The sequence below is a fragment of the Bradyrhizobium sp. Ai1a-2 genome, from assembly GCF_000426245.1.
Classification (GTDB): Bacteria; Pseudomonadota; Alphaproteobacteria; order Rhizobiales; family Xanthobacteraceae; genus Bradyrhizobium.
In genome coordinates this window covers 1-115343 of sequence record NZ_AUEZ01000018.1, presented here as the reverse complement: position 1 = coordinate 115343, position 115343 = coordinate 1, and the positions used below count along the sequence as shown (strand labels likewise).

Here is a 115343-nt window from a genome sequence, read left to right as displayed (position 1 = left end):
ACGGTAATTGCCGACCACTTTGGCGCTGCGAACCAGCGGCGGCTCGGCGCCGCGGTCGCGAATGCCGCTCTGAAACGCCTTGAACGCGGCCAGTTGCGGCAACGGGCTGGACCCATCGTCGGATGCGGTCTCCACGATGTGGACAAAGGTGTCGTCCTCCAGCCGCAGCGTAAGATAGCGCACGCCATCGAGCTTTGCCGCCTTCAGTTCCGCAAATACCGCCGCAACCAGATCGGCATTCGTGTCGGCCATGTCCGGCTTCGTCTTGTACCTGATCAGTCTGGTCGTCATCGTCCTCTCCCTGGTTCGCGCCGCGATGCGGAGGCCATCGCGCACCCCCAAGGACGTTTGACGACGGTCAAAGGATACGGTCGCCGGAAGATTTTTTCCGGCCGCGCAGAACGCGATCCTTGACGCGGCCGCCGATCACGGCCGCGGCACCACGGAAGGCCTGAGCCATACGTTTTCGCTATCGTGCGATTAGAAAGAAGCGCCTTGGAACAACCAGGCAAATGAATACATAATCTGGACGGAGATACCGAGAACACCGAGAACCTTGGGGCCATATTCCATGACGACGCCGCCGAAAGATCCGCATCACGTAGTCATCGTGGGCGCGGGATTTGGCGGCCTGGAGGCGACCTTTGGGCTCGCCGGCGCGCCGGTGAAGATCACCTTGATCGACCGCCGCAACCATCATCTGTTCCAGCCGCTGCTCTACCAGGTCGCGACCGCTTCGCTTGCGACCTCAGAAATCGCCTGGCCGATCCGCCACCTGCTGCGCGACCGCCGTGAGGTGACGACACTGTTTGCCAACGTCAACAGCATCGACGCCGAAGGCAAGCGTGTTGTGCTCGATGACGGCGACAGCGTCCCCTATGACACGCTGATCCTGGCGACCGGCGCACGCCACGACTATTTCGGCCACGACGAATGGGAACCGTTCGCACCGGGCCTGAAAACGCTGGAGGACGCCACCACGCTGCGGCGGCGCATCCTCGTCGCCTTCGAGCGCGCCGAGCGCGAGACCGATCCGGAGCGCCGCGCGGCGCTCTTGACCTTCGTCATCGTCGGCGCCGGCCCGACCGGCGTCGAAATGGCCGGCACCATCGCCGACCTCGCACGCGACACGCTGGCGCCTGACTTCCGCAACATCGACACCCACAAGACCTGCGTCGTGCTGATCGAGGCGGGCTCGCGGGTGCTCGCGGGCTTTCCCGACGATCTCTCGACCTACGCGCAGCGCTCGCTGGAAAAGCTCGGCGTCGAGGTGATGCTGGGCGCGCCGGTCACCGAATGCGACGCCGACGGCGTGGTCTATGGCGGCAAGCGGCTGGAGGCGCGGACCATCATCTGGGCCGCCGGCGTGCGTGCCTCGCGGGCCGCCGAATGGCTGAACGCGCCGGCCGACCGCGCCTACCGGCTGCAGGTCAATCCCGACCTCACGGTCCCCGGCCATCCCGACATCTTTGCGATCGGCGATACCATCACCATCGCCGGTCCCGACGGCAAGCCGGTACCCGGCATCGCGCCGGCGGCGAAGCAGGAAGGGCGCTACGTCGCCTCACTGATCAAGGCGCGGCTCGAAGGCCGCACGCTGCCGCCATTCCGCTACAAGCACCAGGGCAGCCTCGCCCAGATCGGCAAGCGGCTGGCGGTGATCGATTTCGGCTGGCTCAAACTGCGCGGTGCCATCGCCTGGTGGATCTGGGGCATCGCCCACATCTACTTCCTGATCGGCATCCGCCACCGCCTCAGTGTCGCGCTGAGCTGGCTCTGGATTCACGCCCGCGACCAGCGCGCGGCCCGGCTGATCACCCAGGGCAGCAGCAAGGTGGCGCGATAGCGGGGGTCTGTAGCCCGGGTGGAGCGCAGCGCAACCCGGGACATCTGTCTCAGCGGTTACCGGCGGTCCCCGGGTTACGCTTGCGCTCGACCCGGGCTACGGACCCTGATGGAATCCAAACCAAAGTTTCTTGCCTGCAGCGATGATCGGAGAAATGAGCACTCAAACCTCCCCCAGGAAGCCGCGCCGGCCGAGAGCCGCGCAAGCCGCGGCCGTCAATTCCGGTCCGACACTCGATCTCGATCGCTACGTGCCGGCCTTCGTCACCTTCATTGCCAACAAGCTGTCGAACAGCGCCACCGCGTTCTACCAGCGCCATTTCGGCGTCAACGTCACGGAGTGGCGGATCATGTCGCAGCTCGCGATCGAGCCGGGCATCCCCGCTTCGCGCATCTGCCACGTCATCGGCTTCGACAAGGGACCGGTGAGCCGGACCTTGGCGCTGTTGCAGAAGCGCGGGCTGGTCGCGATCCGCGCCAATCCGCATGACGGCCGCAGCCATTCGATCACGCTGACGGCGAGAGGCCGCGCGATCCATGACAGGGTCATCGTCGCCGCGCTCGACCGCGAACGTCGGCTGTTATCCTGCCTGCGCAAGGATGAGCGGGAAATGCTGATCGATCTGTTGCGGCGGCTGCACAACAATCTCGGCGCCGTCACCCGCTCATGACCGCGTGCCCGGCCTCAGCCGGCGCAGGCAATCCATCCACGCGAGGTATCGTCATCCAGCATCGCCACCGCGCCCGCGCGGCGCGTCAGCACCGCGCGCTGGTTGATGTAACCCTTGTCGGTGATCTCGCCGCCATCGACGGAGGCCGGCTCCGCAAGCAACAGCGCGCGCGTGGCATGGCCGGAGGAGTTGCCGCTCTGCGCCTTCAGCCTTGCGAGACCCTGCGCGATCGCGCCGCGGATCGTTTCGTGGCCAATCACATCGGCAACGTCGGCGCTGTCGGGCAGCCCGGCCTGTGCGCGGCAGGCGGCAATGTTCGGAAACACCAGGAAGCGGACTTCGTCGCCGCCATGGCCGGTGACGACGATATCCTGCGCGAGCGGCGCCAGTGCGGCAATGCCAGCGACGCGCAGTGTGCCGACGCTGACCCAGGTGCCGGAGTTGAGCTTGAAATCCTCGGCGACGCGGCCGTCGAAGAACAGCCCGCGCTCGGGCTGTTCCGGATCGGCAAACTTCACGGCATCGCCGATCCGGTAGAAGCCCTCCTCATCGAATGCCTGCGCGGTCAGCTCCGGCGCCTTCCAATAGCCCGGCGTGACATTGGGGCCGCGCACGCGCACTTCGGGCTTGTCGCCGGAGGTGACCAATTTCAGCTCGGTGCCCGGGATCGGCACGCCGATATTGCCGGAACGCTCGGCCAGAAAATGGCAATCGGTCGCAAGCGGCGACGTCTCGGTCGAGCCCCAGGCCGATACCATCGGAAGCCGGCGGCCGACCGTCTTCACTGACAATTCTTCCAGCGCGTCCCACAGATTCTGCGGCAGCGCCGCGCCGGCATAGAAGGCGAACTTCACCTCGCCGAAGAATTTCCGTCGCAACGCCTCATCGTCACGGAGCGCCGCGATGAGCATGTCGAAGCCGCGCGGCACGTTGAAATAGACCGTCGGCACCACGCTGCGCAGATTGGCGAGCGATGTCGCGAACAGCCCCGGCGCCGGCTTGCCGCCGTCGATATAAAGTGTGCCGCCGTTACGCAGCACCAGGTTGAAATTGTGGTTGGCGCCGAAGGTGTGGCTCCAGGGCAGCCAGTCCAGGATCACGAGATTGTCGCTGTCAGCATCAAGGAAGGTCCAGGTCTGCGCCTTGGCCTGCTGGCTCGAAGTCAGCATGCGCTGGGTGTTGATGACGGCCTTCGGCGCGCCCGTCGACCCCGAGGTGAACAGGAATTTTGCGATGGTGTCCGGCGTCACCACCGCGAACGCGCTGTCCACGTCCGCAGTCTCGAGCGTGGCGGCGATGGCGCGGAACGAAATCGCATCGCTGTCGCCGGCATTGCCGCTGATGATGGTGGCCGCATGCAGCGGCCGGATTGCCGCCAGCGCCGCCGCGAACGGCTTGGTGCCGGAAACATAGATCGCGCCCGGCGCGAGCAGCCGGACCATGCTCTTCAGCTTGTCGAAGTCGTTCGACATCAGCGAATAGGCCGGCGAGATCGCGGCAGACGGCACGCCGACATGCTGGGCGGCAAGCGCGAGCAGCGCGTGATCGATTGAGTTGTCGGAGAGGATCATCACCGGGCGTTCGGCGCTGAGGCCCTGGGCCAGGATCCAGGAGGCGAGCGAACGCACCTTCGCCAAGGCATCGGCATAGCTGACGGTGGTCCAGGGCGTTTCGACATTGGCGCGCTCGGCGAGGAAGACCCGGTCCGGCGTCTGCCGCGCCCAATGCTCCAGCCAGTCGCCGACACAGCGCGCGCTCTCGCGCAAGGGCACGGTCGATCTCACGATGATGCTGCCATCGCCCCGCCGATCGGCAACGATCGCGGGCACGGCAAACAACATTTCGGGATCATCGCGGCGAGCGACGGCAACGGTCATGGGGCTCCCTCACATGCCCTCTTTGGCGGGGCTGGCTCTGCTCTACGCGACTATCCCACCGTCAGGCAATGTCGCCGCGCGCCGCGGATCGAGGATCGCGACGCCTGCGATAGACGCCCAAAAATTAGGCAGAAGCCTCGCGGACGGTAGGCGCCGCGCGCCCTCGCCAATCCCGAACGATTATCTTAAATAACTGAGATTACGTCGCTATTTCCCCAAATGCGCCAGAGCGATAAATGTACACAATGGCACATCGCTTGCTTCGATCAGGCTTGGGTTTTGTCAGGCCGAGCACTGCCCACCACGACGGAGATCGGCCACCAACGGACCGGGGCACCACGTGACTGAAACCGTCGCTGAGATCGTCGCTGCGCACCGCGCCGGCACCATGACGCCTGCGCAAACGGTCGCGCGCAGTTTTCAGCGCATCCGCGACCACGGCGATCGCGCCGTCTTCATCACCCTGCGCGACGAGAAGGACGCGCTGGCGGAAGCCGAGGCGCTGGCCGGCAAGGACGCCGCGCAGCTGCCGCTTTATGGCGTGCCGGTCGCGGTGAAGGACAATATCGACGCGCTGGGGATGCCGACCACGGCGGCCTGCCCGGCCTTCTCCTACATGCCGGCGCATGACGCGACCGCCGTCGCGCGGTTGCGCGCGGCCGGCGCCATCATCATCGGCAAGACCAATCTCGACCAGTTCGCGACCGGGCTCGTCGGCGTGCGCTCGCCTTACGGCGTCCCCAGGAATCCGATCCGCGACGACCTCATTCCGGGCGGATCGAGCTCGGGCTCGGCGGTCGCGGTTTCCGCAGGCCTGGTGCCGCTCGCGCTCGGCACGGATACCGCGGGAAGCGGCCGTGTGCCGGCGATGCTCAACAACATCGTCGGGCTGAAGCCGAGCCTCGGACTGATCTCGACTGCCGGCGTGGTGCCGGCCTGCCGCACGCTCGATTGCATCTCGGTGTTCTCGCTGACCGTCGACGACGCCATGACCGCGCTGAAGGTGATGGCCGGCCCCGATGGCGCCGACCCGTTCTCGCGGGACCGGCCGCTTGCCGGGATGACGGAGTTTCCCGCCAAGCTTCGGCTGGGCATCCCGCGCAAAGGGCAGTTGATCCTCTTCGGCGACCGCCAGTGCGAGCAACTCTATGCGGAAGCGGTCGAACGCTGGGCCGCGCTCGGCGCGACGCTGGTCGAATTCGACCTCGAGCCGTTCTATGAGACCGCGCGTCTGCTCTATGAGGGCCCGTGGGTTGCCGAGCGCTATCTGGTGATCCGCAACCTGCTCGCCTCGTCGCCGGAGTCGATCCATCCGGTGACGCGCGAGATCACCGCGGCCGGTGCGCGGCTGACCGCCGCCGAGACCTTCGCGGCGCTCTATCGGCTGCAGGCGCTGCGCCGGGTCGCCGAGCGCGCCTTCGCCTCGATGGATGCGATCGTGCTGCCGACGGCGCCGACGGTCTATTCCACCGCGCAGGTGCTGGCCAATCCGATCGAGCTCAACAGCCGGCTCGGCACCTATACCAATTTCGTCAACCTGCTCGACCTCTGCGGCCTCGCGCTGCCCTGGGCGATGCGGCCGGACGCCGCGCCGTTCGGCATCACGCTGCTGGCGCCGGCCGGCCGCGACGCGCTGCTTGCCAGCATCGGCCGCGTGTTCCATGCCGACACCAAACTGCCGATCGGCGCGAAATCGCTGCCGCAGCCGCCGCTCGTTCCACTGCCGCCGTCAAACGGCGAGGACATTCCTATCGCCGTCGTCGGCGCGCATCTGTCCGGTATGGCGCTGAACGGCGAATTGCAGACGCTCGGCGGACGCCTGCTCGAGGAGGCCACGACCGCGCCGGACTACAGGCTCTATGCACTCGGCACCACGCCGCCCAAACCGGGCATGCTGCGTGTCGAGGCGGGCAGCGGCGCATCGATCAAGCTCGAGCTCTGGGCACTCTCGCCGCCATCCTTCGGCAAGTTCGTCGCCGCGATCCCCGCGCCACTTTCGATCGGCACTGTTCGCTTGGCAGACGGACGCGAGGTGAAAGGTTTCCTCGTGGAGCCCGCAGCCATCAACGGCGCGCGTGACATCTCTGCCTTCGGCGGCTGGCGCACGTTCGTGGCGGAGACTACTACGGTCTAACGCCGTAGGGTGGGTAGAGCGCAGCGAAACCCACCACCTTCGAGACATTGCCTGCGGTTTGATGGGTTTCGCTTCGCTCTACCCATCCTACGCTCTCTACTACGAAACCATTGGAATTAAACCGACACCGCGTAGATCTCGTATTCGCCGCGCACCAATGTGATGTGGGCGCGCATGGCGGTGGCAGCGCCGGTCTTGTCGCCGCGCAGGATCGCGACCACGACGCGGTCGTGCTCGGCATGCGACTTTGCCAATCGGCCGAGATTGCGGAACTGGGCGCGGCGGAACGGCTGCACGCGGACTCGCGTCGCCAGCGTCATCTCGGCGATATAGTCGTTGTGCGAGCCGGCATAGATCGTGTTGTGGAAGCGCTCGTTGACCTCGTGAAAGCGCTCGGGATTGCCGGTGTAGCTGAGCACGCGCAATTCCTCATGCACGGCTTCGAGTGCATGCCGGTCTGCAGCCGTCATCCGCTCGGCGGCGAGCCCCGCGCACAGCGCTTCCAGTTCCGCCATGGCCTCGAACATGCCGGTGAGCCGTTCGATCGAGGGCTGCGCCACCACCGCGCCGCGATGGGCGCGCGCTTCGACCAGGCCACTCGCCGCAAGCTGGCGCAGCGCCTCGCGCACCGGCGTGCGCGAGACGTTGAAGCGGCGCGCTATTTCGGTTTCGTCCAGGGGTGAGCCCGGCCCGAGCGCGCCGCGCACGATCTCGTCGGCAAGTTGCAGGCGCAACTCCTCGGCGCGTGTGATCTTGGATTGTTGCGGAGACGGACGGTCGACGCGCCGCACCAGCATTTCCGGTCCGGCGGCAGCAGGGCCACGCGGAAGATCGTCCAGACTCATGTCTTCGGATCCTTCGGTTCGTCGATGATGCTGACATGGGCAGCGACGATTCTCCAGCCTTCGGGGAAGCGTATCCACGTCTGCATCTGCCGCCCCACCTTGCCAGGTGCGGTATCGCGATAGAACAGCGTCGAGGCGACAGCGGTGTCGCGACCGTAGGTCGATATCACCGTCTTGTCGGTTCTGCGATTGAGTCCCGCCGGCGAGCGCGCCGCGCGGAACGCCATGATCGCGTCATAGCCATAGAGATTCTCGCCAATGCCATAGCGCAGCGTCCGCTTGTCGTTGCGGAACAATTCGTCGAGCACGGCGACATCGTTCGACACCAGCGCCTTCTCGTAGCGCTCGAATTGTGCGGTCACTTCCGCAAGCACGTCGGGCAGATCGATTTCCATTCGCTAGATTCCTCGCGGCGGCGGCGCGGCGGCCGCGCCCATTTGCTCCAAAGCGTAGGCGACCCGCAGCGCAATGTCCTCGCGCCAGGGCGCGGCGATGATCTGCACGCCGATCGGCATCGGCTCGAGCGGAACCGGGACGGCCACCACCGGCAGGCCGATGAACGAAATCGGCTGGGTGTGGATGCCGATATTGGCGCGCACCGGCAGTTCGACTCCGTCGAGCGTGAAATTCACCTGGCCAAGCTTCGGCGCCACGCAAGGCGTCGCCGGGGCCACGATCACGTCGACCGTCTTGAACAGCTCCAGCACCTTCTCGCGGTACCAGCGTCGGAATTTTTGCGCCTTGTCGACATAGGGCGCTGGGATCATCGCGCCGGCGATCAAGCGATCGCGCACAGCGGGATCGAAATCATTCGGCCGCTTGCGCAGGCGATCGAGATGCAGCGAGGCACCTTCCGTGGTCGTGATGACGTAAGCGGCCGAACGGGCGCGCGCGGCTTCCGGAAGTTCCACCGTGCGCGTTGCGTTGAGCGCCTTGGCGATGCGGCCGACGGCCTCAACCGCCTCGGGAAACACGTTCTGCTGGAAATAGCCGCCGGCGATGGCGATGCGGAGATCGCCGACGCCTTGCGCAAGGAGCGGCGCAACCGGCTCGACCGGCCGCGCGGTGCAGGCGACATCGTCGGCATCAGGTCCCTGCATCGCATCATAGGACAATGCGAGGTCGCGCACGCTTCGCGCCAGCGGCCCGAGATGATCGAAGCTTGCGACGAACGGAAAGGAACGCGCGCGCGACAGCCGGCCATAGGTCGGCTTCAGGCCGAAGACGCCGCAGAAGGACGACGGCACACGGATCGAGCCGTTGGTGTCGGAGCCGAGCGCGATCGGCACCAGGCAGCCCCCCACTGCGCTGCCGGAACCGCCCGAGGAGCCGCCGGTCATCCGCGTCGGATCGTGCGGATTGCGCGACGGGCCGTCATGCACATTCTCGCCGGTGAAATCATAAGCGTATTCGCCCATGTTGAGCGCGCCGACCAGCACGGCGCCGGCGGCCTCCATCCGTTCGATCAGCGTGGCATCGCGTGTGGCCGGCGGCAGATCGCGATTGATCTTCGATCCGGCGCGGGTGGAAAGGCCCTTAACGTCGAACAGGTTCTTCACCGCAAAGGGCACGCCCGCGAGCGGGCCGACGGTCTGGCCTGCCGCGATCGCAGCATCGACATCCCTGGCCTTGGCGCGGGCGCGATCGGCGGTGACGTCGGTGAAGGCATTGAGCACGGAATCGTGCTTTGCGATGCGAGCGAGCGCGGCCTCGGTTGCCTCCAAGGCTGAGAGCTTTCGCGTGGCAACGGCCTGCGCGATGTCGGCGGCGGACAGGGATTGGTCGGACATTGCGCTATCAGGCGGAGTAGACACTGGCCGGCTCGCTCTCATCAGGCAGTGCGAATTCGTCCACCATCCGCGCCAATTTCAGCGAGACTTCGAGATTGGCACGAACCGCCGCCCGCCAGGCGTCCTCGACCGGCAGCCCCATCGCCGTCGCGACGGCGTCGATATAGTCATCAAGCTTGTCCGCAGCCATTACGCTCCCACCCGGCGATCTCAACGCACCCATGATCCGATGACTTGAATCGGATCACCAACTCATCTGTTTTATCGAGCGTTTGGAAAGCCTGCCTGCCCGTTTTCTTTCCGGCGACTGCTCAATGAACAGGCAACGGCGGGTGCGGGATCGCCGTCAGCAGCTCCTTTGTATAGGCATCCTGCGGATCGCCCAAGACCTTTTCGGACGTGCCCTGTTCGACGATCTTGCCGCTGCGCATCACGATGACGCGGTCGCACAACAGGCGCACGACGTTGAGATCGTGCGACACGAACAGGTAGCTCATTCCCATCGACTGCTTGAGATCCTGCAACAGGTTCAGCACCACCGCCTGGACGGAAACGTCGAGCGCCGCGGTCGGCTCATCGAGGATCACGAGCTTTGGATGCAGCGCGATCGCCCGCGCGATTCCGACGCGCGCTTTCTGCCCGCCGGACAATTGATGCGGGAAGCGGTCGAGCAAATTGACGGGAAGGCCGACCAGCGTGGCGAGTTCCTCGCAGCGGGCGCGCAGCGCGTCGCGGCTTCTGATGTCGCCGAGTTGCAGAAGCGGGTCGGCGATCGCGCGCGCGGCAGTGAAACGCGGGTTGAGGCTGTCGGTCGGATCCTGGAACACCATCTGGATCCGGCTGCGCAGCGGCAATCGCGCAAAGGATTGCGGCTTGATCTCGCTGATCTCCTCACCATCGAAGGCGATGCGGCCGGAGGTCTGGTCCAGGAGCCGCATCACCATCATCGACGTCGTCGATTTGCCGCAGCCGGACTCGCCGACCAGGCCGACGCTCTCGCCATGGCCGACATGGAAGCTGATGCTGTCGACGGCGCGGAATACCTCCTGCTCCACCGGCGGCTTGCGGCCGAACAATTTTGACAGCACCGCGCTTGCGCCCTGGCGGGGGTATTCCTTGACGAGCTTCTCGACGAGGAGGAGGGGCTCCTCCCTCTCCCCGCCCTTCGCGGAGTCGAGACGAGCGGAGCTCGCTCTGAGAGGGTCGGGGTGAGGGGCTGCCTCTACGGGCGGAATGCTAGGAGAGAGCCCCTCACCCGCCCCGCTCTGGCGCGCAAGAGCGCTGCCGAGCGTGTCGGCCTCTCCCCGCGAGCGGGGAGAGGCGAGGACCTCCTCTTCGGGCAGCAGATCGCGCAGCGACACGCCGATCCTTGGCGTCGCGCGCATCAGCTTCTTGGTATAGGGATGCTCGGGCCTGGCGAAGATATCGGCGGACCTCGCAGTCTCGACCACGCGGCCCTTCTCCATCACCACGACGCGGTCGCAATAGGCGGCGGCCAGGCCAAGGTCATGCGTGATCAGGATGGTCGACATCGAACGCCGCTTTGTCAATTCGACGATCAAATCCATCACAGCCTTCTGCGTGGTGACGTCGAGACCGGTGGTGGGCTCGTCCGCGATCAGGAGCTGCGGATTGCAGGCTAGCGCGAGTGCGATCACCACGCGCTGGCACATGCCGCCCGAGAGCTCGAACGGATAGGCGTGATAGCGTTCGCGCGGGCGGGCGATCTTGACCTGCTCCAGCGCTTCGATCGCCTTCTCGCCGCGATCAGCCACCGTCGACTGCTGCACGTGCTGACGCAGCACGTCCTCGATCTGGTCGCCCACTTTCCGGATTGGATTGAGCGCCGCGCGCGGGTTCTGGAAGATCATCGAGACTTCGCGGCCGCGCAGGTCGCGCATCTGCGTCTCGGTCGCGGCCTTGACGTCGATGCCGGAAAACATCACCGAACCCTCGGCGATTTTTCCCGCGCGGTCGAGAATGCGCATCACCGCGTACGAAGTCACCGATTTTCCGGAGCCGGATTCGCCGACGATGCCGACGGTCTCGCCTTTCGCCACGGAGATATTGACGTGCTGCACTGCCTTGACGATGCCGCGCCTCGTGGTGAATTCGACGGTGAGGTCGCTGACGTCGAGCAGCGGCTGCGCGGTCATGCGTGGCTCTTTTGTTTGAGCATGATCTTGTCGGAAAACCGGTTCCCACTTTTCCGGATCATGCTCTACGTCCTCCGCTGCGGATCGACGATGTCGCGCAGGCCGTCGCCGAGCAGGTTGAAGCAGAACACAGCGATCATCAGAGCAAGGCCGGGGAACAGCGCGATCCACCATTCGCCCGACACCATGAATCCCGCGCCCTCGGCGACCATGATGCCCCATTCGGCGGTCGGCGGACGGACGCCGAGCCCGATGAAGGAAAGGCCCGCGGCATTCAGGATCGCATAGCCCATGGTGAGCGACATCTGCACGATCATGATCGGCATGATGTTGGGCAGGATGTGCACCAGCAAAATGCGATATTCGCCATTGCCGGAGAGCCGCGCCGCCTGCACAAAGCCGGCGTTGCGGCGGACATTGGCCTCGGCACGGGCGACACGGGCATAGAGCGGAAAGTTCACGATCGCGGTGGCGATGATGATGTTCTGCACGGTGTTGCCGAGTGCGGCGACGATGCCCATCGCCAGCACGAACAGCGGGAACGCCATGATGGTGTCAGCGATGCGGCCGACGATGCGGTCGGTCCAGCCGCCGAAATAGCCGGCCGCGATGCCGGCGAGCCCGCCCATCAGGAACACCAGCACGACGGAAGCAACCGCGATGAAGGTGTCGAGCCGCGTCGCCACGATGACGCGGCTGAAGATGTCGCGGCCGAGCTGATCGGTGCCGAACCAGTGCGCCGCCGACGGCGGCTTCAGCGCCGCGGACGTATCGCTGGCGAGCGGGTCGTAAGGAACCACATACGGGCCGAACAGCGCGGCGAACAGGATCAGGATGAGCAGCGCGAAGGCGAAGGCGGTGACTTTGTTCTCGCCGAGCACATAGCGCGTGTGCTCGAAGACGGCTGATAGTCCCGAGGTCCGCGCCGGACTGACGGGTTCAACGACAGGCGCAACGGTGCTCATGCTTCACCCCTCACCCTTCCAGCCGTACGCGTGGATCGATGACGCCATAGAGAATGTCGATGACGAGATTGAGCAGCACATACATGACCGCCATGGTCAGCACGAAACCCTGCACCGGCGCGAAATCCGACGAGATCAGCGCTTCCACCGCGTAGGAGCCGATGCCCGGCCAGGCGAACACCTTCTCGACCAGCACGTTGGCGCCGAGCAGGAACGAGAACACCATGCTGAGCGTGGTGATGACCGGCAGCATCGCGTTGCGAAAGGCGTAGGTGACGATCACGGTGCCCGGCGACAGGCCGCTGGCGCGCGCGGTGCGGACGAAGTCGGACGCGAGCACCGCGAGCATCGAGGCGCGGGTCATGCGCGCGATCGGCGCCAGCGAGAAGATCGCGAGCGTCGTGGCGGGAAGGATGAGCTGGCTGAGCGCCGAGCGGAACGCCTCGAAATCGCGCGCGATCAGAGTGTCGATCAGATAGAAGCCGGTCACCGTCGGCGGCGCGCTGTAGAACACATCTAGCCGCCCAAGTGGCGCCGGCGACCAGCCGAGCCGGAAATAGAAGACGTAGACCAATACGAGACCGGTGAAGAACACCGGAAGCGAGACGCCTGCCGTCGTCGTCACGCGACAGAGATGGTCGATCCATGAGCCGGGCCGCGTTGCCGCGAGCACGCCGAGCGGAATCGCGATCGCGACTGACACCAACAGGCCGAGCAGCGTCAATTCCGCGGAGGCCGGCAGGCGGTTGCGGAGTTCGGTCGCGACCGGCTGGCCGGTCGTGAGCGAGTTGCCGAAATCGCCATGGGCAAGATCGTTGGTGTAGCGGAAGAACTGCTCGATCAGCGGCCGGTCGAAACCAAGCTTTTTGCGGATCTGCTCGATCGCCTCCTTGGTCGCCGCGGGACCGGCGAAGTAGGCGGCCGGATCGCCCGGTAGCGCGCGCGTCAGCAGGAAGGTGACGATGACGACCCCGATCAGGCTCGGGATCGCGAACATCAGCCGCTTGCCAATCATCGTGAGCATGGCGCGCCCTCCGCCCTGGCGAATGGCGAGTAGCGAATGGCGAATAGATCATCTCGGCAAACAACAGCCATGCGCTACTCCCTGTTCGCTATTCGCCACTCACTATTCGCCCACTCACCCCTTTGCCATTGCGCGGTAGTCGAGACGGCGGTGGAACCAGTATTGATAGCCGGAGATGTTCTTTTGCATCGCCACGTTGACGAAGGGCTGGTACAGCGGAATGCGCGGGATATCGGTGAAGGCGAGGTCGACGAAGCTTTTGACGTCGGCGTCATAGGCGGCCGTGTCGCCGAGGGCGGCGGCCTTGCGCGCGCCGTCGATGAACTTGTCCATCTCCGGCGACTTGTAGCTCATCGTGTTGAAGATCGAATTGTTGCCGTGATAGCACCAATAGAAGAAGTATTCGGGGTAATCGAGCCAGCCTGAGAATACGTTGGTGAATAGCGGCATCTCTTTCTTGGTCAGCTCGGTGCGCCAGTTGGCGCCGGGCACCTTGTTGATGGTGGTCTTGATGCCGATCTGCGTCAGGCTTTCCTGCACCAGCACGCAGAGCGGCTCGTTGACCCCGGCGAAGTTGAGATCGAAGGAGATCGTGGTCTCAAAACCGTTCGGATAGCCAGCCTCCGCCATCAACGCCTTCGCCTTCTCGATATCGGTGTAGTATTTGTGCGGCTGCGGCCACGCGACCTCTGTCGGCTTGTCCTTCGCCGCGCCGAACATCGGGTTGGCGAGACCGAACAGCACCGCGTCGATGATCTTCTGATAGGGGATCGCGTAGGCCACCGCCTGCCGTACCTTGAGATTATCGAACGGCGGCTTGGTCACGTTCATGCCGATATACTGGATGCCGTTGGAGAACGGCAGCGACACCACGTCGAGCTTGCCGTTCGCTTTCATCTCCTGGAAATCCTTGAACGGCAGCTCATAGGAGATGTCGGCATCGCCACGCTCGAGCAGCGCGCGGCGGTTGCCGGCCTGCGGCACCATGCGCCAGATCACGCGCTTGATCTTCGGCACGGGGCCACCGACCCAGGCGTCGTTGCGCTCCATGATCACCTCGGTGCCGGCGGTCCATTTCGTCACCTTGTAGGCGCCGGAGCCCGCGGTCTGCTGCTTGGTGTATTCGAGCCCCCAGGGATCTTTTTCGGACGCGTTCTTCTTGACCAGTTCCGAATTGACGACACAGGGCACGATCACGGCGAGATCCGGAATCGTGAGCCGGTCCCTGGTGGCGAAATCGACCCGCACCGTGGCGTCGTCGACAATGACGAACTGCTCGGGCTTGGTCAGCGAGCCCGCGCTCATCTGGAAGGTCGGGAAGCCGCCGACGCTGACGGCGCGGTCGAGCGACCATTTGACGTCCTTGGCCATCACCGGCGTGCCGTCGTGGAATTTGGCGTTCTTCTTCAGCTTGAAGGTGACGGACATGTCGCCGACATTCATGTCGTCAGCGAGTTCGCCCTTGAACTTGTCGCGGTCGTAGTAGGGAACGCCACCCGGGCCGCTCTTCATCTCGTGGGTGATCAGGCGGTCATAGCAATTCCACGACACTTCGTAGCCGGGCACATTGGTGCCCACGCCATGGATGTCGAGATTGTTCGGGCCGCCCTCCGAGACGATTAGAAGCGTCTCCGAGCGCGCATCGGCCTTGGCCGGCGACCAGATCGCTGGCGCGGGCACCATCGCGCTTGCGGCCAATCCGGACACGGATTTCAGGAAATCGCGACGTTTCATGGGTGATGCTCCAACGCCCCTGGGAAATGGCCTGGAACAGGTTCGCAAGGTTTGTGCCAAGCCTTAATGGAACGTTAGCGAGCGCCCAAGGCGTTGATCATGCGTCGAAATATCGAAGAGGCGTGTTGGAGCGTCTCGATTCCGAGGTGTGCCATTGCATACAAATCGGAAGATTTGCTTATCGATTAGGCGATAATTTTTGAACGCCCGTTTGTTGGGCGAGCGATCTACGTCGCCCAAATCAGCTCCTGCAATTGCACGAGATCGTCGGCTTTCGCTTGCCATCCCTCGATGCAGATGTGCCGGTTCAGGTCGCTCGCGCGGTGCAACAGCATCAACGCCATCAGCCGCCGCTTCAGCGCGAAATCGATGTCGCTGCGGGAATAGCCGAATCCTTCGAGCAGGCTGAGCACGCGGCGCGGCCGGCCTGCGGCCATGAATGCGCCCGGGCCGAGCAGATCGTAGTCGCGCCATCCGGTCAGCACGTCGCCGAAATCGATCAGCCCGCAAAGCTGCCAGCGACCGTCCCGCTGCGTCAGCATGAAGTTTTGCGGAATGTATTCGCCAGTGAGGATGACCGGCGGCTCGCGCATCGGGATCAGCTCGGCGGCGTCGCGCAAGAGATCGTCGAGCCCGTCGAGGAATTGTTGCGCCAGCCCCAGCCGTTCATGTCTGGCACGACAGCCTTCCATCTGGCTCTGCATGAACACGTCCCAGCGCGGCTCGATTTCAAGCAGCGGACCTGGTGGCACGCGCTGAACATCCGCGATGGTCTCGCCGATCTCGGCGAGCACGCGCTCCTTGTCTGCTTCGGGTAGCGAGGCCCATACGTCCGCGCCCAGGACGCCCGGCACACGCGTGGTGATGAGATAGGGCCAACCCTCGCGCTCGCCCTCGGCGACAATCTCCGGGATCGGAATTTTGACCTGTCCGCGGAGCTGCGCGAGCGAGGCGCGTTCCGATGTGTACTGCGCCCGCAACATCGGCGGAAAGATCTTCAGGATGAGCTGATCATCGAGACCGACGACGAGATTGGTGCCGGTCGTGAACACCTGAAGCGGCGCGGACGCAATTCCGTGGCTGCGAGCGATATCCATCGCGACCGGCAGCCAGCGCGATGGGTCGGCGCGCCAGACGCGGAAGATTTCGTGCGTTGTGAAGGTGGGCAGAGATTGGGTCATAGCGTCGCGAGCGTCGGCATGGATTGCTTCGTCGCAGCGCTCCTCGCAATGACGCTTGGCGACGGCACCTACCGATCCGGATTGGCGCGCTCGAACTGGCGCAGTAGCCGATTACCGCGCTCGACGGCCAGATCGAGTGCGGCCTGCGGCGATTGCTTGCCGGAAAAGGCCTGCTCGAGCTCCTCCTCGATGACACCGCGGATCAGCACGAAGGAGCCGAGCCGGATACCTTTCGAGTTCTCGGTCGGCGGCTTCAGCGTCAATTGCTCGATGCCGATCGCAGCCCCGGGATTGCTGTCGTAGAAACCCTGCGCGCGGGTGAGCTCATAAGCCGCGCGGGTGATCGGCAGATAGCCGGTCGCCTGGTGCCATGCGGCCTGCACCTCCGGCTTCGACAGATAGGCGAAGAACTTCGCAACGCCTGCATATTCCGCCCGCGGGCGATCGCGCAGCACCCACAGCGTGGCGCCGCCGATGATGCTGTTCTGCTGCGCGCCGGCAACGTCCGGCCAATAGGGTATCATGCCGTAACCAACCTCGAATTTCGAGTTGGCCTTGATATCGGCGCTGGTGCCGGACGAGCCGATGAAGATGCCGCATTCGCCCTTCTGGAAGCGCGGCTCGGCCGCCTGCCCGCGGCCGCTATAGTCGAACACCTTGGTGGCTTGCCATTCCACGAGTTGGGCGATGTGCTTCACCATCAGCGGATTGTTGAAGATGAGCTCCGCGTCGAGCCCGCCGAAGCCGTTGGTCTTGGTCGCGATCGGCAGATTGTGAAAGGCGGAAAAATTCTCGACGTTGATCCAGGACGGCCAGGACGTGGTGAATCCGCACGCCGCGCCCGCCGCGCGCAGCCGCTTTGCCGCCGCGCCGAGCTCGGGCCATGTCTTGGGCGCGACCTCAGGATCGAGGCCAGCGGCGCGAAACAGATCCTTGTTGTAGTAAAGGATCGGCGTCGACGAGTTGAAGGGAAACGACAGCAGATTGCCGCCGGCGTCGGCATAGTAGCTGGTCACGGTCGGCAAGTAGGTCGACGACAAGAACGGCTCGGACTGGTCGCGCATCAGCTCGAATACCGGATAGATCGCGCCGCGAGCCGCCATCATGGTGGCGGTGGCAATCTCGTTGACCTGGACGATCGCGGGCTGGCTGCGCGAACGGAAGGCGAAGATCGCCGCCGTGACCGTTTCGGTGTAGTTGCCCTTGTAGTTCGGCACAATCCGGTAGTCGGACTGCGACGCGTTGAAATCGGCGGCGAGCTTCTCGACCTGCTTGCCAAGCTCTCCCGACATCGCATGCCACCACATGATCTCGGTCGCGGCATGCGCGGGCGATCCGAGGAGAGTGGCTGCAAGCGCCGCCGGGTATAGGAATCTCATAAACAATGTCACGGTGCGCCAATCCAGGCTTTCGCGCTTAAGAAGCAACACGACTTTTGCCCTGATTAAGGCTGTGCCGTAAAGGTTGCAATCCGGCAAAAGGTCGGAACAGCCGATTAACCGTAGATGGTCGGATAGCTATCTTTCCGGCATCTGCTAAAAAGTATTGAACCTTTTGCTCCCGCCACAGACCATATCACAAGGGGATTTGTCGCCTGTGTACCGCCGCGCCGGCCTTTCGCGGACCATGAAGCTTGTTGTCGCGCTGCTACTGACGGCGGTGGCAACGGGTGCGGCTGCGCGCGAGTTTCGGGCTTCCGATACCCAGAGCGAGGACTATCCGACCGTCCAGGCGCTGCGTTACATGGGCAGCCTGGTGGAAGAGCGAAGCGGTGGCCGTCACCATGTGCGCGTGTTTCACTCGCGGCAGCTTGGCGAGGAAAGAGAAACGCTGGAGCAGACGCGGGCAGGTGCGATCGACATCAACCGCACCAACGTGGCGCTGATCGGGACCATGGTGCCCGCGGCCAATGTGCTGGCGATGCCCTTCCTGTTCCGCTCGGTCGAACATTTGCAGAAGGTCCTGGATGGCCCCATCGGCAACGAGATCCTTAGCTCATTCGAGGCTTACGGCTTCATCGGCCTGGCGTTCTATGATTCAGGCGCGCGCTCGATCTACAACAGTGTCCGTCCGATCCATTCGCTCGACGACCTCAAGGGCCTGCGGATTCGGGTCCAGCAGTCGCAGCAGATGTCGGACATGATCCGCGCGCTCGGCGCCGAACCGGTCGAGTTGCCCTATGGCCAGGTGAAGACCGGCCTTGCCACCGGGTTGATCGACGGCGCCGAGAACAACTGGCCGTCTTTCGTCACCACCGATCACTACAGGTTCGCAGGTTTCTATACGCTGACAGAACATACGATGAGCCCGGAAGTGCTGGTGATGTCGCAAAAGGCGTGGACCAGCCTGTCAGTCGAAGACCAGGCCCTTTTCCGCGAGGCCGCGAAACGCTCCAGCCACTTCATGCGCGAGAAGTGGAAGGACCTCGAGGAGCGCACGCGTCAGCGCGCTGAAGCCTCGGGTGTCAAGATTGTTAGCGATTTCGACCGCAGGCCGTTCGAGGCGGCGATAACAGGACTCTACGCCAACGCGCAGCGCGATCCCGCGATCGCGTCATTGATCGAGCGCATCCGAAAGGTGAAGTGAGGCAAGCTTGGCAACGCTCGGACAGGATGGAGCAGTGGGACGGCGGGCGACCTTCGCCGCGCGCGGCCGCGTGCACATCGTCCAGATGCTGCGGGCGGTGCCGATCCGCTGGCGCATCCTGTCGATCGCGCTGTTGAACTCGGCGGTCGTGGTGGTGCTGGCGGCATTGATCTGGAACGGCGCCACCGTGCTCCGCACGGCCTGGGAAGATGTCCGGCAGGTCCGCGAGTCGGACAAGATCCTGGCCAAGCTCGAGACCGAGACCAGCCGGCTGCAGAACCTGATCCATCGCTACATCAACCAGCCGAGCCCGGAGCTTTTCGCCGAGATCCTGCTGCTGCGCGAGGCCGTGCTCGGCACGCTGACCACGCGCGCCGCCACCGACCCGATGCTCTCAGGGTCGGTGGAGCAGCTCGAGCGCGTCACCAGCCGCTTCCTGGATGGCTTCGGCGAATTGCGCGCCGTTCAGGCAAAGATCACCAAGACCTATGAGGAGCAGGTGCTCGGGCCGGCGAAGGACATGGCCGGGCTCTATTCCATCATCGAAGGCGCCACCGGCCATCGCGACGCGCTGATCTGGCCCTCGCTCGGCAAATCCCGCGAGGCCTTCACCGCGATGCTGGTGGCGGCGAACGCCTATTATCTGTCGCTCTCGAGCGCTTCGGCCGAAGAGGCCCGCCGTAACACCGAGACGATCGAGAAGACGATCCCGGTCATGATCGATCTCGCCGACAACGACCTGCAGCGCCTGGCGCTAGCGCGGCTGAACAAGCGCACCGAAGCGCTGCGCGAGGGACTTGGAAAACTGACCGAGCAACTCGCGAGCCGCACCGAGCTGCTGCGCAACACCATCGACGCGAGCCAGGCCGACGCCATCGGCGTCATCGACGATCTCTCGGTCAACATGCGCCAGCGCGAGCAGAAGGCGCAGGAGACCTTCGACCGGACGCTGTCAGACATTTCGCGCCGTGTGCTCTCGATCGCGGTGATCTTTCTCGGCATCATCGTTTCCGCGGGCGTGCTGATTGCGCTCTCGATCCGCCTGCCGCTGCAGCAGATCATGGCCTCGATGCACGCCATCACGTCGGGCAACTACGATCGCCGCGTGCAGGGCACTGATGCCAAGGACGAGGTCGGCGCCATGGCACGCGCGGTGGAAGTGTTCCGCGAGAATGCGATCGCCAAGCGCCAGGCCGAAGACGAATTGCGTGCCGCCAAGGAACGGGCCGAGAGCGCGCTGCTCGAGCTCAATACGGCGCAGCAGAACCTGATCGATGCCGAGCGGCTCGCGGCGCTCGGCGGCCTCGTTGCCGGCGTCGCCCATGAGGTCAATAACCCGATCGGCATCAGCCTGACGGTGGCTTCGAGTTTTGCGCGGCGCACCGAGATATTCGAGCACGAGCTGAAGTCGGAACAATTGCGTCGCTCCAAGCTCGACGAATTCGTGAAGAACTCGCGCGATGCCGCGCAGCAGCTCGTCGCCAACCTGCAGCGCGCGGGCGAACTGATCCAGTCGTTCAAGCAGGTGGCGGTCGACCGCTCGCATGCCGAGCGCCGGCAGTTTTCGCTCAGCGAAGCGACCGACCAGATCGTCGCCAGCCTGCGGCCGGTGCTCAAGAAGGCCGCGATCGCCCTCACCGTCGACGTGCCCGAAGGCCTGATGATCGACGGCTATCCCGGCGCCTACGGACAAATTTTAACCAATCTTTTCCTTAACGCCGTCAACCATGCGTTCGTCGACGGGCGGTCGGGGACGATCACGATTTCAGCGCGGGCCCGCGGCAGCGACGACGTCGAGATCATCTTCGCCGACAACGGCGCCGGCATGACGCCGGACGTGCAGCGCCAGGCGTTCGATCCGTTCTTCACCACCCGACGCAACGAAGGCGGCACCGGGCTGGGCTTGCATATTGTCTATAATCTTGTCACCCAGCAGCTCGGCGGCCGCATGGTGCTGGAGTCAAGGCCGGGACAAGGCACCACTTTTCGCATTATCATGCCGAGAATCGCCAAGGGTCAGCCAACGGGTCAGCCGTCGGGTCAGCCCACCATCGCGGACCAAGCCACCGACGGAACTGCTCAATGGCCGAACAGGACGATGTCCTCCACCTGATCGACGACACCGGGGTCACACCGGAGGATTCGTCCGCGCGAAAATGGAAGGTCGCAGTCATCGACGACGATGCTGCAGTGCATGAAGGCACCCGCTTCGCGCTGTCCGACTACAGCCTGAACGGCGCCACGCTGGAGATCCTGTCGGCCTATTCTGCGGCGGAAGGTCGCAAGCTGATGCGGGAGCATCCGGACATCGCCGCCGTCCTGCTCGACGTCATCATGGAGACCGACGTCGCAGGACTCGACCTCGTCGAATATATCCGCAACGAGATCAAGAACGAGACCGTCCGGATCATCCTGCGCACGGGACAGCCGGGCCAGGCGCCGGAACGACGGGTGATCGTTCAGTACGACATCAACGACTACAAGGCCAAGACCGAGCTCACCGCCGACAAGCTGTTCACCTCGTTGACGGCAGCGCTGCGCAGCTACCAGCAGCTCGAGCGCATGGTGCAGACCCGGCGCGGGCTCGAGATCATCATCGACGCCGCCTCCACGCTCTACGACTTCAAATCGATGCAGCGGCTCGCCGAGGGCGTGCTGACCCAGCTTGCCTCGCTGCTCAATGTCGAGTGCGCCGGCATCCTCGTGCTGCGCGATGACGGCGCCGGCAGCGAATTGTCGGTGCTGGCAGGCTCGGGCTGCTACAGCCGTTTCATCGGCTCCACCAGTTCGAAATCGCTTGACCCTGATCTGCGCGAGATGGTGGAAGCCGCCTTCCAGCGTCGCAAGAACGAATTCGCCGACCACCGCAGCGTCCTCTATTTGCGCACCGGCAGCGGCCGTGAAGTCGTGGTGCTCCTGCAGGCGGAGCGCCAGCTCTCCGACACCGACCGTGCCCTGGTCGAGATTTTCTCCAGCCGACTCTCGATCGCATTCGACAACGTGATCCTGTACCAGCAGCTTCACGAGGCCAACACCCAGCTCGAGGACCGCGTCGCCCAGCGCACTCGCGCGCTGATGCAAGCCAACCGCCGGCTTTCGGCGCAATGGCTGAGACTGCAACGCGCCAACGGCTTCAAGAACGAGATCCTGGGCACGGTCGCCCATGACCTCAAGAACCCGCTCGGCGTGATCCTCGGCCGCACCGAGATGCTGACCGAATTGATCGGCGCCGGCTCGCCAAGGGAAGCGATCGCGACGCAGGTCGAGCACATCAGGGACGCCACCAAGCGCCTGACGTCGATGGTCGATCATCTGATCTCGGACGCGATGGCCGACGCGTTCGACATCACCATCCGCCGTGAACCGGTCGACATCGCGGCCCTCGCCAACGAGGTCGCCGAAGCGAACCTGCCGCTGGCGGTCAACAAGCAGCAGAGCATCTCGGTCTCCGCACCGCCGAATTTCGTGACCATGTGCGATGCCGACCGCATTCGCGAGGCGATCGACAATCTCGTCAGCAATGCCATCAAATACTCACCAATCGGCGGCAAGATCAGGGTGGTGGTCACCCATGAGGGTGACAACACGGTGATCCGGATCGCCGACGAGGGCGCCGGCCTCTCGCCGGAGGATTTGGGTCGCCTGTTCGGCAGGTTCCAGCGGCTGTCGGCCAAGCCGACCGCGGGCGAGAGCTCGACCGGGTTGGGACTTTCGATCGTCAAACGCATTATCGACATGCATGGCGGCCATGTAACTGCGCAGAGTGCCGGCCCCGGACAGGGCTCGATCTTTACGGTTACACTGCCGGCCACGGCAGAGACATCATGACCCAGAGCCCGCACATCATCATTGTTGATGACGAGGCACCGGCCCGCGAGATGGTCGGTGATTATCTGAAGATGCACGGGTTTGGCGTGACGCTGTGCGACGGCGGAAAGAGCCTGCGCAGCGTGATCGAGAACAGCCACCCCGACCTCGTGGTGCTCGACCTCAACATGCCCGAGGAAGACGGGCTGTCGATCATCCGCGATCTCAAGAGCCGGATGAACGTGCCGGTCATCATGCTGACGGCGACCGCGAGCCCGATCGACCGCGTGGTCGGGCTTGAGCTCGGGGCCGACGACTACGTGGCAAAGCCCTGCGAACTGCGCGAGCTGATGGCGCGGATACGCTCGGTCCTGCGGCGGAGCGCGCCGGCCAAGGCGGCAGCGCCCGAGGCGACGGCCGCCAAGAGCGAGAAGGAACAATTGGTCCGCTTCGGCACCAAATGGCTTGATCTGCAGGCGCAGGCGCTACGTGACGACGAGGGCAACGAGCATCCGCTGACGGCGTCCGAATTCGGGCTGCTGAAGGTGTTCGCGGCCAATCCGAAACGGGTGCTGTCGCGCGAGCGGCTGCTCGAACTGGCCAATGCGCGCGACGCCGAGGCTTTCGACCGTGCCGTCGACCTCCGGATCATGCGCATCCGCCGCAAGATCGAGATCGATCCAACCAAGCCCGCGGTCATCCGCACCATCCGCGGGGGCGGCTATCTGTTCTCACCGAGCGGCGAAAAAGCCTGATTTCCGCGCCTGCGCTGATGACGGGGCACGAGAACTCACCGGGACGCTATCCGGTTCCGCCCTGCCCTGAAACTTCTCGCTAATTTTCCACGTATTGAAATTACTGGCATTTTTGGCCTGAATGTTTCGTCGCCCGCGTATTGACGAAACAATTCTCCTACCGATGAAACCATTTTCCTCTTTTCGCGCAGACATCCCGAAACCGTGGCTAATTAACAATTCTCCCAACGAAAGCCGCCAAGGCGAACTGGGAGCCTGTCATGTCGAACGTCGTCGCCATCAACGCCGCAGCCAACGCGAATATCGTCGCTGCACGCCAGACATCCGACGAAACGCTGCTCGGCAAGATCGCCATAGGCGACCGCACTGCGATGCACGTGCTCTATTCCCGTCACAACGTCCGGGTTTACCGTTTTGTGCTGCGCATGGTCCGCGACACCACGGTGGCGGAAGATCTCGTGAGCCAGGTGTTCCTGGACGTCTGGCGCACCGCCGACCAATTCGAAGGCCGCTCGCAGGTTTCCACCTGGCTGTTGTCGATCGCCCGCTTCAAGGCGCTGACCGCGCTGCGCCAGCGCAAGCACGAAGACATCGAGCAGGAAGAAGTGCTCGACATCGTCGACGGTGCCGATACGCCGGAAGCCGCGCTTGATCGCGCCACCACCAGCGAGATTCTGCGCGCCTGTGTTGCGAAACTGTCGCCGGCCCACCGCGAGATCATCAACCTCGTCTACTATCACGAGAAGTCGGTGGAAGAGGCCGGTGAGATCATCGGCATCCCGCAGAGCACGGTGAAGACCCGCATGTTCTACGCCCGCAAGCAGTTGGCCGAGTTGCTGAGGTGTGCCGGCGTGGACAGCCTCGCGGCGTGAAGGAGCGATCCGGAAAGTCGCAAGGCGCGTGAGCTATTGTAGGGATTGTCTTCGAAGCCAGAGAGCGGTGACGAAACAATTGAAACAATCGACGACATCACCCGGAAAAACTCAGTCTCTATACCATTAACCATCGAACGCAACGCCAACGCCGAACAGGAGAAAGACATGCTGAAGCCATCCTTCCGCTTCTTCATCATCCCGCTCGGCGCGGTTGCCACTCTCGCTACGCTGTCGAGCCAGAACGTGGCCCCACGTGCGCACCGCGATGCCGGTGCGACGCCGGTACGCGAGCAGGTGATCGACTGCAGCACCAGGAGCGCCGCGGAGGTCTGCGAGATCAGGTAGCGAGTTCTTACGTCTTCAAGCTTCTAACCTCCCAAGGACTACCTCCAACGACCCGGCCGGGATGCCCCCCAGCCGGGTCGCTTTCCTTTTTGAGGGGTGGTCATATTGACATGTTTTCACTGCGATCGGACGCGTGATAAACATCGTTGCAGTTCACGATGGATAGTGCGTCATGTTCGAAGGCTGGGATGCGGTTGCGCTCGCCCGGGCGCAGTTTGCCTTTACGATGTCGTTTCACATCATATTTCCGGCTTTCTCCATCGGACTCGCCAGCTATCTCGCGGTGCTGGAAGCGCTCTGGCTCTGGACCGGGCGCGAGGTCTTCATCAACCTGTTTCACTACTGGCTGAAGATCTTCGCGGTCGCATTCGGCATGGGTGTGGTGTCGGGCATCGTGATGTCCTACCAGTTCGGCACCAACTGGTCGGCCTTCTCCGACAAGACCGGGCCCGTCATCGGACCGCTGATGGCTTACGAGGTCCTGACCGCGTTTTTCCTCGAAGCAGGCTTCCTCGGCGTGATGCTGTTCGGGCTGAACCGCGTCGGCCCCAGGCTGCACTTTCTCGCAACCTTGATGGTCGCGGTCGGCACGCTGATCTCGGCATTCTGGATCCTCTCCTCCAATTCCTGGATGCAGACGCCGACCGGCTACGCCGTGAATGCGAGCGGCCAGTTCGTGGCGGCCGACTGGCTCAAGGTGGTCTTCAACCCGTCCTTTCCATATCGCCTCGTGCACATGGTGCTCGCGGCCTATCTGACCACCGCGCTGGTGGTCGGCGCGGTCGGCGCCTATCATCTGCTGCGTGACCAGCATCTCGCCGGCCCGCGCGTGATGTTTTCGATGGCGATGTGGATGGCGACCTTCGTGGCCCCCATCCAGATCCTGGCCGGTGACCAGCATGGGCTCAACACGCTGGAGCATCAGCCTGTGAAGATCATGGCGATGGAAGGCCACTACCAGAGCCACAAGGACGGCGCGCCGCTGATCCTGTTCGGATGGCCCAACCAGACGGCCGGCCGGGTCGACTACGCCGTCGAGATTCCCAAGCTCGGATCGGTGATCCTGAAGCATTCGCCGACCGCGCCGATGGCCGGGCTCAACACCGTGCCGCGCGAAAACTGGCCGCCGGTACCGATCACCTTCTGGTCGTTCCGCATCATGGTCGGGCTCGGCTTCCTGATGATGGGGCTCGGCCTGTTGAGCGCATGGATGCGCTGGCGCGGCCAGCTCTATTCCTCACGCTTCCTGCACACCTTCGCAATGCTGATGGGACCGGCGGGCTTTATCGCGGTGCTGGCGGGCTGGATCACCACCGAGACCGGGCGGCAGCCATTCACGGTCTATGGCCTGCTGCGGACGGCCGACTCCGCTTCCCCGCTCGCTGCGCCCGCGGTCGGCTCCTCGCTGCTCGCTTTCGTCATCGTCTACTTCGCGGTGTTCACGGCGGGCGTGATCTATCTGCTGCGGCTGATGGCGGCGCCGCCGCATCCGGGCGAAGCGGGGCCGCCGCGCGACGTTCCTGCCCGCGCTGCCGGCATCACGCCGGCTGCCGCCGCGGCAGCGGAGGGTGCGCGATGAGTGTCGCGGTCGACCTCGCCACGGTCTGGGCCTTCATCATCGCCTTCGCGGTGTTCGTCTACATCGTCATGGACGGCTTCGACCTCGGCCTTGGCATCCTGTTTCCGCTCTTTACAAAAAAGGCGGATCGCGATGTCATCATGAACAGCGTGGCGCCGGTGTGGGACGGCAACGAGACCTGGCTGGTGCTCGGTGGCGGCGGGCTGATGGCGGCGTTTCCGCTTGCCTATGCCGTGCTGATGCCTGCGCTCTATACGCCTGTCATCGCGATGCTGGTCGGCTTGATCTTCCGCGGCGTCGCCTTCGAATTCCGCTGGCGCACGCAAAGGCAGCGCAACCGCTGGGATATCGCCTTTTTCGGCGGGTCGCTGGTGGCGGCGCTGGCGCAGGGCGTCGCGCTCGGCGCCATCCTGCAGGGCGTGCATGTCGAGGGCCGCCAATATGGCGGCGGCTGGTGGGACTGGCTGACGCCGTTCAGCGTGTTGACCGGCATATCGGTGATGGTGGGTTACACGCTGTTGGGCGCGACCTGGCTGGTGATGAAGACCGAGGGCGCGCTGCGCGACAAGGCCTATCAATTGAGTTGGCTATTGCTGTTCGCGATGCTCGGCGCGATCGGTGCGGTCAGCATCGCAACCCCATTCCTCAGCGTGCAATATACCCAGCGCTGGTTCACCTGGCCGAACATCATCCTCACTGCGCCGGTCCCGATCGCGGTGGCGGGCGTCACCGTGCTGCTGCTGCGCAGCCTTGCGAACAAGTATGACTACCAGCCGTTCTTCCTGACACTGGCGCTGTTCTTCCTGTCCTATGCCGGCCTCGGCATCAGCATGTATCCCTATATCGTGCCGCAGAGCATCACGATCTGGGAGGCGGCCTCGCCTGCCAACAGCCAGATCTTCATGCTGGTTGGCGTCGCGATCCTGATTCCGCTGATCCTCGCCTACACCGGCTGGTCATATTGGGTGTTTCGCGGCAAGGTGCGGCCCGGGAGCGGCTATCACTGATGCCGCGCGAGGAGAAACCACCTCCGCTCGCCAAGCGCCTGATGTGGTTCGCCGTGCTCTGGCTCGGCGGCGTCGGCACCGTGGCGTTGATTTCGTTCGGCCTGCGGCTCTGGATCGCACCGCGATAGGACAGCTCCGCTACCGGGCTATTACGGGAATCGCAGGTATTCCAGCGAGCTATCTCCTCTGCCGCAAACTTGCCATCAAGCTGCCACTGAGATTTGATGGTTCCTGATTTGGGTGGAGCACCAATGCATTTGGCCGCGCGCCAACGAGGAGAGCTTTGTATGACGAAATTTCGTCACCTGATCTGGATGGTCATTGCCGCGGGCGGCCTGATGCTGTCGGCCTCGCAGACGCAGGCCCAGACCGCCGATGTCGGCGACCAACCGGGCCTTGTCCCCGACGATAGCGTCGAGCTCGATCCGGAATGGCGCAAGCAGGTGGTTTACTACCGCACCAACGAGGCGCCGGGCACCATCATCATTTCCACGACGGAACGCCATCTCTATTTGGTCCAAGGCAACGGCCGTGCCATCCGTTACGGCATCGGCGTCGGCCGCGAAGGCTTCCAGTGGCAGGGACTCCTCAACATTACCCGCAAGGCGGAATGGCCGGACTGGACGCCGCCGCCGGAAATGATCGCGCGCCAACCCTATCTGCCGCGCTTCATGGCCGGCGGTCCGGGCAACCCGCTCGGCGCGCGCGCGATGTATCTCGGCACCACCGTCTACCGCATCCACGGCACCAATCAGCCCAACACCATCGGCACCGCGATCTCCTCCGGCTGCTTCCGGCTGGTCAATGCCGACGTCGCCGACCTCTATGACCGCGTCCCGGTCGGAACCAAGGTGATCGTGCGGCAGAAGCCCCAACTGTAACCGCCCGCCTTCCTCTCCCTTCCTGAGACTATTGCCTCCATCATCTGGTGAGAAATAATGATGCGCACATTTCGAGGCGGCCTTCTGATCGGGCTTGCGGTCGCGGCCCTGGTTGCAGCCGCCGCCATTACCTATGAGCGATACGACACCAAGACGCTGAAGCGCACTATCCGCCGCGGCGAGGTGCTGTGTGGCGTCAACAAGGGCCTGCCGGGCTTCTCGATTCCCGACGAGAAAGGCAACTGGACCGGCTTCGACGTCGATTTCTGTCGCGCGGTGGCCGCCGCGATCTTCGACGATCCGTCCAAGGCAAAATTCATCCCGCTCGATGCCAGCGAGCGCTTCAAGGAGTTGCAGAGCCGGAAGGTCGACATCCTCTCGCGCAACTCGACCTGGAGCATGTCGCGCGAGACCAATTACGACCTCTATTTCCCGGCCGTGGCCTATTATGACGGCGAAGGCTTCATGCTGCCGCGCTCACGCAACATCGATTCCGCACTGGATTTGAACGGCAGTAAGGTCTGCGTGCAGGCGGAGACGACGACGCAGCTCAACCTCGCCGACTATTTCCGTATCAACAACATGAAATATACGGAGATGAAATTCGGAAAGCTGGAGGATGTCGTCAAAGCCTATGACAGCGGGCAGTGCGACACCCTCACTGCCGATGCTTCCCAGCTCTATGCGCTCAGGCTCAACCTCTCCAAGCCCAATGACCACATCATCCTGGCCGACATCATCTCCAAGGAGCCGCTTGCGCCCGTGGTGCGGCAGCGCGACGACGACTGGATGATGATCGTGAAATGGACGCTCTATGCGATGATCAACGCCGAGGAGCTCGGCATCACGTCGAAGAACATCGACGAGGCAATGAAATCGAAGAAGCCCGAGGTGATGCGGCTGGTCGGCACCGAAGGCTCCTATGGCGAGGACCTTGGCCTGAGCAAGGACTGGGCCGCCCGCATCATCCGCCATGTCGGCAATTACGGCGAGATCTACGAGCGCAATGTCGGCAGCGAGTCGCAGCTGAAGATCCCGCGCGGCCTCAACCAGCTCTGGAGCGCCGGCGGCATCCAGTACGCCCCGCCGATCCGGTAAGTTCGTCATTGCGAGGAGCCAACGGGTCCCGCCGCTGGCGGGCCCGATGACAGGCTCCGCGACGAAGCAATCCATGCCTCAGCAAGTGGAGGCTTGGATTGCTTCGCTTCGCTCGCAATGACGGATAGAGCTTAGTACCCCTTGGCCCTTGCCAACTGCTCGGCGTGGAAATTGCTGTCGCCGAACAGCTCCTGGCAGACGCGGGCGCGCTTCATGAAGAAGCCGATGTCGAACTGGTCGGTCATGCCCATGCCGCCATGCATCTGCACGCCTTCCTGCACGGCCAGCGTCGCCGTCGTGCCGGCGCGCGCCTTCGCCACCGCGACCGCGCTGCCAGCACTTGCGGCACCGGCATCGAGCGCCTGCAGCGCCTTCAGCACCGCGGCGCGGGTGATCTCGATATCGATGTAAAGCTGGGCGGCGCGGTGCTGCAACGCCTGGAATTCGCCGATCGCCTTGCCGAATTGCTTCCGCTCCTTCAGGTAAGCGACCGTGCGACCGAACACCTCTTCGCTGAGGCCAACCATTTCCGACGCGACCGCGCCGCGGCCGACATTGAGCACGCCTTCGAGCAGCGGATAGCCCTGATCGACCTCCCCCAGCACGCTGTCGGCGTCGACCTCGACATTGTCGAACACGATGCGCGCGGCGTTGTGGGCATCGACCATGATGGTGCGCTCGGTCGCAATCCCCTTTGCCTTTGGATCGACCAGGAAGAGGGTCACCCCGTTCTTCTCGCCTGCGCTGCCGGCGGTGCGCGCCGCGACGATCAGGAGACCCGCGGTATGGCCGTCGACGACAAGCGCCTTGTCGCCATTCAGCCTGAAGCCGTTGCCTGATCGCACCGCCTGCATGTTGGTCTGCAGCGGACGATGCTTGGCGCCTTCATCGACCGCGAGCGCGGCGAGCAGCGAGCCGTCGGCGATGCCAGGCAGATGCTGCGATTTCTGCGCCTCGCTGCCGCCGCGCGATAACGCCGAGGCCGCGAGCACGGACGTGGCGAGGAATGGCGACGGCATCAGCGTGCGCCCGATCTCCTCCATCACGATCCCGGCCTCGACCGCGCCGAGCCCGCTGCCGCCGAATTGCTCGGGCACCAGGAGGCCGGAGAAGCCCATCTCCGCAAAGGTCTTCCAGAGCTCGCGCGAGAAACCGGTTTCGTCCTTGCTATCGCGCAACTGGCGCAGATGCGAAACCGGCGCCTTGTCGCTGATGAGGCCGCGCGCACTGTCACGCAGCATGGATTGTTCTTCGGTGAGGATGAGGGCCATCGTGTATCAAGCGCCGGGCAGGTCGAGAATGCGCTTGGCGACGATGCCGAGCATCACCTCCGACGTACCGCCCTCGATCGAATTGGCCTTGGTGCGCAACCAGGCACGCGGACGGGCGCCGCCGTGGGAGCGCTCGCTTTCCCACTCCAGCGCGTCGATGCCGCCGGCCGACATCAGGATCTCGTAACGGCGCTTGTTGAGCTCGGTGCCGTAATATTTCATCGCCGACGAGAATGCCGGATGCGCCTGCCCCGCTTTCGCCAGATCAACGGCGCGCTCGGCGGCCGCAACGAGCGCCGCTTCATCGACCTCGAAGGTCGCGATCTGGCTGCGCAGCACTGCGTCCTCCAGCCGCCCCTGCTCGTCGGCTCCGATGGAGTCGGCCGCGATCTGGCCGAGCGGACGGCCGACGCCGCGCTCGCCCATCCCCGAGATCATCGCGCGCTCATGCTGCAGCAGGTATTTTGCAACGTCCCAGCCGCGGTTGATGGTGCCGACCACATGCGACTTCGGCACGCGCACATTGTCGAAGAACGTCTCGCAGAACGGCGAATAGCCTGAGATCAGAAGGATCGGCTTGGTCGACACGCCCTTCGAGGTCATGTCGAACAGGATGAAGCTGATGCCGTCGTGCTTCTTCGCGGCCGGATCGGTGCGCACCAGACAGAAGATCCAGTCCGCATAGTTGGCATAGGACGTCCAGATCTTCTGGCCGTTGATGATGAAATCATCGCCGTCGCTCTCGGCCCGCGTCTGCAGCGAAGCGAGGTCGGAACCGGCGTTCGGCTCCGAATAGCCCTGGCACCAGCGGATCAGGCCAGCCGTGATCTTCGGCAGATGCTCCCTCTTCTGCTCCTCCGTGCCGTATTGCAAAAGCGCCGGCCCGAGCATCGAGATGCCGAACGAGGTCAGCGGCTGCCGCGCGCCGATCGCGGCCATCTCCTGGCGCAGGATCTTGGCCTCCTCGCCGTCGAGCCCGCCGCCGCCATATTCCTTCGGCCAATGCGGCACCGTCCAGCCCTTGTCGCGCATCCGCTCGAACCACACCCGCTGCGGCTCGGAGGAGAATTTCGCGTTGCGACCGCCCCAGAACGTGTCGTCGTTCGAGGTCAGGGGCTTGCGCATCTCCGGCGGGCAGTTCTGCTCCAGCCAGGCGCGGGTTTCGGTGCGGAATTTTTCAAGATCGGCCTTTTCAAGATCAGGCATGAGGCGCTTCCATCTGTCGAATTGTTGAAACGACCATAGCCCCCGGTCCGTGAAATTCAATATCTCCATGCGCCCGGCGCCGGTGGCCGCGAAGCACAATCGGGTGTATTCGCTTCCTGGCGTAACGATTGAAAAACAAGAGGAAACGGACATGAGGCTGAAGCTGCTTTCGCCTGGCGAAATGAACGAGGCGCAAAAACAGACCTATGACGAGGCGATCGTCGGCAAGCGCGGCTCCGCGCCGGCGCCGATGATGGCCTGGCTCAACAGCCCGGAAATGGCCAGGCATGCCACGCGGCTCGGTGAGATGCTGCGCTTCAACACGAGCTTCCCGCCAAAACTTTCGGAGATCGCGATCCTCGTCACCGCGCGCCACTTCACCGCGCATTACGAATGGTGGGCGCACAAGCGCCTCGCGCTGAAGGGAGGTCTCGACCCTGAAATCATCGACGACATCCGCGACCGCCGCACGCCCGAATTCGACGACCCCAAGGCCAGCATGATCTACGACGTGGCGAAATCGCTGCACGAAGGTCATGGGCTGTCGCAGGCGCTGTACGATGCGGCCGTCGAGGTGCTCAGCGTCCGCGGCGTGGTCGAGATCATCGGGCTCTGCGGCTACTACACGATGGTGTCGATGACGCTGAACACGTTCGAATTCGGCTTGCCCGATGGCGAGGTGTCGGAGCTGGCGTGAGCCAGGGCCGCCGCCGGAAACTCAGGGTTTCGGGATAGGCCGGTACCGCTGCGGTCGGATCATCGCTACATCCAGGCCATCAAACGGAGCAGCATCATGGCGCAAAATCCTCCCATCATCGCCGGCACGCGGATCGGGCATGTGCACCTGAAGGTCGCGGATCTCGACCGCGCGCTCGGCTTCTATTGCGGCGTGCTCGGCTTCGAGCTGCAGCAGCGCCTGGGCTCCGGCGCCGCGTTCATCTCGGCCGGCGGCTACCATCACCACATCGGACTGAACACCTGGGAGAGCAAAGGCGGCCATCCGCCGCCAACAGGCACCACCGGCCTGTACCACACTGCGATCCTCTACCCCACCCGCCCCGCGCTGGCGGACGCGCTCCACCGCGTGCTCAGCGCTGGTATCGCACTCGACGGCGCCAGCGACCATGGTGTCAGCGAGGCGCTGTACCTGCGCGACCCCGACGAGAACGGCGTAGAGCTCTATTGGGACCGGCCCCAGGAGCAATGGCCGCGCACACCGGACGGTGCGCTCGCGATGTTCACCAAGCGGCTCGATCTCGAGGATCTGCTGCGCGCCCGCGCATCATGATCAGCACGGCGGCGATCAACTCCAGCGCGATGCAGCCGTAGAACGGCAGGGTGTAACTCCCCGACACATCGCGCAGCAGGCCGACCACGCCCGGACCAAATGCATAAGTGATCTGGTTGATGGCTGTGACCAGGCTCACCAGAACCCCGAACGAGCGCGGATCGAATTCGCGCTGCACGATCAAGGCCGGCAGCGTGATCAGGTTGCCGACCGAGAAGCCGAAGGCGGCGCAGGCCGCAACCAGCACCCAATCGTTGCGCAGGTTGATGATGACGAGCAGCGCTATGGCCTGGCTGACGAATGACAGCGCCGACGCCAATCGCTGATTGAGCCGGTCGATCACGAAGGAGAACGTCACGCGACCAACCACCGCCATTGCAGTTAGGAGCGCCATCGCCACCGCCGCACGCTCGCGGCCGATCACCTGATCCAGGAAAGAGATCAGGTGCACGATGAAGCCGACCTGGGCGAATAGCACCAGGGCAAAGGCGATCGTGACCGAGAGGAAGCCGAGATCGCGAAGCGCGCCGGCGCGGATCTGCGTCGGTGACGGTCCTCCTGCCGTCGCCAGCGTCACCGCGGTCAGGTGCACCGGCGGCCGGCCGACGAAAATCAGGATCACCGGCACCATCAGCACGACCATCGCGATGGCGGCTACCGTCATCGCGCCGGAGAAACCGAAATATCCGATGCCGGCGACCAGCAGGGGCACGCCGGCGATGCCGCCAAAGCTGGCACCGTTCAACGCAAGACTGATCGCCATGCCGCGCTTCTTGTCGAACCACAGGCCGAGCGTGTTGGTGATCATGCCGAGGCTGGTGCCGGCCCAGCCGAAGGCGAGCACGGCGTCGGCAAGATAGAGCTGCCAGGGCTCGCGCACCTGACCGACGGCCACCGCCGCCGCAGCCATCGCGCAGGTGCCTGCGATCATGCAGCTGCGCGCACCGAACGCCTTGATCGCCTCGGCGACGAAGACGACGAGCCCCGCGCCTGCGAGATAGAACAACGTGGTGCCGGAGGAGATCAGCGATGCCGGCCAGCCGTGCAGGCGCTGCAACTCGGCGACATAGACGCTCTGGCCGTAAAAACCGAGCCCCCAGCCGAAAGTGGCGAGCACGAAGCAAACGACCACGATGCGCCAACCGTCGTAGCGGAGCGAGGTCTCGTCGGTGCTGGCGTGAGTTGATGCGTCCACGGTTCTTGCTTGTTGCCTGTTACGCGGTCGTATCGCTTAGCAGATTGGCTTGGTCATCAATTCGACCACGACCGAACTGTCAGCAGTTGTCAGCAAGTTCTCAAATCGTCGGTTCCGGAAACTCATCGACCGTGCGCAGCTTTGCGCGCCGCTTCGCGAATGATGCGATCCACAGCACGACAAGCCCCAACACCACCGGCGGGAACACGACGAGATTCACCGCCGACCAGCCATAATTGGCGAGCAACTGCCCGGAGGAGAACGAGCCGATCGCCATCGTCCCGAACACCAGGAAATCGTTGAACGCCTGCACCTTGTTGCGCTCCTGCGGCCGGTGCGTCTCCAGGACCAGCGCGGACGCGCCGACGAAACCGAAATTCCAGCCTACGCCGAGCACGATCAGCGTCGCCCAGAAGTGCGGCGTGGTCAGGCCGGAGAGCCCGATCGTCGCCGCGAGCGCCTCCAGGAGCAGGCCGAGCGCGACGATGCGCGGCGCACCGAAACGGGCGATCAGCGAGCCCGTGAAGAAGCTCGGGCCATACATCGCGATGATGTGCCACTGGATCGCGAAATTGGAATCGCTGACCGAGAGACCGCACATCTTCATCGCGAGCGGCGCCGACGTCATCACCAGGTTCATCATCGGATAGGCGATGATGCCGCACAGTGCTGCCGCGATGAACCGCGGCTGCCGCGCGATCTCGAGCAGCGGTCGGCCGCCATGCAGGTCGACCGCGGCGGGCTTTGGCGCATCGACGCCCGCCAGCACCGCCATCGCGACCAGGGCGACGAACGCCTGCACCACGAAGCTGAAGGCGAAGAGAAAAGGCGGCCAGATGTCCATGGTCCATTGCACGAGCTGCGGACCGAGCACGCCGGCGAATACGCCGCCTGCCATCACCCAGGATACGGCCCTGGGCCGGAACTCGCGGCTCGCGCCATCGGCGGCGGCGAAGCGATAGGATTGCGCCACCGCGCCATAGAGCCCGCCAAGAAAGGTCGCAAGGCAGAACAGCCAGAACGCGCCGCGCAGGATCGCGAACGCGCCGAGCACGCCGGTCAGCGCGCCGCAGCCGGTGCCGATGATGAAGGCCGTGCGGCGGCCATAGGCGCGCGAGATCGCGCCGGTCGGCAGCGTGCCGGCGGCAAGCCCCAGCACATACATCGACAGCGGCACGGTTGCGAGCGCAACACTGGGCGCCAGCGTCGCGCCGACGATCGAGCCGGTCGCGAAGATGACGGCCGAATTGGCGCCGGTCAGCGCCTGCGCCGCAGCCAGCCGCAGCACATTGGCGCGCGCCCGCGCGTCGTCGGCGATCTCATCGCTGGATATGGCAGTCATCGACGTTCCCATCCCAAGGCGCCCGGGAGGGAACCTCGCTATTGCAGGCGCACTATGGAGAGAGGACACGGCTCGATCAACCAGCGCAAATGGACACTCGCCATGCGGGTGGTACACAGTGGGAGGCACTGTGTGTCTTGCATCATGGTCACGCTCCACTCCGGCGTCGTCGGCGCGAAGGCGGGGGCCCATAACCACAGGGAGGTGTTGTGCCGCAGTCGAATGGTGGGTTACGCTTCGCTAACCCACCCTACAATGTCGGCTACGATTTCGGGGCCTCAGGCGCCGGCGGTGCGATGTAGACTTTCCAGCTGACGGCGGGGCCGGGATGGCCGTGGACGAAGCGACGCGTGGTCATGATCAGGCGTTCGGCGTGCGGCGCGTTCTTGTCGATCCAGCTCTCGAACGCCGGCAGGCGTCCGTCATTGGGATCGAACACGCCGATGAAACCGAGGCGCTTGGCTTCCGCTTCGTTGGTGAGGCCCGCACCCCAAGCCTCGCCCGGCGTGAACGGCGCCGGATGATCGGGGCTGTAGAACACCAGCGGCATGATTACCTCCGTGGTGCCCGCCACCACCGCCCAGCGCGAGACGGCCTTGCGGTGCCAGGCCTCGGTGAGCTCGCGCGCGAGTTCGGCGCGCGCGCCGTAGGTCGCGACGCTGTTCGGATTGGCCGCGAGCTCGCGCTCGGCGATGGTCGGCGACGCAAACAGCATGGCGATCGTGATCACCAACCAGATCGCGCAGATCCGGAACAGCGCCATCCTGGGGATCCGCAGCCAGGGGATCGCGACCAGCGCCACGGGCGTCAGGAAGAACAGCGAGATGCCCCAGTCGGTCTTGATGTAGATCTCGAAGAACAGCGCGCCGAGCGGTGGTCCGATCGCGACGATGATCTGGATCATCCAGACGTTGAGCGCCTGCGAGAGATTGACGCCGGGATTTGGCCCCAGCGACCAGTTGCGCGTGAACAAGGTCGACGGCCGCCGCACCAGCGCGCCCCAGCCGAGCGCGAGCGCCGCCAGCAAGATGCAGGCGGCGAGCAATCCGATGTTGTGGGCGACGTAGCCCTTCACGAGGAACAGACTGACCGCGCGATTGTCGATGCTGTAGACATCCCCAGCATAGGTCAGTGGCGCGAAATGCGACTCGCTGAGCCAGACGATATGCGGGATCATCGCCACGATCAGCGTTGCGATCGCAACCCACGGCGCCGGCGAGGCCAGGAAGCGCATCCGCTCGGGATGGATCAACGCCGCAAGTCCGATGGCGCCGATCATGGTCAGCACCCAGTATTTGGTCATCAGCGCCAGCGCGCCGGCTAGGCCAAGCCAGACGCCCGAAATCGCGGTGCGCTTCTCGAACGCGTAGAGATAGGCGAGCACGACCGGCGGCAGGGTCGCAAGCTGCAGCAGGTCGGCGTTGTACTTGTAGCCCTTGAAGTTGAAGATCGGATAGAGCGCGAGCATCACCACGACGAAGAAGGCGCGGCGGCGGTCGACGACACGGAACGCGATCAGCCAGCAGACGACGAGGCTCACGGCGATGACCGCCATCGCCAGCGCATAGGTCGCCCAATCCGTCACCGGGAAGATGCGGAACCAGAGGCCTGCGACCCAGCCGGACAGCGGCGGATGCTTGCCATAGCCGAGCTGGAATTTCTGGCCCCAGGCAAAGGCCTCCGCGACGTCCATATGGATGTCCTGCGCGGACTTCAGATTGACCAGGATCAGCGTCCACAACACAGCATGGGCGAGCGCAAAGCCGGTGACGAACCATAATCCGGTGACCGGATCGGTTGCGCGCGCCACCAGCCACGCCGCCAGGCGCGAGATCGACAATTTCCGTTTTGCGCGCGCCGCCGCGGGCAGGATTGATGCAGTCGCCATGGCCCCTGCGTAACCTGTTTTTCGGGTGAATGAAATCAGCTTGGCGTGAGGGGACGCACTGCGGAGGAGGCAGGGTGGGGTATCTTCACAATTCACAATTTTCGAGTGGAGAGAGCCCCCACCCGCTGCGCTTCGTGCAGCGACCTCCCCCGCAAGCGGGAGAGGCGAAAACCACCTCAAAATTCCGCAATGTGGTTGCCGCTTCGGGGTGCGAATGCTATCTCGCGCCCCATGACGACCGCCCCTATTCCGAACATCCGCAACTTCTCCATTGTCGCCCATATCGACCATGGCAAATCGACGCTGGCCGACCGCCTGATCCAGATGACCGGCGGCCTGTCGGACCGCGAGATGGCGGGCAAGGAACAGGTGCTCGATTCCATGGACATCGAGCGTGAGCGCGGCATCACCATCAAGGCGCAGACGGTGCGGCTGAAATACCGCGCCAAGGACGGCAAGGACTACATCTTCAATTTGATGGACACGCCCGGCCATGTCGACTTCGCCTACGAAGTCTCGCGGTCGCTGGCGGCCTGCGAGGGTTCCCTGCTCGTGGTCGACGCCAGCCAGGGCGTCGAGGCGCAGACGCTCGCCAATGTCTACCAGGCGCTCGACAACAACCACGAGATCGTGCCGGTCCTGAACAAGGTCGACCTGCCCGCAGCCGAGCCCGAGAAGGTCAAGCAGCAGATCGAGGACGTGATCGGCATCGACGCCTCCGACGCCGTGATGATCTCGGCCAAGACCGGCCTCGGCGTGCCTGACGTGCTGGAAGCCATCGTCAACCGCCTGCCGCCGCCGAAGGGCGACAGGGAGGCCACCCTGAAGGCGCTGCTAGTCGACAGCTGGTACGACGTCTATCTCGGCGTGGTCGTCTTGATCCGCGTCGTCGACGGCGTGATGAAGAAGGGTAGCCGCATCCGCATGATGGGCACGGGCGCGGCCTATGACATCGAACGCGTCGGCTTCTTCACGCCGAAGATGCAGCAGGTGGACGAGCTCGGCCCCGGCGAGATCGGTTTCATCACCGCCGCGATCAAGGAAGTCGCCGACACGCGCGTCGGCGACACCATCACCGACGACCGCAATCCGGTGAAGGAGATGCTGCCGGGGTTCAAGCCGGCGATTCCGGTGGTGTTCTGCGGCCTGTTCCCCGTCGACGCCGACGATTTCGAAACCCTGCGCGCGGCGATGGGCAAGCTCCGCCTCAACGACGCCAGCTTCTCGTTCGAGATGGAGACCTCGGCTGCGCTCGGCTTCGGCTTCCGTTGCGGCTTCCTCGGGCTGTTGCACCTGGAGATCATCCAGGAGCGGCTGTCGCGCGAGTTCGATCTCAATTTGATCGCGACCGCGCCGAGCGTCATCTACAAGATGAAGCTCACCGATGGCAGCGAGATTGAGATCCACAATCCCGTCGACATGCCCGACGTGGTCAAGATCGCCGAGATCGACGAGCCCTGGATCGAGGCCACCATCCTCACCCCGGATGAATATCTCGGCAGCGTGCTGAAACTCTGCCAGGATCGGCGCGGCTCGCAGAAGGAGCTGACTTACGTCGGCTCCCGCGCGATGGTGAAATACGATTTGCCGCTCAACGAGGTGGTGTTCGATTTCTACGACCGGTTGAAATCGGTCTCCAAGGGCTATGCCTCGTTCGACTATCATCTGACCGACTACAAGCCGGCCGATCTCGTGAAGATGCAGATCCTGGTCAATGGCGAGCCGGTGGATGCGCTGTCGATGCTGGTGCACCGTACCCGCGCCGAGGGCCGCGGCCGCGCCATGGTCGAGAAGATGAAGGAACTGATCCCGCCGCACATGTTCCAGATCCCGATTCAGGCGGCGATCGGCGGCAAGGTGATCGCCCGCGAAACCGTCCGCGCGCTGCGCAAGGACGTCACCGCCAAGTGCTACGGCGGCGACATCACGCGTAAACGCAAGCTTCTGGAGAAGCAGAAGGAAGGCAAGAAGAAGATGCGGCAGTTCGGCAAGGTCGACATCCCGCAGGAAGCTTTCATTGCCGCACTGAAGGTGGATAGCTGAGGCTGTCCGTCATTCCGGGGCTCGCGAAGCGAGAGCCCGGAATCCATTTCTCCACACACTATGCGGCCCGATGGATTCCGGGCTCGCACTTCGTGCGCCCCGGAATAACGGGCGCACCACCTTGCCCTCTCCCCACGGATAGGCCACCATCGCGTTCCCGCTCAACAAAAAGAACAGCGAGGAAACGGATGAGCAAGCCGGAAGGGTTCGATCTTGCCGAGAAGGCGCGCGCGCTGGCGCCGTTGATCACAAAAGATGCCGACGAGATCGAGCGGACGCGGCGGCTGACGCCGGCCGTGACAGCGGCGCTCATCGACAACGGGCTTTACCGGGCGCTGCTGCCGAGAAGCTTCGGCGGCACCGAGGCGACGCTGGAAGCGTTCATGCAGATGCAGGAGGAGATCGCCAAGGCCGATGCCTCCACCGCCTGGTGCCTCGGACAATGCACCGTCTGCGCGATGACCGCAGCCTATCTCGAGCCCGATGCGGCGAACGAGATCTTCAACGTCGCGCCGGGAATCCTGGCCTGGGGCGCGATCGCCCATGAGGTGAAGGCGGTGCCGGGCGGCTATATCGCCAATGCACGCTGGGATTTTGCCTCGGGCTCGCGGCAGGCGAGCTGGCTCGGCGCGCATGTGCGCGTGGTCGAGCAGGACGGCACAACGCGGAAGAAGGCGGACGGCTCGCCTGAAATCCGCACCATCCTGTTTCCGACGAGCAGCGCCACCATGTACGACGTCTGGGACGTGATCGGGCTGAAGGGCACCGGCACCGATTCCTATTCGGTGGAGAATCTCTTCATCCCAGAGAAATTCGCCGCGCTGCGCGACACTCCTTCGGCCTTGCGTGAACAAGGCCCGCTGTACAAGCTTTCCACCAACATGGTGTTCAGCATGGGCTTTGCTGCGACCGCGCTCGGCGTCGCGCGCGCCACGCTGGAGGCAGCGATCAATCTTTCGCGCGGCAAGACGCCGCAAGGGTTGAAAGCGATGCGCGAGAACAATGCCGTGCAGGGATTGATCGGCCGCACCGAGGCGAGCCTGCGTGCCGCGCACGCCTATCTCTACGCGACCGCGGCCGAGGTCTGGCGCGATCTCGAACGCGGCAATCCGCTCACCGAAGGCCATCGCGTGGCGATCCGCATCGCCTCGACGTGGACCATCCACCAATCGGCATCCGTGGTCGACACCGCCTATCACATGGCCGGCGCAACGGCCGTGTTCGCCGCCAACAAGTTCGAACGCCGCTTCCGCGACATGCACACGATCGCGCAGCAGATCCAGGCGCGCGACACCCAGTACGAGGACGCCGGCCGCGCGATCCTCTCGGGCAATCTCGGGGGATCGCCGACGGCGCGGTGAGTGATGCGCTTGCGGATAGGTGGATTGCTTCGCTTCGCTCGCAATGACGGCGTAGTAGATGCGGCGTAGGGTGGGCAAAGCGTAAGCGTGCCCACCATCAGCACTCTACTCGCGATGGTGGGCACGCTGCGCTTTGCCCACCCTACGATCCTGGCCGCGTTCACGCCACGAGCGCCGCTTCGTCACCGGTTGTGTCGCCGCGCTGCGCCTGCAGCAGGCTGACGATGTCGGCATTGGGCCTGGCGCGGCTGAACAGGAAGCCCTGGCCCTCGTGGCAGCCTTCGGCGCGCAGGCAGCTCAGCTCGGCTTCGGTTTCGACGCCCTCGGCGGTGATGGTGACGCCGAGGCCCTTGCCGAGGCTGATGATCGAACGCACGATCGCCTGCGCGTCGCGGTTGGAGCCGAGGTCGCGCACGAACGACTGGTCGATCTTGATCTTGTCGAACGGGAAGCTGCGCAAGTAGCTGAGGCTCGAATAGCCGGTGCCGAAATCGTCCATCGAGATGCGCACGCCGAGCGCGCGCAGCGCGTGCAGCGTGGCCAGCACCTGGCTGCTCTTTTCCAGCAGCAGCGTTTCGGTGATCTCGAGTTCGAGCCGCCGCGCCGGCAGCCCGGACTGGCGCAGCGCCTCGGTGACAAGCGACAACAAGTTGCCGGTGCGGAACTGCAGCGGCGACAGGTTGACGGCGACGCGGACGTCATCCGGCCAGTGCGCCGCGTCGTTGCAGGCGCGCCGCAGCATCAGGCCGCCGAGCGGATTGATCAGGCCGGTCTCTTCCGCGACCGGGATGAACTCGCCCGGCGAGATCATGCCGCGCTCGGGATGCGGCCAGCGCACCAGCGCCTCGAAGCCGGTGATGCGGCCGCTCGAGAGATCGACCAGCGGCTGGTAGAACGGCCGCAGCCCGTCGTCCTGGATCGCGTCGCGCAGATCCATCTCGATCTTGCGGCGGGTCTGGGCGCGCGCGTCCATCTCGGCCTCGAAGAAGGAGAAGGTGCCGCGGAATTCGGCCTTGGCGCGCGACAGCGCCATGTCGGCGCTCTTCAACAGCTTCTCGGATTCGTCGCCGTCGCCGGGTGACATCGCGATACCGATGCTGGCGCCGATCACGATGGAATGGCCGTCGAGCAGATAGGGCTCGCCGATCGCCTCCAGCAGCCGCTTCGCCAATAGCACTGCATCCTCCGGACGCGACACGCCGTTCTGGACGATCGCGAACTCATCGGAGTTGAGACGGGCCAGCGCATCTTCCTCGCGCAAGGTCGAGCGCAGGCGCTTTGCGACGCCGCGCAGCAGTTTGTCGCCGACGCCGTGGCCGAGCGTGTCGTTGACGGCCTTGAAATTGTCGAGGCCGAGCACCAGCACCGCGACCTTCTCGGCGCTGCGGCGGGTGTGCAGCAGCATGTCGTCCATCTGCTGGCGCAACAGATTGCGGTTGGGCAGTCCCGTGAGCCCGTCATGCTGGGCCATGAAGGCAAGCCGCGCCTCGGCGCGCTTGCGCTCGGTCATGTCCATCAACGCCAGCAGCACCGCCGGCTGCTCGCCATGCCGCAATTCACGCGAATAGATCGCAAGGTCGATCAGCGTGCCATCGGCCCGCACATGTTTCCAGGTCCGCGCCGCCTGCTCGTCGCCATCGCGGCCGCCGATCCATGGCAGTTCGGTATCGAACGCCTGCAGGCTGCGGATGGTCAGTTTCTCGAATTCGGCGCGGCTGTAACCATAATGCTGGGCCGCGGCATCGTTGACGGAGAGGATGCGCTCGCCATCGAGCGAGCAGACGATCATGGGCACCGGATTGCCGTCGAACAGCAGGCGGAACGACGCCTCGCGCTGCTTCAGCTCGGTGATGTCGACGCGCAGGCCGACAACGCCGCCATCCGACGTCAGCCGTTCCTCGATCAGGACCACGCGGCCGTCGGCGAGCTTCTGCTCATGCCGCTCGCCGGGCTCGTAGAGCTTCTTCAGCCGCTCGGCGATCCAGGCCTCCTCGCGGCCGACCGCCTCGGGGTAGTCGCCGCGCGCGACACCGACCCGGAGCGTATCCTGCAGCCGCGCGCCGTGCTCGAACTGGTCGGAGCTGCGACGGTAGATCTCCGCATATTTCTTGTTCCAGAGGATGTAGCGGCCTTCGGCGTCGAGGAACACGATGCCCTGCGGCAGGATATCGATCGCCTCGCGCAGGCGTTCGTTGGAGCGGCGCGCATCCGCAATCGCGGTCTCCGCCTCGGCGCGCTTGCGCACGATCTCGCCGATCTCGGACGAAACGCGCCGCGTGCCGCCCGGGAGCTTCGGACCGGGTTTGACGGGGCGACCGGGCATTCTCGCCGCCACCTTGCGCTTCAGTTTCTTGGCCGTTCTTGGCCGCATCTTCGGCATCGACTTTTCGCCCCGCACGCACTCCTGCCGGCGGCGTTTCTCCGATAAGTGTCTGAAAAAATAGTATCTTCCGCCGGTTCCCAGGATGGAACCAAATCGCAGATGCCTGTTTAACGGGCGAATTTGCGCACCCTTCGATACCGTCGGACGGCTCGGGTGGCGCGAAAAGCAAATCCAAGAGGCAAATCAACCATGCGCACGGGGCCAATTTTCCCGCACCGCGGGTAGCGATGCGACGATTGCACCAATGGCGCGTATTCCGCACGAAATTGCGTCATTGCGCGACAGGGTTAGTGCCCGGTTAAGCCCGAAGCTTGCATCGATAGAGTTTTGAGGCGGCGCGGCGGCTGCCGCCAAAAACGCTTCGGGCGCCTGCCGGTTCGGGCTATCCTCCATGCCCGGGGACGCCAAGTTGCGGCCGGCGGACGAGGCGCAAGGCATCGCCTCGGGGAGGGGACCCGATGCGCCAGAGCACGCACAATCTATCTCTCACCATCAGCAGCCTGTTGGCGGCGACGCTGGCGCTGCTGCTGACGTCTGGTCCCGGCATTGCCGGAGACTATCCGGACCGCACCGTCAGGATCATCGTACCATTCCATGCCGGCGGCACGGCGGACGCCGTCCCGCGGCTGGTTGCGGACTGGCTGTCGCGCAAATGGGGCCAGCCGGTCGTGATCGAGAACAAGGCCGGTTCAGCCGGAAACGTCGGGGCCGAGGAGGTCTACAATGCCGCCCCCGACGGCTACACCCTGCTCTCCACGCCGCCACCGCCGCTGGTCATCAACCAGAACCTTTATCGGAAGCTCGGCTTTGATCCGACAAAGTTCGAGCCGATCATCGTGATGGCGCAGGTGCCGAACGCGATCTTCGTCCGCCCCAACGGCATCAAGGCATCCAGCGTAGCGGAGCTGATCGACCATCTGCGCGCAAACCCCGACGGGGTCACAGCGGCCACGCTCGGCAGCGGGACCACGTCGCATCTGAGCTCCGAGCTGTTCGAGACGATGGCCAAGGTGAAGCTGCGCCAGATCCCCTATCGCAGCACGGTGCCGGCGCTGCAGGGCCTGCTCGCCGGCGACGTCGACATGATGTTCGACAATCTCGGCGTGACATTGCCGCTGGTGACGGCCGGCAAGCTCAAGCTGCTGGCCGTGGCCTCGCCCAAACGGCTGCCATCCATGCCCAACGTACCGACGATCGCCGAAACGCTGCCGGGATTCGAAGCGGTCGCCTGGTACGCGATCGTGGCGCCGCCCGGGACGCCGAAGATAATCGTCGAAAAAATCAATGCCGACGTCAACGAAGTGCTCGCCCGGCCGGATATCCAGGGCAATCTGCGAAAGCTCTCGGCGGAAATCTATGGCGGCTCGGTGGAGCGGACGGCCAAATATTTGCGCACCGAGGTTGACCGTTGGGGCACGGTGATCAAGTCGACCAAGATCGAGATGCAGTGAGGTTGGCAGCAACTGCGACGAATTCCTCAGGAAGCGAATTGTGTTCACCTCCGCGACGCGCGCATGCGTGCCGCGCGGGGTTCCCGGCTGTGGGAGATCAAACAATCGCGATGCCGCCGCGGCTCGCCGAACATCGAATCCATGTTACGCTGAATGCCGTTCGAGTGAATCCCATGACGTCCCGCCCGATACTGACCCTGCTGATTCTTGCAGCTCTATCGCTCGGTGCCGACGCGGCGTCGGCGCAGGACAGAGGCTCGGTCAATCCGAGGCCGCTGCCGCCGCTCGCCAATCCCAACGATCCCAAGCTCGGCGCCAAGGAATTGTTCGCGCGCAAGGTGCTGCCGACGGCGACGCCAACGCGGGTGATCGGCTCCTATTCCAAAGGCTGTCTCGCAGGCGCGGCGCAGATGCCGATCAATGGCGACACCTGGCAGGTGATGCGGCTGTCGCGCAACCGCAACTGGGGCTATCCCGGCATGCTCGCGCTGCTCAAACGCCTGTCGGTCAGGGCGCGCAAGGATGCCGGCTGGCCGGGCATTTTGGTCGGCGACATCGCGCAGCCGCGCGGCGGGCCCGCCTTGAGCGGCCACGCCAGCCACCAGATCGGACTCGATGCCGACGTCTGGCTGACGCCGATGCCCGACCGCAGGCTCTCGCGCGAGGAGCGCGAGGACATGTCGGCGGTGATGATGGTGCGGCCTGACCGGCTCGATGTCGATCCCAACGTGTTCACCCCTGGCCATGTGCTGGTGCTGCGCGACGCCGCGCAGGAGCCGGGCGTGCAGCGGATCTTCGTCAACGCCGCGATCAAGAAGGCACTGTGTCGCGAAGCCAGGGGCGACCGCAGCTGGCTCGCCAAGATCAGGCCGTGGTGGGGCCACGACTATCACTTCCACATCCGCATGCGCTGCCCGGCCGGCGCCAGCGAATGCAAGGGACAACCTTCGCAGTCGGAAGATGAAGGCTGCAAGCCGTCCGACTTCGCCTTCTGGTTCTCCGATGCGGTGCTGCATCCGAGACCGCCGCTGATACCGCCAAAGCCGAAGCCGCCAATGACGCTGGCGCAGATGCCGCCCGCCTGCAAAGCGGTGCTGAATGCGCCGGACGTCAAGCGGTAACATCTTCGCTAGAGCGCTATTCCCGCAGTGTCATGATACGCTATGGTGTGGCGGCCCTGCGCCGCGAGCGCAAGGTCCACGCCGGGAAGCGACGGTCCCGCTCGTTTCAGCCAAAAGCCACATAGGCGCAGCATGACTGCGCGCAACCATTGCGAGGAGCGTTCATGCGTCTCAGTGCACGTAACCAGATCAAGGGCACCGTCCTCGAGGTGAAGACGGGCGCCACCACGTCCCATGTCCGCGTCGACATCGGCGGCACCGTCATGACGTCCTCGATCACGAACGAAGCGGTCGATGATCTCGGCATCAAGGTTGGCGGCAAGGTCATCGTGGTGGTCAAGGCCTCCGATGTCATGATTGCGGTGGACTAGTCATGCGGCGGACATCTGTTCTGGTTGCGTTGCTACTGCTCGGCAGTGGACCTGCCCTTGCCGCGGAAGAACCGAGCGGCTGCGACAAGTTCAAATGGCCGATCAATCGCGAGCGCGCCGCACTGACCGCGCCCGATCGCGCCAAATTGACATCGGGCAACGAGTTCGCGGCAATACCTGCGGGCGGCTTTACGCTGGCACTGGTGGCGCCGGCCGATGCAAAGCTGCCGACGCCGCCGGAGCGGGCACCGAAGGACGGCACCTTTGCCGGCTTCACCAGCTTCAAGAACGCGCCCAAGGCCGGCGTCTACACGATCAGCCTGTCATCCGGCGCTTGGTTGGACGTGGCGCAGGATGGCCATTTCCTCAAGCCCAAGGCGTTCAGCGGCGCCACCGACTGCGATGGTATCCGCAAGACGGTGAAATTCGAGCTTTCCGCCAGCCCATTCGTGCTGCAGATCAGCGGTGCCAGAGAGAATTCGATCTCGGTCGCGATATTGCCGAGCGAATGACGGGCAAACAGACAAACGGTCGCCTTTACCCGCGCGACCAGCCTGTTATGTTCTCGTCGCGATATCCCCGACGGCCGTAAGCCTCGGGGTCACCCGGAACGGCGCTTCCGTCTGTCGCAATCCTTACCGATTCAACCAACGCCCGAAGTGCGCGCGATGCGTGCGCCTGCGGACGTGATGGAGCGCTTGCCATGAACCGCCTTGCCGGAATTGTCGCCGCCTTTGTCCTTGTGCTGGCTTCAGCCGCCCTACCCGCGAACGCGCAGGAGAAGACGCTGACCGTGTTCGCGGCCGCCTCGATGAAGAACGCGCTCGACGACATCGACGCCGCCTACACCGCCAAGACCGGCGTCAAGGTCAATGCGAGCTATGCCGCCAGCTCGGCATTGGCGAAACAGATCGAGCAGGGCGCGCCGGCCGACGTGTTCGTCTCCGCCGACACCGACTGGATGGACTACGCGATCAAGCAGAAGAACATCAACGAGGCGACGCGGGTCAATCTGCTCGGCAACAGCATCGTGCTGATCGCGCCGAAGGACTCCAAGATTGATAACGTCAATATCGGCCCCGGCTTCGACCTCGCCAAACTTGCCGGCGACGGCAGGATCGCGACCGGCGACGTCAAGGCCGTGCCGGTCGGCAAATACGCCAAGGCGGCGCTGGAGAAGCTCGGCGCCTGGCAGGCGGCCGAGCCGAAATTCGCGATGGCCGAAAGCGTGCGCGCGGCGCTGACGCTGGTCGCCCGCGGCGAGGCCGTGCTCGGCATCGTCTATTCGACCGACGCCAAGGTCGAGCCCGGCGTGAAGATCGTCGGCACCTTCCCTGCCGACAGCCATCCCGCGATCATCTATCCGGTTGCGGCGACGACGACGGCAAAGCCCGAGGCCGCCGAGTACCTCAACTTCCTGAAATCGTCGGCGGCAAAGACGATCCTCGAGAAGTACGGCTTCAAGTTCCTGATCACGCCGACGACCTGAGTATGATCCGGAAAAGTGGAAGCATGATCTGAGCCAACGTGTTCGAGATTTCGCCGACCGAGTGGACGGCGATCCTGCTGTCGCTGCGGGTCGCCATCGTCGCAACGCTGGTCGCGACCCCCTTGGGGATCGCGCTGGCGTGGCTGTTGGCGCGCCGTGACTTCTGGGGCAAATCGATGCTCGACGCACTCGTGCATCTGCCGCTGGTGCTGCCACCCGTTGTCACCGGCTATCTCCTGCTGCTCGCGCTCGGCCGCCGCGGCTTTCTCGGCGCCTGGCTTGCCGATCATCTCGGCATTGTGTTCGCATTCCGCTGGACCGGTGCGGCGCTCGCCTGCGGCGTGATGTCGTTTCCACTATTGGTGCGGCCGATCCGGCTGTCGATCGAGGCCGTCGACCGGCGACTGGAGCAGGCGGCAGGAACGCTGGGCGCGGCGCCGTGGCAGGTGTTCCTGACCGTGACCTTGCCGCTGGCGCTGCCGGGCGTGCTCGCCGGCATGGTGCTCGGCTTCGCCAAGGCGATCGGCGAGTTCGGCGCGACCATCACCTTCGTCTCCAACATCCCGGGCGAGACCCAGACCATCTCGTCGGCGATCTATTCGCTGATCCAGACGCCCGACGGCGACCTTGCGGCGGGGCGGCTCGTCATCATCTCCATTGTGATCGCGATGAGCGCGCTTGTCGCATCGGAATGGTTCGCGCGCCGCGCGACAAGGCGGCTGCACGGAAACTGACCATGCTGCGCGTCGACGTCACCAAGCACCTTGGCGAATTCACGCTCTCGGCCGCCTTCACCAGCGAAGGCCGCGTCACCGGCCTGTTCGGCGCGTCGGGCGCCGGCAAGACCTCGCTCATCAACATGATCGCGGGACTGCTGAAGCCGGACCGCGGCATCATCTCGCTCGATGGCGAGACGCTCGACGACACCGAAGCGCGCGTGCATGTGCCGCCCTACCGGCGCCGCATCGGCTATGTGTTCCAGGATGCGCGGCTGTTTCCGCATCTCAACGTGCAACAGAATCTCGATTACGGGCGGCGCATGAACCACCTGCCGGATGATCCGGCGCAACGCAGCCGCGTCACCGACCTGCTCGACATCGGCCATCTCATGGACCGTCGTCCTGGAAAGCTTTCCGGCGGCGAGCGTCAGCGCGTCGCGCTTGGACGCGCGCTGTTGTCGAAGCCGCGCCTGTTGCTGCTCGACGAACCGCTGGGCTCGCTCGACGAAGGGCGGAAGGTGGAGATCCTGCCTTATCTGATCCGGCTGCGCGACGAGGGCATACCCATGGTCTATGTCAGCCACGACGCCGCCGAACTGCGCCAGCTCGCGACGCAGATCGTGATGCTGCGTCGCGGAGAAGTGACCGCGTTCGGCGGCGTGAAGGTGCTGACGGCAAGCCCGAAGTGATTTCGGTCATCTTCCCTTCTCCCGTTGTGGGAGAAGGTGGCGCGAAGCGCCGGATGAGGGGTCGTCGCCGCGGGCACGGTGCGCGTGGAGAGAGACCCCTCACCCAAGCGAGTTCGTGCTCACGCCGGAGTAGCCCTCTCCCACAAGGGGCGAGGGCGCATCAAGCGGCACCTCGCAGGTTTATCGGTCGACGTTGAGTACCGCACCGGTGCGGGCGTCGACATCGACTTCGATGTATTGGCCTTGGATGTCCCGCCCCTCGATTTGCCATTCATAACCGGCAAATTCGGTGTGAGATACCGTTACAAGACCGAGATCGGTCGCGATCGCCAGTGCTCTCTGCATCGATATGAGATCGCCAGAATCATAAGCGCTGGCCTGTGTCGCAATCCCAAGGGTCATAACCACGATCATCGGGAGGATGAATTTTCGCATGGGGCCACTCCTGGTGAAGGTTCGTTACGGCAGGCACCAACAGCCCTCGAGGCGTATTGGTTCCCAGTTCCCAGCGAAAGTGGCTGATCAGCAGCGGTTGCGACCACTCGTTGGCCGCCGATTGGCGACAATGGGACGGTTTCCCCGCGCTCCTGTGCAGGACCATGGCCGGAAGATGTCGGCCACTTCGATCACGGATCCGTTGGCCTTAAAGCATCATCCGGAAAAGTGGAAACCGGCTTTCCGAAAAGGTCACGCGCAAACAAGGAGATGAGATCATGGTCCGATTCCGTCTGATGGGGTCATGATCCCGTGACAAAAGCTTGTCGATTTGCCAAATCCGCCCGATCGCGCCAGATTGTTGCCGGAAGAAAGGCGCGTCATGCGTATTGCTGGTTGGGTTTTGCTGGTCGCAGGATTCGTCCTGTGCCTGTCGGTGGCCTGGGCCGCTCTCGGCTTTCTGTTGATGGGCATCGGCCTGGTGTCGCTGCAGGTCGGCGAGCGGAAGCGGCGCAAGGCGGAGGGCGTCGCAGGCCTCGATGCGCGTCCAAGGCCGGCTGTCGCACTTGCGGAGACACCTGCGGCCCACGCGGAAAATGCCGCGTTCACTCCGGAACCTCCACCCTTGACGGCACCGCAAGCGGCCATGGGCGCCGATGCCTCTGCTTACGACAAGGAAACATGGCGCCGCCTGATCGAGAGCGATCCCGATCTGGCGCGACTGGCGGAGGTGCTGTCCGACTACGGCCAGCACCATGTCGATGAATTCGCCAGCAGCTATCTTGCCAAGCCCGACAAGAGCCGCCTCGCTGCGATCGTCAACGAGATCGTCGCGAAAGCGGCACGAAAGGAATCCGCGCCAGCGGCGCAACCGCCCGAAGTGCGTCAGCCATCGATCGATGCTAATCATGAGCCGGGATCGCCGCTCGCGCGGATCGAGCCGGATCGCAGACCACCCAGGATCCACGCGCCGAAGGTCGCTGTGGTGCCGCCCGCAACACCCGATGTCCGCACCGGGGCAGCCGCCGCGGCTCAACGCGTCCAGAGCGCACCTGAGGCCCGCCCTGAGCCGAATCCGGATAATGGAAACGACAGCACCACATCGGCCGAGGACGACCTCAGCGAATTGATCAGGAGCTTCGCGAACGATGCGAGCTTGCTCCGAAGATGAGCCTACGCTGCTGATGCGAGGCCCTAGAGCCTTTTCGGTTCTGATGGAATCAGAACCGAAGCTCTAGATTTTTGTTTTGACGCGTTTTCTTCACGCGAACCGGTTTCCACTTCGCTCGAAAACGCCCTAAACTCCCGCGACCGATGCCCAGACCCCGGCGAGCTTGCGCTTGAACCGCTGCAGCCGGGTCGGCGGTGCGGCCGGCTCCTCGTCCTCCGGCAGGCGCAGACCGACGACATTGACCCTGCCGCCACCGAGGCTGCGCGCGACCAGCACGATGCTATCCAGCGCGAGCTCCGCGCCTTCCTTCGGGGCGCGGTCGAGATGGATGTCGAAATAGTCCGACAATGTCAGCTGCTTCTGGTCCTCATCGACAGTCACGCCGTAAATCTCCGCGAGCTCACCGAGCGTATGCTCGCCGGAGACGACGAAGTCGCCGAGCAGATGCGGATCGGGTGCCGTGCTTGGCGGCATGTCGACGAAGAAGCGGTCGAGCGCTTCGGCCCGCTCCGGCGGCGCCAGCAGATAGAGGTAGTCGCCTGGCGCGATCGGGTCGGCCTCGGCGGGCGACAGGATGTTCTCATCGCGGATCACCAGCGTCGGCTTCGACCACGACGGCAGCAGTCCGCGGCGGAAGAACAGACTTTTCGCGCCGACGGGATAGCCGACCAATTGCTGCTCGAGCTGGCCGGGTAGATCCAGTTCGACGCGCCGCGGGCCACGGTCGGCGCGCGGCAGCGCCACGTGCAGCCGACGCGCCGCCGGCCCCAGGGTCCAGCCCTGCAGCAAAAGCGAAATGACGACGACGACAAAGGCGACGTCGAAATAGAGATAGGCCTTCGACAGGCCCACCAGCATCGGGATCGAGGCGAGGAAGATCGCCACCGCACCGCGCAGCCCGGTCCAGGCGATGAACACCTTCTCACGCCAGTTGAAGCGGAATGGCGCCAGGCAGGCGAAGACCGCGAGCGGTCGCGCCAGCAGCATCAGCGCCAGCGCCACCACGATCGAGGGGCCGACGCTGTCGAGCAGGCGATGCGGCGATACCAGCAGCCCGAGCAGGACGAACATCACGATCTGCGCGAGCCAGGTGGCGGCGTCGAGGAACGTCACCACCGAGTTGTGCGCGCGTGTCGGGCGGTTGCCAATGATGATGCCGGCGAGATAGACGGCGAGGAAGCCGGAGGCATGCGCGATCTGCGCTGCGCCGAAGATCACCAGCGCCGCTGTGGTCACGAACGGCGCGTGCAGGCCCTGCGGCAGAGCGACGCGGTTCATGGCGATCACGACCAGCCGGCCGCCGATCACGCCCACGATTGCCCCCAGCAGGGCCTCCCGGACGAATTCCAGGATGATGTGCGATGCCGAGCTTTCCCCGAGCGAGATGAACTCCACCAGCATCAGCGTCAGGAAGATCGCGAAGGGATCGTTGGTGCCGCTTTCCGCCTCGAGCGTGGCGCCGACGCGCGGGCGCAGGCGCAGGCCCTGGGTGTGGACCAACAGGAATACCGCCGCCGCGTCGGTCGAGGCCACGACGGCCCCGACCAGCAGCGCCTCGGTCCAGTAGAGGTCGAGCATGTATTTGGCGACCGGGGCCGTAATCAGCGCGGTCAGCAGCACGCCGGCGGTGGCAAGCACCATCGAGGGCGCCATCACGGCACGGATGCTCTGGAAACGGGTGCGTAGTCCGCCGTCGAACAGGATCAGCGCCAGCGCCACCGAGCCCACCAGATAGGTGGTGCGGACGTCGTCGAACTGCAGATGGCCAGGACCGGCGTCGCCCGCGAGCACGCCGATCGCGAGGAACACCAGCAGCAGCGGGGCGCCAAAGCGCAACGCCAACAGGCTCGACAGGATGCCGGCCATCACGAGAACTGCGCCAAGCAGGATGGCTATGCTGACCTGATCGAGAGAAGCCATACGCCTTGAAGGAAGAGAAGTGTTACAACGCATCCTTACCGTCGCCACAGTTCGACGCCAACCCATTTTCTGAACATGGACTTCTGGTTTTGCACCCAACCTCGCTTCGCTCTCTCGTTGTGGCGATGGCCCGCGCGCTGCGTTTGTGGGATCGTGCCGACCGTTCGAATCAAATTCGCTCGAATCTGCGCTTCATGAGATTTTGCCGATGGAAATGGACCTGAAGGACGTCATCGAGGCCCTGCAGATGGCAGCTCGGTCGGTCGGCGCCGAGGTCACCTCGCCCTGGTTCTATCTGCAGTTCGGCATCATCCTGGCCGCCGCCGGTATCGCCTATGCGGCCGACACCGCGATCCGCGCACGGATCGACATGGATACGCTGGCGTCGCACCTGCCGCTGCCGCTCAGGCATTTCCTGCGCGTGCTGGTCGGCAGCGCCTCGACCGCGGTATTCGCACTCCTGATGATCGCAACGCGCATCACGATGGCGCATTCGACCTGGCCGAGCCGCAGCTACCTGATCGCGGTCTCGGCCAAGCTGGCGCTAGCCTGGCTGGTGATCTGCCTGGTGACATCGGTGATCCGCAACGCCCTCATCGTCCGCGTGGTGTCAGCGGCGGCCTGGATCGTCGCCGCACTCAGCATCATCGGCCAGCTCGATGCGACGGCGGAAACGCTGGATTCGGTTGCGATCGTGATCGGCGGCCTGCGGCTGACACCGCTGCTCCTGATCAAGGCCGGCGCGCTGGTGATCCTGGCGCTGTGGCTGAGCAACATCGCGAGCAATTTCGTCGAGAGCCGCATCAATCGCGCCACCGACCTGACGCCGTCGATCCAGGTGCTCCTGATCAAGATCATCCGCATCGGGCTGATGGTGGTCGCGATCGCGATTGCGCTGAGCGCGGTCGGCATCAACCTCTCGGCGCTCGCGGTGTTCTCAGGCGCAGTCGGTGTCGGTATCGGTATCGGCCTGCAGAAGATCGTCGCCAACTTCATCTCGGGCATCATCCTGCTCGCCGACAAGTCGGTGAAGCCCGGCGACCTCGTCACCATCGGCGACAGTTCGGGGCGCATCAGCGCGATGAAAACCCGCTACATCTCGGTTGCCGCCGGCGACGGCCGCGAATTCCTGATCCCGAACGAGGACCTGGTGACGCAGAAGGTCGTCAACTGGACCTATACCGACAAGAACACGCTGGTCAAAATCCCCTTCGGCACCAATTACGACGCCGATCCGCGGCTGGTGTGCAAGCTCGCCATCGAGATCGCCGGCGCGGCGCCACGGGCCTTGAAAGGCAGGCCGCCGAACTGCATCCTGACCGAGTTCGCCGAGGCCGGAATGAAATTCTCGCTGACGTTCTGGATTGGCGACCCCGATGGCCTCGACAATGTCAAAAGCGACGTGATGCTGGCGCTCTGGGACGCCTTCAAGCGCGAGGGCATCCGCGTGCCCTATCCGGTGCGGGAACTTCGGGTCCGCGGCGCGCTCCCGGTCGAGACCGTGATTGAGACTTCAAGCTAAATCCATGTCAGGAAAGGCCATTTCGGCCCCAACCTTGGCTTGCACTAGCCGCTCCGATCATTAAATTAGGTGAATTGCCGCCACTCGAACCGCATCCCGCAAATGATCCGCCCATGAGCTATATCGAAGCAACCGACACCTCCCTACGCAAGACCGGCCAGATCAAGCTGCACGGACAAAGCAGCTTCGTCGGCATGCGCAAAGCGGGTGCGCTGGTGTCAAAATGCCTCGACGAGCTCACCGACATCGTCAAGCCGGGAATCCCGACCTCGAAGATCGACCAGTTCGTGCGCGAGTTCGCCTTCAGCCATGACGCCTATCCGGCGACGCTGATGTATCGCGGCTATCGCTATTCGACCTGCACGTCGCTGAATCACGTGGTCTGCCACGGCATGCCCGGCGACCGTCCGCTGAAGGAAGGCGACATCGTCAATATCGACGTCACCTTCATCGTCGATGGCTGGTATGGCGATTCCAGCCGCATGTATGCGGTCGGCCCGATCGCGCGCAAGGCCGAGCGGCTGATCGAGGTGACCTATGAGGCGATGATGCGCGGCATCGCTGCGGTGAAGCCCGGCGCCACCACCGGCGACATCGGCCATGCGATCCAGAGCTATGTCGAGCCGCAGGGCATGAGCGTGGTGCGCGATTTCTGCGGCCACGGCCTCGGGCGCATGTTCCATGACGAGCCGAACATCATCCATGTGGGCCGGCCCGGCGAAGGCGTGGCGCTGAAGCCCGGCATGTTCTTCACCATCGAGCCGATGATCAATCTTGGCAAGCCGCATGTGAAGATCCTGTCCGACGGCTGGACCGCAGTGACGCGCGACCGGTCGCTATCGGCGCAGTTCGAGCATTCGGTCGGCGTGACCGCCGATGGCGTCGAAATCTTCACGCTGTCGCAGCGGAGCGGCGAGAAGCCGTGGACGGTATAACCACCGCACCGACGCATCGGGCAAGAAGGCTCATCGCGGCCCGCTGACATAACCGCGCCTGACCGCGTCCGATCAGTCATCACCGCCCATGCGGCGCGTGAGCTCGGCCGGTTCGTAATTCTCCCCGATCGACATCGCGCAGATGCGCGAGAGATGGATGTAAGGCAGCCCGGTCTCCTTGGCCCAGGCGTTGAACTGCGCCTGCACCTTGGCGAGATCGCCTTTCGACTTCACCTCTTCCGCGATATCGAGGCCTGCATCGCGCAGGCAGGCGACGACATCCCTTGACGTGACAAAACCGTCCCAGCCGAGGAAACGCAGCAGCATCTGGCCGGTATTGCCGCCGAGCCGGCTGCCGCGCTTCACCAGCAGGTTCAAGAGCCCGATCTCGTCGGAAGGCGGCCATTCGGCCAGGAATTTGCCGAAGCTGCCGTGCTCGCCCGCGATCTCCTGCACGAAGCGGGCATTGTCGCGCACCGACATGATCTTGGCGCCATTGCGCACGATGCGCGTATCGCTCGTCAGCCGCTCCCAGAATTCGTCCGGCTCGAATGCGAGCTTCCTGGGCTGGAAGCCGAGGAAGGCCTGTTCGAAGCCCGGCCATTTTGCGTCGATCACGCTCCAGGCAAAGCCGGCGCAGAACACCCGCTTCGTCATCTCGGCAAGAACGCGGTCATCCGTCAGCTTGGCCAGGGATTTCGCGTTCGGCGGCGGCGGCAACAGCTTCTCCAGCGCTTTCGCGCCGCCCTTGCGCTTCTCGGCCCGCGCCCGAATGGCCTTGAACGACGTCACGCGGCGAGACCTCTTTGCATTGGCAGGGACGGCCGATCATAGCGTGATGCAAGCCGCCATGCCAATGCGAAGCAACTAGAGCATGATCCGGAAAAGTGGGGACCGGTTTTCCCTCGCGACAAACGCGAAGCGTTTGCGCGGAGATCATGCTCAAACAAACAGCTACAGCGGGATGACGACTCGAAGAAAAGTCATCGCGCTCTAGCGGATCTCAGCCACCCGCGACGCGCTTGAGGCGCTCGACTGCTTCCTTCACCAAGGTCTGCATCAGCGCCTTGGCCGGGAGTTCGCGCGCCAATGCCGCGCCCTGCCCTGCCCAGATCGAAGTGAAGTCGCGGCTTCCCTTCCGTTCCGCCACGGCGCGCAGCGGCGCCAGCTCGCCCATCGGCAACGGAAAATCCGGTGCAGCGTCGGACAAGGGACCGAGCTCGGCGACGAGGCGAGTGACCATCGCGCGCGCCGGTCGCCCGGAAAGCACGTTGGTCACCACGGTGCCAACCTCGTGCGCCTGGCGCAGCGCATCGCGGTGCAGCGGCGGCGTCGCTGCCTCCGGGCAGAGCAGGAAGGCGGTGCCAATCTGAGTGGCGGAGGCGCCAAGGGTAAGGGCGGCGGCAATGCCGCGCCCATCGGCGATGCCGCCGGCGGCGATGACGGGCACGCCGACCGCGTCAGCGATCTGCGGCACCAGCTCGAAGGTGCCAAGCTGCGCGGCGAGCGCGCGGTTCTGGTCGCGATCGAGGAACATACCGCGGTGGCCGCCGGCCTCATAGCCCTGGGCAATGACCGCATCGGCGCCATGGTCTTCCAGCCAGCGCGCTTCCGCAACCGTCGTCGCCGACGAGATCACCCTGCAGCCAACCGCCTTGATCCGGGCCACCAGCGGCGGTGCCGGCAAGCCGAAATGGAAGCTCACCACCTCCGGCCTCGCGTCCTCGATGAATTCGCACATCGCACTGCCAAACGGCGCAAGATCGGTGCGCGGCCGCGGTGTCGCTTCGTCAATTCCGAGCTCGCGATAATAAGGTGACAGCCGGTCGTGCCACGCCCGCTCGCGGCCGGAATCAACCTTCGCCGGCTCGTGGCAGAAGAAGTTGAGGCTGACCGGCTTGATGGTCAGCCGCCGCAGCTGCGCGATCGTGTCGGTGGCGATCTGCGGGTCCATGGTAGCGCAGCCGATCGAGCCGAGGCCGCCGGCATTGGAGACGATAGATGCGAGCTCAACCGTTGCGAAACCCGCCATCGGCGCCAGCACGATCGGGTGTTCGATTCCAAACAATTCAAGCAGACGTCGGTCGGACCACATCGCGCATCTCCTACCCGCGGCCGGCGGACCAGCCGCCATCGACATGCAGGATCTCGCCGGTGACGAAGGCTGCCTTCTCAAGATACATCACGGCATCGACGACTTCCTGCATCTCGCCCATTCGGCTCATCGGCTGCAATCCGGCGAGAAAGCCGTGCATCGCGGGCGCATGCATCGGCGTGATGATCGCACCAGGCGAAACCGCGTTCACGCGGACATTGCGCGTGGCATATTCGATCGCGAGCGAGCGCGTGATCGCGTTGAGTCCGCCCTTGGTCAGCGCCGCCAGACCCGCTGCCAGCGATGCTACCGGCTGTTCGGCGATCGCTGCCGTGATGTTGACGATGTGGCCCGACCCAGCCTGCAGCATTCGAGCAGCGACCTTCTGCGTCAGATGAAAGAAGCCGGCGAGATTGACCGCGACCATCCTTGCGAAATCGGCGGCGGAATATTCGGTGAAAGGCTTGGGAATGAACACGCCGGCGTTATTGACGAGCGTATCGATCCGCCCGAAGCGCTCGATCGCCAGGCTGAAGATACGTTCGGCTGTCTCGGGCTGGGCAATGTCGCCCTCGATCATGAGGACCGACGGATCATCGCTCTTGCCGATCGAACGGGCGGTGGCCACGACGCGGTAGCCGTTTTCGCGATAGGCTTTCAGCAACTCCGCGCCAATGCCGCGCGACGCGCCGGTGATGATGACGACCTTTCGCTCCGATGTCATATTCGCTCCTCGCAATTGTCTGGGATGTATCGGAGCCGACAATTGCACCATCCGACCGCGCGCGGCTTTGCCTCACTTGCTCAGCAATTGTCATTTCTTGCCGTTCAGCAGCCGCGAATTTGTTACAGCCGTAACAAATCAGATGACGAAGCCGCGGCGGTACTGCGCCGGCGTCTGGCCTGTCGCCTGTCGGAACGAGCGGGTGAAATTGGCCTGGCACGAAAACCTGAGCCTTAGCGCGATATCGGCCAGGGGCTGCTCCCGCTCTCCGAGCAGTTCCTTGGCGCGTTCGAGCCGCTTTGCGCTGACGTAGCGATGCGGCGATCGGCCGATTGCGGCCTTGAAAGCGCGGGCAAAATGAAACTGGCTGAGACATGCGACCGACGCCAGGCGGCAAACCGACAGTTCGCCTTCGAGATTGGCTTCGATGTACTCGAGCACACGCGCCAGCCGGCGCCGGTCGAGGCCTTCGCGACGGGACAATGCGCGGAAGTCGGGCGATGGCTTGCCAAGATGGTTTTGAACCAATCTTGCAACCAGGCTCGAAACCAGTGTCTCCGCGAGCAGCCCGCCGGCCGACGTCTCGCGCGTCAGCTCGGAGGTGAGTGCATAGGCGATCTCAGCCACGAGCGGATCGAGAAAACCGCCCTCAAGACGCAGCGCGGCCATTGCGGATTGCGCAAGACCCTCGCCCAGGTTCTCCGGCGAGAACAGGCTCGGAGAAAGATACAGGTGCAGGACCGCCGGAGCCGGCTCGGACAAATCGATCAGGCATTCCTGCACGTCGGGCGGAGAAAGCCAGATGGTTCCGCGCTCGGAGACGGTGCGATCGGTGATGCCGTCTCGCTGTCGCGTGACGACACACCCATTGCCGTGGACGTCGATACAAGCCTCGATATCAGGCTGTGGGCTTTTCCACGCCATTGTACCGCTGTGGCTGCGAAGCTCTGCCGTCAGTCCCGACCACCCACGATCTGTGGACGAAGCCAGGAGCCCGAAGGTGCCGTAGCTCTCGTCCCCGGGTGCTCGACGCGAGGCAGGCTGTTCTCGTTGAGGTGCCAGTTCTTGTTTCTGACGCGTGGAATTCATGCGGGCGCGCCCTGGTATCCTGCCTGTCGACCACAATCCCCCAGCCGATCCTATGTGGCCGGTTGAAAGCAAAATCGCAACGATTCCCGGCTATACATCACGCGGACGCGATCGAGATTTATCGATCTTCCGGCACACGATGGAAGCTTCCGATGCGAACTCTGGCACTTCCTGGTTGCAAAAACCGCGCAGCGCGGCATGTTGAGGTTGATGCCCGCCAAGACTGACAACAGCAAAGACCAGCCCGCCGAGACGCCGCATTACCACGGCCATCGGGAGCGCCTGCGCGAGCGCTTCCATACCGCCGGGCCGGACGCGCTGAGCGATTATGAACTGTTGGAGATGGCGCTGTTTGCCTCGATCCCACGGCGCGACACCAAGCCGCTCGCCAAGGAATTGCTGAGGCGGTTCGGCTCGTTTGCCGAGGTGATCCATGCCCCCGTCGCCCGCCTGCGCGAGGTCGACGGCATCGGCGAAGCCTCGGTCAACCAGCTCAAGCTGATCGCCGCCGCCGCGAGCCGCGTCGCCAAGGGCGAGGTGAAGCGGCGCAAGGCGCTGTCGTCATGGAACGACGTGCTCGACTATTGCCGCTCGAGCATGGCCTTCGCCGACAAGGAGCAGTTTCGCCTCTTGTTCCTCGACAAGCGCAACCAGCTCATTGCCGATGAGGTGCAGCAGATCGGCACCGTCGACCACACGCCGGTCTATCCGCGCGAGGTGATCAAGCGCGCGCTCGAATTATCCGCCACCGCGCTGATCCTGGTGCACAACCACCCTTCCGGCGACCCCACGCCCTCGCAGGCCGACATTCAAATGACCAAGGCGATCATCGACATCGCCAAGCCGCTCGGCATCGCCGTGCACGACCACATCATCGTCGGCAAGAACGGGCACGCGAGCTTGAAGGGGATGCGGCTGATATAGAGCGTTTTCGAGCGAAGTGGACGCCGGTTCGCGTGAAGAAAACGCGTCAAAAAAATCTAGCGTAAAGGAGCGGCGACGTGGAATGGACATCTGACCAGGATCGGATCGACTGGGACGTGCTGTCGGAGCTCTATCGGATCGCCCCGCTGGGCGACAAGAAGCCGGAGGACCTGAAGCGCGCGTTCGGAAACAGCATGTACAAATGCTTCGCGTTCGAGGAAGGCATCCTGGCCGGCGCGGGACGTGCCGTCGCTGATGGTGTCGATTGCTCCTACATTTGCGATATCGCGGTTCATCCGCGTTTTCAGGGACGAGGGCTCGGCAAGGAGATCGCGACGCGGCTGCGGGATCTGTCGCGCGGCCACAGGAAGATCATCCTGTACGCCAATCCCGGCACCGAACCGTTCTACGAGAAGCTCGGCTTCCGGCACATGCTCACGGCGATGGCCATCTTCGGCAACGAGGACGCCGCGATCAAGAAGGGCCTGATCGAGGGCACGTCTCATCGCACCGATCGCGTTTGAGGCGGTTCACGGCGCGACCCAGCGTCGCACCGCATCCATCGTATCGGCAGGCGTGGTGTTGAAGCAGATGGAGGCCTCAGGCGCCAGCCGGTGGACCAGGTTGAGAATCTTCTCGAACAGCAGAAGTTGCGCGGCCGGCTCACGCAAGCCCGCGCCAATCACGACGCAGTCGAACCGTTTCGACTGCAGCGCTGAAGCCACGACTTGCTCGGCAGTATCGCCGAGATCGACCAGGCAGGCTTCCGCCTCATAGCCGTGGTTGCGCAACTGATCAATCTGCGCGTCGATATAGTTCCTGATGAGTTCCGGTGTGAGCTGCGGAAAGGCGCTGAAATCCGCGAATGCCGGATCGATGCCGATTGCAAGCACGGTCGTCGCCATAGTGCGCTCCTGGTCCGAGGAAGCCGGATCGAGACATAAACAGCCAACGCCCCACACGCCAACGGCGTTCCTCGTTCCGGGACACGGACAGGTGACGGCCAGAGCATTTTCGGTTCACGCGAACCGGTGCCCACCCGGATCGAGTCCGAGGGCATGGTTCGCTCGAAAACGCAACGCAATATCGGAGCTCGGCAATTTTGTCAGCGGTACCCTGATGTTTAAGGGACCGTTCACACCATGCTGAGAAGCTTCTGCTGACATTTGGAATTTTGATTCGCCGATCGTGAATACCAGATCGACAATTGCGTCGCCTGGCCCCCCAATGCAGGAACCTCCGCACATGTTTGGAAGCCGGAAATCGCGTGCCGGTGAAATTGCCAAGACTGCTGCCGACGTCATCACCGCAAACCTTATGGTCGCGGATGCGTCGCTGACCATCACCTACATGAATCGTGCGGTGACCAGGCTGCTCACCGAAGCGGAAGCCGACATCCGCAAGGAGCTTCCGGGCTTCTCTGTCGCCAAGCTGATCGGCAGCAGCATCGACGTGTTTTACAGGGATTCCGCCCAGCGCCAAGCGCTGGCGCAGCTGAAGTCGCCGCACCAGGAGACCATCAGGTTCGGTGGCCGCGCCTTCGATCTCGTTGTCACCCCGCTTGCCACCGACGACGGACAGCGTTCGGGCTTCGCCGTGGAATGGTCCGATGCTTCGATCCGGCTGCAGAACCTGGATTTTCGGGCGCAGACCACAGCCATCGGCCGCGTCCAGGCGGTGATCGAATTCAATCTCGACGGCACCGTCACCAACGCCAACGAGAATTTCCTGCGCGCATTCGGCTATTCGCTGGCAGAGATCCAGGGCAAGCACCACAGCATGTTTGTCGAGGCATCGTTCCGCGACAGCCCGAACTATCGGGAGCTGTGGCAGAAGCTGAACCGCGGCGAGTTCGAGACCGGCGAGTTCAAGCGGATCGGCAAGGGCGGCAGAGAAGTCTGGATTCTCGCGTCCTACAATCCGGTATTCGACGAGAGCGGCAAGCCGTTCAAGGTGGTCAAATTCGCAACCGACGTGACCGAGCAGAAGCTGCGCAATGCCGATTTTGCCGGCCAGATCGCGGCCATCGACAAGTCGCAGGCCGTGATCGAGTTCGCGATGGACGGCACGATAAGAACGGCGAATGCGAATTTCCTGAAAACGCTGGGCTATGCCCTGCACGACGTCAAGGGCCGTCACCACAGCATGTTCGTCGATCCGGCCGAGCGTGACCTGCCTGCCTATCGGGAATTCTGGGCCGCACTGAATCGCGGCGAATACCAGGCCGGTGAGTTTCGCCGCGTCGGCGCCGGCGGACGCGAAGTCTGGATCCAGGCCTCCTACAATCCGATCATGGATCTGAACGGCAAGCCGTTCAAAGTCGTCAAATATGCTTCCGACGTCACCGCCCAGGTTATCGCGCGGCTGAAGAGCGAGCGCGTCCGTGGCATGATGGAGCAGGTTGCGGCGGGGGCCGAGGAATTGAATGCCTCTGTGCGCGAGATCTCGGAGGCGATGGTCAAGTCAAAGGACACGGCAGCGGCCGCCACCGACCATGTGCAGTCCGCCGACCACCAGGCGCAGCGGCTGACCGCGGCGGCCGCCTCGATGAGCGGCATCCTGCAGATGATCGGCGACATCACCGGCCAGATCAACCTGCTCGCGCTGAACGCGACCATCGAATCCGCGCGCGCCGGCGAGGCCGGCCGCGGCTTTGCGGTGGTCGCCGCCGAAGTCAAGAACCTCGCCAACCAGGCCAAGCAGGCGACCGACAAGATCGGCGTCGAAATCGAGTCGCTCAATGGCATCTCCGTCGACGTGGTCACTGCGCTGGGCACGGTCCGCCGCTCGATCGAGGCAGTGGGCGAATATGTGACGTCGACGGCAGCCGCGGTCGAGGAGCAGAGCGTCGTCACCGGCGAGATGTCGTCGAGCATGCAGCGCGCCGCCAACGAGGCCGCCAGCATCGGGTGATAGTAGCGGACTACTTCACCTCTCCCGCTTGCGGGGGAGGTCGCTGCGCTCGAAGAGCGCTGCGGGTGGGGGCTCTCTCCTCACGGATAGTCCTATCGCGGAGACACCCCCACCCCAGCCCTCCCCCGCAAGCGGGGGAGGGAGGGCAGCATCCATCGCGCAGCTACTGGTCGCGCAGCATGATCAGGGGGTCGGCGCTGTCGGGGACCTTGCGCCACTGCGCATTGTCGTCGGCCTCGAACTGCCATGTCTCGCCCTTCTCGGACATCAACAGCATCTGCCCGTGATCGAGCCGCCAAACCGTCGGTGCGAACGCCGTCACCGCCGGATCGCATTTCGGCTTCAGGAAGACCTGGAAATTGTCCTGGCCGGCTTCGGTGTTGGTCAGCGTCAGGCCGCAGACCGCCTGTCCGTTGCCGCGCACCATCGACCAGTCGCCGATCATCTGGTCCATCGATCTGGCGAGCGAGCGCGCCGCGGCGAGGTTTTGCAGGATGTAGACGCCCTCGCCGGTCCGATGCCCCTCAAAGATGCCGCTCTCGACCTCAGTGAAATCGATCACCGACTCGCCGGCCGCATTCTGCAGCCGTACGATGTCGAGCCCCTTGATGTTCCAGGCGGTGATGTCCTTGGTGAAGGGCAGCGCCGCTGGACAGGAAGGCTCGAACTCGAGCTTGAGGCCCTGCGCCGTCGCATCGCCCTTCAGCGTGACGACGCAGGTCTTGCTGCGTTCGGTGGTCGCAAGCTCCCACTGCCCGATCATTTCCTTTTTCAGCGACGAGGCATCCTGGGACGACGCAGGTCCAACGCCCGCGAATGCAAGCGTTGCGGCCACGACGCTGAAACGGCGGACTGACATCGACGATCCCTGATCAACGCCCCTTTACCGGGGTCTCCGCGACGGGCGTGAGCGGCGGCTTGCCGGCGAACCAGTTCTTGAGATTGTCGACCACGAGCTGGTCCATGGCATTGCGCGTTACCACGGAAGCCGAACCGATATGTGGCAGCACCACGACATTCTGCATCGACTTCAGCTCGTCCGGCACGTTCGGCTCGGTGGCGAACACGTCGAGGCCGGCGGCCAGGATGGTCCCCGATTTCAGTGCCGCGATCAGCGCCGGCTCGTCCACGACGGAGCCTCGCGCGACGTTGATCACCACGCCGCGCGGGCCGAGCGCCTTCAACACATCGGCATTGATCATCTTCGCGGTGGAGGCGCCACCGGGCACGATCACGACAAGCGTATCCACCGCCTTCGCCATCTCGATCAGGTCGGGATAGTGCTGGTAGGACACGCCGGCCGCCGGATTGCGCGAGTGATAGACGACGGGAACGAGCGACGCCTCGAGCCTGCGGCCGATCGCCTGCCCGATCCGTCCCATCCCGACGATGCCGACCTTGCGGTCGCGCAGCGAGCCGACGCTCAAGGGATAGTTCTGCGTCTGCCAGAGGCCGGAGCGCACATAGCGGTCGGCCTTGATGAATTCGCGCACGGTCGAGATCAGCAGGCCCATGGCGACGTCGGCGACCTCCTCGGTCAGGACGTCGGGCGTGTTGGTGACGATGATGTTGTGTTCACGCGCATAGGCGGACTCGACATGGTCGTAGCCGACGCCGAAGCTCGCGACGAGTTCGACCTTCGGGAATTGCGCCAGCACGGTCCTGTCGGTCGACACGGTGTGATAGGTCACGGCCATGCCGCGGATCCTGGCCTTGGTCTCCGCCGTCAGCCGCTCGAGATCGGCGCGGTTTTCCGCGGTGTGCAGGATGAACTGGTCGGGAAAGCCATTCTGCAGAATGGGACGGATCGGCCCGTAGATCAAAAGGTCGATCTTGTCAGAAGAGATACTTGCAGCCATCAGCTTTCCTTTCCAAGCGCGCTCTCGTGCCAGCGCCGCAATACCAGGTGCGAAATTAGCGCCAGCACCCCATAAATGACAATCCCGGTGACCGAGAGCAGGAACAACGCCGCGAACATACGTGGAATGTTGAGACGATAGCCGGACTCGGCGATGCGGAACGCGAGACCGGAGCCTGCGCCCGCGGTGCCGGCCGCGATTTCGGCCACGACTGCGCCGATCAGCGACAGGCCGCCCGCGATCCGCAATCCGCCGAGGATGAACGGCAGCGCCGCCGGCAGTTTCAGGAAACACAGCGTCTGCAGCCGCGTCGCGCCATAGAGCTGGAACAGCCCGGCAAGGTTGCGGTCGACCGAATTGAGCCCAAGCGTGGTGTTGGACAGCACCGGAAAGAAGGCGACGATCCAGGCGCAGACGACCACGGCGGTCTGTTGCTGCAGATAGATCAGAAGCAGCGGCGCGATCGCGATCACCGGCGTGACCTGCAGGATCACCGCATAGGGGAACAGCGAATATTCCAGCCATTTCGACTGGTTGAACAACAGCGCCAGCGCGATGCCGCCGATCGCGGCCGCCACGAAACCTTCCAGCGTGGTCAGCAGCGTAACGCCCAGCGATTGCGACAGCACCGCCCAGTCGTAGATCAGGGTCTGAAACACCGCCACCGGTCCCGGCAGCACATAGGGCTGGATATTGTTGATGCGGACGATCGCTTCCCACACCAGGATGACCGCCGCAAAGACGACAACCGGCAATAGCAGGCGGACCACATGCGGCGACGACTTCATGCGCCGGCCTGTCCCGCATAGGCCGGCGCCAGCGCGTTGGAAACCTGGCGGCAGAAGCCGGCATATTCGGCGGAGGTGCGGAATTCCTCGCCGCGCGGCTCGGCCGCGCTGATGCGAAACTCCGCGCCGATCCGCCCCGGCCGTGCCGTCATCACGATCACGCGCTGCGAGAGATACACCGACTCGAACACCGAATGGGTCACGAAGATCACGGTCTTGTGCAGCTTTCGCCACAGCGCGAGCAGATCGTTGTTGAGCCGGAAACGCGTGATCTCGTCGAGCGCCGCGAATGGCTCATCCATCAGGAGAATATCGGGATCGGTGACCAGCGCCCGCGCCAATGAGACCCGCATCTTCATGCCGCCGGACAATTCGCGCGGATAGGCCCTGGCGAATTCGGCAAGCCCGACCTGCGCCAACGCCTCGTCGATGCGCGCATCCGCCTCGCTTGTCGGCGCATGGGCAAGCTTCAGCGGCAGGCGGACATTCTCGCGCACGCTCGCCCACGGCATCAGGGTCGGCTCCTGGAACACGAAGCCGATCGGGTGATGGCCACGCGTTTCGGCGGCGAGACGCGAGACGCTGACCGTGCCGGCGGTCGGCGCGGCAAGGCCCGCGATCAACCGCAGCGCGGTGGATTTGCCGCAGCCCGACGGCCCGACCAGCGACACGAATTCTCCCCGCCTAACGTCGAGGTCAACGGGCCCGAGCGCCGCCACACCGCTGTCATAAACTTTCGTGACCCCGCGCAGGCTCACCGCAAGCGGGGAGCCGGCGTCCAGTTCGCTCGAGGCTTGCTCGGCCATCACGAGAGCAATCTTTGTGCTTAGTTCTTCGGCCGCAGGTCGAGCCCAACGCCCTTGTTGACGAAGCGCAGCGTATAGGCTTGGCGGAAGTCGATATCGGAGCGAACGACGCCGGCCCGCACCATCTTGTCGAAGAAGCTCGCCATCCGCTCGTCGGTCATGGCGCCGATGCCGTTCTTCAAGGAGTCGCCGGAATCGACGATGCCGTATTCCTTCATCTTGTCGATGGAATAGCTGAGAAGTTCGTCGGTCATTTCCGGATTGAGCTTCTTGATCATGGCATTGGCGGCGGCATTGTCGCCGTAGAGATAATTGTACCAGCCGATGATGGAGGCGTCGACGAAGCGCTGGACGAGGTCGGGCTTCTTCTCGACCAGCTCGCGGCGGGTCTCGATCAGGGTCGAATAGGTGTTGAAGCCGTAGTCGGCGAGCAGGAAGACTCCAGGCTTGAAGTTGGCGGCCTTCTCCACCGCAAATGGCTCCGAGGTGACATAGCCCTGCATCGCGCTCTTCTTGTCGACGATGAAGGGCTGCGGGTTGAAGGTATAAGGCTTGACCTTGCTTTCGCTGAAACCGTATTCGGATTTCAGCCACTGGAAGTAGGTCGTCATGCCCTCCTTGGAGACGAGCAGCGTCAGCGGCTTCAGATCCTCGAGCTTGGTTGCCTTGATATCAGGATGGGTCAAGAGCACCTGCGGATCCTTCTGGAACATCGCGGCGACGGCGACCAGCGGCACGTTGCTGGTGACCGCATCGAAGGATTGCAGCGAATTCGCGCTCATGAAGAAATCGAGCTTGCCCGCGATCAACAGGATGCGATTGTTGTTGTTGGGACCGCCGGGAACGATGGTGACCTCGAGGCCGTATTTGTTGTAGGTGCCGTCCGCCAGCGCCTGGAAGAAACCGCCATGCTCGGCCTCCGCCACCCAGTTGGTGCCGAACGAAACCTTGTCCATGGTCTGGGCCTTCGCGGGCGCAAAGGCCGCGACCAGGGCGAAAACAGCTATAGTTAACGCTCGCAGCAAAAAGGCCCGCTTCATGGTTGGACTCCGTCGCTTGTTATGGCCCATGATGGGTGATGGACGCCGAATGCGTCCGCGGCAGGGCCGACAAATTACCTCGCAAATCCGCGCAAAGGAACGCTTGGCAGAGAAACGCCTAGTAGAGAAATCCTTGGTAGAGAAATCCCCGGCATGACTTCCACTGTTCCACCCCGCGACTGGACCGAAATCCGCTGGCCGGAGATCGTTACCGCTGCTCCGGCGCGCTGGATCGCGGTGCTGCCGCTCGCGGCCACCGAGCAGCACGGGCCGCATCTGCCCCTCGGCACCGACATCATGATCGCAGAAGCCTATCTGGCGCTTGTGCGCGAGCTGTTGCCCGTCGGCCTCCCCGCCACCTTTCTGCCGCTGCAGCCGGTCGGCATTTCCACCGAGCACATCGATTTTCCGGGCACGCTGACGCTGCCGACCAACGTCGCATTGAAGACGTGGATGGCGCTCGGCGACAGCGTGGCGCGCGCCGGCGTCAAGAAACTCGTGATGGTCACGAGCCATGGCGGCAACAGCGCCGCGATGAGCCTGGTCGCGCAGGATTTGCGCGCGCAACACGGGATGCTGGTGGTCACCACAAGCTGGTCGCGGCTGAGCGCGGCAGAGAAGCTGTTTGCCGCCGAGGAAGTACGCCACGGCATTCACGGTGGCGCGGTCGAGACCTCGATCATGCTGGCGCGCTATCCACACACGGTACGCATGGAAGCGATCGCGGATTTTCGTCCCGCCAGCATCGCGATCGAAAAGGATCACCGCTGGCTGTCGACGCAACGGCCCGCGCCATTCGCGTGGCAGACACAGGACCTGCACGCAAGCGGCGCGGTCGGCGATGCGACGAAAGCTTCCGCCGAGAAGGGCGAGCGCCTGCTCGATCACGGCGCACGAACATTTTGCGAGCTGCTTGCAGATGTCGATAGTTTCGACGTGAACAAGCTCGCGGCCGGGCCCCGCTCATCCACTAAGCCGCTGTTCTGACAGCCGAATAATCGACATAACGCCAGTACGATGGGTTCGATAACTGCATCGGCCGCGTGCGTAGCTGCAAGTTCTGATCGATCGACGGAGCGGCTTTGGTTGATGCGTTTTCACAGGCGCGAACCGGTGTCCACTTCGCTTGAAAACGCTCGGGGCGGGTCATCCACGTCCAAACCAGGCCGCGACAAGATGATCGCGCCTCCTGTTGCAAAACTGTCATCAGGGGATGCCATCCAGCGATAATCACCCGCCGCTTCTTGCTATTGCGAATTACTCGCAATAAGGATTGCGGTACGGTGTGGCTTCCCCGATCTGGCGCGATGGAGGGGAATCAGGACATGCGACCGGGGCAGAGGCGGCGTGATGATTTCGTGTTGGGGACAGCGTCGTAGCAGCGCTTCGGCAACGGGCACGCCGAACTGTCGCGACGTTCAGTTTGGAAACATCTCCGCCATGCCACGCCGCAGCCGCTCCCTTGAGCAGATCCTCGGCCGCGCGGCGGTCGCGACCTTCGCCCTGAGCGGCCCGGCGGTTGCAGCCGATCTCGCCTTCAAGGCGCCCGCCTACTCCGCCGTCTACGACTGGACCGGGTTCTATGTGGGCGCTCATGTCGGCTACGGCGATGGCAGCCTGGGCCCGCGCACCAATCCCCTCCCCGAACAGTCCGTGTTCTTTCCGCACACCATCACCGGGCTGCTCGGCGGTTACCAGGCCGGATACAATCGCCAGTTCTCCAATCGCATGGTGCTCGGCATCGAGGCCGACGCCACCTTCACGAGTCCGACAGACGTGCCGCGGCTGGTGCCGGCACCATTTCAGAGTTCGATCGATTATACCGGCACCTTGCGTGGCCGCATCGGCTACGCATTCGGATTATGGATGCCCTATCTGACCGGCGGCTTCGCCTGGGGGCACAGCCACGTCAGGATCAACGACGCCGACGGCGAGGTCGTCTCGACCCCCGGTCAATATCACACCGGCTGGACCGTCGGCGGCGGCGCCGAATTCGCGCTGAGCGGCAATTGGAGCGCGAAGCTCGAATACGATTATGTCAACCTCGCACAACGGACCTACGACCTCCGCGAGGTCGGCTTGCCCGTCGTCAGCGTCAAGCCCGATATCCATCAGCTGAAATTCGGCTTGAACTATCAGTTCGGCGATGCGCCCTGGCCGGTCGCACAAAGCCCGACCAAGCTTCCTGAATCCAATGACTGGAATGTGCATGCGCAGACCACGTACCTGCCGCAGGGCTATCCGTCGTTCCGTGCGCCCTACACCGGCACCAACAGTCTGCCGGGGCCCGGACAGTTGCAGGCAACCTGGACCACGACGGCGTTTCTCGGCCTCAGGCTTTGGGAGGGCGGCGAGCTCTATTTCAATCCGGAGATGGCACAGGGCTTCGGCATCAACGGCACGCTCGGCCTTGCCGGCTTCCCCAACGGCGAGGCGCAAAAGGCCGGAGCCCCGTTCCCGAAACTTCGCCCACAGCGCTACTTCCTCAAGCAGACCTTTGGTCTCGGAGGCGAGCAGGAAGAGGTGGCCGACGGTCCCAACCAGTTGCCGGGCAAGCGCGACATCAACCGCATCACTGTCGTCGTCGGGCGCTTTGCGGTCGGCGACTTCTTTGACGGCAATTCCTACGCAAAGGACCCGCGCCTCGACTTTATGAACTGGGCGATGTGGGCCTCCTCCGCCTACGACTTCCCGGCCGACCTGCCCGGTTATACGCGCGGCGCAGTGGTCGAGTTCAACCGCAAGGACTGGGCGGTGCGCGCCGGCCTGTTCCAGGTGCCTGATGCGCCCAACAGCGACGTCCTGACCTTCAAGACCGGCGGCACGGTGGTCGAGTTCGAAGGGCGCTATGCCCTCTCCGACCAACCCGGCAAGCTGCGGCTCGGCGCCTTCGCCAATCGCGGCAACATGGGCATCTACCAGGAGGCGCTGGATATCGAGAGCCTGAACCCGGCGCTCGACATCAACAATGTGATGACGGCCATCCGCCGCGAAAATCTCAAATACGGCTTCTACGCCAACCTCGAGCAGCAGCTCGCCACGGACATTGGCTTTTTCGCCCGCGCGAGCTGGAACGACGGCCGAAGCGAAATCCTCTCGTTCACCGACGTCGACCGCAGCGTTTCGGGCGGCCTGTCGGTCAAGGGCAGCTATTGGGGTCGGCCGAGCGACACGTTCGGCATTGGCGGCGCCATTAACGGCCTGTCCGCCGCGCATCGCGATTTTCTAGCCGCCGGCGGCCTTGGCCTGCTGATCGGCGATGGCCAGCTGAACTACAGCAACGAGCGCATCTTCGAGACGTACTACGCGTATTCGATCAGCAAGAACTTCACCTTGACGGCGGACTATCAGTTCATCACAAACCCCGCCTATAACGCCGACCGCGGCCCCGTTCACATCTTCTCGGGAAGGCTGCACGGGGAATTCTAGAGCATATCTTTCGACGAAGATCGTGCTCAAACGAAAGGATGGCGCGGGAGTTCGGTTTAGAGAACCGCTGTCCCGCCGCCTTCGCCTCGGGTGATGAGGAGCTGCCATGCTCGAACAATCCGCTGCGCCCAACCTCATCGACATCCGCAGCGTCTGCCGCTCGTTTCCCAAGGGCAGCGGCGAGAACCTGCTGGTGCTCGAGAACGTCGACCTGACCATCCGCGCCGGCGAGATCGTCGGCCTGCTCGGCCGTTCCGGCTCCGGCAAGTCGACGCTGCTCCGGATCATCGCCGGCCTCGTCGATCCCTCCTCGGGCGAGGCGGTCTGCCGCGGCAAGAAGATCGCCGGTCCCCCGAACGGCGTCGCGATGGTGTTCCAGTCGTTCGCGCTGTTTCCCTGGCTTACCGTGCTGCAGAATGTCGAGCTCGGCCTCGAAGCACTCGGCATCGACGCCGCCGAGCGGCGCACCCGCGCGCTCGCCGCGATCGACCTGATCGGCCTCGACGGCTTCGAATCCGCCTACCCCAAGGAGCTGTCCGGCGGCATGCGCCAGCGCGTCGGCTTCGCGCGCGCCCTCGTCGTGCATCCGGACCTTTTGCTGATGGACGAACCGTTCTCGGCGCTCGACGTCCTGACCGCCGAAACGCTGCGCACCGACCTGATCGATCTTTGGACCGAAGGCCGCCTGCCGATCAAATCGGTGCTGATGGTGACGCACAACATCGAGGAGGCGGTGCTGATGTGCGACCGCATTCTCGTGTTCTCGTCCAATCCCGGCAGGGTGGCGACCGAGATCAAGGTCGATTTCCCGCACCCGCGTAACCGTCTCGATCCGGCGTTCCGGCAGCTGGTCGACAGCATCTATGGCCGCATGACGCAACGGACGGAGGCCAAGTCGACGGCGGCGACCGAGGCACATTCCGGCGCAGGCGTCGGCACGGCGCTCGGCCATGTCTCGTCCAACGAACTGTCCGGCTTGATCGAGACGCTGGCAGGGCCGCCCTATAGCGGCCACGCCGACCTGCCGGTTCTCGCCGGCAGCCTGCAAATGGAGACGGACGAGATCCTCCATCTCGGCGAGTCGCTGCAGCTGTTGCGGTTCGCCCGATTGAGCGAGGGCGACCTGGTGCTGACGGAAGCCGGCCTGCGCTTTGCCAATCTCGAAACCGACGCGCGCAAGAAACTGTTCGCCGAGCATCTGATCAACTATGTGCCGGTGATGGGCCTGATCCGCCGCGTGCTCGATGAGCGGCCGTCCCACACCGCGCCTGCCGCGCGCTTCCGCAACGAGCTCGAGGACTACATGTCCGAGGACTATGCGGACGAGACCTTGAAGACCATCGTCTCATGGGGACGCTATGCCGAGCTGTTCGCCTATGACGAACAGTCGGAGACGTTCAGTCTGGAGAACCCGCATTAGCGACGTCCCGTAGCGCGGGTGGAGCGCGGCGCAACCCGGGACACCTCCATCAACGTTGACGAGCGGTCCCCGGGTTACGCTGCGCTCCACCCGGGCTACGGGCTACGGGCTACGATCTCCTCACCCCGCCGGCTGGAATGAATCGCGGCGGGCCATGGCCCAGGCGTCGCGGAAGCGGCGGTCCTGGGTGCCTTCGAGCAGTTCGCCCGGGCGCAGCGTGGGGTACAGCTCGGCAAAGCTGCGGACTTCCGTGGTCGCCGTGCGCTGCGTGAAATGGATCGGCCGCAACTCCTGCGGATGCTCGAGGCCGGCGGCGGCGAGCAACTCCGCCAGCGCATGCAGCGTCGCGTGATGATAATTGCAGACGCGCTCGATCTTGTCAGGCACGTAGAGCGCGCGATTACGGATCGGGTCCTGCGAGGTCACGCCGGTTGGACAGCGGTCGGTGTGGCAGCTCAACGACTGGATGCAGCCCAAAGCAAACATGAAGCCGCGCGCCGAATTGCACCAGTCGGCGCCGATCGACATCGCGCGCGCCATGTCGAACGCGGTCGCGATCTTGCCGGAGGCGCCGATCTTGATGCGGTTGCGCGCATTGATGCCCACCAGCGCGTTGTGGGCAAAATTGACGCCTTCGCGCATCGGCATGCCCAGATGATCCATGAATTCCAGCGGTGCTGCGCCGGTGCCGCCCTCATTGCCATCGATCACGATGAAGTCGGGATAGATCCCGCTCTCGAGCATCGCCTTGCAGATCGCGAGGAATTCCCAGGGATGGCCGATGCACAGCTTGAAGCCGGCCGGCTTGCCGCCGGAAAGCCTGCGCATCTCACCGATGAAGGCCATCATCTCCAACGGTGTCGAGAACGCCTTGTGCGAGGCCGGCGAGATGCAATCCTCGCCCAGCGGAACGCCCCGGATCTTGGAGATCTCTTCCGAGACTTTTGCCGCCGGCAGCACGCCGCCATGGCCGGGCTTGGCGCCCTGGCTCATCTTGAGTTCGACCATCTTGATCTGCTCGTCGGCGGCGACGCGCGCGAACTCGTCCGGGTTGAACGTACCGTCGCGATTGCGGCAGCCGAAATAGCCGGAGCCGATCTCCCAGATGATGTCGCCGCCGTTCTCGCGGTGATAGGGGCTGACGCCGCCTTCGCCGGTGTCATGCGCAAAGCCACCCTTCCTGGCTCCGGCGTTCAGCGCGCGCACCGCGTTCGGGCTGAGCGCGCCGAAGCTCATCGCGGAGATGTTGAAGACGGAGGCGGAATAAGGCGTGATGCAATCGGGGCCGCCGATGGTGATGCGGAATTTCTCTTTCGAATAGGGCGTCGGCGCCACCGAATGGTGCATCCATTCATAACCCTCGCGGTAGACGTCCTCCTGCGTGCCGAACGGCCGCTTGTCGAGCACCATCTTGGCGCGCTGATAGACGACGGCGCGGGTGTCGCGGGAGAACGGCATGCCGTCCTTCTCGCTCTCGAAGAAATACTGCCGCATCTCCGGGCGGATCTCTTCGAGCAGGAAGCGCAGGTGCGCCGAGATCGGATAATTTCGTAGCACCGCGTGGTGCTTCTGCATGAGGTCGCGGACGCCAAGCAGCGTCAGCGACCCGAAGATCAGCAACGGCAACAGGATGACGTCGATGAGCTTCCGGTCGAAGATGCCGAGCAGGAGCAACAGCGCGGTGACGACCGAGCAAATCGTGAGCACGATGAAGCGCGGCGAGAACGGAAGCAGCAGCGTTTCCATGAAACCCCTCAGCAGATCTGCCGGATTGTCATTGGCGAGCGGGGGAGCCTAATCCATCCCGCGCCATCTGCCATACGGTATAATCGGCCTTCGGGTTCACGGATGTGACACCGATGCCACCCGGTCCGGGGTGTTGTATTGCGGTGCAACGAAGGGACGTAGCCCGGGTGGAGCGCAAGCGTAACCCGGGACAGTGCGAGCGAATTTGCAGGGAATCCCGGGTTGCGCTTCGCTTCACCCGGGCTACGGGGTCCGCTATAGCGAAAAGCTCAGCGCTCGACGAAGGCCTTTTCGATCACGAAATGGCCGGGCGCGCTGTGGTTGCCTTCGGCGAAGCCGCGGCCCTCGAACAGTTTGCGCAGGTCTTCCAGCATCGCCGGGCTGCCGCACATCATGATGCGGTCGGTCTCGAGATCGAGCGGCCCCTGGTGGATGTCGTTGAAGAGCTGGTTTGACGTGATCAGGTCGGTGATGCGGCCGCGGTTGCGGAACGGCTCGCGCGTCACGGTCGGATAATAGAGCAGCTTCTCGGCGAGCAGCGGACCGAACAATTCGTCGTCGCGCAGATTGGCGACCACCTCCTCGCCATAGGCGAGCTCGGCCACCTGGCGGCAGCCATGGACCAGCACGATGCTCTCGTAGCGGTCGTAGACCTCGGGGTCCTTGATCAGGCTCGCAAAGGGGGCGAGGCCGGTGCCGGTCGACAGCAGCAACAGCCGCTTGCCGGGGATGAGATTGTCGGTGATCAGCGTGCCGGTCGCCTTGCGGCCGACCAGGATGATGTCGCCTTCCCGGATCTTCTGCAGCCTGGAGGTCAGCGGGCCGTCCTGAACCTTGATCGAGAAGAACTCGAGCTCTTCCTCGTGATTGGCGCTCGCCATCGAATAGGCGCGCAGCAGCGGCCGGCCCTCGATCTCGAGACCGATCATGGCGAACTGGCCGTTCTGGAAGCGAAAGCCGGAATCGCGGGTGGCTCGGAAGCTGAAAAGCGTATCGGTCCAGTGGCGAACAGAAAGGACCTTCTCTCGATAGAACGCGCTCATGTGTCTGGCTTTTCCGATTGACCTTACATAAACGACGTCGAGCAGCGGCTGCTCGACCGCACGAAAGTGACTGACATCAAGGGGAAGCCCGCCTGCCCGTCGCGCCGCTGAAACACATAGTGGAATTCGTCCATTGTGCAATTGCGAACTCGGCATGGCTGTCGATTGATTTCGCAGAATGGTTCAAAACATCGTTGTTAAGGTTTCCCGCGCGACGCAATTAACTTGCTGGAAACGATGTCGATCGAGCAATTAATTCCACAGCGCGCCATCGAGAGAGGAAAATCAACTTGGCGATCCCGATCAGCCAGCGGATCTTCGTCGACGCAGTCACGAAATATTGCCTTGCCCGTAAGATTACGGCCGAGGTGCGGTCGGAAGGCTGGCTGATCGTCATGCGGCGTGGCGAGCGGCAGCATCTCGCCTTCGCCTATGACGTCGGGCTGAACAGCGCGGTCGCGCACCAGATCGCCAATGACAAGGCGGCTACCGCCGAGGTGCTGCAATGTTCTGGCGTGCCCTGCATCCCCCACACCCTGTTCCTGGGACCGAAGCTTGCGGCCTATACGCGGGCGGCCGACTCCTGGGAAACGATGCTGCGCCTGCTGGCCAGCCATTCCGCCGGCCTCGTCGTCAAGCCGAACGAGGGCACGTCGGGCGACGGCGTCTTCCGGGTGACGACCAAAGCGGCGCTCGAACTCGCGGTCGGCAGGATCCTGGCGGCATATCCGAGCCTCGCCATCTCGCCCTTTGTCGAGATCGAGGACGAGGTCCGCGTCGTCCTGGTCGATGATCTCCCGGTCGTCGTCTACAGCAAGGAGCGCCCGTTCGTGATCGGCGACGGCAGGCATTCGCTGCTCGAGCTTGCGCTTGCGGCCATGCCCGCCGAGCGGCGATCGACCGCGCTGCCCGGCCTGATCGCCGAGATCGGGCGGGCCGAGCTCGACGCGATCGTGCCGGTGGGCGAGCGGCGCATGCTCAACTGGCGCCACAACCTCGATTCCGGCGCCCGCCCGGTGCTGCTGGAGCAGGGCGAGGATCGCGCTGCGTGCATCGAGATCGCGACCAAGGCCGCCCGCGCGATCGGCATCCGCTTCGGCTCGATCGACGTCGTGCGCACTGAAGGCGCCTGGCGGATCCTCGAAGTCAACGCCGGCGTGAAGATGGAGGCGCTGAGCCGGTCGCACCCGGAATTGGCTTATGCCGCGTATGAAGCGGCGCTGGATAGAGTGTTTGCGTAAGCATCAGTGCCGTTGGGTGGGCAAAGCGCAGCGCGCCCACCATCCACGTTCGGTGCAAGATAGGTGGGCACGCTTCGCTTTGCCCACCCTACGTTTTCACCCACGCAACCGCGCTAGTTACTCGTCCCCTCATTATCATTCAGCGCCTTGAAGGCCTCCTCGAGCTGCGGCGAGATCGCGACGTTGAGGCGCTCGCCGGTCGGAAGCCGGGCGACGAACCATTTGTTGTAGAGCGGGATGAGGTCGCGGCCGGAGCCGAGCTTGCGGAAGGTGCGCTCGACCACCTCCTTCAGCTGGGGCTCGCCCTTGCGGTACATGATGCCGTAGGGATCGTAGGACAGATAGTCGCCGACCACCCGGAACTTGTCCTGCGACTTGTGCCGCGCGATCAGGCCGTAGAGCAGGATGTCGTCGGTCGCGAACGCATCCGCCTTGCCCTCGGCCAGCATCTGGTAGGACTGCTCATGGTCGGGCGACGTCACGATGTTCAATCCGAGCGAGAACTTCTTGTCGACATTGTGCATGGCCTGCTCGTTGGTGGTGCCCCTGGTCACCACCACGGTCTTACCCTTGAGATCCGTCACGCCTGTGACCACCGAGGTTTTCGGCACCATCAGTTTGGTGCCTGCGACGAAAATCAAAGGCGAGAACGCGACCTGCCTGGCGCGTTCGGCATTCGCCGTGGTCGACCCGCATTCGAGATCGATCTTGCCCTGCACAACAGCAGGAATGCGGTCGTCGGAGGTAACCTTGACGTAGTCGATCCTGAGATTGGCATCGTCGACCTCAGTGCCGATTTCCTCCACGATCGCCTCGCAGAGTTCGAGGCTGTAACCGATCGGCCGGTTGGATTGGTCGAGGAAGGAGAACGGTGGCGAGCTCTCGCGGTAGCCGAGCCGCACCGTATGGGTGTTCTTGATATTGGCAAGCGTCGGGCTAAGCCCCTCGCTCGCCGTCTGGGCAGTGGCCGGTGCTGCCAGCAGACATGCTGCCAGCAGCAGGCCACCGGCCCATATCGCTTTCCTTGTCGCCTTCCTTGGCACTTTCGTTGGGGGCTGATGCATGCAGCTCTCCCGTCAATGCGCAGGCACCGCGTCACCCGGCACCGCGTCGGACGGCACGGCGTCGTCGGGCCCGAGTTCGTGCTCTTCCTTCAGCTCACCTTCCCACTTCGCGACCACGGCGGTGGCGAGCGAGTTGCCGATCACGTTGGTGGCGCTACGGCCCATGTCGAGGAAGGTGTCGATACCCATGATCATCAGCAGGCCCGCCTCGGGAATGCCGAACTGGCTGAGCGTCGAGGCGATCACGACGAGGGAGGCGCGCGGCACGCCGGCGACGCCCTTGGAGGTGATCATCAAGGTGGCCAGCATCGCGAGCTGGGTGCCGAGCGACATGTCGATATGATAGGTCTGCGCGATGAAGATGCTGGCGAAGGTGCAGTACATCATCGTGCCGTCGAGGTTGAAGGAATAGCCGAGCGGCAGCACGAAGGCCGAGATCCGCGGCGAGGCGCCGAAGCGGTTCAGTCCCTCCAGCGTCTTCGGATAGGCGGCCTCCGACGAGGCGGTGGAGAAGGCGATCATCAGCGGTTCGCGGATCAGCCGAAGCAGATGGCTGTAGCGCGGCCCGATCACGATGAAGCCGACCACGACCAGGATCGCCCACAGGATCAGGAGCGAGATATAGAAGCCGCCCATGAATACGACCAGCTTCCAGAGCACCCCGAGCCCGTTCTTCGACACCGTCGCCATGATCGCGGCCCATACCGCGAGCGGGGCGAACAGCATCACATAGCTCGTGACCTTCAGCATGATATGGGCGAGGTCGTCGATCAGGGCCATGATCGGCTTCGCCCGCTCCGGCATTGCGCCGAGCGCAACTGCGAAGAACACCGCGAACACCACGATCTGCAGGATCTCGTTCTGCGCCATCGCGTCCGCGATCGAGGTCGGCACCAGGTGGATCAGGAACTTTTCAAACGAGAAGGCCGAGACCGGCAGGCCGGTCGACTGGCCCTTGTCGGGCAGCGTGCCCGGGAAGTTGGCGCCGGGCTGCATCAGGTTGACCATGACGAGGCCGAGCAGCAGCGAGACGAAAGAGGCGCTGACGAACCAGCCCATGGTCTTGGCGAAGATGCGCCCGAGCCGTGCACCGGAGCCCATATGGGCGATGCCACCGACCAGCGTCGCGAACACCAGCGGCGCGATGATCATCTTGATCAGCCGCAGGAACAGCATCGCGATCAGGTTTACGTCGGCTGCGATCTCCGCCCGGCTGTCGGGCAGGAAGTTGCAGACAAAGGCCCCCATCACGATGCCCAGCACCATCGCGATGAGGATGTACTGCGTGAACCTGCTCGACATGCTCTTACTCCCGTAAGTCACCCGGCAAGCGATGTAGTGTGGCAGATTTACGCACCGGCGCAACACGCTTTCGCTCTGCGCGCGCATTGCTGCATGTTCCAGTTGTAGAATAGACAGGCGGGGACTAGCGTCGTGGGCAGCGCACAATCTGTGCAATCGGCCGCGCAACAAGCACGCAGTTGCTTCGGGATTGACCAAAGGGAGGACACCATGAGCGAGGCTAACAATCGTCAGGTCCTATTGGTGGAGAAGCCGACCGGGAAACTCGGGCCCGAACATTTCAGGATGGTCAATGGCGGCATTCCGGAGCCGAAGGACGGCGAGGCCCTGCTGCGGCTGCGCTATCTTTCGCTCGACGCCGCCAACCGCGCCTGGATGCACGGCGCGACCTACCGCGCTGCGGTCGAGGCCAACACCGTGATGTCCGGTGGCGGCATCGCCGAGGTGGTGGCGTCGAAGGCGCCTGGCCTTGCGCCGGGCGATATCGTGTTCGGCGACACCGGCTGGCAGGATTATGCCGCTGTGCCGGCAAAGCATCTGAGCAAGATGCCGAAGCTCGAACCGATGACGCATCTGCTCAGCGTCTACGGCATCGCCGGCCTCACCGCCTATTTCGGCCTGCTAAACGTCGGCAAGCCCAGGGAGGGCGAGACCGTCGTGGTCTCGGCCGCCGCCGGCTCGGTGGGCTCGATCGTCGGACAGATCGCGAAAATCAAGGGCTGCCGCGTCGTCGGCATTGCCGGCGGCAAGGACAAGTGCCATTGGCTCACCAGCGAGTTCGGCTTCGACGCAGCGGTCGACTACAAGGACGGCGGCACCTACAAGGCGCTTCGGTCTGCCGCCCCCAACGGCATCGACGTCTATTTCGACAATGTCGGCGGCGACATCCTGGAGGCGTGCCTGCCGCAGATGAACAACCGCGGCCGCATCGCCTGCTGCGGCGCGATCTCGCAATATGATGGCGTCCCCTCCGCCCACGGCCCGCGTGGCGTGCCCGGATTGATCGTCGTGAAGCGGCTGGTCATGCAGGGCTTCATCGTGATGGACTTCATGGACCAGCGCGACGCGGCACTCGCCGACCTGCAGTCCTGGGTCGCCTCCGGCAAGTTGAAAGTGCAGGAAGACGTGATCGACGGACTGGAGAATGCGCCGGCAGCGCTGATCGGCCTGCTCGCCGGCGAGAACCGCGGCAAGCGGATGATCCGGGTGTGATCGCGCCAAACCCGTAGGGTGGGCAAAGCGGAGCGTGCCCACCACCACGAGCCGAATGTTTGATGGTGGGCACGCTGCGCTTTGCCCACCATACGGCTTACGGCGCCTGCGGGACGGTCCGCGTCTCCGGCGCCTTTGCCTTGCGCGACTTGCGCCAGTTCTCGAAGCGCTGGACCACGACGAAGAACGCGGGCACGAACAGCACGGCAAGGCAGGTCGAGGCGATCATGCCTGAGAATACGGTGATGCCGATCGACTTGCGCGCATTGGCCCCGGCACCGGTCGCGAGCACCAGCGGCACAACGCCGAGGATGAAGGCAAAGGATGTCATCAGGATCGGGCGGAATCTTGCGCGCGCTGCAGCGATCGCAGACTCGATCAGCGGCTCGCGGTCGCGCACGTGATGCTCGAGCGCGACCTCGACGATCAGGATCGCGTTCTTCGCCGACAGCGCGATCAACAGGATGATGCCGATCTGGGTGTAGAGGTTGTTGTCGATCCGCAAGCCTGACAGCACCAGCATCGGGCCGAGCAACGACAGCGGGACCGCAAGTATCACCGAGATCGGCGCGTACCAGCTTTCGTACTGACCAGCCAGCACAAGGTAGACCAGCAGCAAGGCGAGGCCGAACACGTAATAGATCTGGTTGCTGACCGCCTTCTCCTGGTACGACATCGCCGTCCATTCATAGCCTGTTCCCGGCGGCAGTGTCTTTGCGGCGATCTGTTCCATCAGCGCCATCGACTGTCCCGAGCTGTAGCCCTGCGCCGGCAGGCCGATGATGGAGGCGGACGGATAGAGATTATAGAGGCTGATCAGCGACGGCCCGACCGACGGCGTGATCTTGGCGACGGTGCCGAGCGGGATCATCTCGCCCTGGCTGTTGCGCACCATCAGGTTCTCGATGTCGCGCAGGCGCAGGCGGAATTTCGAATCCGCCTGCACATAGACCTGGAAGGTACGGCCGAATTTGTTGAACTGGTTGACGTAGCTCGCGCCGAGATAGGACGACAGCGTCGAGAAGATCTGGTCGGTCGTGACGTTCAACGTCTGGGTCTTGGTCCGATCGACCTCGACGTCATACTGCGGAACCATGGAGCGGAAGGACGAGCTGACCCGCTGCAGCGCGCTCTGCGTCTGCGCATTGGCGACGACCGCACTCGTAATCGCCTGCAGCTTGGCGTAATCGGCATTGCCATCGCGTAATTCGACTTGCATCGCAAAGCCGGCGGCATTGCCGATACCCTGGATCGGCGGCGGCGGGATCACCAGGATGCGCGCCTCCTCTATCTCGGCCAGCTTGTCGTTCAGCCCGAACACCAATGAGCGCAAATCCTCGCCAGGCCCGCGCTGGCTCCAGTCCTTCAGGATCAGGTAAGCGACGCCGGCATTCGCCAGGCTCGAACTGTTGTCGAGCGCGGAGATGCCGGCGATGGAGATGACCTGCTGCACGCCGGGCGACTTGCCGGCCAGCTCGCTGACCCTATCGAGCACACGCTGGGTGCGGTCGAGCGCCGCGCCGTCGGGCAATTGCACCGCGGCCAGCAGATAGCCCTGGTCTTCAATCGGGATGAATCCGGTCGGCACCCGCGACAGGCCGTAGCCGGCAAGCCCGATCAGGATCAGCGCGACCACGACCGACACGTTGCTGTGCCTGACGAGAGTGCCGATCAGCCGGGTATAGCCGCGCTCCAGCCGTTCATAGACGGCATTGAAGCCGCGGTAGAAGAAGTTGCGCTGCTCCGGCGGCACCGGCCGGCGCAGCCACAGCGCGCATTGCGTCGGCTTCAGGGTCGCGGCATTGACGGCGCTGAGCAGCGCGGTCGCGGCGATCACCAGCGCGAACTGCGCGTACATTCGCCCCGTGAGGCCGGGCAGGAACGCCGCCGGCAGGAACACGGAGACCAGGACCAGCGTGATGCCGACGATCGGCGCGAACAATTCGTCCATCGCCTTGATCGCCGCGTCATGGCCGGACAGGCCGCGCTCGATATTGTGCGCGGCGCCCTCGACCACGACGATGGCGTCGTCGACCACGATGCCGATCGCCAGCACGATCGCAAACAGCGTCGAGAGGTTGATGGAGAAGCCGAGCGCCGCCATCGCCGCGAACGCGCCGATGATGGTCACCGGCACGGTGGTCGCCGGCACCAGCATCGCGCGCCAGTCCTGCAGGAACACGAGGATCACGACCAGCACCAGCAGGCCGGCCTCGATCAGCGTCTTGTAGACCTCGTCGATCGAGGCCTGGACGAAGACGGTGGTGTCGAAGGGCGTGTCGTATTTGACGTCCTGCGGAAACTGTTTGGCCAGCTCCGCCATCTTCTTCTCCACCGCCTTCTCGACCTCGAGTGCGTTGGCGCCGGGCGACAGGAATACGCCGATGCCGGTGGCGGGTTTGTTGTTGAGCGAGAAGATCTGGCTGTAGGTCTGGGCGCCGAGTTCGACCCAGCCGACGTCGCGCACGCGCGTGATATCGCCGACATTACCGGTCTTGACGATGATGTTCTCGAACTGGTCCCTGTCATCCAGCCGTCCGGCGACGTTCAGCGTGTATTGAAAGGCCTGGCCGGGCGGCGTCGGCGGCATGCCGACCTGCCCCGCGGTGACCTGCTGGCTCTGCTGCTGGATCGCCTGGATGACGTCCTGCGGCACCAGATCGCGCGCCTGCAGCTGGTTTGGATCGAGCCACACCCGCATCGAATATTGGCCGGCGCCGAACACGGTGACATTGCCGACGCCTGATAGCCGCGACAGCTCGTCCCGGATATTGATGGTGGCGTAGTTGGAAAGGAACAGGCTGTCGTAGGTCTTGTTCGGCGAGGTCAGCGTCACGAACAGCAGGATCGACGTCGATCGCTTCTGCACCGTGACTCCCTGGCTCTGCACCGATTGCGGCAATTGCGACAGCGCGCTCGACACCCGGTTCTGCACCAGCACCTGCGCGAAGTTCAGATCGGTGCCGATCTTGAAGGTCACCGTCAGCGTATAGGTGCCGTCGGCGCCGCTGTAGGACTGCATGTAGAGCATGTCCTCGACGCCGTTGACCTGCTGCTCGATCGGCAGCGCCACGGTATCGATCACGGTCTTGGCGGACGCGCCGGGATAGCGCGTCGTCACCTGCACGGTCGGCGGCACCACATCAGGATATTGCGCGACAGGGAGGTTGAGCAGCGCCACGCCGCCAATCAGGATCATCAGGATCGCGATGACGTTGGAAAGAACCGGCCGCTCGATGAAGAATTTCGAGATCATGACCGCCCCTCACTTCGCCGATGCGGAGGCTTCGATCTTCTGCAATTGCGGATCGACCTTCTGGCCGGGGATTCCGCGCAACAATCCGGCGATGACGACGCGGTCGTCCGGCTTCAGCCCGCTGTCGACGACGCGCAATTCGCCTTCGATCTGTCCCGCCTGCACCTTGCGCTGCTCGATCACGTTGTCGGCGTTGACGACCAGCACATAGCGACCCGCCTGATCGCTGCCGAGCGCGGTATCAGGCACGAGCAGCGCGTCCTGCTGCTGGTCATAGGGCACGCGGACGCGGACAAAGAAGCCCGGCAGCAGCGTGCGGTCGGGATTGTCGAAGATGGCGCGCACCGGCAGCGTGCCGGTCGACTGGGTGAGGATTGGCGAGATGTAGTCGAGCTTGCCCTTGTGCGGATAGCCGGTCTCGGTCTGCAGGCCGACGTCGACCGGCAACTGGCGCAGCTCGGCCACGGAGAGGCCACGCCGCCTCGCGTCTTCGCGGATGCGCAGCACGTCCTGTTCGTTGACGTTGAAATTGACCCAGATCGGATCGAGCTGCACGATGGTGGCAAGCTGCGTCGGCGACGTCACGCCGACGAGTTCGCCGACCGAGACCAGGTGCGCGCTGACGATGCCATCGAACGGCGCCGCCACGGTGGTGTAGCCGTAATTGACCTCTGCGATCTGGGTGTTGGCTTGCGCCTGCTGCAGACTGGCCTGCGCGTTGTCACGCGTCGCCGTCGACGTATCGAGTGTCGCCTGCGAGACAGCCTGTCGCTGCACCAGGTCGACCTGGCGCTTGAAATCGGCCTCGGCCTGCTTCAGCGTTGCCTGCGCGCCGACCTCCGCCGCCTTCGCCTGCTCGAGTTTCAACCTGTAGGTTTCGGGCTCGATGGTGAACAGCGTGGTGCCCTGCTTGACGAAGGTGCCGTCCTGATAATTGATCGACTGCAGAAATCCCTGCACGCGCGCCACCAGATCAACACTCTTGACAGGCGCGACGGTGCCGGTCGTTTCCAGGAAACGCGTGATGCTGCGCTGCACCGGTATCGCGACTTCCACCTTTGGCGGCGGTGGTGGCACGAAAGTATTTTGCTCGCAGCCACTTAAGCCGACGAAGGCGGACAGCAGGAAGCTGATGCGCAACAGCGGCGCGGTGGCCGACCGCACGCCATCGTTCAATCCGCAACAGGCAGATGGGCGCGCTAGCTTCATTTCCGTGCACCAGTTCAAACTTGCCTCGCAAAGAGGCGTTCATCCGGATGACGACTGTCGCGATCCACCCATAGCAACAATTGGCTTGCAGTGGAACCCGAAACAGAAAATGATACCGCGCACCAAGATTGCTGAACCAAACTCTTTCAAGAACGACCTTCTTCAAGAACGAACTTCGCGGGGAATGAACTTCGGTTGAAGCGGCGGCTTCCGTCGGCAACAAAGGGTTTGCTTACATGATCGAGACGTTGAAGCGCGCATGCGGGCGCGCCCTGCCATTTTCCGTCGTGCTGTTTGCAACCGCTGCGCTCGCACAGGCGCCGAGCGAGGCGCAGCGTGAAGCGATCAAGTCGCAATGCCGCAGCGATTACATGGCGCATTGCTCCAGCATTCCGCCCGGCGGCGAAGCTTCGCTGCAATGCCTGCAGAAGAACATGTCGAGTCTATCAGCGGGCTGCGCCAGCGCGGTGCGCGCGGCGGAAGCACCAGCCGCGCCAAAGGCGGAGACGGCACCCAAGCCCGACGCAGCTCCGGCCAAGACCGAGACGCCGGCGGCAGCCACCGCAGCGAAACCGAAAGCGGCGGGCACGCAGGCCAAGCCGAGCGAGGTGCAGGTTACTGCGATGCGCAGCGCCTGCCGCTCCGACTATCAGAAGTTCTGTCCTGGCGTGCCGACCGGCGGCGCCCCCGCGCTGCAATGCCTCGTGAAGAACAAGGCGAGGCTCTCGCCTCCTTGCGGTGAAGCGGTTGCGGCCGCGAGCGGCGGCGCGGCGCCCGCGGCAGGCGGCGGCTCCACTGCTGCGGCTGCCGCACCGGCGGCGGCGCCTGCGGCAGGGATCGTGCTGCGGCCCTTGCGGCCGCGCGAAGAACTGCTCGTCGTGCGGTCGGCCTGCGGCGCCGACGTACGCTCGCTGTGCGGCGGCGTTGCGCCGGGAGGCGGCCGGATCGCGCAGTGCCTCGCCACCAACGCCGCGTCGCTGTCGCCAGCCTGCAAGGAAGTGCTGGGACAGTTCGCGGCGCGGTGAGCCGCCGCGACCGGCCGGCTACTCGCCGCAAGGCAAAGTTTCCAGTGGCGCAGCGCACGTTGCGCGGATAGTCTGCGCGCAAAATCATAAGTACACTGTCAATCGGGAGGAATATCGTGCGCATCGCCGTGATCGGCGGAGGTCCCGGCGGCCTCTATTTCGCCTATCTCTGGAAGCGGCGACATCCGGACGCGATCGTCGACTTGTTCGAGCAGAACCCGGCCGGTGCCACCTGGGGCTTCGGCGTCGTGTTCTCGGACCAGGCGCTGGAATTCCTGCGCACCGACGACCCCGATACGGTCGACGCCATCGCGCCGAACATGGAAAGCTGGAAGAACATCACTCTCAACCTGCGCGGGGAGAGCGTCGAGATCGACGGCGTCGGCTTCTCCTCGATCGGCCGGCTTGCGCTGCTCTCGCTGCTGCAGGAGCGCGTCCGCTCGGTCGGCGTCACCGCGCAGTTCGACAGCGCGATCCAGTCGGTCGACGCCCTCCAAGGGCTCCAACAAGGTTATGACCTGATCGTCGCCGCGGACGGGCTGAACTCGCTGGTGCGCCGGAGCTTTGAGGGCGATTTCGGAACCTCGCTGTCCTATTCGTCGAACAAGTTCGTCTGGTACGGCACGGCGAAGCGGTTCGAGACGCTGTCGCAGACCTTCGTCAAGACCGAACGCGGGGCCTTCAACGCCCACCACTATCGCTATTCGCCGACCATGAGCACGTTCCTGGTCGAGTGCGACCGCGCCACCTGGCACGCCTACGGCTTTGCCAACAGGGACGCCGAGCACTCCAAGGCCGTTTGTGAGGAAGTGTTTGCGGAGACGCTCGGCGGCCAGCCGCTGATTTCGAACAAATCGCTGTGGCGCAATTTCCCGTGGATCTGGAACGAGCACTGGTCGTTCAAGAACATGGTGCTGATCGGCGACGCCCTGCACTCGGCGCATTTCTCGATCGGCTCCGGCACCCGCCTTGCGATCGAGGATGCGATCGCGCTGACGAAAGCACTCGAAGCCGAAGCGCACGTCTCCACGGCGCTGTGCCGCTACGAGGCCGAACGCAAGCCGATCGTGAAGAAGCTGGTGACCGCCGCGCGCACCAGCGCCGACTGGTACGAGAAATTCCCCGAGCATATGAAGCTCGACCCGATGGATTTTGCCTTCAGCTACATCACCCGTTCGGGACGGATTGACGACGCGCGGCTGCGCGCGATGTCGCCGAACTTCATGGCAAGCTACGAGGCGTCGAGGGGCAAGTCATGAACGAGATCGCCGACCAGGTACCATCGGACAGTCCGGGTGCGCGCGAGATCGGCTTTGCGCTCCCCGAGCGCTACAACGCGAGCCGCATCCTGTTCGACAATCTGGCGCAGGGCCGTGGCGACCTGACGGCGCTGACCGGTCCGGCGGGAACGCGGACCTACCGCGAGCTCTGTGCCGAGGCCGCGCGGTGGAGCCACGGCTTCGCTTCGCTGGGCCTGAAACGCGGCGACCGCATCCTGCTGTTCCTCGACGATACCCCGGCCTATCCGGCCGCGTTCTTCGGCGCTATCAGCGCCGGCTTCGTGCCGCTTCTGATCAACACGCTGACGCCACCGGACCTTCTTCAGTTCTATCTTTCGGACGCGAGTGCGACAGTCGCGGTTGCCGACGCCGAGTTCTGCCCGCGCTTCAACACTGAGGCCTGCAAGGACACGCCGCTGAAGACACTGATCGTGGTCAATGGTGCGGCTGGCGAACATGCCGTCCCGCAGGCACTCCTGGCCGATGAATGGTTGCCGCGCTTTCCCACCGAGGTCTCTGAGGCCGACACCCACCGCAACGAGATGGCGTTCTGGATGTACTCCTCCGGCTCCACCGGCCGGCCCAAGGGCATCGTGCATCTGCACCACGACATGGCCTATAGCGAGCAGGCGTTTTCCCGCAATGTGCTGAAGCTGACATCAGGCGATATCTGTTTCTCGGTGCCGAAGATTTTCTTCGCCTATGGCTTCGGCAATTCCATCACCTTCCCCTTCTCGGTCGGCGCCGCCACATTGCTCTTGCCCGGCCAGCCGAAGCCGGCGTCGATCTTCGCGGCGATCGAGCAGTATCGTCCGACCGTGTTCTTCGGCCTGCCGACGCTCTACACCTCGCTGACCAAGGCCGATGGTGCGGCTCAGGCCGATTTCTCTTCGCTGCGCATGGCGATCTCGGCCGCGGAGGTGCTTTCGGCCGACGTCTTCAACGGCTGGAAGTCGCTGACCGGGCTCGAGATCATCGAAGGCCTCGGCTCGACCGAGGTGCTGCACATCTATCTCTGCAACCGCGCCGACAAAAAGAAGCTGGGCGCCGCAGGCGTGCGCGTCCCCGGCTACGAAATCCTGCTGCGCGACAAGGACGGCCGCGAGGTCGCCGACAATGAGGAAGGCATTCTGTGGGTGCGCGGCGATTCCAATACGCCGCTGTACTGGAACCGTCCCGACAAGACCGCCGAGACCGTGCGCGAGGGCGGCTGGATCTACACCGGCGACCGCTTCGTCCGCGACAGCGACGGCTTCCACTTCTTCCGTGGCCGTGCCGACGACCTGATCAAGATATCAGGCCAATGGGTCTACCCGCTGGAGGTCGAGCTCTGCCTCGCCGATCATCCTGACGTCCGCGAATGCGCCGTCTTCGCCGCCGAACTGCCTGATAGGCGCATGACGCTAAAGGCGGTGGTGGTGATGAACGACCGTGCGTTCGATGCGGAGGAGACGGCGAAGCGGCTGCAGGACTACGTGAAGGCAAAGCTGCTGCCCTACAAATATCCGCGCGAGATCAGGTTCATCGACGAACTGCCGAAGACCGGAACGGGCAAGATCGACCGGCAGGCCGTGATGAGGATGTGACATCCGCTTGCGCGACTGAGCACCTATCCCCTGGGGCACGATCGTCGATCCGTGATACTGCTCGAGAACTAAGTCTTGATGGTGAGAACACGTGGTGATCGCATTTGCCTTGGTTACAACCGTAATCGAATTCGCTGATCGCGACGCAGTCGCGTAACAGCTCTGAGCCACGGTCCGAACGGTGACTGCCGTTGCGAGATTCGCAATGAGCGCGGTCCAGACAGGCGGACAATGTCGGCGACGAAGGCCATCCTGCAGATTCCCGCTAGAATGACTGCGCCGGCCAATGTCGCGATCCTGAACGGATTCGGACGCGCGATGGGCGATGCGATCGTCGGCCTGCAGGCGCTCCATTTGGCGATCCGAGTTGGCGCCGTGCCACCGCGACCATTGTTGTTCCGGCTTCCCGGCCTCCCAGGCATGGTCGAATCCGTCCATGCCGCTGCCGACTTCGCCGACATCAGGATGCTTCCCTGGGAGTTTGCCACGCCTGATCGACCGTTTGATCTGGGTGATCCCTCCGCGCGCGTGATCGACATCCGCGACTTTGCCTTCGATCCGGAGTTCCAGCGCAAGGCTATGATCGATTTCTTCCTGCAGCGCCTGGGGGTGGCGCCCGAACGGGTGCCGGCAGGTTGGCGGCGGAATAGCTGGCTCGCATCGCGAGTCAAAACCAAGCGGCCTGCGTTGCCAAGCGGCTATACTTTGGTCTGCCCGAAGGCATCAATGCGACTGCGCGACATGCCGGACGAGATCCACGCGCATATCCTCCGACGAATGCTAACGTTTGGGCCCGTCGTGACGCAAGGTGCCGTCCCCGATGCGCTCAGCAGCAGCGTCATCCATCTGGAGCCGTGCGCTAGCCTCGATGATCTATGCAGCGTGGTCCGTCACGCACGATGGATGATCTCGACTGACACCGGGATGGTGCATCTGGCTGACGCGTTCGGCGTAGGGTGCCTGGCATTCTTTCCGACCCATCGACCCGAATGGCGCGTGCGTGACTATCCGCGCACTGTGTCGTTGGAATTGCCTACCCGATTGCCGCGCGGCATCGAGTTCGCACGAGACCCGCGCGATTATGCGCTGGCAAGAGCCAGCTGGTTTTTCGACGGCGACGATCTCAAGTGGCTCGATCTCGCTGTGGATCAGGCGCTCGGCCGTTTCGCGAGCAGAGGCTGATCCAGCTGTCCAGGAAGTGAGGGACCATTTGGCGTCCGGGACGGCGACGGCGAGCAAGGCGAGAGGATCATGTTCCCAATCCCGTGCCGCCGTAGAGCCAGGCGAGATCCTGGTAGTAATCCTCCGAGGTCTTCGCACCCATGATGGCGTTGCGGAAGCGGGCGTGGTCGCCGGCGGGGTGATAGATGTGCTCGCCGATCGCGCGCGACAAAAGCTGCACCCGCGCTGTGCGCGGGAAGCGTTGTGCGCGGTAATGCTCGAGCGCCACTGCGTGGTCGTCATGATGCGACAGCATGTGCGACAAGCACACCGCATCCTCCATCGCCTGGCAGGCGCCTTGCGCGAAATATTGCAGCATCGGATGCGCGGCATCGCCAAGCAGCACGACGCGGCCGTCGACCCAGCGCTCGTTCGGATCGCGGTCGCACAACACCCAGAGCCGCCAATTCTTGCCGTGACGAATGATGCTTTGCGCACGCGCATGGACATGCCGAAAGCCCTGCATCACCTCTTCATCGCTAACCGGCCTTCCCGCGACCGGCTCCGGCGCGTCGTTGTGGTAGGTGACGACGAGGTTGAACACCTTCCAGTCCGACAGCGGATAATGCACGATGTGGCATTTCGGCCCAGCCCACAGCGTCGCCGCGTTCCAGCGCAGATCCTCCGGCATCTGCTCGGTCGGGATCACCGAGCGGTAGGTGGTGTGGCCGGACACGCGCGGCGGCCCGTCCGCTGTGACCTGCTTGCGGATGTTCGACCATAAGCCATCGGCGCCGACCAGGAGCCGGCCGGTGACGCGCTCGCCATTGGCGAGCTGCGCGGTGACCGAAGCGCCGTCCTGCTCGTAGCCGGTCACCTCGCTGCTGACGCGCAGCTCGATCAGCTCGTGCTCGCGGCAGGCGCGCAGGAATACGCCATGAAGATCGCCGCGATGCACCACGGCGTAGGGATTGCCGAACCTGACACGGAACGGCTCGCGCAGGTCGACGTGGGTGATCTCTTCGGCGGTAAGCGCATCCATCAGGCGGAGCTGGTCGATATAGACGGCCATGCGCCGCGCCGCCTCGCCGACACCGAGATAATCGAAGGCGTGGAATGCGTTCGGGCCGAGCTGGATGCCGGCGCCGATCTCGCCGAGCGTGGCGGCCTTCTCCAATAGAATCGAACGGATACCCTTCTGCGCAAGCCCGAGCGCTGTGGCAAGGCCGCCGATGCCGCCGCCTGCGATCAGGACTGGCAAGTTGTGCTTTGCCATCAGCCCGCTTTCCCGAGATGTTCAAGGGCGTCCTCGGCACGCAGCGGCACGCGCGAGGCCTCGTTGTTGAGATCGACAAGCTGCGCGAGCAGCGCCATCAGCGTCTTGCGGTCGGCAGGCTTGAGCGGCTGCAGCATCCGCGCCTGCGCGCGGTCGACGGCGGGCATGATCTCGCGCAGCAGCGAAGCGCCCGGCTTCGTTATGGTGAGCAGCTTGACGCGCTTGTCCTCGGAATCGGGCTTCCGCTCGATCAGACCCTTGGTCTGCAGCCGCTCGATCACGTTGCCGAGCGTGGAGCGATCGAACGCGATCACGGCGGACAGCCGCGTCGCATCGATGCCAGGATGAGTGTGGATCGCGATCAGCGCCGCATATTGCACCGGCGTCAGGTCGAACGGCCTGCACTCCTCGATGAAGATCGAAACCGCGATCTGCTGCATCCGCCGGAATAGATAGCCGGGCGCGGTATAGACCGCGTCCATGGTGATCAGGGTTTGCTTGTTATTGTTCGGCATCGACTTGCTTGTCCGGAGCGGCGTCGGCAAACGCCTTCATTGCCTTGGCCGCAGCTTCCGCCTTGAGCAGCCGCGGGAAAGCGGTGACATCGACGCCGAAGCGCCGCGCATTGGCAAGCTGCGGCACCAGGCACAGATCAGCCAGCGTCGGCACAGAGCCAAAGCAGAACGGTCCGGCTTCGCCCGCCGCCAATGTCTCGCAGGCCGAAAGCCCTTCGCGGTTGGCCCAGGCCGCCCACTCCGTCACCTTGTCTTCCGACAGGCCAAGCTGCCGCAGCCGCGCCAGCACTTTCAGATTCTGCACCGGATGGGTGTCGCAGGCGATGGCCTGCGCGAAGGCGCGAACTTTTGCGCGCTGCAGCGAATCCTTCGGCAATAGCGGCGGTTCGGGATTGGCCTCGTCGAGCCATTCGATGATGGCGAGCGACTGGGTCAGGATCGCGCCGGCGTCGCTTTCCAATGTCGGCACCAGCCCTTGCGGATTGATGGCGAGATAGGCGGGAGCGCATTGTTCGCCTTTGCGAAGGTGATGCGGCAGGTGCTCAACGGTGAGCCCTTTCAGGTTCAGCGCGATCCGCACCCGATAGGACGCGCTGCTGCGGAAGTAACCGTGCAGCTTCATCGGAACCTCCCTGGTGTTTTCTGACTTTGCTTTGAGTTGACGCTAGCCATATTGTCAGTATGCTGTCAATCAACGAACGAGACAGAAATGGACGGGAGGCCTGCCATGGAAGCGGTGCAGAAGACGCCGGAGCGCGAGGCGTTCTACAAGAAGATCGACGGCGAGAACCTTTCGGCGCTCTGGAACGTGATGAACGATCTGATCACGCCTGAGCCGCGAAGCGCCTGCCGGCCGCACCTCTGGAAGTTTGACCAGATCCGTGACTACATGAACGAGGCGGGCAAGCTGATCACGGCCAAGGAAGCCGAGCGGCGCGTGCTGGTCCTGGAAAACCCTGGCCTGCGCGGACAATCGAAGATCACGACGTCGCTGTTCGCCGGCGTGCAGATGGTGGTGCCCGGCGATATCGCCCCTGCGCATCGCCACAGCCAATCGGCGCTGCGCTTCGTGCTCGAAGGCAAGGGCGCCTATACCTCCGTCGACGGCGAGCGCACCGCGATGTCGCCAGGCGATTTCGTGATCACGCCGTCGATGACCTGGCACGATCATTCCAACGACACCAGCGAGCCGATGTTCTGGCTCGATGGGCTCGACATCCCCATGGTGCAGTTCTTCGACGCCTCATTCGCGGAGGGCGCGAAGGAGGATCAACAGCAGATCACAAAACCTTCGGGCGACAGTTTTGCGCGCTATGGCCATAATCTGCTGCCGGTCGACCAGAAGCGCACCTCGAAGACGTCACCGATCTTCAACTATCCCTACAGCTACACCCGCGAGGCGCTGGAGCAGGCCAAGGCGCGCGATGAATGGGACGCTTGCCACGGCCTGAAGCTGAAATTCTCCAATCCCGAGACCGGCGACTATGCAATGCCGACCATCGGCACGTTTATCCAGCTCGTCCCCAAGGGCTTCAAGACCGCGCGTTATCGCTCAACGGATGCCACCGTGTTCGCCGCAATCGAGGGCAAGGGCCGCACCAGGATCGGCGAGCAGATCTTCGAATGGGGCCCGCGCGACCTGTTCGTGGTGCCGAGCTGGCACTGGGTCACGCACGAGGCGGATGTGGATTCAGTGCTGTTCAGCTTCTCGGACCGCCCCGTGCAGCAGAAGCTCGACCTGTTCCGCGAAGACCGCGGCAATGCGTGAGGATTAGCGGGAATCGTAGGGTGGGCAAAGCGCAGCGTGCCCACCTTCAAGCACTCCGCTCGTGATGGTGGGCACGCTTCGCTTTGCCCACCTACAAATCCTGGCGTCACCGCCAGTGCAGCAGCTTTGCCTCGAGCAGATTGATCAACTTCCCTACCGCCAATCCGAACAGCGACAGGATCACGACGCCGGCGAGTAGCTGATCGGTCTGCATCAGGTTGCCGGCCTGCAGCACGAAAGCGCCGATGCCATACTGCGCGCCGATCATCTCGGCGCTCACCACCAATAACAGCGCGACCGAGGCGGTGATGCGGAAGCCGGCGAGAATCGAAGGCAGCGCGCCCGGCCAGATCACGCGGCGCACGATGGCATGGAAGGGCACGTTGAAGCTCTGCGCCATCCGGATCAAATTGCGCGGCACCGCATCGACACCGCTATAGACCGATATCGCGGTCGAGAAAAACACGCCCAATGCAATGGTCGCGATCTTGGGCTCTTCCCCGATCCCGAGCCAGAGGATCAACAGCGGCAGCAGCGCGATCTTCGGGATCGGAAACAGCGCCGAGATGAAGGTGATGCCGACGCCGCGCGCCAGCGTCGACAGGCCGATCGCGAAACCAATGATGACGCCAGCTACCGTGCCAAGCAGCCAGCCGGTGCCGATCCGCATCACCGACCAGCCGAGATGCTGCCAGAGCGCGCCAGACATCGCGAGCTTGTAGGTGGCCACCGCGATCGCCGATGGCGCCGGCAGGAAGAGCGGATTGACCCATTCGGCGCTGCCCGCCAGTTGCCACACGGCGATGACGAGCGCGAGCGCGACCCAGCCCGACGCGCGGCCCGTGCTCGGCATGAAGCCGGCGCCGCGAAATTCGACCGGCCGCGGCTTGGTGTCGATATCGGACGGCGTCTCTGCTGGCGCGCGCTCAAGCATGCTGGACCTCGCGCTCGGCATCGATCGCTTCTTCGCGGATCAGCGACCACAGCTCGTCCTGCAACGCCAGCAACTTTTCGCGCGCGTTCCTGTCGCCGCGCTCGCTGCGCGTCATCGTAACAGGCACGACTTTTCGGATGCGCCCGGGCCGACGCGACAGCACCACGATGCGGTCCGCAAGCCGCACCGCCTCCTCCAGATTATGCGTGACATAGACCGCACCCATAGCACCGTCGGCGAGCAGGCGGACGAAATCCTCCATCAGCAGTTCGCGGGTCTGCGAATCCAACGCCGACAGCGGCTCGTCCATCAAAAGGATCGCCGGCTTCACGGCCAGCGCCCGTGCGATGCCGACGCGCTGGCGCATGCCGCCGGAGAGCTGCTTCGGATAGGCGCCACGAAAATCCGAGAGCCCGGTGCGGCGCAGCGCATCCTCGACAATGCGGCGGCGCTCCGCTGCACCTAGCGCCGTATGCTCAAGCGGGAACGCGACGTTTTCCTCCACCGTGCACCAGGGCAGCAGTGCAAAATCCTGGAACACGAAGGTCAGCGGATTGAGACTGTCTTTTGGAGGCGCGCCGCGCAACTCGGCCGCACCGCCAGTTGGCCGCAACAGGCCGCCGAGGATCGAGAGCAGCGTGCTCTTGCCGCAGCCTGACGGCCCGACAATCGCGACCACCTCGCCCGCGCGCACCGTGAACGAGACGTCGTCGAGCACGTCGAGCGCGTCGAAGCGGTGGCTGATATGGTCGGCGATCAGGTCCATCAATCCGGCTTCACATAGTCCTTTGCGATGATCGCATCCGCGTCAAACCCCTTGTCGACAAAGCCCTGCTCCTGCAGCCAGCCAATCTGGTTGGCGACGTTCTTGACGTCGAGCTTGCCGTCCGGATCGATATAGGCGCAATTGCCGACCACCTGCTCGACCGGCAGGTTGGTGTACTTGGCGATGATGTCGAGCAGCGGTTTTGTCTTTTCGTTGATCGGCACCTTGCCATCCTTCATCACGGCCAGGATCACATCGTGATATTCGCGGTCGGCCTTCACCAAGGCTGCAAGCAATTTCGTCACCAGCGGCTTGTTCGAAAGCGTCTTGGGCGACGCGAACACAGCGCCGAGCTGCCACGGCGTCTCGTCACCGACCCAGCCGAGGAACTTGGCGCCATTCGTTTCCATCAGCGGGCGCGCGGTCGAGACCGGCAGCAGCGCCGCATCGACGGTCTCGCCTTTCAACGCCGCGGCCGCGTTCGAGAGCGATTGCAGCGGCACCACCTTCACGTCCGAAAGCTTGAAGCCATATTTGTCGGCGAGCAGGCCGAGCGAATAGTGAAAGCTCGAGCCGACCTGCGTCACCGCCACGCGCTTGCCCGCAAGGTCCTTCGGCGTCTTCAGCCCGGCTGCATAGGCATTGTTGCTGGCGAAATAGCCGATCAGGGGATAGCCGGCCTTCTCGCGGCTCATACCGCCGATTACCTTCAGCGTGCCCTTGCCGGCGAGATTGTAGAGCCCGGCCGTGAAGGCGGTGACGCCGAAATCGACATCGCCCGAGGTGGTGGCGACCGCGATCGGTTGCGCGGCGTCGAAGAATTTCAGTTCGACATCGAGCCCGGCCTCGCGGAAATGGCCCTTGTCCTGCGCGATGAACACCGGCGCCGAGGACGACAGCCGGAGCACGCCGACCTTGGCCTTCAGCGGCTCATCGGCATGCGCGATCCCGCTCGCCGTCAGTGCCAGCAGGCCCGCAAGCGCGAGCCGCACAAAACCCTTCATCCACCTTCTCCTCACAATCCGGCAGGGACTTGCTGGTCGCGCCCGATGAAGGCGCCCTGCTCTTTCAGCCCCTGCTGCAGTCGTTCTACCGCGATGTCGCGCGGCCTGGTATTGCCCGACAGCGCGAGCGCGGCGGCCGAGCCTGCCGCCTCTCCCATCGCAAAGCAGGCGCCGGAGACCCGCGCCGCCGACTGTCCCTCATGGGTCATCGAGGCGCAGCGCCCGGCGATAAGGAGATTGTCGATGCGTTCAGGCACCAGCATGCGATAGGGCAGCTCGTTGAAGCCGCGCGATTCCGGGATCGGCGGGAACTTGAAGATGACGTCGCCTGCGACATGCGCCTCGATCGGCCAGCCATTGACGCCGATGGAATCGTCGAACGAGGCGCAGCCGAGCACATCCTCGCCGCTGAGCTTGTAGCCACCGACCACGCGTCTCGTTTCGCGGATGCCGAGTTGCGGTGGCAGGTCGACGATGTAGGAGTTCTCGAAGCCCGGCACCGTGCGCAGGAATTCGAATGCCTGGATCGCCTGGCGGCGGCCGTCGATCTCGCCGCGGGTGAGGTCGTCGGGTTCGAGGCCGTTGACGGCGGTGCCGTCCTCGCGCGCGAGCTGGGTGAAGTTGACGCGCCATTCAACCGGCGAGCGCTGCGGCCGCACGATCGCGGCCTTGCGCGGAAACTTGTGGGTGCCGGCGGCCTCAGCCTTTTCCATCAGCGCCGGGATCGTCCGCCACGCGTCACCGGCTTTCTCCGGATCGATGCCGTTGAGACGGAACATCATGGATGGATAGAGCATGCTGCCATTGATATCGCCAACCTCGTACGGCGCGCCGGCCCAGGCAGCGAGATCGCCATCGCCGGAGCAATCGATGAAGATGCTTGCCAATACCGCCTGACGGCCAGCCTTGGTCTCGACCATCAGCGCACCGATGCGCTGCTCATCGTCCATCACCACGCCGGCGCCGAGCGCATGGAAGAGGATATCGACCTTGTGGCTCGCCAGGAGATCATCGGCCGCGATCTTGTAGGCCGCGGTGTCATAGGCCTGCGCCAGGATTTGGCCGAGGATCAGATGCGGCTTGTTCAGGCCGCCGAAGTGGTCGATACGAGCAAGCAGGTCGGAGGCGATGCCCTGCACCACCCGATGCGCTTGCCCATGGACGTTGGCATGGAGCCCGCAAAAATTGGTCACACCCGCCGCCGTGCCCATGCCGCCGAGGAAGCCGTAGCGTTCGATCAGGAGCGTGCGCCGCCCGGCACGCGCCGCGGCCACCGCGGCCGCAATCCCGGCGGGCCCGCCGCCGAGCACCGCGACTTCATATTCGCCATAGATCGGCACGCGCCGTGCGGGTTCTTCGATCGTCTTTGGCACGTTTGCTTCCCGGAGGTGGCCCGCCAACATGGCGGGCTGAAGGATTTTGTTATCGCAACAACGGGCTAGCAAAGAAAGCGGCGCCGGGAAATGGCTCGCGCGCAAAGTTGATGTTGCTCCCCTTTCACGGAACTGAGACAACAAGCCGGTAAAGGACGGGCGACATTGAAACTCCTCATCCTCATCGCCCTCGGGCTCACGGTCGGCGTCGCTCCCGCTTCAGCGGCGGTGGAGCAATGCCGGTTCATCCAGGCGAAGGCCGAGCGGGAGGCCTGCTACGAGCGGCAGTCCGTGGCGCTCGAGGCCAAACGCAAGCCGGAGCCGGTCTACGACAATAAGCCGATGGAAGCGCTGCAGCAGATGCGGCGGGATGACGAGGAGGTCTACAAGAGCTTGCGCAGCATCTGCCGCGGCTGCTGAGCCGCGGCCCGAGCACCGCTTCACGCGCGTCAGAGCTGCCGACGCTCCCCCTCCCCGTTCTTACGGGGAGAGGGTTGGGGTGAGGGGCTGTCTCGGCAGATGCGGTGAGAGATGAGTTCGCGGAGGCTCCCTCTCACCCGAAATTCAAGCTGCGCTTGAATTTCGACCTCTCCCCGCGAGCGGGGCGAGGTGAAGTGGGCGCCTCCGGACCCGCGGTGTTACTCAGCCTTGATCTTGGCGGTACGGATGATGTTGCCCCAGCGTTCCGTCTCGGACTTGATGAAGGCGCGGAAATCCTCGGGCGAGCCGCCTTTGACCACGGCGCCCATCTCGCGAAGGCTGTCCTTCACCTTCTGATCGCCGAGCGCAAGGTCGATCTCCTTGTTCAGCCGCGCCACGATCTCCTTGGGCGTGCCGGCCGGAACCAGGAAGCCCCACCAGACGGTGGCCTCGACGCCAGGGAATCCAGCCTCGGTGACCGTCGGAATTTCGGGCAGCAGCACCAGCCGCTCGCGCGAGCTGACCGCGACCGCCCGAAGCTGGTTGGCGCGAATCTGCGGCATGCCCTGCACGGGATCGACGAACATGAACGAGACGCGGCCGGCGATGATGTCGACCATCGCCTGCGCGCCGCCTTTGTACGGCACGTGCAGCGCCTGGATGCCGGTCACCTGCTTGAAGATCTCCGCCGCGAGATGGCCCGAAGTGCCGGTGCCGGCGGAGGCAAAGGTGAGCTTGTCCGGCGCCGCCTTGGCCATATCGACGATGTCCTTGACCGTCTTGGCCTCGAATTGCGGCTGCACCACCAGGATCAGGGGCGAGTAGCCGACCAGCGCGACCGGCTCGAGGTCCTTCTCCGCATTGAAGGGAAGGCTGTCAAACAGTGCCTCATTGGTCGCGAGGTTGTTGGCGGCGATCAGCACGTTGTAACCGTCAGGATCTGATTTGGCGACGAAGCCGGTCGCGATGTTGCCGCTGGCGCCGGGCCGGTTCTCGATCACGATCGGCTGGCCGAGCTGCGGGCCGGCCTGCTGCATCACGGTGCGCGCGACGATATCGACCGCGCCGCCCGCCGAGAACGGCACCGCGACATGGATCGGGCGCTCGGGATAACCGGCCGCGAGAGCCATCCGGGGCAGGCCGGGAAGCAGCGCTGTCCCCGCGAGCAGTGACAAAGCGGTGCGTCGGTTGATCTGGTTGGTCACGGGCGTGCCTCTGTTGAAGTTTTCGGTGTCGCGCCTCCCGCCTCGGGCCAACGCAGCAGCGCGGCGGCGGTGCCGCCGAGCACCTGCCGGCGATCGTCATCGGTCAGGAACGGAAGTTCGCGCTGCATGTGGTCGAGGCATTCGAGATAGGAGCACGGCAGGCGCGTGAGATCGGATCCCCACATGATGCGATCGGCGCCGAAGGCCTCGAAAGTTCGCCGCAGATAAGGATCCAGGCTGGCGAACGGATAGCCGCTGTCCGTGTAGCACGGCAGCGAGCTCGCCTTGATCGCGATGTTCGGAAACCGCGCCAGCGCGAGCAATTCGTCGAGATCGGCGAAACAGGCGTCATCGCGCAGCGCGCTCTGCCGCGCCATGTGATCGAGGATGATGGTAAGGCCGGGATAGCGTTCCGCGAGCGCGGCGGTCTCCTTGAGCAGACCGGGAGCGAGCGCCATCAGCGGAATGCCCAGGCGCTGGCAGTCCGACCAGAACCATTCGATGGTGCCGGGCACCAGCCACCTCGCCCATTGCGGCTTGTAGAAGGTCATGCGGATGCCGAGCATCCCCGGCTGATCGAGCCAGGTCTGCAGGCGCTCGCGGGCGCCGGCTGCATCCGGATTGAAACGGCCCATCACCGCGAACCGCTCGGGAAACCGTTGCGCGGCTTCGAGCGCCGTATCGTTGGAATCGCCGACCGGCGACGGCGGCACGATCACCGCGCGGTCGATGCCGGTGCGGTCCATCATCCCGATCAATTCATCCGCGCCCAACGGCTCGGGACGATGTGGCCGCGCGCCTGGGACGGCGACGAAAGACGGCTTGCCGATCTGCTCGGCCGGCCACGGCCGATCGGGCCGATGCGCTTCCCAGAGATGAACCTGCGAGTCCGTGATCAACGCCCGCTCCCCTCTCAATTGAAGATGTCCGCGGGAATGCGGCTGTACACGCGCCGCGCATTGCCGACGAAGATCGCGCGCTTTTGCTCCGCGGTCAGCAGCGTCGAGTTATCGATATAGCGGCGCGTGTCGTCATAGTTGAAGCCGGTCTCGGGATCGATGCCCTTCACCGCGCCGACCATCTCTGAAGCAAACAAGATGTTCTCCGCCGGGATCACCTGCGTCAGCAGGTCGATGCCGGGCTGGTGATAGACGCAGGTGTCGAAGAACACATTCTTGAGCATGCATTCGGACAATGGCGGCCGCTTCTGGTCCTGCGCTATGCCGCGGTAGCGACCCCAGTGATAGGGAATTGCACCGCCGCCATGTGGAATGATCAGTTTCAACGTCGGAAACTCCTTGAACAGATCCGACATCAGGAACTGCATGAAAGCGGTGGTGTCGCCATTGATGTAATGGCTGCCGGTGGTGTGGAAGACCGGATTGGCGGCGGCGCTGACGTGGATCATCGCGGGCACGTCGAGCTCGACCATCTTCTCATAGAGCGGATACCACCAGCGGTCGGTCAGGGGCGGATCCTTCCAGTAGCCGCCGCTCGGGTCCGGGTTGAGGTTGCAGCCGACGAAGCCGAGTTCCTCGACACATCGCGTCAGCTCAGTGATGCAGTTTTTCGGTTCGACGCCCGGCGACTGCGGCAACTGGCAGACGCCGATGAAATTCTTCGGGTAGAGTTTTGTCAGCCGATAGATCAGGTCGTTCGAAACTCGCGACCAGGCCTCGCTGACCGCAGCGTCGCCGATGTGATGGCTCATGCCGGAGGCCCGCGGTGAGAACAGCGTCACCGACGTGCCGCGCTCGCGCTGCAGCCGGAGTTGCGCGCCTTCGACCGATTGCTGCAACTCGTCGTCGCCGACCTTGAGCTCATCGACCGAGGGCATCTGCGAGCGATCGGCGATCGCCGCGATCTGCCGCTTGCGCCAGTCGAGCAGCGCCTGCGGCTCCGTGGTGTAGTGGCCGTGGCAGTCGATGATCGGTCCGCCGGCAGCCTGCGCGCGCCGCAATCCTTCCGTGGCCTCGATATTGATTGGAGGCGAAAAAGACCTACCCGAAGCCATCATGGCCTGGAAAACCAGCGGGCCGCCGCAACACGAACAGCTATTGGCGTGGATCGATCCGGAAAAAGCAAACACGGCACACTCCCTTGCGAACGTCGCGTCCGACGTCGCGATCAAACGTCAATGTTGCAACCAAGCCTGGTCAGCGTGGCGTCGACCCAGGAGCGGTCGAGCTTGCCCTCCTTGATCAAGGCCAGCTGCTTGATCTCGGCCTGGTGCTTGGCCTCAGTCGCCTTCAGCACCTCGGCCGTGACATCGAAGGGCACACAGACGATGCCGTCGCCGTCGCCAACAACCAGATCACCAGGCGCAATCACCATGCCATCGATCGCGATCGGCACGTTGATCTCGCCGGGACCGTCCTTGTAGGGCCCGCGATGGGTGACGCCGGCGGCATAGACCGGGAACGTGCCGGCATGGAGCGTGTCGTAGTCGCGGATCGCGCCATAGATGACGATGCCGGCGATGCCGCGCCGCTCGGCCTGCGCCGCCATCATCTCGCCGATCAGGGAATTGGTGAGATCGCCGCCGCCGTCGACCACAATGACGTCACCGGGCTCGGCGATGTCGATCGCCTTGTGCACCATCAGATTGTCGCCGGGGCGCGTCTTCACCGTGAAGGCTGGACCTGCGAGCACGCCCTCCTTGTGAACCGGCCGCAGCGCCGCGCCGCCCGCGGTCATCCGCGACATGGAATCGCTGATATTGGCGACCGGCAGCTCGCGGAATTTCGCGACAGTGTCGGCATCAATCTTGCGCGTGCGTTTGCAAATCTGGAATCCAATCATCGCCTCGCCTCCCTTGCCACTTCGGCTGAATGCGCCGCTCAGAACCTGCGAGCGACGCGGGTTTCCTTGGATTATTCGCGCTTTCTGCCGTGATAGGCGCCACCGGCTATTGCGTCCAATATGATATTGACAGCCCGGCTATACGTTTTGACTATAAGAAGATGGATTATCGCCAGCTTCGCTATTTCATTGCCGTGGCCGAAGAGCTCAGCTTCAGCCGTGCCGCCAGACGGCTGAACATCAGCCAGCCACCGCTCAGCACCCAGATCAAGGCGATCGAGGCCGAGGTGGGAACAATGCTGTTCAGCCGCGATCGGCACAAGGTTGAGCTCACCCCGGCCGGCGAGGTGTTGCTCGACAATGCGCGGCGCGCAGTGAGGCTGCTCGAGCAGACCACCGAGGCGGTGCGGCGCGCCGGCCGTGGCGAAGCGGGCACCATCCGGCTCGCCTTTACCAGTTCGGTCCCGATGCGCGAAGCCTTCGCGCAGATGTTGCGTGCATTCCGCAACCGTTACCCCGACGTGCAGATTGAACTGCAGCATCTGGGAACCGGCTCGCAATTCGCGGCACTCGCCGACGACCAGATCGATTTCGGCATCCTGCGGCCGCCCGCCATGCTGCAGCAGAATCGGAGCATCAGGCTGGTGCCGCTGTGGCGCGACCGGTCGCGGCTGTTCTTTCCATCGAGCCATTCGCTTGCCAGCTCCGCCGCACCGGTCGAGATGACCGAGCTGGTCGACCAACCGTTCGTCGGAGTCGAGCCCGTGGTCAATTGCGGCATGCATGAACATTTGATGACGCTGTGCGGCGCGGCCGGATTCGCGCCGCGCATCGAGCAGGAAGCGCGCGAGCTCAACACCGTGCTCGGCCTCGTTTCCGCTGGGCTCGGCATTGCCGTGCTACCGGAATGCTATAGGTGCATGGCGATACCGGGCGTCTCCAGCCGTCCTATTGCGGGCGTCGACGCGGAAAGCTGGCTCATGATCGCGATGCGCGATCGTAACATGCCGCCGCTCATGCAGCGCTTCGTCGAAGTCGCCTGCAATCTCGGTGGTGCCGATGCGCCGCAACTGGTGCCGTAGACGGTCAGCCAATACGCCAAAGCAAAGCAAGGGAACATCGCCCCGCTTCGTTGGGTCTCGGCAGAGGAAGGGCATCTCGGAGGAAGCTCATGCGAGCTGCTGCGGGCTCAGGCCGCCGAGCCACATACGGGCCGAGTGGATGTTGTGAAAATCCTTGATCGCAATCTCTTTGGCCAATTTCGAATGGATGCTCCCGATCGAGACCTTGCCAAAGAAGGTCAGCGACACGGCAGTAGCGACGGCCTTTAGACCCGCCGCGCGCGCCCGCGGCAGCCAATCTTCCACGATCCACCTCTGATCTTCGGCGTGGACGATCGGCAGGTCCGAATCATCGCCCAGGATCCTGTCGGCGGCATGCTGCGTGAGCATGTTCAGGATGATCTCATGAACGAAGCGAAGCTGGGCGCTGGTCGCGTATTTCCGCCATACGACCGCGATGCAGGGAATGTTTTCATCATAAGAGAGCGAACAGATCGGGTTGTCGTGCGGACTGTTCAACAAGTGGATCCCATCGATCGATTCGCCTTCGATGATCCGCTTCAGTTCCGCCAGAGACCTCGCGCCCATTCTGACCCTCTTCTACCGCCTGCGTCCCCACACGCACCCGCGGTATACTAGCGATCTGCCGGCACTTTTGGAACACCGTGCAGAGCGATCACATTCGGGTCGTCCTGCGGTTCCACCTGCCGCCTTTGCGGCTCACGCTGCAGGCTTTCGATCATCGCCCGTGCAATCTCGCGCTCGCCCATGATAACGGTATCCGCACCCAGTCGCGTGAGATGCTCGACCTCGGCATCCGAATGCGCGCGGGCGATGATCCGGATCTGCGGATTGGCGGCGCGCGCCTGCTGAACGATCTGCCCGGCTTCGAATGCCTCTGGAATCGCGATCACCAGATATCGGGCCGCGGATGGATTGGCGGCAGCGAGCACGTCGGCGCGGGCCGCATTGCCCATGATCGCCTCGATACCCTTCTGCTTGAGCCCGGCGACGATCGCATCCGCATCTTCGATGACGAAGAACGGTTGACCCGCCTCCCTCATGGCGCTGCCGACGATGTTCCCGACCCGGCCATAACCTATCAGTATCGCGTGATCGGACAGGCTCGTAACCGGGATCGGTTCGCGGGTGGCAGGAGCGGCTGTCTTCGGCGACGCCCGCCCCGGATCGAGGCGCGGTATCAGCCAGTCGACGCCTGCGAAGATCAGCGGATTGAGCATGATCGAGAGGATCGATCCGGCCAGGATCAGGTCGCGCCCCTCCTTCGGCAGCAGATCGGTTGCGACGCCGATCGCCGCCAGGATGAAGGAGAACTCTCCGATCTGAGCGAGACTGGCGGAGATCGTCAGTGCCGTAGAGACCGGATGCCGGAACGCCAGCACGATCAGGAAGGCCGCAACGGATTTTCCGATGATGATGATGAAGAGCGTGGCGATCAGGGGCCACGGTTCGCGGATCACGCTCATCGGATCGAACAGCATGCCGACGGAAACGAAGAACAGCACCGCAAAGGCATCCCGCAGCGGCAGCGACTCCTGCGCGGCGCGCTGGCTGAGTGGGGATTCCGTCAGCATCATCCCGGCGAAGAAGGCGCCGAGCGCGAGCGAAACGTCGAACAGCTTGGTCGCGCCGAATGCAACGCCGAGCGCGATCGCCAGCACGGCAAGCCGGAACAGCTCCCGCGAACCGGTATGCGCAACGTAGTGCAGGATCCAGGGGATGAGCCTGCGTCCCACCACCAGCATCAGGGCGATGAACAGACCGACCTTGGCGACCGTGAGCAACAATGTGCCCGTGAGCCCAAGACCAAGGCGCGCCGCAAGCGGACCGGCGGTCTGCGCATCGCCATTTCCGCCGAGCACGCTCGCAAGTGCCGGAAGCAGCACCAGCGCGAGCACCATCGCCAGATCTTCCACGATCAGCCAGCCGACGGCGATCTTGCCGCGGTCGGTATCCATCAACCGGCGCTCCTGCATCGCACGAAGCAGCACGACCGTGCTGGCGACCGACAATGCCAGCCCGAACACGAGCCCCGCCCCGACCGACCATCCCATGGCCAGGGCAAGCGCCAGGCCCATCAACGTTGCGACGGCGATCTGGACGACGGCGCCGGGTAGCGCGATGGCGCGGACAGACAGGAGATCGTTGAGAGAGAAATGCAGGCCCACCCCGAACATCAGCAGGATGATGCCGAGTTCCGCCAGCTCGGTTGCCAGCGACTGGTCCGCGACGAAGCCGGGCGTAAAGGGGCCGGCCGCAACTCCCGCGAGCAGATAGCCGACCAACGGTGGAAGGCGGAACCGCTGGGCGAGGGCACCGAACACAAAAGCCAGTCCAAGCCCTGCAACGATGGTCGCGATAAGTGGCGTATCATGCAGCATTTTCAGCTTTTGGCACAATCTGCCGCCGATGTCCCGCGCACCCTTTGTGGCGGCATGTCGCACTTGCTGCTTGCGTTGATTGGCGCAGTCTGCACCTGATGAGACGGCGCTGCATCCACGCCACAACTGCGCTCCCTCTCCCGCTTGCGGGGGAGGGCTGGGGTGGGGGCTGCCTCCGCGATTGACACTCTTTGAGTGGAGACAGCCCCCACCCGGCGCTTACGCGCCGACCTCCCCCGCAAGCGGGAGAGGTGAATGAACATGCGGCAGGACTGATCCAACCAAAGCACGTCACAGAGTGGGATGATGCAAGCCACAGATACGCAGTCCCTCAAGATCGAGATCGGACATGCCGGCGCGGTGTCAGCGCTGCTGCTTCGTCCACCGCAGGCGCGCGCCACTTACGTGTTTGCCCACGGCGCCGGCGCCGGCATGACGCATGCCTCGATGGAAGTGATCGCCACCGGACTCGCCGCACGCGGCATCGCGACGTTGCGTTACCAGTTCCTTTACATGGAGAAAGGCAGCAAGCGGCCCGATCCGCCCGCGATTGCGCATGCCACCGTGCGCGCTGCCGTGGCAGAAGCCGCAGAGCGGTGCGCCGGCCTGCCGCTCTTTGCCGGCGGAAAATCCTTCGGCGGGCGGATGACGTCACAAGCGCAGGCAATCAAGCCGCTTGCCGGCGTGCGCGGCCTGGCGTTTCTCGCCTTCCCGCTGCATCTCGCCGGAAAGCCATCCACTGAGCGGGCAAAGCATCTCGCGGATATCAAAATCCCGATGCTGTTTCTGCAAGGCACGCGCGATGCGCTGGCTGAGTTGAAGCTGCTCGAGCCGGTGGTCAAGGAGCTCGGATCATCGGCGACGCTGCATCTGGTGAAGGAAGCCGATCATTCCTTCCATGTGCTGGTCCGTTCGGGCCGCAACGACCGCGAGGTGATGGACGAGGTGCTCGATGCATTCGCGGCGTGGGTGAATTCGATCCTTTGACGGCTCGGTGATGAGAGTGAGCGGCCCCTTCACGCCTGCCCGAGATCGATCTGCGTCAATATCCCCTGCCGCAGCGCAAGCCGGACGAGCTCGATATCCGAGCCGACGCCGAGCTTGTCCTTGATGAGGGAGTGCAGGTTCGCCACCGTCTTGGGACTGATGTGAAGCGCCTCGGCGATTTCCTCGGTCGTCCGCTCGGCAAGCAGCATCCGCAACACTTCGAATTCGCGTGCGGAGAGGACATCCGCGGCGGCGGCTTCGCCGGCAAGCCGGCTGAGCGCAAGTTCATGATCGATGTCAGGACTGATGGCGATCTTTCCGGCCAAAACATCCATCACGGCATGCACGAGCGTTTCGGGCGGGCTCGTCTTGGTGACATAGCCGCTGGCGCCGGCACGGATCGCCTGCACGGCAAAGGCCGCATTCTGGTGCATCGTGAACACGAGGATCCTGGCGCGCTTGTCCCATTGCCGAATGCGCCTGATCGCCTCGATGCCGCCGATGCCGTGCATGCTCAGATCCATGATGACAAGGTCGGGCTCGGTGGCCTTGAACAGCCGATAGGCCTCGGCGCCATCGGACGCTTCGGCAACGACGCGCAATCCCGGCTGCTTCTGCAGCACCGAGCGATAGCCCTCGCGAACGACCGAGTGATCGTCGACCAGCATGATGGCGTGGCCGCTGCCATTCATGCCGCGCACTCCAGGGCAACGCCGTGCTGTCCGGACGGCGCGAAGGGAATGACGACATGCAGGGCAGAGCCACCGTCCTGTTTGGCCTCAAAGCTCAACCGCCCGCCCAATGCGGCGACGCGTTCACGCATCCCGAGCAAACCCATTCCGGATTTCGCTGCGGGATCGCCGAGCCGGCCGTCATCCTCGATGTCGAGCTCGATTGTAGCGCCGTCGTTCGGGGAGACATCGGCCTCACGCGTCCTCAGTCGCAGCACGACCCGCGTCGCGCCCGCATGCTTGGCCGCATTGGTGAGCGCTTCCTGCACGATGCGGTAGAGATTGGCGCTGACGGCCGCAGGCATATTCTCGAACGTGCCGGAAAAGGCGATCTCGAAACGGGGTCGTCCCCGGCTACGCCCGTTCCAGCCAGCGACCAGCCCTTCCAGGCTCGCGGCCAAACCAAGTTCCTCGACGTCAGGCGGACGCAATCGGAACAGCGCGCCGCGCAGCGTCTCCATCATGTCGGTCGCAATCCGCGCTATGCCGTCGCATTCGGCGAGCATCGCGGGACAATCCTGTCCCGCGGTATGGCGGGCCGATGCCGCCAGCGCGCGTATCGCGGTGAGCGACTGCCCGAATTCGTCGTGCAGCTCCCGCGCCAGATGCCGACGCTCCTCGTCCTGCAGCGCGATCAGCCTGCGGGTCAACTCGCTACGCTCGGCGAGCGCCGTGCCGAGGCTTTCCGCAAGGTGATTGAACACGTCGCGGATGGTCGAAAGCTCGGCAAGATCGAACGGCGGCAGACGCGCGGTGAGGTCGCCGGCGGCGATCCGCTCGAGACCGCTCCGGATCAACCGCGCCGGACGTAGCGCGCGCGCAAGGGCCGCATAGACCAGCGCGCACAATAGCGGCAGCGCGATCGCGAGCACGATCATCAGGCGACCCGCTTCGTGCCAGGCCTCGGCGGTGAGCACGCCCGGATCAACCCAGACGACGGCTTCGCCGATGGTGGTGCCGCGCGAAATCACCGGTCGCGTGGCCTCGCGGCCGGGATCAAACAGGCTGCGATAGAATGCTGCGAATATTTGGGGCGGAGCGCCCTCCTCGTTCGGCGCGCCGCCACAAAAGCGCTGCTGGATATCGCCGTCGCTTGCGCGAAACGCAAGACAGAGACCGGGCGTTATGACCGCCGTCGCGACGTTGTCGAGGTCGGGAAATTCGGACCGCGGATTATTCACCCACTGGACCTTTTTTTGCTGCAGCTCCAGCGTCTTTGCCGCGACGTCGGCGATCGCATTGATTCTCGCGCGCACGGATCTGTCCGCCTCGATCAGGAAATAGGCCGAGATGGCGGCAAAGCAGAGGGCCGATACGGCCGCAACGCGCAGCGTCAGCCGCACCTTCAGATCGCTCCTGTGGTTCCACATCTTGCGGATACCCCTCGCGGATGACTTTGGACTCCCGGTCTACGAGCGGGAGCCGTACATTTAACGGCAGAATGCAACCGGCGGAAAGCGTTGCCCGCGGCCCGAAAATGACGTCGTGAAATTTTCCCGGCTCTCGCCGGGAGGCGCTCAGCTTCGGGGGTAGACCCGGTCGACATAGCCTGGAAGCCCCGCATGATTGCTGAAAGGTCCGCCGATGCGCCGATCCTGTCTTGGTTTGCTTGCCGTTGCCATGCTTGGGCTCTTGCTGAGTTCGGGTTCCGCCAGTGCCGATACCGGCGCGCCCGCAGCCCGGACCCTGGGTGTCACGATTGAAGAATTCGGCTATCTCGACACCTCGGGCGAGCCGATCGATCAGACCGCGGCCCATCAAAAGCGCCTGCAGGCGTTCATGGCCGCGCTGAGACGAGACGTCGAGGCGGACCCACGCTACCGCCTTGTCCCGCCCTCGACGGACGATCGCGCCACGGCGGCCGAGCGCATGCAAGCCGCCGCGCAAGGCGGCGCCAATGTCCTGATCACCGGCGCGGTGCAGAAGATGAGCACCCTGGTCCAGTTTGCAAGCACGGCGGTCATCGACATCGGCACCAAGCGGCTCCTGTTCGAAAGGCGCTACTCGTTTCGAGGTGACAATGACGAGGCGTGGGATCGCGCCGAGAGCTTCCTGTCCCGGGACGTCCGCGCGGCGCTGGCGGCGCAGCTAGCCGCATCTCCGGCGGCTGCGTCCGCGCCGATCGAGCTTGCGGTATTCGACTTCGAACTGGAAGATACCACCGCGGCCGCTCCGGCAAGCGGCATCGCGGCTTCGGATGCGGCACAATTGGCCGATGTCACGAGCGGCGTGCGCGAACTGTTCACGCAATCGGGCCGTTACCGCGTGATCGAGACCAGCGGCGCGAATGGGGAAGCGGTCAAGACACACTCGCTGCGCGACTGCGGCGGCTGCGAGGCCGGCGTCGCCCTGAAGCTCGGCGCGGACCAATCGTTGATTGGCGTGGTGAGGCGGGTCAGCCGCACCGAATACACGATCGGATTTCAAGTCCGCGACTCCCGGACCGGCACCGTTGTCTCGCGGGCCGACAGCGGGCTTCGCATGGGCGCCGACTACTCGTGGCGGCGGGGCGCCGTTCGCCTCGTCAAGGATCATCTACTCGAGAACCAGGCCCAGCAGTAGGTCGCTGCGCGTCCCCGCCTTGCTCGGAATCGCGACCGATGGGCCGAGCAAGGCGCCCTGTAGCAGCAGCGATCGTCAGAGCATCTTGCCGACGATCTTTGTCATCTCAGCCGCCGAATACGCACGCAGCGTTTCGCTGCGAACATTGCCGAGCGCGCCGAGGCTCAGACTGAGCGACATGGCGGATGATTCATCCGGCGCCTCGATGAAGGTCACGACATCATATCGGCCCTGTGTCCAGACGATCTCCTTCACCGTCACGCCGAACGTCTTCGCCATTTCCTTGAAAGCTTCCGCTCGCTTCGGAGAGTCCTTGGCGTTGCGGATTCCCTGATCGGTGAACTTCGCCAGCACGACATAAGTTACCATGGCTGTCCTCCTTAGGTTAGGACCCTGTGCAACTTGGCATGAGGAAGTCGCGCCAAGCATGCCACAGCGGCCCGCATGCGGCCACAGAGTCCTTGAGGAAGGTCATGGGACGTGACCAATTTTGCCAGCCGGCTTCATCCCGGCTACGATGGAGCCATGGCACCGACACGAATCCTGATCGTCAATCCCAACACCACCGTCACGATGACCGAGACCATCGCGGCCGCGGCGCGCGCGGTTGCATCTCCCGGCACCGAGATTGTGGCCGTCACCTCGGCGATGGGGCCGGTCTCGATCGAGGGATATTACGACGAGGCGTTCGCGGTCCCCGGCCTGATCCAGGCGCTGCTCAGCGCGCAGGACGCTGACGCCGGGATCATCGCCTGCTTCGACGACACGGGATTGGATGCGGCGCGGTCGGCGGCGCCATTCCCGGTGGTCGGCATTTGCGAGGCGGCGCTGGTCACCGCCGGCCAGCTCGCAAAGCGCATCGCGGTCGTCACCACGCTGCCGCGCTCGGTCGTACCGCTGCAAGAACTGGTGCGTCGCTATGGATTTGCCGAACGTGTCTCGGTGACGGCATGCAACGTCGCGGTGCTCGATCTGGAGAAGCCAGGCACGGGCGCGGAGGAAAAGCTTTGCGCCGAGATCGAACTGGCGCTGGACAAGGGCGCGGAGGCGATCGTGCTGGGCTGCGCCGGCATGGCCGATCTTTCCGCCGCGCTGTCGCGGAAATTCGGCGTACCCGTCATCGATGGCGTCGCCGCCGCGGTGAAGCAGGCCGAGGCGCTGGTCGGCCTGAAGCTGACCACTTCGCGCCGCGGCGCCTACGCGCTTCCGGGTGCGAAGAGCTACACGGGCTCACTCAAAGAATTCGCGCCGAAGGGCGTATGAGCCCGTCATTGCGTGGAGCGGCAGCGACGAAGCAATCCATATCTCCGCGAGTGGCGCGATGGATTGCTTCGCTTTGCTCGCAATGACGGAAAGGGCGTCTACACTGAAGCGGGCGCGCCGTAGATCCGGTCGCGCAAGCGGCGCATCCCAGCTAGCCAGCGGTCGCGATTGGACGCTTTCCGCTGGATGTATTCCTGCACCTGCGGATGCGACAGGATCAGGAAGCGCTCTTCCTCCATCGCCTCGATAACGATACGTGCGACTTCACCCGGCCGCATCACGCCATCGACCCGTGCCGCGCTCGGGCCAGGCGTGGTCATGCCTGTCTGCACCGACTGCGGGCACAGCACGGAAACGCGGATGCCACGGTCGCCGTACTGGATGGCAAGATGCTCGGCGAGCGCGACCGCGGCATTCTTGGTCACGCCATACGGCATCGAGTTCAGCGAGGCCAAAAGCCCCGCGGCCGACGCCGTGTTGAGCAGATAGCCGGAGCCGCGTGCGAGCATGCCGGGCACCAGCGCCCGCGCCGCGAACACATGGCTCATCACATGTACGCGCCAGCTCACGTCCCAGTCGGCATCGGAGGCTGTCTCCTGTCCCTTGCGCGACAGCCCGGCATTGGAGAAGAAGATGTCGACCGGGCCGTATTTGGCTTCCGCCGCCGCGACCAGCGCCTTGATGTCGTCTTCCAGACCGACATCGGCGGTCACCGCCAGCCCGTCGATATCGCCGGCGACGCTGGCGAGCCGCTCGCGCGTGGTCTTGAGATCGGCGACGACGACACCGCGGGCGCCGGCTTCGGCATAGGCCCGCGCCACCGCCTCGCCGATACCGCCAGCCGCTCCGGTCACGACGCAGACCTTGTCTTTCACTTGCACGACGGAGCACCCCCTTTTCGGTTTGACTCCATCTTTTCGCCGCCCGACGCCACTGGCAACCGCTTTCTGGGTGGCGCGTTTAGCCCCGATTCGGACGCAATCAGGACCAGCGGAACCGGCCCTGCGACTTGACTCGGGTTTGAAATCTGATTTCATATATGCAAATAAGTAATCATATATGAAATGAGGAAACCATGGCCCTTCTGCCCGAAGCTGCAGTCGCCCACTACCGCGAGCACGGTTATTACGCCCCGATCAGGGTTATGTCGGCGGCCGAGGTCGAAGGCGTGCGCAGAAAGCTGGAGGCGCACGAGGCCGCGCAAGGCCTGCTCAAGGGATCGATGCGGCACAAGAGCCATCTGCTGTTCACCTGGCTCGACGGTCTGATCCGCCATCCGGCCATTCTCGACGCGGTCGAGAGCGTGATCGGCCCCGACATCCTCTGCTGGAGTTCCTCGTTCTTCATCAAGGAGGCCCGAGACCCAGGCTTCGTCTCCTGGCATCAGGACTCGACCTATTGGGGGCTCGATCCCGCCGATATCGTCACCGCATGGGTCGCGCTCTCCGAGAGCACCGCCGAGAATGGCGCCATGCGCGTCATTCCCGACACCCAGACGCTGGAGCAGGTCGCCCACCGCGACACCTTTGCCGCCGACAACCTGCTGACGCGCGGGCAGGAGATCGCCGTCGACGTCGACGAGAGCAAGGCCGTGATGCTGCAGCTGCAGCCCGGCGAGATGTCGCTGCACCACGTCCGCCTGATCCATGGCAGCGATCCGAACCCTTCGGCGAAACGCCGGATCGGCTTTGCGATCCGCTATCTGCCGACCCATGTGCGGCAGGTCGTGGGAACGAACGACAGCGCCACGCTGGTGCGTGGCGTCGACCGCTACAGCAACTTCGCGCCGGAATACGCCCCGGAAAGCGACCTGTCCGACGCCGCGATTGCCTTCCACGCTCATGTCATGGGCGACCAGCAGAAGGTCTTGATGCGGAATACGCAAGCGAGCGCCATGCGATGAGCATGCCGTCGATGGAGAGCAAGCCCAGATGACCGACCTGATTACCGACCCCAACGACCCCCGGCGTCACATGTTCGGCGAATACCGGTTGAAGCCGAACAGCGGGGTCAATCCGCCTTACTCGCCGGCCTATCCCGTGGAGTGGGGCTGCACGTTGCGGACGGTCGAGATCATGACGCGCGTTGCGCCGGGCAAAGTGGCGAGCCTGCTCGCCGACACCCCGTTCGAGATTGCGAGCGACCGCGTCGCGTTCCGCTTCATGGTGTCGCCGGGCCATTCGCTGGCGGTGCATGCCGGGCAGATGTTCGATCTGATGATCACCGTTCCCGTGCGCTACAAGGGCCTGTTCACCGAGACGCATATCTTCATGTATTGCAGCGACCCGATGGGCATCTGCGCCGGCCGTGAAGTGTTCGGCTACACCAAGAAGGACGCGCATTACACCTTCAATGAGCAGCCGGATGGTTCGATCAACGGATCGGTCAGGCGACGCGGCATTGCGCTCGCCGATTTTTCCTTCACGCCAGATCCGGCGGCGCCGGTCGTGCGCATCGTCGACGGCGACGAACTGCCCGCCGGCGAAATCCATGTCCGCCGCCTGCCGCATCCGGAACGGCTGGAGACGGCCTATGCCGACATCGCCTATCGCCGCACGCCGCTGAAATATTCTGCGCCGCTGCCCGGTCGCGCCTCGATGACGCTGCATCCGAGCGAATACGACCCGATCGCGGATCTTGCGCCGGAGATCCTGGGCGCGCAATTCATGGTGTCCGAGGTCTATGGCGGCGGCTTCGAGGTCGAAGACCGGCGGCTGATCGAGCGCCTGATTCCGTGAACGACAACATCGACCCGCGCGCAAAGCACGCGCGGGCGCCAACATCCGAGCGAGAGTTCGGGACACACAAGGGAGGTTTTTTGGATATGATAAAGTCTATTTCATTGAACCGTCGCCGGCTGCTGGCCGGCCTCGGCGGCGTGGCATTGGGCATCACGAGCTTTGGCGCGCAGGCGCAGGAGCCCGGGCCGCTTCGGCTCGGCGTGCTCACGGACATGTCGAGCCTCTATGCCGACGTCACCGGGCCCGGGTCGTTGCTGGCGGCGAAGATGGCGGTGGAGGATTTTCAGGCCTCACCGCACAAGATGACCAGGCCGATCGAAGTCATCAGCGGCGACCACATGAACAAGGCCGATCTCGCCGCCAACATCGCGCGCGAATGGATCGACCGCAACAATGTCGACGCCATCATCGACGCGCCGAACTCCTCGGTAGCGCTCGCAGTGCGCAACGTCGTGCAGCAGAACAACAAGACGCTCTTGGTGTCGGGCGCGTCCTCGTCCGATCTCACCGGCAAATCATGCTCGCCAAATCTCGTGCACTGGACCTATGACACCTATGCGCTGTCATCGGGCGCTGCGCGGGCGGTCGTCGGCAGCGGCGGCAAGACCTGGTTCACGCTGACCGCAGACTATGCGTTCGGGCACGCCATGGAGGCGGACGTCAAGAACGTCGTGCAGAAACTCGGCGGCAAGGTCGTCGGCGGCGTGCGCACGCCGATCAACAGCCAGGATTTCTCCTCCTTCCTGCTGCAGGCGCAGGGCTCGAAGGCGGAGGTGATCGCCCTGATCAATGCCGGCGGCGACACCATCAATTCGATCAAGCAGTCGGTCGAGTTCGGCATCCCGCAGGGCGGCCAGCGCGTGGTCGCGACCGTGCTTTATCTCAGCGACGTGCATTCGCTGGGGCTGAAAACGGCGCAGGGCCTGCAGTTCACCGAATCCTTCTACTGGGATCTCAACGACGATACCCGCGCCTGGGCCAAACGGTTCGCACCGCGCAACAGCGACCGCTATCCCACTGCGCTGCAGGCGGGTGTTTATGCCGCCACGCTGCACTACCTCAAGGCCGTCGACGCGCTCGGCGCCTCCAGCGACGGCAAGGCGGTGGTGCAGGAAATGAAGAAGCTGCCAACCGACGATCCCCTGTTCGGCAAGGGCAGCGTTCGCGCCGATGGCCGCAAGCTGCACAACATGTACCTGTTCGAGGTCAAGAAGCCGGAAGAATCCAAATATCCCTGGGACTATTACAAGCTGATCAAGACCATCCCGCCGAGCGAAGCGTGGCGGCCGCTGGAAGAAGGCGGCTGCGACTTCCTGAAATCATGAACGGCGAAGTAGCGCTCGTCACCGGTGGTGGCGGCGACATCGGCAGGGCGATCGCGCTCGCGCTGGCCCGGACCAGCCCAGCCGTCGCGATCGTCGATATCGATGAAGCGGCGGCCACGGCAACGGCGCGCCTCGTTGAGGCGGCCGGCGCCAAGGCGCTCGCTATCCGCGCTGACGTCTCGAGCTCGGCGGAGACCGCGGCGTTCGTCGAAACGATCGAGCAGAAGCTTGGTCCGATCGGCATCTTCGCCAACAATGCCGGGATCGAGGGCGTGGTCGCGCCGCTGCACGAATACCCGGATGATACATTCGACCGGCTGTTGCAGGTCAATGTGAAGGGCGTCTTCCTCGGTCTCAAATACGTGCTGGCGAAGATGATGCCGCGCGGTCGCGGCGCGGTCGTCAACACCGCATCGACCTCGGCGATCCGTGGCCGCGCGGGCCTTGCCGGCTATGTGGCGTCCAAGCACGCGGTGCTTGGCCTCACCCGCACTGCGGCACTGGAGGTGACGGGAACGAAGATCAGGGTCAATGCGATCCTCCCGGGTCCGATCGAGTCGCGCATGATCCAGGAGCTGGAGGACCAGGCGCGCGAGCGGTCCGTCGCGCCACGCCGCAGTGGCGGTGCACCGTATGGGAAGCCGGAGAATATCGCTGAAGTCGTGGCATTTCTCGCTTCCGACGCCGCCGCGCATGTCAACGGCGCGGCCTGGGTCGTGGATGGAGGGATGACGGTGGGCTAGGAGCCTGTCCGAGTAGTCCCTGTTCAATTGGGTGGGAGTCTGATTTTATTGGCGGCGATGAGCAAGTATTTTCGCCTCTGGAAGATTGATCAGCCGCAGCTTCTGCCGCCCAGCGTGCAGGATTTCGTACCGAGGGACCACTTGTCACGGTTCATCGTGGAACTGGTGCGGGAGAGCCTCGACCTCACCGAGATTATCAGCAGCTACACGAGTGCACTCGGCCAGCCGCCGTTCGATCCGCGCCTGATGGTGGCGCTGCTGCTCAACGGCTATGCGAGCGGCATCTACTCCTCCCGGC

At 64.0% G+C, this 115343-nt stretch carries 104 protein-coding genes and 1 pseudogene (1 of these 105 running past the window's edge); 52 read left to right on the top strand and 53 right to left on the bottom strand.

What is annotated here, in order from left to right; translation table 11 throughout:
- Positions 1-291, bottom strand: the 5' portion of a protein-coding gene (locus K288_RS0115000) for a hypothetical protein (RefSeq protein WP_027580304.1). The gene continues 24 nt to the left of window position 1, outside the view; 291 of the gene's 315 nt are visible here — the first part of the coding sequence; it begins with the start codon at positions 289-291; its stop codon lies beyond the left edge, outside the window.
- A gap of 280 nt (positions 292-571) precedes the next feature.
- On the opposite strand from K288_RS0115000, the gene K288_RS0114985 reads away from it, so the two are divergent.
- Positions 572-1846: an NAD(P)/FAD-dependent oxidoreductase gene (locus K288_RS0114985; RefSeq protein WP_027580303.1), complete on the top strand. Its 1275-nt coding sequence runs from the start codon at positions 572-574 to the stop codon at positions 1844-1846.
- Between the two features lie 154 nt (positions 1847-2000).
- The gene (locus tag K288_RS0114980; RefSeq protein ID WP_027580302.1) at positions 2001-2516 is read left to right on the top strand and encodes a MarR family winged helix-turn-helix transcriptional regulator; all 516 of its coding nucleotides are present in this window, start codon (positions 2001-2003) and stop codon (positions 2514-2516) included.
- Positions 2517-2530: 14 nt separating this feature from the next.
- On the opposite strand, the gene K288_RS0114975 is transcribed toward K288_RS0114980, so the two are convergent.
- Entirely contained in the window at positions 2531-4393 is a 1863-nt protein-coding gene (locus tag K288_RS0114975) for a feruloyl-CoA synthase (RefSeq protein ID WP_043159890.1), read from the bottom strand.
- A 340-nt stretch (positions 4394-4733) separates the two neighbouring features.
- On the opposite strand from K288_RS0114975, the gene atzF reads away from it, so the two are divergent.
- Positions 4734-6527 carry an allophanate hydrolase gene (atzF, locus tag K288_RS0114970; RefSeq protein ID WP_027580300.1) on the top strand — a complete coding sequence of 598 codons (1794 nt, stop codon included), beginning with the start codon at positions 4734-4736 and terminating at the stop codon, positions 6525-6527.
- A gap of 116 nt (positions 6528-6643) precedes the next feature.
- On the opposite strand, the gene K288_RS0114965 is transcribed toward atzF, so the two are convergent.
- The 10 genes from K288_RS0114965 to ugpB form a co-directional block, all read right to left on the bottom strand.
- Positions 6644-7372 carry a GntR family transcriptional regulator gene (locus K288_RS0114965; RefSeq protein WP_027580299.1) on the bottom strand — a complete coding sequence of 243 codons (729 nt, stop codon included), beginning with the start codon at positions 7370-7372 and terminating at the stop codon, positions 6644-6646.
- A complete protein-coding gene (gene hpxZ / locus K288_RS0114960) occupies positions 7369-7767 on the bottom strand; it encodes an oxalurate catabolism protein HpxZ (RefSeq protein ID WP_027580298.1) in 399 nt (132 codons plus the stop codon). The genes K288_RS0114965 and hpxZ overlap by 4 nt, the downstream gene beginning before the upstream one ends.
- Positions 7768-7770: 3 nt before the next feature.
- Positions 7771-9162: an AtzE family amidohydrolase gene (locus K288_RS0114955; protein WP_043159888.1), complete on the bottom strand. Its 1392-nt coding sequence runs from the start codon at positions 9160-9162 to the stop codon at positions 7771-7773.
- A 7-nt stretch (positions 9163-9169) separates the two neighbouring features.
- Positions 9170-9352 (bottom strand): DUF4089 domain-containing protein, encoded by a 183-nt coding sequence (locus tag K288_RS0114950; protein WP_027580296.1) that lies wholly within the window; start codon positions 9350-9352, stop codon positions 9170-9172.
- A 121-nt stretch (positions 9353-9473) separates the two neighbouring features.
- The gene (locus tag K288_RS0114945; RefSeq protein ID WP_027580295.1) at positions 9474-11318 is read right to left on the bottom strand and encodes an ABC transporter ATP-binding protein; all 1845 of its coding nucleotides are present in this window, start codon (positions 11316-11318) and stop codon (positions 9474-9476) included.
- 65 nt (positions 11319-11383) lie between these two features.
- Positions 11384-12283 carry an ABC transporter permease gene (locus K288_RS0114940; protein ID WP_027580294.1) on the bottom strand — a complete coding sequence of 300 codons (900 nt, stop codon included), beginning with the start codon at positions 12281-12283 and terminating at the stop codon, positions 11384-11386.
- A 10-nt stretch (positions 12284-12293) separates the two neighbouring features.
- Positions 12294-13307: an ABC transporter permease gene (locus tag K288_RS0114935; protein ID WP_027580293.1), complete on the bottom strand. Its 1014-nt coding sequence runs from the start codon at positions 13305-13307 to the stop codon at positions 12294-12296.
- Between the two features lie 114 nt (positions 13308-13421).
- The gene (locus K288_RS0114930) at positions 13422-15041 is read right to left on the bottom strand and encodes an ABC transporter substrate-binding protein (RefSeq protein WP_027580292.1); all 1620 of its coding nucleotides are present in this window, start codon (positions 15039-15041) and stop codon (positions 13422-13424) included.
- Positions 15042-15268: 227 nt separating this feature from the next.
- Positions 15269-16222: an aminoglycoside 3'-phosphotransferase/choline kinase family protein gene (locus tag K288_RS0114925; protein ID WP_027580291.1), complete on the bottom strand. Its 954-nt coding sequence runs from the start codon at positions 16220-16222 to the stop codon at positions 15269-15271.
- 68 nt (positions 16223-16290) lie between these two features.
- Positions 16291-17601 (bottom strand): sn-glycerol-3-phosphate ABC transporter substrate-binding protein UgpB, encoded by a 1311-nt coding sequence (gene ugpB, locus K288_RS0114920; RefSeq protein ID WP_043159885.1) that lies wholly within the window; start codon positions 17599-17601, stop codon positions 16291-16293.
- 247 nt (positions 17602-17848) lie between these two features.
- Here ugpB and K288_RS0114915 point away from each other — a divergent pair, with 247 nt between their 5' ends.
- The 11 genes from K288_RS0114915 to K288_RS0114865 all read left to right on the top strand — a co-directional run bounded on the left by K288_RS0114915 (position 17849) and on the right by K288_RS0114865 (position 29155).
- On the top strand, positions 17849-18808 hold the full coding sequence (locus K288_RS0114915) for a TRAP transporter substrate-binding protein (RefSeq protein ID WP_051334544.1): 960 nt from the start codon (positions 17849-17851) through the stop codon (positions 18806-18808).
- An 85-nt stretch (positions 18809-18893) separates the two neighbouring features.
- Positions 18894-20921 (top strand): HAMP domain-containing sensor histidine kinase, encoded by a 2028-nt coding sequence (locus K288_RS0114910; RefSeq protein ID WP_043159902.1) that lies wholly within the window; start codon positions 18894-18896, stop codon positions 20919-20921.
- Positions 20891-22636 carry a DUF3369 domain-containing protein gene (locus K288_RS0114905; protein WP_027580287.1) on the top strand — a complete coding sequence of 582 codons (1746 nt, stop codon included), beginning with the start codon at positions 20891-20893 and terminating at the stop codon, positions 22634-22636. The genes K288_RS0114910 and K288_RS0114905 overlap by 31 nt, the downstream gene beginning before the upstream one ends.
- Entirely contained in the window at positions 22633-23370 is a 738-nt protein-coding gene (locus tag K288_RS0114900) for a response regulator (protein ID WP_027580286.1), read from the top strand. Before K288_RS0114905 ends, K288_RS0114900 begins: the two co-directional genes overlap by 4 nt.
- A 260-nt stretch (positions 23371-23630) precedes the next feature.
- Positions 23631-24242, top strand: coding sequence for a sigma-70 family RNA polymerase sigma factor (locus tag K288_RS0114895; protein WP_027580285.1), 612 nt, complete (start codon positions 23631-23633; stop codon positions 24240-24242).
- Between the two features lie 168 nt (positions 24243-24410).
- Positions 24411-24590 (top strand): hypothetical protein, encoded by a 180-nt coding sequence (locus K288_RS52370; protein WP_152535523.1) that lies wholly within the window; start codon positions 24411-24413, stop codon positions 24588-24590.
- Positions 24591-24762: 172 nt separating this feature from the next.
- Complete coding sequence (locus K288_RS0114885) at positions 24763-26169, top strand: cytochrome ubiquinol oxidase subunit I (protein ID WP_027580283.1); 1407 nt, start codon at positions 24763-24765, stop codon at positions 26167-26169.
- On the top strand, positions 26166-27176 hold the full coding sequence (gene cydB, locus K288_RS0114880; RefSeq protein ID WP_027580282.1) for a cytochrome d ubiquinol oxidase subunit II: 1011 nt from the start codon (positions 26166-26168) through the stop codon (positions 27174-27176). The genes K288_RS0114885 and cydB overlap by 4 nt, the downstream gene beginning before the upstream one ends.
- Complete coding sequence (locus K288_RS52365; RefSeq protein ID WP_152535522.1) at positions 27176-27304, top strand: DUF2474 domain-containing protein; 129 nt, start codon at positions 27176-27178, stop codon at positions 27302-27304. The genes cydB and K288_RS52365 overlap by 1 nt, the downstream gene beginning before the upstream one ends.
- 159 nt (positions 27305-27463) lie before the next feature.
- On the top strand, positions 27464-28057 hold the full coding sequence (locus K288_RS0114870; RefSeq protein ID WP_027580281.1) for a L,D-transpeptidase: 594 nt from the start codon (positions 27464-27466) through the stop codon (positions 28055-28057).
- A 60-nt stretch (positions 28058-28117) separates the two neighbouring features.
- Positions 28118-29155, top strand: coding sequence for an amino acid ABC transporter substrate-binding protein (locus K288_RS0114865; RefSeq protein WP_027580280.1), 1038 nt, complete (start codon positions 28118-28120; stop codon positions 29153-29155).
- Between the two features lie 131 nt (positions 29156-29286).
- Here the strand turns inward: K288_RS0114865 and K288_RS0114860 are convergent, their stop codons facing one another.
- Positions 29287-30426, bottom strand: coding sequence for an acyl-CoA dehydrogenase family protein (locus K288_RS0114860; RefSeq protein ID WP_027580279.1), 1140 nt, complete (start codon positions 30424-30426; stop codon positions 29287-29289).
- 6 nt (positions 30427-30432) lie between these two features.
- On the bottom strand, positions 30433-31632 hold the full coding sequence (locus K288_RS0114855; RefSeq protein ID WP_027580278.1) for an acyl-CoA dehydrogenase family protein: 1200 nt from the start codon (positions 31630-31632) through the stop codon (positions 30433-30435).
- Positions 31633-31783: 151 nt separating this feature from the next.
- On the opposite strand from K288_RS0114855, the gene K288_RS0114850 reads away from it, so the two are divergent.
- Both K288_RS0114850 and K288_RS0114845 read left to right on the top strand, forming a co-directional pair.
- On the top strand, positions 31784-32329 hold the full coding sequence (locus K288_RS0114850; protein WP_027580277.1) for a carboxymuconolactone decarboxylase family protein: 546 nt from the start codon (positions 31784-31786) through the stop codon (positions 32327-32329).
- A 96-nt stretch (positions 32330-32425) separates the two neighbouring features.
- Entirely contained in the window at positions 32426-32920 is a 495-nt protein-coding gene (locus K288_RS0114845; RefSeq protein ID WP_027580276.1) for a VOC family protein, read from the top strand.
- Here the strand turns inward: K288_RS0114845 and K288_RS0114840 are convergent.
- The 3 genes from K288_RS0114840 to K288_RS45525 all read right to left on the bottom strand — a co-directional run bounded on the left by K288_RS0114840 (position 32871) and on the right by K288_RS45525 (position 37345).
- Positions 32871-34115: an MFS transporter gene (locus K288_RS0114840; protein WP_027580275.1), complete on the bottom strand. Its 1245-nt coding sequence runs from the start codon at positions 34113-34115 to the stop codon at positions 32871-32873. The genes K288_RS0114845 and K288_RS0114840 overlap by 50 nt on opposite strands.
- 100 nt (positions 34116-34215) lie before the next feature.
- Positions 34216-35457: an MFS transporter gene (locus K288_RS0114835; RefSeq protein WP_043159900.1), complete on the bottom strand. Its 1242-nt coding sequence runs from the start codon at positions 35455-35457 to the stop codon at positions 34216-34218.
- 262 nt (positions 35458-35719) lie between these two features.
- On the bottom strand, positions 35720-37345 hold the full coding sequence (locus K288_RS45525; protein WP_043159883.1) for a glycosyltransferase family 39 protein: 1626 nt from the start codon (positions 37343-37345) through the stop codon (positions 35720-35722).
- Between the two features lie 231 nt (positions 37346-37576).
- On the opposite strand from K288_RS45525, the gene lepA reads away from it, so the two are divergent.
- Positions 37577-39388: a translation elongation factor 4 gene (lepA, locus tag K288_RS0114825; protein WP_027580273.1), complete on the top strand. Its 1812-nt coding sequence runs from the start codon at positions 37577-37579 to the stop codon at positions 39386-39388.
- A 188-nt stretch (positions 39389-39576) separates the two neighbouring features.
- Complete coding sequence (locus tag K288_RS0114820; RefSeq protein WP_027580272.1) at positions 39577-40749, top strand: acyl-CoA dehydrogenase family protein; 1173 nt, start codon at positions 39577-39579, stop codon at positions 40747-40749.
- A gap of 160 nt (positions 40750-40909) precedes the next feature.
- On the opposite strand, the gene K288_RS0114815 is transcribed toward K288_RS0114820, so the two are convergent.
- Positions 40910-43129: an EAL domain-containing protein gene (locus tag K288_RS0114815; protein WP_084799597.1), complete on the bottom strand. Its 2220-nt coding sequence runs from the start codon at positions 43127-43129 to the stop codon at positions 40910-40912.
- A gap of 461 nt (positions 43130-43590) precedes the next feature.
- On the opposite strand from K288_RS0114815, the gene K288_RS0114810 reads away from it, so the two are divergent.
- From K288_RS0114810 to modC, 7 genes are all read left to right on the top strand, one after another.
- Entirely contained in the window at positions 43591-44583 is a 993-nt protein-coding gene (locus K288_RS0114810) for a tripartite tricarboxylate transporter substrate binding protein (RefSeq protein ID WP_043159880.1), read from the top strand.
- A gap of 173 nt (positions 44584-44756) precedes the next feature.
- Positions 44757-45704, top strand: coding sequence for a penicillin-insensitive murein endopeptidase (gene mepA / locus K288_RS0114805; RefSeq protein ID WP_027580269.1), 948 nt, complete (start codon positions 44757-44759; stop codon positions 45702-45704).
- 164 nt (positions 45705-45868) lie between these two features.
- A complete protein-coding gene (locus K288_RS0114800) occupies positions 45869-46075 on the top strand; it encodes a TOBE domain-containing protein (RefSeq protein WP_027580268.1) in 207 nt (68 codons plus the stop codon).
- A gap of 2 nt (positions 46076-46077) precedes the next feature.
- Positions 46078-46587 (top strand): hypothetical protein, encoded by a 510-nt coding sequence (locus K288_RS0114795; RefSeq protein ID WP_027580267.1) that lies wholly within the window; start codon positions 46078-46080, stop codon positions 46585-46587.
- A gap of 191 nt (positions 46588-46778) precedes the next feature.
- The gene (gene modA / locus K288_RS0114790) at positions 46779-47564 is read left to right on the top strand and encodes a molybdate ABC transporter substrate-binding protein (protein ID WP_027580266.1); all 786 of its coding nucleotides are present in this window, start codon (positions 46779-46781) and stop codon (positions 47562-47564) included.
- A 38-nt stretch (positions 47565-47602) separates the two neighbouring features.
- The gene (gene modB, locus K288_RS0114785; protein ID WP_027580265.1) at positions 47603-48298 is read left to right on the top strand and encodes a molybdate ABC transporter permease subunit; all 696 of its coding nucleotides are present in this window, start codon (positions 47603-47605) and stop codon (positions 48296-48298) included.
- Positions 48299-48300: 2 nt separating this feature from the next.
- Positions 48301-48972, top strand: coding sequence for a molybdenum ABC transporter ATP-binding protein (gene modC, locus K288_RS0114780; RefSeq protein ID WP_027580264.1), 672 nt, complete (start codon positions 48301-48303; stop codon positions 48970-48972).
- A 180-nt stretch (positions 48973-49152) separates the two neighbouring features.
- Here the strand turns inward: modC and K288_RS0114775 are convergent, their stop codons facing one another.
- Positions 49153-49407, bottom strand: a complete 255-nt coding sequence (locus K288_RS0114775) for a PepSY domain-containing protein (RefSeq protein WP_027580263.1) — start codon at positions 49405-49407, stop codon at positions 49153-49155.
- Positions 49408-49789: 382 nt separating this feature from the next.
- On the opposite strand from K288_RS0114775, the gene K288_RS0114770 reads away from it, so the two are divergent.
- Positions 49790-50578, top strand: coding sequence for a hypothetical protein (locus K288_RS0114770; RefSeq protein ID WP_027580262.1), 789 nt, complete (start codon positions 49790-49792; stop codon positions 50576-50578).
- Positions 50579-50704: 126 nt separating this feature from the next.
- Here K288_RS0114770 and K288_RS0114765 read toward each other — a convergent pair whose 3' ends face one another.
- Positions 50705-52498: a potassium/proton antiporter gene (locus tag K288_RS0114765; RefSeq protein ID WP_027580261.1), complete on the bottom strand. Its 1794-nt coding sequence runs from the start codon at positions 52496-52498 to the stop codon at positions 50705-50707.
- 208 nt (positions 52499-52706) lie between these two features.
- On the opposite strand from K288_RS0114765, the gene K288_RS0114760 reads away from it, so the two are divergent.
- On the top strand, positions 52707-54020 hold the full coding sequence (locus K288_RS0114760; protein WP_027580260.1) for a mechanosensitive ion channel domain-containing protein: 1314 nt from the start codon (positions 52707-52709) through the stop codon (positions 54018-54020).
- 113 nt (positions 54021-54133) lie between these two features.
- Positions 54134-54955, top strand: coding sequence for a type I methionyl aminopeptidase (gene map / locus K288_RS0114755; RefSeq protein ID WP_027580259.1), 822 nt, complete (start codon positions 54134-54136; stop codon positions 54953-54955).
- A gap of 72 nt (positions 54956-55027) precedes the next feature.
- Here map and K288_RS45520 read toward each other — a convergent pair whose 3' ends face one another.
- From K288_RS45520 to K288_RS45515, 4 genes are all read right to left on the bottom strand, one after another.
- Entirely contained in the window at positions 55028-55747 is a 720-nt protein-coding gene (locus K288_RS45520) for a DNA-3-methyladenine glycosylase I (protein WP_043159879.1), read from the bottom strand.
- A gap of 211 nt (positions 55748-55958) precedes the next feature.
- Positions 55959-57050 carry a nitronate monooxygenase family protein gene (locus tag K288_RS0114745; protein ID WP_027580258.1) on the bottom strand — a complete coding sequence of 364 codons (1092 nt, stop codon included), beginning with the start codon at positions 57048-57050 and terminating at the stop codon, positions 55959-55961.
- A gap of 10 nt (positions 57051-57060) precedes the next feature.
- Positions 57061-57774, bottom strand: coding sequence for an SDR family oxidoreductase (locus K288_RS0114740; RefSeq protein ID WP_027580257.1), 714 nt, complete (start codon positions 57772-57774; stop codon positions 57061-57063).
- A gap of 138 nt (positions 57775-57912) precedes the next feature.
- A complete protein-coding gene (locus tag K288_RS45515; protein WP_084799596.1) occupies positions 57913-58698 on the bottom strand; it encodes an AraC family transcriptional regulator in 786 nt (261 codons plus the stop codon).
- Positions 58699-59073: 375 nt separating this feature from the next.
- Here K288_RS45515 and radC point away from each other — a divergent pair, with 375 nt between their 5' ends.
- Positions 59074-59787, top strand: coding sequence for a DNA repair protein RadC (radC, locus tag K288_RS0114730; RefSeq protein WP_027580256.1), 714 nt, complete (start codon positions 59074-59076; stop codon positions 59785-59787).
- Between the two features lie 77 nt (positions 59788-59864).
- On the top strand, positions 59865-60311 hold the full coding sequence (locus tag K288_RS0114725) for a GNAT family N-acetyltransferase (protein WP_027580255.1): 447 nt from the start codon (positions 59865-59867) through the stop codon (positions 60309-60311).
- A 6-nt stretch (positions 60312-60317) separates the two neighbouring features.
- Here K288_RS0114725 and K288_RS0114720 read toward each other — a convergent pair whose 3' ends face one another.
- A complete protein-coding gene (locus K288_RS0114720) occupies positions 60318-60692 on the bottom strand; it encodes a hypothetical protein (RefSeq protein WP_027580254.1) in 375 nt (124 codons plus the stop codon).
- Positions 60693-61032: 340 nt separating this feature from the next.
- Here K288_RS0114720 and K288_RS0114715 point away from each other — a divergent pair, with 340 nt between their 5' ends.
- On the top strand, positions 61033-62700 hold the full coding sequence (locus tag K288_RS0114715; protein WP_027580253.1) for a PAS domain-containing methyl-accepting chemotaxis protein: 1668 nt from the start codon (positions 61033-61035) through the stop codon (positions 62698-62700).
- Between the two features lie 163 nt (positions 62701-62863).
- Here K288_RS0114715 and K288_RS0114710 read toward each other — a convergent pair whose 3' ends face one another.
- The 5 genes from K288_RS0114710 to K288_RS0114690 are packed head-to-tail and all read right to left on the bottom strand — an operon-like array spanning position 62864 to position 67193.
- Positions 62864-63559 carry an AprI/Inh family metalloprotease inhibitor gene (locus K288_RS0114710; protein ID WP_027580252.1) on the bottom strand — a complete coding sequence of 232 codons (696 nt, stop codon included), beginning with the start codon at positions 63557-63559 and terminating at the stop codon, positions 62864-62866.
- A 13-nt stretch (positions 63560-63572) separates the two neighbouring features.
- Positions 63573-64562, bottom strand: a complete 990-nt coding sequence (locus K288_RS0114705; protein WP_027580313.1) for a 2-hydroxyacid dehydrogenase — start codon at positions 64560-64562, stop codon at positions 63573-63575.
- On the bottom strand, positions 64559-65347 hold the full coding sequence (locus K288_RS0114700) for an ABC transporter permease (protein ID WP_027580251.1): 789 nt from the start codon (positions 65345-65347) through the stop codon (positions 64559-64561). The genes K288_RS0114705 and K288_RS0114700 overlap by 4 nt, the downstream gene beginning before the upstream one ends.
- Positions 65344-66156, bottom strand: coding sequence for an ABC transporter ATP-binding protein (locus tag K288_RS0114695; protein ID WP_027580250.1), 813 nt, complete (start codon positions 66154-66156; stop codon positions 65344-65346). Before K288_RS0114695 ends, K288_RS0114700 begins: the two co-directional genes overlap by 4 nt.
- 17 nt (positions 66157-66173) lie before the next feature.
- Positions 66174-67193 (bottom strand): ABC transporter substrate-binding protein, encoded by a 1020-nt coding sequence (locus K288_RS0114690; RefSeq protein WP_027580249.1) that lies wholly within the window; start codon positions 67191-67193, stop codon positions 66174-66176.
- A gap of 153 nt (positions 67194-67346) precedes the next feature.
- Here K288_RS0114690 and K288_RS0114685 point away from each other — a divergent pair, with 153 nt between their 5' ends.
- The 3 genes from K288_RS0114685 to K288_RS0114675 all read left to right on the top strand — a co-directional run bounded on the left by K288_RS0114685 (position 67347) and on the right by K288_RS0114675 (position 72042).
- Positions 67347-68180 (top strand): creatininase family protein, encoded by an 834-nt coding sequence (locus K288_RS0114685; RefSeq protein WP_027580248.1) that lies wholly within the window; start codon positions 67347-67349, stop codon positions 68178-68180.
- A gap of 453 nt (positions 68181-68633) precedes the next feature.
- Positions 68634-70622 (top strand): carbohydrate porin, encoded by a 1989-nt coding sequence (locus tag K288_RS0114680; protein WP_043159875.1) that lies wholly within the window; start codon positions 68634-68636, stop codon positions 70620-70622.
- 106 nt (positions 70623-70728) lie between these two features.
- Positions 70729-72042 (top strand): nitrate/sulfonate/bicarbonate ABC transporter ATP-binding protein, encoded by a 1314-nt coding sequence (locus tag K288_RS0114675; RefSeq protein WP_027580246.1) that lies wholly within the window; start codon positions 70729-70731, stop codon positions 72040-72042.
- 120 nt (positions 72043-72162) lie between these two features.
- On the opposite strand, the gene K288_RS0114670 is transcribed toward K288_RS0114675, so the two are convergent.
- Together K288_RS0114670 and K288_RS0114665 are read right to left on the bottom strand one after the other, a co-directional pair.
- Positions 72163-73788, bottom strand: coding sequence for an FMN-binding glutamate synthase family protein (locus K288_RS0114670; RefSeq protein ID WP_027580245.1), 1626 nt, complete (start codon positions 73786-73788; stop codon positions 72163-72165).
- 269 nt (positions 73789-74057) lie between these two features.
- Entirely contained in the window at positions 74058-74831 is a 774-nt protein-coding gene (locus K288_RS0114665) for a ferredoxin--NADP reductase (protein ID WP_027580244.1), read from the bottom strand.
- A gap of 290 nt (positions 74832-75121) precedes the next feature.
- Here K288_RS0114665 and K288_RS0114655 point away from each other — a divergent pair, with 290 nt between their 5' ends.
- Positions 75122-76072 carry a RimK-like protein gene (locus K288_RS0114655; RefSeq protein WP_343207805.1) on the top strand — a complete coding sequence of 317 codons (951 nt, stop codon included), beginning with the start codon at positions 75122-75124 and terminating at the stop codon, positions 76070-76072.
- Between the two features lie 113 nt (positions 76073-76185).
- Here the strand turns inward: K288_RS0114655 and K288_RS0114650 are convergent, their stop codons facing one another.
- Together K288_RS0114650 and K288_RS0114645 are read right to left on the bottom strand one after the other, a co-directional pair.
- Positions 76186-77136 (bottom strand): amino acid ABC transporter substrate-binding protein, encoded by a 951-nt coding sequence (locus K288_RS0114650; protein WP_084799595.1) that lies wholly within the window; start codon positions 77134-77136, stop codon positions 76186-76188.
- Positions 77137-77148: 12 nt separating this feature from the next.
- The gene (locus K288_RS0114645) at positions 77149-78438 is read right to left on the bottom strand and encodes a dicarboxylate/amino acid:cation symporter (protein ID WP_027580241.1); all 1290 of its coding nucleotides are present in this window, start codon (positions 78436-78438) and stop codon (positions 77149-77151) included.
- 210 nt (positions 78439-78648) lie between these two features.
- Here K288_RS0114645 and K288_RS0114640 point away from each other — a divergent pair, with 210 nt between their 5' ends.
- The gene (locus K288_RS0114640; RefSeq protein WP_027580240.1) at positions 78649-79650 is read left to right on the top strand and encodes an NADP-dependent oxidoreductase; all 1002 of its coding nucleotides are present in this window, start codon (positions 78649-78651) and stop codon (positions 79648-79650) included.
- A gap of 97 nt (positions 79651-79747) precedes the next feature.
- Here K288_RS0114640 and K288_RS0114635 read toward each other — a convergent pair whose 3' ends face one another.
- Entirely contained in the window at positions 79748-82906 is a 3159-nt protein-coding gene (locus K288_RS0114635; RefSeq protein ID WP_027580239.1) for a multidrug efflux RND transporter permease subunit, read from the bottom strand.
- Positions 82907-82915: 9 nt separating this feature from the next.
- Positions 82916-84028 carry an efflux RND transporter periplasmic adaptor subunit gene (locus K288_RS0114630; protein ID WP_027580238.1) on the bottom strand — a complete coding sequence of 371 codons (1113 nt, stop codon included), beginning with the start codon at positions 84026-84028 and terminating at the stop codon, positions 82916-82918.
- On the opposite strand from K288_RS0114630, the gene K288_RS54695 reads away from it, so the two are divergent.
- The 5 genes from K288_RS54695 (at position 83931) to K288_RS0114610 (ending at position 89188) form a co-directional block, all read left to right on the top strand.
- Positions 83931-84314, top strand: a complete 384-nt coding sequence (locus K288_RS54695) for a hypothetical protein (RefSeq protein ID WP_244443148.1) — start codon at positions 83931-83933, stop codon at positions 84312-84314. The two genes, K288_RS0114630 and K288_RS54695, sit on opposite strands and share 98 nt — an antisense overlap.
- A 37-nt stretch (positions 84315-84351) precedes the next feature.
- Positions 84352-85140, top strand: coding sequence for a cysteine rich repeat-containing protein (locus K288_RS0114625; RefSeq protein WP_027580237.1), 789 nt, complete (start codon positions 84352-84354; stop codon positions 85138-85140).
- Positions 85141-85256: 116 nt separating this feature from the next.
- Positions 85257-86399, top strand: a complete 1143-nt coding sequence (locus K288_RS0114620) for an FAD-dependent monooxygenase (RefSeq protein WP_027580236.1) — start codon at positions 85257-85259, stop codon at positions 86397-86399.
- Positions 86396-88006 (top strand): benzoate-CoA ligase family protein, encoded by a 1611-nt coding sequence (locus K288_RS0114615; protein WP_027580235.1) that lies wholly within the window; start codon positions 86396-86398, stop codon positions 88004-88006. The genes K288_RS0114620 and K288_RS0114615 overlap by 4 nt, the downstream gene beginning before the upstream one ends.
- 231 nt (positions 88007-88237) lie before the next feature.
- Complete coding sequence (locus tag K288_RS0114610; RefSeq protein ID WP_027580234.1) at positions 88238-89188, top strand: glycosyltransferase family 9 protein; 951 nt, start codon at positions 88238-88240, stop codon at positions 89186-89188.
- A 67-nt stretch (positions 89189-89255) separates the two neighbouring features.
- On the opposite strand, the gene K288_RS0114605 is transcribed toward K288_RS0114610, so the two are convergent.
- From K288_RS0114605 to maiA, 3 genes are read right to left on the bottom strand one after another with little or no spacing between them, the layout of a single operon-like run.
- Complete coding sequence (locus K288_RS0114605) at positions 89256-90443, bottom strand: 3-hydroxybenzoate 6-monooxygenase (protein ID WP_027580233.1); 1188 nt, start codon at positions 90441-90443, stop codon at positions 89256-89258.
- The gene (locus tag K288_RS0114600; RefSeq protein ID WP_027580232.1) at positions 90443-90958 is read right to left on the bottom strand and encodes a MarR family transcriptional regulator; all 516 of its coding nucleotides are present in this window, start codon (positions 90956-90958) and stop codon (positions 90443-90445) included. The genes K288_RS0114605 and K288_RS0114600 overlap by 1 nt, the downstream gene beginning before the upstream one ends.
- Positions 90945-91580, bottom strand: coding sequence for a maleylacetoacetate isomerase (maiA, locus tag K288_RS0114595; RefSeq protein WP_027580231.1), 636 nt, complete (start codon positions 91578-91580; stop codon positions 90945-90947). Before maiA ends, K288_RS0114600 begins: the two co-directional genes overlap by 14 nt.
- 105 nt (positions 91581-91685) lie before the next feature.
- Between maiA and gtdA the strand changes: the two genes are divergently transcribed.
- Entirely contained in the window at positions 91686-92726 is a 1041-nt protein-coding gene (gene gtdA, locus K288_RS0114590; RefSeq protein WP_027580230.1) for a gentisate 1,2-dioxygenase, read from the top strand.
- A gap of 106 nt (positions 92727-92832) precedes the next feature.
- Here the strand turns inward: gtdA and K288_RS0114585 are convergent, their stop codons facing one another.
- Genes K288_RS0114585 through K288_RS0114570 form a run of 4 tightly spaced genes read right to left on the bottom strand, consistent with a single transcriptional unit; the run spans position 92833 to position 96803 of the window.
- A complete protein-coding gene (locus tag K288_RS0114585) occupies positions 92833-93660 on the bottom strand; it encodes an ABC transporter permease (protein ID WP_027580229.1) in 828 nt (275 codons plus the stop codon).
- Complete coding sequence (locus K288_RS0114580; RefSeq protein ID WP_027580228.1) at positions 93653-94426, bottom strand: ABC transporter ATP-binding protein; 774 nt, start codon at positions 94424-94426, stop codon at positions 93653-93655. Before K288_RS0114580 ends, K288_RS0114585 begins: the two co-directional genes overlap by 8 nt.
- On the bottom strand, positions 94426-95430 hold the full coding sequence (locus tag K288_RS0114575; protein WP_027580227.1) for an ABC transporter substrate-binding protein: 1005 nt from the start codon (positions 95428-95430) through the stop codon (positions 94426-94428). The genes K288_RS0114580 and K288_RS0114575 overlap by 1 nt, the downstream gene beginning before the upstream one ends.
- Positions 95431-95441: 11 nt before the next feature.
- Positions 95442-96803 carry an FAD-dependent oxidoreductase gene (locus K288_RS0114570; protein WP_027580226.1) on the bottom strand — a complete coding sequence of 454 codons (1362 nt, stop codon included), beginning with the start codon at positions 96801-96803 and terminating at the stop codon, positions 95442-95444.
- 165 nt (positions 96804-96968) lie between these two features.
- Between K288_RS0114570 and K288_RS0114565 the strand changes: the two genes are divergently transcribed.
- Entirely contained in the window at positions 96969-97223 is a 255-nt protein-coding gene (locus tag K288_RS0114565) for a hypothetical protein (RefSeq protein ID WP_043159870.1), read from the top strand.
- Between the two features lie 218 nt (positions 97224-97441).
- Here K288_RS0114565 and K288_RS0114560 read toward each other — a convergent pair whose 3' ends face one another.
- The 4 genes from K288_RS0114560 to K288_RS0114545 are packed head-to-tail and all read right to left on the bottom strand — an operon-like array spanning position 97442 to position 101230.
- Complete coding sequence (locus K288_RS0114560) at positions 97442-98428, bottom strand: tripartite tricarboxylate transporter substrate binding protein (protein ID WP_027580224.1); 987 nt, start codon at positions 98426-98428, stop codon at positions 97442-97444.
- A complete protein-coding gene (locus K288_RS45510; RefSeq protein WP_051334537.1) occupies positions 98425-99327 on the bottom strand; it encodes an amidohydrolase family protein in 903 nt (300 codons plus the stop codon). Before K288_RS45510 ends, K288_RS0114560 begins: the two co-directional genes overlap by 4 nt.
- 14 nt (positions 99328-99341) lie before the next feature.
- Positions 99342-100517 (bottom strand): amidohydrolase family protein, encoded by a 1176-nt coding sequence (locus K288_RS0114550; protein ID WP_244443146.1) that lies wholly within the window; start codon positions 100515-100517, stop codon positions 99342-99344.
- Positions 100518-100555: 38 nt separating this feature from the next.
- Complete coding sequence (locus K288_RS0114545; protein WP_027580222.1) at positions 100556-101230, bottom strand: RraA family protein; 675 nt, start codon at positions 101228-101230, stop codon at positions 100556-100558.
- Positions 101231-101391: 161 nt separating this feature from the next.
- Between K288_RS0114545 and K288_RS45505 the strand changes: the two genes are divergently transcribed.
- Positions 101392-102312 (top strand): LysR substrate-binding domain-containing protein, encoded by a 921-nt coding sequence (locus K288_RS45505; protein ID WP_043159894.1) that lies wholly within the window; start codon positions 101392-101394, stop codon positions 102310-102312.
- A gap of 87 nt (positions 102313-102399) precedes the next feature.
- On the opposite strand, the gene K288_RS0114535 is transcribed toward K288_RS45505, so the two are convergent.
- Positions 102400-102879, bottom strand: a complete 480-nt coding sequence (locus tag K288_RS0114535) for a hypothetical protein (RefSeq protein ID WP_027580221.1) — start codon at positions 102877-102879, stop codon at positions 102400-102402.
- A 47-nt stretch (positions 102880-102926) separates the two neighbouring features.
- A complete protein-coding gene (gene ybaL / locus K288_RS45500; protein WP_043159869.1) occupies positions 102927-104693 on the bottom strand; it encodes a YbaL family putative K(+) efflux transporter in 1767 nt (588 codons plus the stop codon).
- 306 nt (positions 104694-104999) lie between these two features.
- On the opposite strand from ybaL, the gene K288_RS0114525 reads away from it, so the two are divergent.
- On the top strand, positions 105000-105680 hold the full coding sequence (locus K288_RS0114525) for an alpha/beta family hydrolase (RefSeq protein ID WP_027580220.1): 681 nt from the start codon (positions 105000-105002) through the stop codon (positions 105678-105680).
- Positions 105681-105709: 29 nt separating this feature from the next.
- Here K288_RS0114525 and K288_RS0114520 read toward each other — a convergent pair whose 3' ends face one another.
- Both K288_RS0114520 and K288_RS0114515 read right to left on the bottom strand, forming a co-directional pair.
- Positions 105710-106372, bottom strand: a complete 663-nt coding sequence (locus K288_RS0114520; RefSeq protein WP_027580219.1) for a response regulator transcription factor — start codon at positions 106370-106372, stop codon at positions 105710-105712.
- Complete coding sequence (locus tag K288_RS0114515; RefSeq protein ID WP_027580218.1) at positions 106369-107781, bottom strand: histidine kinase; 1413 nt, start codon at positions 107779-107781, stop codon at positions 106369-106371. The genes K288_RS0114520 and K288_RS0114515 overlap by 4 nt, the downstream gene beginning before the upstream one ends.
- A gap of 250 nt (positions 107782-108031) precedes the next feature.
- Here K288_RS0114515 and K288_RS0114510 point away from each other — a divergent pair, with 250 nt between their 5' ends.
- On the top strand, positions 108032-108973 hold the full coding sequence (locus K288_RS0114510; RefSeq protein ID WP_244443145.1) for a DUF3280 domain-containing protein: 942 nt from the start codon (positions 108032-108034) through the stop codon (positions 108971-108973).
- Positions 108974-109048: 75 nt separating this feature from the next.
- Here the strand turns inward: K288_RS0114510 and K288_RS0114505 are convergent, their stop codons facing one another.
- Complete coding sequence (locus tag K288_RS0114505) at positions 109049-109342, bottom strand: GYD domain-containing protein (RefSeq protein ID WP_027580216.1); 294 nt, start codon at positions 109340-109342, stop codon at positions 109049-109051.
- A gap of 156 nt (positions 109343-109498) precedes the next feature.
- Between K288_RS0114505 and K288_RS0114500 the strand changes: the two genes are divergently transcribed.
- Complete coding sequence (locus K288_RS0114500) at positions 109499-110236, top strand: aspartate/glutamate racemase family protein (RefSeq protein WP_027580215.1); 738 nt, start codon at positions 109499-109501, stop codon at positions 110234-110236.
- Between the two features lie 98 nt (positions 110237-110334).
- On the opposite strand, the gene K288_RS0114495 is transcribed toward K288_RS0114500, so the two are convergent.
- Complete coding sequence (locus tag K288_RS0114495) at positions 110335-111117, bottom strand: SDR family oxidoreductase (protein WP_027580214.1); 783 nt, start codon at positions 111115-111117, stop codon at positions 110335-110337.
- A 194-nt stretch (positions 111118-111311) separates the two neighbouring features.
- On the opposite strand from K288_RS0114495, the gene K288_RS0114490 reads away from it, so the two are divergent.
- The 5 genes and pseudogenes from K288_RS0114490 to K288_RS45495 all read left to right on the top strand — a co-directional run.
- Positions 111312-112139 (top strand): phytanoyl-CoA dioxygenase family protein, encoded by an 828-nt coding sequence (locus K288_RS0114490; protein WP_027580213.1) that lies wholly within the window; start codon positions 111312-111314, stop codon positions 112137-112139.
- A 28-nt stretch (positions 112140-112167) separates the two neighbouring features.
- Positions 112168-112974, top strand: a complete 807-nt coding sequence (locus tag K288_RS0114485) for an acetoacetate decarboxylase family protein (protein WP_201449682.1) — start codon at positions 112168-112170, stop codon at positions 112972-112974.
- 86 nt (positions 112975-113060) lie between these two features.
- On the top strand, positions 113061-114302 hold the full coding sequence (locus K288_RS0114480; RefSeq protein ID WP_051334540.1) for an ABC transporter substrate-binding protein: 1242 nt from the start codon (positions 113061-113063) through the stop codon (positions 114300-114302).
- Positions 114299-115045: an SDR family NAD(P)-dependent oxidoreductase gene (locus tag K288_RS0114475; RefSeq protein WP_027580210.1), complete on the top strand. Its 747-nt coding sequence runs from the start codon at positions 114299-114301 to the stop codon at positions 115043-115045. The genes K288_RS0114480 and K288_RS0114475 overlap by 4 nt, the downstream gene beginning before the upstream one ends.
- A 48-nt stretch (positions 115046-115093) precedes the next feature.
- Positions 115094-115343, top strand: a pseudogene (locus K288_RS45495) (IS5/IS1182 family transposase); the annotation flags it as partial.

Bases quoted from the DNA above. Each gene is read 5' to 3' on its own strand.
- K288_RS0114870 (WP_027580281.1), top strand. From the start codon at position 27,464: ATGACGAAATTTCGTCACCTGATCTGGATGGTCATTGCCGCGGGCGGC.
- K288_RS0114585 (WP_027580229.1), bottom strand. From the start codon at position 93,660: ATGCTTGAGCGCGCGCCAGCAGAGACGCCGTCCGATATCGACACCAAG.
- K288_RS0114885 (WP_027580283.1), top strand. From the start codon at position 24,763: ATGTTCGAAGGCTGGGATGCGGTTGCGCTCGCCCGGGCGCAGTTTGCC.
- K288_RS0114685 (WP_027580248.1), top strand. From the start codon at position 67,347: ATGACTTCCACTGTTCCACCCCGCGACTGGACCGAAATCCGCTGGCCG.
- K288_RS0114535 (WP_027580221.1), bottom strand. From the start codon at position 102,879: ATGGGCGCGAGGTCTCTGGCGGAACTGAAGCGGATCATCGAAGGCGAA.
- K288_RS0114490 (WP_027580213.1), top strand. From the start codon at position 111,312: ATGGCCCTTCTGCCCGAAGCTGCAGTCGCCCACTACCGCGAGCACGGT.
- K288_RS0114700 (WP_027580251.1), bottom strand. From the start codon at position 65,347: ATGAAGTCGTCGCCGCATGTGGTCCGCCTGCTATTGCCGGTTGTCGTC.
- K288_RS0114950 (WP_027580296.1), bottom strand. From the start codon at position 9,352: ATGGCTGCGGACAAGCTTGATGACTATATCGACGCCGTCGCGACGGCG.
- K288_RS0114800 (WP_027580268.1), top strand. From the start codon at position 45,869: ATGCGTCTCAGTGCACGTAACCAGATCAAGGGCACCGTCCTCGAGGTG.
- K288_RS0114940 (WP_027580294.1), bottom strand. From the start codon at position 12,283: ATGAGCACCGTTGCGCCTGTCGTTGAACCCGTCAGTCCGGCGCGGACC.
- radC (WP_027580256.1), top strand. From the start codon at position 59,074: ATGCCCGCCAAGACTGACAACAGCAAAGACCAGCCCGCCGAGACGCCG.
- modA (WP_027580266.1), top strand. From the start codon at position 46,779: ATGAACCGCCTTGCCGGAATTGTCGCCGCCTTTGTCCTTGTGCTGGCT.
- K288_RS0114900 (WP_027580286.1), top strand. From the start codon at position 22,633: ATGACCCAGAGCCCGCACATCATCATTGTTGATGACGAGGCACCGGCC.
- K288_RS0114945 (WP_027580295.1), bottom strand. From the start codon at position 11,318: ATGACCGCGCAGCCGCTGCTCGACGTCAGCGACCTCACCGTCGAATTC.
- K288_RS0114610 (WP_027580234.1), top strand. From the start codon at position 88,238: ATGTCGGCGACGAAGGCCATCCTGCAGATTCCCGCTAGAATGACTGCG.
- map (WP_027580259.1), top strand. From the start codon at position 54,134: ATGAGCTATATCGAAGCAACCGACACCTCCCTACGCAAGACCGGCCAG.
- K288_RS45525 (WP_043159883.1), bottom strand. From the start codon at position 37,345: ATGGCGACTGCATCAATCCTGCCCGCGGCGGCGCGCGCAAAACGGAAA.
- K288_RS0114980 (WP_027580302.1), top strand. From the start codon at position 2,001: ATGAGCACTCAAACCTCCCCCAGGAAGCCGCGCCGGCCGAGAGCCGCG.
- K288_RS45515 (WP_084799596.1), bottom strand. From the start codon at position 58,698: ATGGCGTGGAAAAGCCCACAGCCTGATATCGAGGCTTGTATCGACGTC.
- K288_RS0114710 (WP_027580252.1), bottom strand. From the start codon at position 63,559: ATGTCAGTCCGCCGTTTCAGCGTCGTGGCCGCAACGCTTGCATTCGCG.
- K288_RS0114845 (WP_027580276.1), top strand. From the start codon at position 32,426: ATGGCGCAAAATCCTCCCATCATCGCCGGCACGCGGATCGGGCATGTG.
- K288_RS0114515 (WP_027580218.1), bottom strand. From the start codon at position 107,781: ATGTGGAACCACAGGAGCGATCTGAAGGTGCGGCTGACGCTGCGCGTT.
- lepA (WP_027580273.1), top strand. From the start codon at position 37,577: ATGACGACCGCCCCTATTCCGAACATCCGCAACTTCTCCATTGTCGCC.
- K288_RS0114575 (WP_027580227.1), bottom strand. From the start codon at position 95,430: ATGAAGGGTTTTGTGCGGCTCGCGCTTGCGGGCCTGCTGGCACTGACG.
- K288_RS0114485 (WP_201449682.1), top strand. From the start codon at position 112,168: ATGACCGACCTGATTACCGACCCCAACGACCCCCGGCGTCACATGTTC.
- K288_RS0114615 (WP_027580235.1), top strand. From the start codon at position 86,396: ATGAACGAGATCGCCGACCAGGTACCATCGGACAGTCCGGGTGCGCGC.
- K288_RS0114965 (WP_027580299.1), bottom strand. From the start codon at position 7,372: ATGAGTCTGGACGATCTTCCGCGTGGCCCTGCTGCCGCCGGACCGGAA.
- K288_RS0114860 (WP_027580279.1), bottom strand. From the start codon at position 30,426: ATGGCCCTCATCCTCACCGAAGAACAATCCATGCTGCGTGACAGTGCG.
- maiA (WP_027580231.1), bottom strand. From the start codon at position 91,580: ATGAAGCTGCACGGTTACTTCCGCAGCAGCGCGTCCTATCGGGTGCGG.
- K288_RS0114500 (WP_027580215.1), top strand. From the start codon at position 109,499: ATGGCACCGACACGAATCCTGATCGTCAATCCCAACACCACCGTCACG.
- K288_RS0114505 (WP_027580216.1), bottom strand. From the start codon at position 109,342: ATGGTAACTTATGTCGTGCTGGCGAAGTTCACCGATCAGGGAATCCGC.
- K288_RS0114675 (WP_027580246.1), top strand. From the start codon at position 70,729: ATGCTCGAACAATCCGCTGCGCCCAACCTCATCGACATCCGCAGCGTC.
- K288_RS0114650 (WP_084799595.1), bottom strand. From the start codon at position 77,136: ATGCATCAGCCCCCAACGAAAGTGCCAAGGAAGGCGACAAGGAAAGCG.
- K288_RS0114690 (WP_027580249.1), bottom strand. From the start codon at position 67,193: ATGAAGCGGGCCTTTTTGCTGCGAGCGTTAACTATAGCTGTTTTCGCC.
- K288_RS0114905 (WP_027580287.1), top strand. From the start codon at position 20,891: ATGGCCGAACAGGACGATGTCCTCCACCTGATCGACGACACCGGGGTC.
- K288_RS0114865 (WP_027580280.1), top strand. From the start codon at position 28,118: ATGCGCACATTTCGAGGCGGCCTTCTGATCGGGCTTGCGGTCGCGGCC.
- K288_RS0114925 (WP_027580291.1), bottom strand. From the start codon at position 16,222: ATGACCCAATCTCTGCCCACCTTCACAACGCACGAAATCTTCCGCGTC.
- K288_RS0114645 (WP_027580241.1), bottom strand. From the start codon at position 78,438: ATGTCGAGCAGGTTCACGCAGTACATCCTCATCGCGATGGTGCTGGGC.
- K288_RS0114510 (WP_244443145.1), top strand. From the start codon at position 108,032: ATGCTTGGGCTCTTGCTGAGTTCGGGTTCCGCCAGTGCCGATACCGGC.
- K288_RS0114985 (WP_027580303.1), top strand. From the start codon at position 572: ATGACGACGCCGCCGAAAGATCCGCATCACGTAGTCATCGTGGGCGCG.
- K288_RS0114480 (WP_051334540.1), top strand. From the start codon at position 113,061: ATGATAAAGTCTATTTCATTGAACCGTCGCCGGCTGCTGGCCGGCCTC.
- K288_RS0114850 (WP_027580277.1), top strand. From the start codon at position 31,784: ATGAGGCTGAAGCTGCTTTCGCCTGGCGAAATGAACGAGGCGCAAAAA.
- K288_RS0114915 (WP_051334544.1), top strand. From the start codon at position 17,849: ATGAAGCTTGTTGTCGCGCTGCTACTGACGGCGGTGGCAACGGGTGCG.
- ybaL (WP_043159869.1), bottom strand. From the start codon at position 104,693: ATGCTGCATGATACGCCACTTATCGCGACCATCGTTGCAGGGCTTGGA.
- K288_RS0114665 (WP_027580244.1), bottom strand. From the start codon at position 74,831: ATGAGCGCGTTCTATCGAGAGAAGGTCCTTTCTGTTCGCCACTGGACC.
- K288_RS0114600 (WP_027580232.1), bottom strand. From the start codon at position 90,958: ATGCCGAACAATAACAAGCAAACCCTGATCACCATGGACGCGGTCTAT.
- K288_RS52365 (WP_152535522.1), top strand. From the start codon at position 27,176: ATGCCGCGCGAGGAGAAACCACCTCCGCTCGCCAAGCGCCTGATGTGG.
- gtdA (WP_027580230.1), top strand. From the start codon at position 91,686: ATGGAAGCGGTGCAGAAGACGCCGGAGCGCGAGGCGTTCTACAAGAAG.
- K288_RS45505 (WP_043159894.1), top strand. From the start codon at position 101,392: ATGGATTATCGCCAGCTTCGCTATTTCATTGCCGTGGCCGAAGAGCTC.
- K288_RS0114715 (WP_027580253.1), top strand. From the start codon at position 61,033: ATGTTTGGAAGCCGGAAATCGCGTGCCGGTGAAATTGCCAAGACTGCT.
- K288_RS0114640 (WP_027580240.1), top strand. From the start codon at position 78,649: ATGAGCGAGGCTAACAATCGTCAGGTCCTATTGGTGGAGAAGCCGACC.
- K288_RS0114605 (WP_027580233.1), bottom strand. From the start codon at position 90,443: ATGGCAAAGCACAACTTGCCAGTCCTGATCGCAGGCGGCGGCATCGGC.
- K288_RS0114930 (WP_027580292.1), bottom strand. From the start codon at position 15,041: ATGAAACGTCGCGATTTCCTGAAATCCGTGTCCGGATTGGCCGCAAGC.
- K288_RS0114670 (WP_027580245.1), bottom strand. From the start codon at position 73,788: ATGGAAACGCTGCTGCTTCCGTTCTCGCCGCGCTTCATCGTGCTCACG.
- K288_RS0114935 (WP_027580293.1), bottom strand. From the start codon at position 13,307: ATGCTCACGATGATTGGCAAGCGGCTGATGTTCGCGATCCCGAGCCTG.
- K288_RS0114545 (WP_027580222.1), bottom strand. From the start codon at position 101,230: ATGATTGGATTCCAGATTTGCAAACGCACGCGCAAGATTGATGCCGAC.
- K288_RS0114835 (WP_043159900.1), bottom strand. From the start codon at position 35,457: ATGACTGCCATATCCAGCGATGAGATCGCCGACGACGCGCGGGCGCGC.
- K288_RS0114910 (WP_043159902.1), top strand. From the start codon at position 18,894: ATGCTGCGGGCGGTGCCGATCCGCTGGCGCATCCTGTCGATCGCGCTG.
- K288_RS0114810 (WP_043159880.1), top strand. From the start codon at position 43,591: ATGCGCCAGAGCACGCACAATCTATCTCTCACCATCAGCAGCCTGTTG.
- K288_RS0114775 (WP_027580263.1), bottom strand. From the start codon at position 49,407: ATGCGAAAATTCATCCTCCCGATGATCGTGGTTATGACCCTTGGGATT.
- mepA (WP_027580269.1), top strand. From the start codon at position 44,757: ATGACGTCCCGCCCGATACTGACCCTGCTGATTCTTGCAGCTCTATCG.
- K288_RS0114770 (WP_027580262.1), top strand. From the start codon at position 49,790: ATGCGTATTGCTGGTTGGGTTTTGCTGGTCGCAGGATTCGTCCTGTGC.
- K288_RS0114760 (WP_027580260.1), top strand. From the start codon at position 52,707: ATGGAAATGGACCTGAAGGACGTCATCGAGGCCCTGCAGATGGCAGCT.
- K288_RS0114795 (WP_027580267.1), top strand. From the start codon at position 46,078: ATGCGGCGGACATCTGTTCTGGTTGCGTTGCTACTGCTCGGCAGTGGA.
- hpxZ (WP_027580298.1), bottom strand. From the start codon at position 7,767: ATGGAAATCGATCTGCCCGACGTGCTTGCGGAAGTGACCGCACAATTC.
- K288_RS0114740 (WP_027580257.1), bottom strand. From the start codon at position 57,774: ATGACATCGGAGCGAAAGGTCGTCATCATCACCGGCGCGTCGCGCGGC.
- K288_RS0114580 (WP_027580228.1), bottom strand. From the start codon at position 94,426: ATGGACCTGATCGCCGACCATATCAGCCACCGCTTCGACGCGCTCGAC.
- K288_RS0114820 (WP_027580272.1), top strand. From the start codon at position 39,577: ATGAGCAAGCCGGAAGGGTTCGATCTTGCCGAGAAGGCGCGCGCGCTG.
- K288_RS0114635 (WP_027580239.1), bottom strand. From the start codon at position 82,906: ATGATCTCGAAATTCTTCATCGAGCGGCCGGTTCTTTCCAACGTCATC.
- K288_RS0114625 (WP_027580237.1), top strand. From the start codon at position 84,352: ATGATCGAGACGTTGAAGCGCGCATGCGGGCGCGCCCTGCCATTTTCC.
- K288_RS0114815 (WP_084799597.1), bottom strand. From the start codon at position 43,129: ATGCCGAAGATGCGGCCAAGAACGGCCAAGAAACTGAAGCGCAAGGTG.
- cydB (WP_027580282.1), top strand. From the start codon at position 26,166: ATGAGTGTCGCGGTCGACCTCGCCACGGTCTGGGCCTTCATCATCGCC.
- K288_RS0114955 (WP_043159888.1), bottom strand. From the start codon at position 9,162: ATGTCCGACCAATCCCTGTCCGCCGCCGACATCGCGCAGGCCGTTGCC.
- K288_RS0114895 (WP_027580285.1), top strand. From the start codon at position 23,631: ATGTCGAACGTCGTCGCCATCAACGCCGCAGCCAACGCGAATATCGTC.
- ugpB (WP_043159885.1), bottom strand. From the start codon at position 17,601: ATGAGATTCCTATACCCGGCGGCGCTTGCAGCCACTCTCCTCGGATCG.
- K288_RS0114520 (WP_027580219.1), bottom strand. From the start codon at position 106,372: ATGAATGGCAGCGGCCACGCCATCATGCTGGTCGACGATCACTCGGTC.
- K288_RS0114525 (WP_027580220.1), top strand. From the start codon at position 105,000: ATGCAAGCCACAGATACGCAGTCCCTCAAGATCGAGATCGGACATGCC.
- K288_RS0114720 (WP_027580254.1), bottom strand. From the start codon at position 60,692: ATGGCGACGACCGTGCTTGCAATCGGCATCGATCCGGCATTCGCGGAT.
- K288_RS54695 (WP_244443148.1), top strand. From the start codon at position 83,931: ATGCTGCGCTGCACCGGTATCGCGACTTCCACCTTTGGCGGCGGTGGT.
- K288_RS0114855 (WP_027580278.1), bottom strand. From the start codon at position 31,632: ATGCCTGATCTTGAAAAGGCCGATCTTGAAAAATTCCGCACCGAAACC.
- K288_RS0114975 (WP_043159890.1), bottom strand. From the start codon at position 4,393: ATGACCGTTGCCGTCGCTCGCCGCGATGATCCCGAAATGTTGTTTGCC.
- K288_RS0114745 (WP_027580258.1), bottom strand. From the start codon at position 57,050: ATGTGGTCCGACCGACGTCTGCTTGAATTGTTTGGAATCGAACACCCG.
- K288_RS0114680 (WP_043159875.1), top strand. From the start codon at position 68,634: ATGCCACGCCGCAGCCGCTCCCTTGAGCAGATCCTCGGCCGCGCGGCG.
- K288_RS0114475 (WP_027580210.1), top strand. From the start codon at position 114,299: ATGAACGGCGAAGTAGCGCTCGTCACCGGTGGTGGCGGCGACATCGGC.
- K288_RS52370 (WP_152535523.1), top strand. From the start codon at position 24,411: ATGCTGAAGCCATCCTTCCGCTTCTTCATCATCCCGCTCGGCGCGGTT.
- K288_RS0114765 (WP_027580261.1), bottom strand. From the start codon at position 52,498: ATGGCTTCTCTCGATCAGGTCAGCATAGCCATCCTGCTTGGCGCAGTT.
- modC (WP_027580264.1), top strand. From the start codon at position 48,301: ATGCTGCGCGTCGACGTCACCAAGCACCTTGGCGAATTCACGCTCTCG.